At 72.0% G+C, this 110,084-nt stretch carries 109 protein-coding genes and 1 pseudogene (1 of these 110 running past the window's edge); 52 read left to right on the top strand and 58 right to left on the bottom strand.

The annotated features are described in order from the left end of the window. The 3 genes in view from ACGFIM_RS29705 to ACGFIM_RS29695 are tightly spaced (each overlapping or abutting the next) and all read left to right on the top strand, a layout consistent with a single transcriptional unit that may run on beyond the window. On the top strand, window positions 1-566 hold the final stretch of the coding sequence (locus ACGFIM_RS29705; RefSeq protein WP_393206655.1) for a phytoene desaturase family protein. Its footprint begins 889 nt before the window's first position; 566 of the gene's 1,455 nt are visible here — the last part of the coding sequence; the start codon falls outside the window, past its left edge; it ends in the stop codon at window positions 564-566. Then, window positions 563-1,465 (top strand): phytoene/squalene synthase family protein, encoded by a 903-nt coding sequence (locus ACGFIM_RS29700; protein ID WP_393206652.1) that lies wholly within the window; start codon window positions 563-565, stop codon window positions 1,463-1,465. Before ACGFIM_RS29705 ends, ACGFIM_RS29700 begins: the two co-directional genes overlap by 4 nt. Beyond that, window positions 1,462-2,448 carry a phosphate acyltransferase gene (locus ACGFIM_RS29695; protein WP_393206650.1) on the top strand — a complete coding sequence of 329 codons (987 nt, stop codon included), beginning with the start codon at window positions 1,462-1,464 and terminating at the stop codon, window positions 2,446-2,448. The genes ACGFIM_RS29700 and ACGFIM_RS29695 overlap by 4 nt, the downstream gene beginning before the upstream one ends. A gap of 8 nt (window positions 2,449-2,456) precedes the next feature. Here ACGFIM_RS29695 and ACGFIM_RS29690 read toward each other — a convergent pair whose 3' ends face one another. Further along, window positions 2,457-3,323, bottom strand: coding sequence for a spheroidene monooxygenase (locus ACGFIM_RS29690; protein ID WP_393206647.1), 867 nt, complete (start codon window positions 3,321-3,323; stop codon window positions 2,457-2,459). Between ACGFIM_RS29690 and ACGFIM_RS29685 the strand changes: the two genes are divergently transcribed. Next, window positions 3,289-3,894, top strand: coding sequence for a glycerol-3-phosphate acyltransferase (locus ACGFIM_RS29685; protein WP_393206644.1), 606 nt, complete (start codon window positions 3,289-3,291; stop codon window positions 3,892-3,894). The two genes, ACGFIM_RS29690 and ACGFIM_RS29685, sit on opposite strands and share 35 nt — an antisense overlap. Here ACGFIM_RS29685 and ACGFIM_RS29680 read toward each other — a convergent pair. The 3 genes from ACGFIM_RS29680 to ACGFIM_RS29670 are packed head-to-tail and all read right to left on the bottom strand — an operon-like array spanning window position 3,845 to window position 7,297. Next, complete coding sequence (locus ACGFIM_RS29680; protein ID WP_393206641.1) at window positions 3,845-4,960, bottom strand: glycosyltransferase; 1,116 nt, start codon at window positions 4,958-4,960, stop codon at window positions 3,845-3,847. The two genes, ACGFIM_RS29685 and ACGFIM_RS29680, sit on opposite strands and share 50 nt — an antisense overlap. 7 nt (window positions 4,961-4,967) lie before the next feature. Continuing rightward, window positions 4,968-6,425 carry a phytoene desaturase family protein gene (locus tag ACGFIM_RS29675; protein WP_393206637.1) on the bottom strand — a complete coding sequence of 486 codons (1,458 nt, stop codon included), beginning with the start codon at window positions 6,423-6,425 and terminating at the stop codon, window positions 4,968-4,970. Next, entirely contained in the window at window positions 6,413-7,297 is an 885-nt protein-coding gene (locus ACGFIM_RS29670; RefSeq protein WP_393206634.1) for a carotenoid biosynthesis protein, read from the bottom strand. Before ACGFIM_RS29670 ends, ACGFIM_RS29675 begins: the two co-directional genes overlap by 13 nt. Before the next feature lie 261 nt (window positions 7,298-7,558). Between ACGFIM_RS29670 and ACGFIM_RS29665 the strand changes: the two genes are divergently transcribed. Further along, a complete protein-coding gene (locus ACGFIM_RS29665) occupies window positions 7,559-8,761 on the top strand; it encodes a hypothetical protein (RefSeq protein ID WP_393206631.1) in 1,203 nt (400 codons plus the stop codon). A 120-nt stretch (window positions 8,762-8,881) separates the two neighbouring features. Here the strand turns inward: ACGFIM_RS29665 and ACGFIM_RS29660 are convergent, their stop codons facing one another. After that, the gene (locus tag ACGFIM_RS29660) at window positions 8,882-9,652 is read right to left on the bottom strand and encodes an SDR family oxidoreductase (protein ID WP_393206628.1); all 771 of its coding nucleotides are present in this window, start codon (window positions 9,650-9,652) and stop codon (window positions 8,882-8,884) included. Window positions 9,653-9,752: 100 nt separating this feature from the next. Between ACGFIM_RS29660 and ACGFIM_RS29655 the strand changes: the two genes are divergently transcribed. Then, on the top strand, window positions 9,753-10,595 hold the full coding sequence (locus tag ACGFIM_RS29655) for a helix-turn-helix transcriptional regulator (RefSeq protein WP_393206625.1): 843 nt from the start codon (window positions 9,753-9,755) through the stop codon (window positions 10,593-10,595). A 6-nt stretch (window positions 10,596-10,601) separates the two neighbouring features. Here ACGFIM_RS29655 and ACGFIM_RS29650 read toward each other — a convergent pair whose 3' ends face one another. Then, on the bottom strand, window positions 10,602-11,039 hold the full coding sequence (locus ACGFIM_RS29650; protein ID WP_393206622.1) for an ester cyclase: 438 nt from the start codon (window positions 11,037-11,039) through the stop codon (window positions 10,602-10,604). A gap of 236 nt (window positions 11,040-11,275) precedes the next feature. On the opposite strand from ACGFIM_RS29650, the gene ACGFIM_RS29645 reads away from it, so the two are divergent. Then, window positions 11,276-11,641, top strand: coding sequence for a hypothetical protein (locus tag ACGFIM_RS29645; RefSeq protein WP_393206619.1), 366 nt, complete (start codon window positions 11,276-11,278; stop codon window positions 11,639-11,641). 160 nt (window positions 11,642-11,801) lie between these two features. After that, window positions 11,802-12,362, top strand: coding sequence for a DUF6789 family protein (locus ACGFIM_RS29640; RefSeq protein ID WP_393206615.1), 561 nt, complete (start codon window positions 11,802-11,804; stop codon window positions 12,360-12,362). Window positions 12,363-12,418: 56 nt separating this feature from the next. Here ACGFIM_RS29640 and ACGFIM_RS29635 read toward each other — a convergent pair whose 3' ends face one another. From ACGFIM_RS29635 to ACGFIM_RS29625, 3 genes are all read right to left on the bottom strand, one after another. Beyond that, window positions 12,419-13,411, bottom strand: coding sequence for a hypothetical protein (locus ACGFIM_RS29635; RefSeq protein WP_393206612.1), 993 nt, complete (start codon window positions 13,409-13,411; stop codon window positions 12,419-12,421). Between the two features lie 360 nt (window positions 13,412-13,771). Next, window positions 13,772-14,218 carry a DUF4383 domain-containing protein gene (locus ACGFIM_RS29630; protein WP_393206609.1) on the bottom strand — a complete coding sequence of 149 codons (447 nt, stop codon included), beginning with the start codon at window positions 14,216-14,218 and terminating at the stop codon, window positions 13,772-13,774. 64 nt (window positions 14,219-14,282) lie between these two features. Then, window positions 14,283-15,632: a TrkH family potassium uptake protein gene (locus ACGFIM_RS29625; protein ID WP_393206606.1), complete on the bottom strand. Its 1,350-nt coding sequence runs from the start codon at window positions 15,630-15,632 to the stop codon at window positions 14,283-14,285. Window positions 15,633-16,024: 392 nt separating this feature from the next. Between ACGFIM_RS29625 and ACGFIM_RS29620 the strand changes: the two genes are divergently transcribed. Both ACGFIM_RS29620 and ACGFIM_RS29615 read left to right on the top strand, forming a co-directional pair. Beyond that, window positions 16,025-16,507: a DUF2000 domain-containing protein gene (locus ACGFIM_RS29620; protein ID WP_393206603.1), complete on the top strand. Its 483-nt coding sequence runs from the start codon at window positions 16,025-16,027 to the stop codon at window positions 16,505-16,507. 417 nt (window positions 16,508-16,924) lie between these two features. Then, complete coding sequence (locus ACGFIM_RS29615; protein WP_393206600.1) at window positions 16,925-17,401, top strand: hypothetical protein; 477 nt, start codon at window positions 16,925-16,927, stop codon at window positions 17,399-17,401. 891 nt (window positions 17,402-18,292) lie between these two features. Here ACGFIM_RS29615 and ACGFIM_RS29610 read toward each other — a convergent pair. Continuing rightward, complete coding sequence (locus ACGFIM_RS29610) at window positions 18,293-18,889, bottom strand: hypothetical protein (protein ID WP_393206596.1); 597 nt, start codon at window positions 18,887-18,889, stop codon at window positions 18,293-18,295. 1,148 nt (window positions 18,890-20,037) lie between these two features. Here ACGFIM_RS29610 and ACGFIM_RS29605 point away from each other — a divergent pair. After that, entirely contained in the window at window positions 20,038-20,382 is a 345-nt protein-coding gene (locus tag ACGFIM_RS29605; protein ID WP_393206593.1) for a hypothetical protein, read from the top strand. 34 nt (window positions 20,383-20,416) lie between these two features. Here the strand turns inward: ACGFIM_RS29605 and ACGFIM_RS29600 are convergent, their stop codons facing one another. The 3 genes from ACGFIM_RS29600 to ACGFIM_RS29590 all read right to left on the bottom strand — a co-directional run bounded on the left by ACGFIM_RS29600 (window position 20,417) and on the right by ACGFIM_RS29590 (window position 22,948). Continuing rightward, on the bottom strand, window positions 20,417-22,015 hold the full coding sequence (locus ACGFIM_RS29600) for a hypothetical protein (RefSeq protein WP_393206590.1): 1,599 nt from the start codon (window positions 22,013-22,015) through the stop codon (window positions 20,417-20,419). A 193-nt stretch (window positions 22,016-22,208) separates the two neighbouring features. Then, the gene (locus tag ACGFIM_RS29595) at window positions 22,209-22,382 is read right to left on the bottom strand and encodes an ADP-ribosylglycohydrolase family protein (protein WP_393206587.1); all 174 of its coding nucleotides are present in this window, start codon (window positions 22,380-22,382) and stop codon (window positions 22,209-22,211) included. After that, complete coding sequence (locus ACGFIM_RS29590) at window positions 22,319-22,948, bottom strand: ADP-ribosylglycohydrolase family protein (RefSeq protein WP_393206584.1); 630 nt, start codon at window positions 22,946-22,948, stop codon at window positions 22,319-22,321. The genes ACGFIM_RS29595 and ACGFIM_RS29590 overlap by 64 nt, the downstream gene beginning before the upstream one ends. 139 nt (window positions 22,949-23,087) lie before the next feature. On the opposite strand from ACGFIM_RS29590, the gene ACGFIM_RS29585 reads away from it, so the two are divergent. Continuing rightward, entirely contained in the window at window positions 23,088-23,528 is a 441-nt protein-coding gene (locus ACGFIM_RS29585; RefSeq protein WP_393206581.1) for a hypothetical protein, read from the top strand. A gap of 140 nt (window positions 23,529-23,668) precedes the next feature. On the opposite strand, the gene ACGFIM_RS29580 is transcribed toward ACGFIM_RS29585, so the two are convergent. Beyond that, complete coding sequence (locus ACGFIM_RS29580; protein ID WP_393206578.1) at window positions 23,669-23,890, bottom strand: hypothetical protein; 222 nt, start codon at window positions 23,888-23,890, stop codon at window positions 23,669-23,671. Between the two features lie 487 nt (window positions 23,891-24,377). Here ACGFIM_RS29580 and ACGFIM_RS29575 point away from each other — a divergent pair, with 487 nt between their 5' ends. Beyond that, a complete protein-coding gene (locus ACGFIM_RS29575) occupies window positions 24,378-24,824 on the top strand; it encodes a hypothetical protein (RefSeq protein WP_393206576.1) in 447 nt (148 codons plus the stop codon). Between the two features lie 451 nt (window positions 24,825-25,275). On the opposite strand, the gene ACGFIM_RS29570 is transcribed toward ACGFIM_RS29575, so the two are convergent. Next, the gene (locus ACGFIM_RS29570) at window positions 25,276-26,049 is read right to left on the bottom strand and encodes an SDR family NAD(P)-dependent oxidoreductase (protein ID WP_393206573.1); all 774 of its coding nucleotides are present in this window, start codon (window positions 26,047-26,049) and stop codon (window positions 25,276-25,278) included. Between the two features lie 105 nt (window positions 26,050-26,154). On the opposite strand from ACGFIM_RS29570, the gene ACGFIM_RS29565 reads away from it, so the two are divergent. The 3 genes from ACGFIM_RS29565 to ACGFIM_RS29555 all read left to right on the top strand — a co-directional run bounded on the left by ACGFIM_RS29565 (window position 26,155) and on the right by ACGFIM_RS29555 (window position 29,411). Then, window positions 26,155-26,589 (top strand): Rrf2 family transcriptional regulator, encoded by a 435-nt coding sequence (locus ACGFIM_RS29565; RefSeq protein ID WP_393206571.1) that lies wholly within the window; start codon window positions 26,155-26,157, stop codon window positions 26,587-26,589. 505 nt (window positions 26,590-27,094) lie between these two features. Further along, complete coding sequence (locus tag ACGFIM_RS29560) at window positions 27,095-28,162, top strand: serine hydrolase domain-containing protein (protein WP_393206568.1); 1,068 nt, start codon at window positions 27,095-27,097, stop codon at window positions 28,160-28,162. 100 nt (window positions 28,163-28,262) lie between these two features. After that, a complete protein-coding gene (locus ACGFIM_RS29555; RefSeq protein ID WP_393206565.1) occupies window positions 28,263-29,411 on the top strand; it encodes a serine hydrolase domain-containing protein in 1,149 nt (382 codons plus the stop codon). Here the strand turns inward: ACGFIM_RS29555 and ACGFIM_RS29550 are convergent. Then, window positions 29,345-29,776: a helix-turn-helix domain-containing protein gene (locus tag ACGFIM_RS29550; protein ID WP_393206562.1), complete on the bottom strand. Its 432-nt coding sequence runs from the start codon at window positions 29,774-29,776 to the stop codon at window positions 29,345-29,347. The two genes, ACGFIM_RS29555 and ACGFIM_RS29550, sit on opposite strands and share 67 nt — an antisense overlap. Window positions 29,777-29,852: 76 nt before the next feature. Between ACGFIM_RS29550 and ACGFIM_RS29545 the strand changes: the two genes are divergently transcribed. Next, entirely contained in the window at window positions 29,853-30,893 is a 1,041-nt protein-coding gene (locus tag ACGFIM_RS29545) for an alcohol dehydrogenase (protein WP_393206559.1), read from the top strand. A 593-nt stretch (window positions 30,894-31,486) separates the two neighbouring features. Next, window positions 31,487-32,044 (top strand): hypothetical protein, encoded by a 558-nt coding sequence (locus ACGFIM_RS29540; RefSeq protein ID WP_393206556.1) that lies wholly within the window; start codon window positions 31,487-31,489, stop codon window positions 32,042-32,044. Window positions 32,045-32,053: 9 nt separating this feature from the next. On the opposite strand, the gene ACGFIM_RS29535 is transcribed toward ACGFIM_RS29540, so the two are convergent. Next, entirely contained in the window at window positions 32,054-32,710 is a 657-nt protein-coding gene (locus tag ACGFIM_RS29535) for a hypothetical protein (protein WP_393206553.1), read from the bottom strand. 328 nt (window positions 32,711-33,038) lie between these two features. Between ACGFIM_RS29535 and ACGFIM_RS29530 the strand changes: the two genes are divergently transcribed. Continuing rightward, entirely contained in the window at window positions 33,039-34,457 is a 1,419-nt protein-coding gene (locus ACGFIM_RS29530) for an ABC transporter ATP-binding protein (RefSeq protein WP_393206550.1), read from the top strand. A 65-nt stretch (window positions 34,458-34,522) separates the two neighbouring features. On the opposite strand, the gene ACGFIM_RS29525 is transcribed toward ACGFIM_RS29530, so the two are convergent. The 3 genes from ACGFIM_RS29525 to ACGFIM_RS29515 all read right to left on the bottom strand — a co-directional run bounded on the left by ACGFIM_RS29525 (window position 34,523) and on the right by ACGFIM_RS29515 (window position 37,659). Continuing rightward, complete coding sequence (locus tag ACGFIM_RS29525; RefSeq protein WP_393206547.1) at window positions 34,523-35,410, bottom strand: HpcH/HpaI aldolase/citrate lyase family protein; 888 nt, start codon at window positions 35,408-35,410, stop codon at window positions 34,523-34,525. Beyond that, window positions 35,400-36,602 (bottom strand): CaiB/BaiF CoA transferase family protein, encoded by a 1,203-nt coding sequence (locus tag ACGFIM_RS29520; protein ID WP_393206545.1) that lies wholly within the window; start codon window positions 36,600-36,602, stop codon window positions 35,400-35,402. The genes ACGFIM_RS29525 and ACGFIM_RS29520 overlap by 11 nt, the downstream gene beginning before the upstream one ends. A 127-nt stretch (window positions 36,603-36,729) precedes the next feature. Then, window positions 36,730-37,659 carry a LysR substrate-binding domain-containing protein gene (locus tag ACGFIM_RS29515; RefSeq protein WP_393206542.1) on the bottom strand — a complete coding sequence of 310 codons (930 nt, stop codon included), beginning with the start codon at window positions 37,657-37,659 and terminating at the stop codon, window positions 36,730-36,732. Between the two features lie 111 nt (window positions 37,660-37,770). On the opposite strand from ACGFIM_RS29515, the gene ACGFIM_RS29510 reads away from it, so the two are divergent. Beyond that, the gene (locus ACGFIM_RS29510; protein WP_393206539.1) at window positions 37,771-39,096 is read left to right on the top strand and encodes a CitMHS family transporter; all 1,326 of its coding nucleotides are present in this window, start codon (window positions 37,771-37,773) and stop codon (window positions 39,094-39,096) included. Between the two features lie 84 nt (window positions 39,097-39,180). Here ACGFIM_RS29510 and ACGFIM_RS29505 read toward each other — a convergent pair whose 3' ends face one another. Both ACGFIM_RS29505 and ACGFIM_RS29500 read right to left on the bottom strand, forming a co-directional pair. After that, window positions 39,181-40,038: an aldo/keto reductase gene (locus tag ACGFIM_RS29505; RefSeq protein WP_393206536.1), complete on the bottom strand. Its 858-nt coding sequence runs from the start codon at window positions 40,036-40,038 to the stop codon at window positions 39,181-39,183. 8 nt (window positions 40,039-40,046) lie between these two features. Beyond that, the gene (locus tag ACGFIM_RS29500) at window positions 40,047-41,060 is read right to left on the bottom strand and encodes a hypothetical protein (protein ID WP_393206533.1); all 1,014 of its coding nucleotides are present in this window, start codon (window positions 41,058-41,060) and stop codon (window positions 40,047-40,049) included. 103 nt (window positions 41,061-41,163) lie between these two features. Here ACGFIM_RS29500 and ACGFIM_RS29495 point away from each other — a divergent pair, with 103 nt between their 5' ends. The 5 genes from ACGFIM_RS29495 to ACGFIM_RS29475 all read left to right on the top strand — a co-directional run bounded on the left by ACGFIM_RS29495 (window position 41,164) and on the right by ACGFIM_RS29475 (window position 46,686). Then, window positions 41,164-42,060 carry a TetR/AcrR family transcriptional regulator gene (locus ACGFIM_RS29495; RefSeq protein ID WP_393206530.1) on the top strand — a complete coding sequence of 299 codons (897 nt, stop codon included), beginning with the start codon at window positions 41,164-41,166 and terminating at the stop codon, window positions 42,058-42,060. Window positions 42,061-42,323: 263 nt separating this feature from the next. After that, window positions 42,324-43,238 (top strand): carbohydrate ABC transporter permease, encoded by a 915-nt coding sequence (locus ACGFIM_RS29490; RefSeq protein ID WP_393206527.1) that lies wholly within the window; start codon window positions 42,324-42,326, stop codon window positions 43,236-43,238. 12 nt (window positions 43,239-43,250) lie between these two features. Next, a complete protein-coding gene (locus ACGFIM_RS29485; RefSeq protein ID WP_393206524.1) occupies window positions 43,251-44,192 on the top strand; it encodes a carbohydrate ABC transporter permease in 942 nt (313 codons plus the stop codon). Beyond that, window positions 44,192-45,556, top strand: coding sequence for an ABC transporter substrate-binding protein (locus ACGFIM_RS29480; protein ID WP_393206521.1), 1,365 nt, complete (start codon window positions 44,192-44,194; stop codon window positions 45,554-45,556). The genes ACGFIM_RS29485 and ACGFIM_RS29480 overlap by 1 nt, the downstream gene beginning before the upstream one ends. 176 nt (window positions 45,557-45,732) lie before the next feature. Beyond that, window positions 45,733-46,686 carry a zinc-binding alcohol dehydrogenase family protein gene (locus ACGFIM_RS29475; protein WP_393206518.1) on the top strand — a complete coding sequence of 318 codons (954 nt, stop codon included), beginning with the start codon at window positions 45,733-45,735 and terminating at the stop codon, window positions 46,684-46,686. Between the two features lie 20 nt (window positions 46,687-46,706). On the opposite strand, the gene ACGFIM_RS29470 is transcribed toward ACGFIM_RS29475, so the two are convergent. Beyond that, window positions 46,707-47,030 carry a hypothetical protein gene (locus ACGFIM_RS29470; protein WP_393206515.1) on the bottom strand — a complete coding sequence of 108 codons (324 nt, stop codon included), beginning with the start codon at window positions 47,028-47,030 and terminating at the stop codon, window positions 46,707-46,709. Between the two features lie 121 nt (window positions 47,031-47,151). Here ACGFIM_RS29470 and ACGFIM_RS29465 point away from each other — a divergent pair, with 121 nt between their 5' ends. Then, window positions 47,152-47,559, top strand: a complete 408-nt coding sequence (locus ACGFIM_RS29465; protein ID WP_393206512.1) for a four-helix bundle copper-binding protein — start codon at window positions 47,152-47,154, stop codon at window positions 47,557-47,559. A 16-nt stretch (window positions 47,560-47,575) separates the two neighbouring features. Here ACGFIM_RS29465 and ACGFIM_RS29460 read toward each other — a convergent pair whose 3' ends face one another. Both ACGFIM_RS29460 and ACGFIM_RS29455 read right to left on the bottom strand, forming a co-directional pair. Continuing rightward, window positions 47,576-47,971 carry an ATP-binding protein gene (locus tag ACGFIM_RS29460; protein ID WP_393207757.1) on the bottom strand — a complete coding sequence of 132 codons (396 nt, stop codon included), beginning with the start codon at window positions 47,969-47,971 and terminating at the stop codon, window positions 47,576-47,578. 59 nt (window positions 47,972-48,030) lie between these two features. Next, window positions 48,031-48,579 (bottom strand): winged helix-turn-helix transcriptional regulator, encoded by a 549-nt coding sequence (locus ACGFIM_RS29455; protein ID WP_393206509.1) that lies wholly within the window; start codon window positions 48,577-48,579, stop codon window positions 48,031-48,033. 235 nt (window positions 48,580-48,814) lie between these two features. On the opposite strand from ACGFIM_RS29455, the gene ACGFIM_RS29450 reads away from it, so the two are divergent. Beyond that, window positions 48,815-50,095: an MFS transporter gene (locus ACGFIM_RS29450; protein ID WP_393206506.1), complete on the top strand. Its 1,281-nt coding sequence runs from the start codon at window positions 48,815-48,817 to the stop codon at window positions 50,093-50,095. Between the two features lie 36 nt (window positions 50,096-50,131). Here the strand turns inward: ACGFIM_RS29450 and ACGFIM_RS29445 are convergent, their stop codons facing one another. The 4 genes from ACGFIM_RS29445 to ACGFIM_RS29430 form a co-directional block, all read right to left on the bottom strand. After that, window positions 50,132-51,526, bottom strand: a complete 1,395-nt coding sequence (locus ACGFIM_RS29445; protein ID WP_393206503.1) for an MFS transporter — start codon at window positions 51,524-51,526, stop codon at window positions 50,132-50,134. 170 nt (window positions 51,527-51,696) lie between these two features. After that, entirely contained in the window at window positions 51,697-52,881 is a 1,185-nt protein-coding gene (locus tag ACGFIM_RS29440; RefSeq protein ID WP_393206500.1) for an MFS transporter, read from the bottom strand. 92 nt (window positions 52,882-52,973) lie between these two features. Continuing rightward, window positions 52,974-53,606, bottom strand: a complete 633-nt coding sequence (locus tag ACGFIM_RS29435) for an NAD(P)H-dependent oxidoreductase (protein WP_393206497.1) — start codon at window positions 53,604-53,606, stop codon at window positions 52,974-52,976. Further along, the gene (locus ACGFIM_RS29430) at window positions 53,603-54,664 is read right to left on the bottom strand and encodes an LLM class flavin-dependent oxidoreductase (protein ID WP_393206494.1); all 1,062 of its coding nucleotides are present in this window, start codon (window positions 54,662-54,664) and stop codon (window positions 53,603-53,605) included. The genes ACGFIM_RS29435 and ACGFIM_RS29430 overlap by 4 nt, the downstream gene beginning before the upstream one ends. A 199-nt stretch (window positions 54,665-54,863) precedes the next feature. On the opposite strand from ACGFIM_RS29430, the gene ACGFIM_RS29425 reads away from it, so the two are divergent. Continuing rightward, entirely contained in the window at window positions 54,864-55,337 is a 474-nt protein-coding gene (locus ACGFIM_RS29425; protein WP_393206491.1) for a MarR family winged helix-turn-helix transcriptional regulator, read from the top strand. A 205-nt stretch (window positions 55,338-55,542) separates the two neighbouring features. Further along, entirely contained in the window at window positions 55,543-56,376 is an 834-nt protein-coding gene (locus ACGFIM_RS29420) for an alpha/beta fold hydrolase (protein WP_393206488.1), read from the top strand. A gap of 9 nt (window positions 56,377-56,385) precedes the next feature. Here ACGFIM_RS29420 and ACGFIM_RS29415 read toward each other — a convergent pair whose 3' ends face one another. From ACGFIM_RS29415 to ACGFIM_RS29365, 11 genes are all read right to left on the bottom strand, one after another. After that, window positions 56,386-56,724 (bottom strand): DUF3140 domain-containing protein, encoded by a 339-nt coding sequence (locus tag ACGFIM_RS29415; RefSeq protein WP_364068015.1) that lies wholly within the window; start codon window positions 56,722-56,724, stop codon window positions 56,386-56,388. A gap of 4 nt (window positions 56,725-56,728) precedes the next feature. Further along, window positions 56,729-56,956, bottom strand: a complete 228-nt coding sequence (locus ACGFIM_RS29410; RefSeq protein ID WP_393206485.1) for a DUF2945 domain-containing protein — start codon at window positions 56,954-56,956, stop codon at window positions 56,729-56,731. A gap of 74 nt (window positions 56,957-57,030) precedes the next feature. Next, window positions 57,031-58,320 carry a cytochrome P450 gene (locus ACGFIM_RS29405; protein ID WP_393206482.1) on the bottom strand — a complete coding sequence of 430 codons (1,290 nt, stop codon included), beginning with the start codon at window positions 58,318-58,320 and terminating at the stop codon, window positions 57,031-57,033. 219 nt (window positions 58,321-58,539) lie between these two features. Further along, window positions 58,540-61,149, bottom strand: a complete 2,610-nt coding sequence (locus ACGFIM_RS29400; RefSeq protein WP_393206479.1) for a CBM35 domain-containing protein — start codon at window positions 61,147-61,149, stop codon at window positions 58,540-58,542. A 41-nt stretch (window positions 61,150-61,190) separates the two neighbouring features. After that, on the bottom strand, window positions 61,191-62,069 hold the full coding sequence (locus ACGFIM_RS29395) for a carbohydrate ABC transporter permease (RefSeq protein WP_393206476.1): 879 nt from the start codon (window positions 62,067-62,069) through the stop codon (window positions 61,191-61,193). Then, a complete protein-coding gene (locus ACGFIM_RS29390) occupies window positions 62,066-63,001 on the bottom strand; it encodes a carbohydrate ABC transporter permease (protein ID WP_393206473.1) in 936 nt (311 codons plus the stop codon). Before ACGFIM_RS29390 ends, ACGFIM_RS29395 begins: the two co-directional genes overlap by 4 nt. Window positions 63,002-63,011: 10 nt before the next feature. Next, window positions 63,012-64,334: an ABC transporter substrate-binding protein gene (locus ACGFIM_RS29385; RefSeq protein ID WP_393206470.1), complete on the bottom strand. Its 1,323-nt coding sequence runs from the start codon at window positions 64,332-64,334 to the stop codon at window positions 63,012-63,014. A 42-nt stretch (window positions 64,335-64,376) separates the two neighbouring features. Next, the gene (locus tag ACGFIM_RS29380; RefSeq protein ID WP_393206467.1) at window positions 64,377-66,500 is read right to left on the bottom strand and encodes an alpha-galactosidase; all 2,124 of its coding nucleotides are present in this window, start codon (window positions 66,498-66,500) and stop codon (window positions 64,377-64,379) included. Window positions 66,501-67,190: 690 nt separating this feature from the next. Then, window positions 67,191-67,580, bottom strand: coding sequence for a peptidase inhibitor family I36 protein (locus ACGFIM_RS29375; protein ID WP_393206464.1), 390 nt, complete (start codon window positions 67,578-67,580; stop codon window positions 67,191-67,193). 726 nt (window positions 67,581-68,306) lie between these two features. Then, window positions 68,307-69,362, bottom strand: coding sequence for a LacI family DNA-binding transcriptional regulator (locus ACGFIM_RS29370; protein ID WP_393206461.1), 1,056 nt, complete (start codon window positions 69,360-69,362; stop codon window positions 68,307-68,309). A gap of 89 nt (window positions 69,363-69,451) precedes the next feature. Beyond that, entirely contained in the window at window positions 69,452-70,018 is a 567-nt protein-coding gene (locus ACGFIM_RS29365) for a CGNR zinc finger domain-containing protein (protein WP_393206458.1), read from the bottom strand. Window positions 70,019-70,103: 85 nt separating this feature from the next. Here ACGFIM_RS29365 and ACGFIM_RS29360 point away from each other — a divergent pair, with 85 nt between their 5' ends. Next, window positions 70,104-70,982 (top strand): alpha/beta fold hydrolase, encoded by an 879-nt coding sequence (locus ACGFIM_RS29360; RefSeq protein WP_393206455.1) that lies wholly within the window; start codon window positions 70,104-70,106, stop codon window positions 70,980-70,982. Here ACGFIM_RS29360 and ACGFIM_RS29355 read toward each other — a convergent pair. Further along, entirely contained in the window at window positions 70,963-73,524 is a 2,562-nt protein-coding gene (locus ACGFIM_RS29355; RefSeq protein WP_393206452.1) for a polysaccharide lyase family 8 super-sandwich domain-containing protein, read from the bottom strand. The genes ACGFIM_RS29360 and ACGFIM_RS29355 overlap by 20 nt on opposite strands. A 235-nt stretch (window positions 73,525-73,759) precedes the next feature. On the opposite strand from ACGFIM_RS29355, the gene ACGFIM_RS29350 reads away from it, so the two are divergent. Next, on the top strand, window positions 73,760-74,233 hold the full coding sequence (locus ACGFIM_RS29350) for a hypothetical protein (RefSeq protein WP_393206450.1): 474 nt from the start codon (window positions 73,760-73,762) through the stop codon (window positions 74,231-74,233). Window positions 74,234-74,633: 400 nt separating this feature from the next. Here ACGFIM_RS29350 and ACGFIM_RS29345 read toward each other — a convergent pair. Next, window positions 74,634-74,933: pseudogene (locus ACGFIM_RS29345) on the bottom strand (bacteriocin fulvocin C-related protein); the annotation flags it as partial. Between the two features lie 91 nt (window positions 74,934-75,024). Between ACGFIM_RS29345 and ACGFIM_RS29340 the strand changes: the two are divergent. Then, entirely contained in the window at window positions 75,025-76,008 is a 984-nt protein-coding gene (locus tag ACGFIM_RS29340; protein WP_393206448.1) for a BtrH N-terminal domain-containing protein, read from the top strand. Window positions 76,009-76,078: 70 nt separating this feature from the next. Further along, window positions 76,079-76,669 carry a TetR/AcrR family transcriptional regulator gene (locus tag ACGFIM_RS29335; RefSeq protein ID WP_393206445.1) on the top strand — a complete coding sequence of 197 codons (591 nt, stop codon included), beginning with the start codon at window positions 76,079-76,081 and terminating at the stop codon, window positions 76,667-76,669. Window positions 76,670-77,127: 458 nt separating this feature from the next. Here the strand turns inward: ACGFIM_RS29335 and ACGFIM_RS29330 are convergent, their stop codons facing one another. The 3 genes from ACGFIM_RS29330 to ACGFIM_RS29320 all read right to left on the bottom strand — a co-directional run bounded on the left by ACGFIM_RS29330 (window position 77,128) and on the right by ACGFIM_RS29320 (window position 80,483). After that, complete coding sequence (locus tag ACGFIM_RS29330; protein ID WP_393206442.1) at window positions 77,128-78,099, bottom strand: threo-3-hydroxy-L-aspartate ammonia-lyase; 972 nt, start codon at window positions 78,097-78,099, stop codon at window positions 77,128-77,130. A 73-nt stretch (window positions 78,100-78,172) separates the two neighbouring features. Next, complete coding sequence (locus tag ACGFIM_RS29325) at window positions 78,173-79,462, bottom strand: MATE family efflux transporter (protein WP_393206440.1); 1,290 nt, start codon at window positions 79,460-79,462, stop codon at window positions 78,173-78,175. Window positions 79,463-79,523: 61 nt separating this feature from the next. Further along, window positions 79,524-80,483, bottom strand: coding sequence for a YbgA family protein (locus tag ACGFIM_RS29320; RefSeq protein WP_393206438.1), 960 nt, complete (start codon window positions 80,481-80,483; stop codon window positions 79,524-79,526). 92 nt (window positions 80,484-80,575) lie between these two features. Between ACGFIM_RS29320 and ACGFIM_RS29315 the strand changes: the two genes are divergently transcribed. Then, window positions 80,576-81,100 (top strand): CGNR zinc finger domain-containing protein, encoded by a 525-nt coding sequence (locus tag ACGFIM_RS29315; RefSeq protein ID WP_393206436.1) that lies wholly within the window; start codon window positions 80,576-80,578, stop codon window positions 81,098-81,100. A gap of 40 nt (window positions 81,101-81,140) precedes the next feature. Here the strand turns inward: ACGFIM_RS29315 and eno are convergent, their stop codons facing one another. Beyond that, window positions 81,141-82,418: a phosphopyruvate hydratase gene (gene eno / locus ACGFIM_RS29310; protein ID WP_393206433.1), complete on the bottom strand. Its 1,278-nt coding sequence runs from the start codon at window positions 82,416-82,418 to the stop codon at window positions 81,141-81,143. 140 nt (window positions 82,419-82,558) lie between these two features. Here eno and ACGFIM_RS29305 point away from each other — a divergent pair, with 140 nt between their 5' ends. From ACGFIM_RS29305 to ACGFIM_RS29290, 4 genes are all read left to right on the top strand, one after another. Beyond that, window positions 82,559-83,761: a winged helix-turn-helix transcriptional regulator gene (locus ACGFIM_RS29305; protein ID WP_393206431.1), complete on the top strand. Its 1,203-nt coding sequence runs from the start codon at window positions 82,559-82,561 to the stop codon at window positions 83,759-83,761. Window positions 83,762-84,129: 368 nt separating this feature from the next. Beyond that, window positions 84,130-84,558, top strand: a complete 429-nt coding sequence (locus tag ACGFIM_RS29300) for a DUF5980 family protein (RefSeq protein WP_393206428.1) — start codon at window positions 84,130-84,132, stop codon at window positions 84,556-84,558. Window positions 84,559-84,771: 213 nt separating this feature from the next. Then, complete coding sequence (locus tag ACGFIM_RS29295) at window positions 84,772-84,918, top strand: hypothetical protein (RefSeq protein ID WP_393206425.1); 147 nt, start codon at window positions 84,772-84,774, stop codon at window positions 84,916-84,918. A 242-nt stretch (window positions 84,919-85,160) separates the two neighbouring features. Continuing rightward, window positions 85,161-86,402, top strand: coding sequence for a histidine kinase (locus ACGFIM_RS29290; protein ID WP_393206422.1), 1,242 nt, complete (start codon window positions 85,161-85,163; stop codon window positions 86,400-86,402). A gap of 264 nt (window positions 86,403-86,666) precedes the next feature. Here the strand turns inward: ACGFIM_RS29290 and ACGFIM_RS29285 are convergent, their stop codons facing one another. Together ACGFIM_RS29285 and ACGFIM_RS29280 are read right to left on the bottom strand one after the other, a co-directional pair. Next, window positions 86,667-87,335 (bottom strand): hypothetical protein, encoded by a 669-nt coding sequence (locus ACGFIM_RS29285; RefSeq protein ID WP_393206419.1) that lies wholly within the window; start codon window positions 87,333-87,335, stop codon window positions 86,667-86,669. Window positions 87,336-87,364: 29 nt separating this feature from the next. After that, entirely contained in the window at window positions 87,365-87,694 is a 330-nt protein-coding gene (locus tag ACGFIM_RS29280) for a helix-turn-helix transcriptional regulator (protein WP_393206416.1), read from the bottom strand. Window positions 87,695-87,935: 241 nt separating this feature from the next. On the opposite strand from ACGFIM_RS29280, the gene ACGFIM_RS29275 reads away from it, so the two are divergent. Then, entirely contained in the window at window positions 87,936-88,289 is a 354-nt protein-coding gene (locus ACGFIM_RS29275; protein WP_393206414.1) for an STAS domain-containing protein, read from the top strand. 186 nt (window positions 88,290-88,475) lie between these two features. Continuing rightward, on the top strand, window positions 88,476-89,480 hold the full coding sequence (locus ACGFIM_RS29270; RefSeq protein WP_393206411.1) for a LacI family DNA-binding transcriptional regulator: 1,005 nt from the start codon (window positions 88,476-88,478) through the stop codon (window positions 89,478-89,480). Window positions 89,481-89,487: 7 nt separating this feature from the next. On the opposite strand, the gene ACGFIM_RS29265 is transcribed toward ACGFIM_RS29270, so the two are convergent. Beyond that, window positions 89,488-90,318, bottom strand: a complete 831-nt coding sequence (locus tag ACGFIM_RS29265; RefSeq protein ID WP_393206408.1) for an alpha/beta fold hydrolase — start codon at window positions 90,316-90,318, stop codon at window positions 89,488-89,490. Between the two features lie 88 nt (window positions 90,319-90,406). Between ACGFIM_RS29265 and ACGFIM_RS29260 the strand changes: the two genes are divergently transcribed. Further along, window positions 90,407-91,297, top strand: coding sequence for a cellulase family glycosylhydrolase (locus ACGFIM_RS29260; RefSeq protein ID WP_393206405.1), 891 nt, complete (start codon window positions 90,407-90,409; stop codon window positions 91,295-91,297). A 75-nt stretch (window positions 91,298-91,372) separates the two neighbouring features. Then, window positions 91,373-92,218: a universal stress protein gene (locus ACGFIM_RS29255; RefSeq protein ID WP_393206402.1), complete on the top strand. Its 846-nt coding sequence runs from the start codon at window positions 91,373-91,375 to the stop codon at window positions 92,216-92,218. A gap of 25 nt (window positions 92,219-92,243) precedes the next feature. Here the strand turns inward: ACGFIM_RS29255 and ACGFIM_RS29250 are convergent, their stop codons facing one another. Further along, on the bottom strand, window positions 92,244-92,831 hold the full coding sequence (locus tag ACGFIM_RS29250) for a TetR/AcrR family transcriptional regulator (RefSeq protein WP_393206399.1): 588 nt from the start codon (window positions 92,829-92,831) through the stop codon (window positions 92,244-92,246). 125 nt (window positions 92,832-92,956) lie between these two features. On the opposite strand from ACGFIM_RS29250, the gene ACGFIM_RS29245 reads away from it, so the two are divergent. The 8 genes from ACGFIM_RS29245 (at window position 92,957) to ACGFIM_RS29210 (ending at window position 100,323) form a co-directional block, all read left to right on the top strand. Further along, a complete protein-coding gene (locus tag ACGFIM_RS29245) occupies window positions 92,957-93,385 on the top strand; it encodes a hypothetical protein (RefSeq protein ID WP_393206396.1) in 429 nt (142 codons plus the stop codon). A 65-nt stretch (window positions 93,386-93,450) separates the two neighbouring features. After that, entirely contained in the window at window positions 93,451-93,942 is a 492-nt protein-coding gene (locus tag ACGFIM_RS29240; RefSeq protein ID WP_393206393.1) for a nitroreductase family deazaflavin-dependent oxidoreductase, read from the top strand. Window positions 93,943-94,328: 386 nt separating this feature from the next. Then, the gene (locus ACGFIM_RS29235) at window positions 94,329-94,646 is read left to right on the top strand and encodes a DUF3040 domain-containing protein (protein WP_393206391.1); all 318 of its coding nucleotides are present in this window, start codon (window positions 94,329-94,331) and stop codon (window positions 94,644-94,646) included. A 122-nt stretch (window positions 94,647-94,768) separates the two neighbouring features. After that, a complete protein-coding gene (locus ACGFIM_RS29230) occupies window positions 94,769-95,776 on the top strand; it encodes a LacI family DNA-binding transcriptional regulator (protein WP_393206388.1) in 1,008 nt (335 codons plus the stop codon). Window positions 95,777-95,793: 17 nt separating this feature from the next. After that, window positions 95,794-97,362, top strand: coding sequence for an FAD-dependent oxidoreductase (locus tag ACGFIM_RS29225; protein ID WP_393207754.1), 1,569 nt, complete (start codon window positions 95,794-95,796; stop codon window positions 97,360-97,362). A gap of 12 nt (window positions 97,363-97,374) precedes the next feature. Further along, window positions 97,375-98,595, top strand: a complete 1,221-nt coding sequence (locus tag ACGFIM_RS29220) for an ABC transporter substrate-binding protein (protein WP_393206385.1) — start codon at window positions 97,375-97,377, stop codon at window positions 98,593-98,595. A gap of 2 nt (window positions 98,596-98,597) precedes the next feature. Beyond that, complete coding sequence (locus tag ACGFIM_RS29215; RefSeq protein WP_393206382.1) at window positions 98,598-99,515, top strand: carbohydrate ABC transporter permease; 918 nt, start codon at window positions 98,598-98,600, stop codon at window positions 99,513-99,515. After that, complete coding sequence (locus tag ACGFIM_RS29210) at window positions 99,505-100,323, top strand: carbohydrate ABC transporter permease (protein ID WP_393206379.1); 819 nt, start codon at window positions 99,505-99,507, stop codon at window positions 100,321-100,323. The genes ACGFIM_RS29215 and ACGFIM_RS29210 overlap by 11 nt, the downstream gene beginning before the upstream one ends. Before the next feature lie 143 nt (window positions 100,324-100,466). On the opposite strand, the gene ACGFIM_RS29205 is transcribed toward ACGFIM_RS29210, so the two are convergent. From ACGFIM_RS29205 to ACGFIM_RS29190, 4 genes are all read right to left on the bottom strand, one after another. Next, the gene (locus ACGFIM_RS29205) at window positions 100,467-100,844 is read right to left on the bottom strand and encodes an FAD-binding protein (protein ID WP_393207752.1); all 378 of its coding nucleotides are present in this window, start codon (window positions 100,842-100,844) and stop codon (window positions 100,467-100,469) included. Between the two features lie 27 nt (window positions 100,845-100,871). Further along, window positions 100,872-101,429, bottom strand: a complete 558-nt coding sequence (locus tag ACGFIM_RS29200; protein WP_393206376.1) for a DUF6596 domain-containing protein — start codon at window positions 101,427-101,429, stop codon at window positions 100,872-100,874. Continuing rightward, window positions 101,390-101,599 carry a hypothetical protein gene (locus ACGFIM_RS29195; protein ID WP_393206373.1) on the bottom strand — a complete coding sequence of 70 codons (210 nt, stop codon included), beginning with the start codon at window positions 101,597-101,599 and terminating at the stop codon, window positions 101,390-101,392. Before ACGFIM_RS29195 ends, ACGFIM_RS29200 begins: the two co-directional genes overlap by 40 nt. A gap of 246 nt (window positions 101,600-101,845) precedes the next feature. Then, the gene (locus ACGFIM_RS29190; RefSeq protein ID WP_393206370.1) at window positions 101,846-101,986 is read right to left on the bottom strand and encodes a YciI family protein; all 141 of its coding nucleotides are present in this window, start codon (window positions 101,984-101,986) and stop codon (window positions 101,846-101,848) included. A gap of 93 nt (window positions 101,987-102,079) precedes the next feature. Here ACGFIM_RS29190 and ACGFIM_RS29185 point away from each other — a divergent pair, with 93 nt between their 5' ends. Further along, complete coding sequence (locus ACGFIM_RS29185) at window positions 102,080-102,217, top strand: hypothetical protein (protein WP_393206367.1); 138 nt, start codon at window positions 102,080-102,082, stop codon at window positions 102,215-102,217. Window positions 102,218-102,258: 41 nt separating this feature from the next. Here the strand turns inward: ACGFIM_RS29185 and ACGFIM_RS29180 are convergent, their stop codons facing one another. After that, the gene (locus tag ACGFIM_RS29180; protein WP_393206364.1) at window positions 102,259-103,797 is read right to left on the bottom strand and encodes a polysaccharide lyase family 1 protein; all 1,539 of its coding nucleotides are present in this window, start codon (window positions 103,795-103,797) and stop codon (window positions 102,259-102,261) included. Window positions 103,798-104,210: 413 nt separating this feature from the next. Here ACGFIM_RS29180 and ACGFIM_RS29175 point away from each other — a divergent pair, with 413 nt between their 5' ends. Further along, the gene (locus ACGFIM_RS29175) at window positions 104,211-104,555 is read left to right on the top strand and encodes an STAS domain-containing protein (RefSeq protein ID WP_393206361.1); all 345 of its coding nucleotides are present in this window, start codon (window positions 104,211-104,213) and stop codon (window positions 104,553-104,555) included. Between the two features lie 12 nt (window positions 104,556-104,567). On the opposite strand, the gene ACGFIM_RS29170 is transcribed toward ACGFIM_RS29175, so the two are convergent. From ACGFIM_RS29170 to ACGFIM_RS29160, 3 genes are read right to left on the bottom strand one after another with little or no spacing between them, the layout of a single operon-like run. Continuing rightward, complete coding sequence (locus ACGFIM_RS29170) at window positions 104,568-105,071, bottom strand: hypothetical protein (protein WP_393206358.1); 504 nt, start codon at window positions 105,069-105,071, stop codon at window positions 104,568-104,570. Window positions 105,072-105,099: 28 nt separating this feature from the next. After that, window positions 105,100-109,569: an amidoligase family protein gene (locus tag ACGFIM_RS29165; RefSeq protein WP_393206355.1), complete on the bottom strand. Its 4,470-nt coding sequence runs from the start codon at window positions 109,567-109,569 to the stop codon at window positions 105,100-105,102. 10 nt (window positions 109,570-109,579) lie between these two features. Then, window positions 109,580-109,795: a hypothetical protein gene (locus ACGFIM_RS29160; RefSeq protein WP_393206352.1), complete on the bottom strand. Its 216-nt coding sequence runs from the start codon at window positions 109,793-109,795 to the stop codon at window positions 109,580-109,582. Window positions 109,796-110,084 lie beyond the last annotated feature (289 nt).

The raw sequence follows: 110,084 nt of genomic DNA, 5'->3' as shown, positions 1-110,084 counted from the left end.
GCCGCCCCCGGCACTCGCCGAGCTGCCTGGTGCTGCACGCCGGTCTCGACCACGTCCCTGACGGGCAGGCGCACCACACGCTGCACTTCGGGCGCACCTGGCGGCAGACGTTCAAGGCGCTTGATCGGGGCCGGCCCCAGCCGGACCCGAGCCTGCTCGTCACCTGCCCGCGCCCCGACGGCGAGTCGGCGCCGCCGGGCCACGCCACGCTGAGCGTCCTCGAACCCGCACCCAACCTGCGCCGCGCCGACTGGCGGCGGCTGCGCCCCCTGCTGGAGTCGCGGCTGCTCGATCGCCTGGCCGCGCTCGGCTACGGCGACCTCGCGGACGCGCCCCGGCTGGTGCTCGACCCGCCCGCATGGGCGGCACGCGGGCACAGCGCGGGCACCCCGTTCGCGCTGGACCACCGCCTCACCCAGACGGCCTGGCTGCGCCCGTCGGCCGTCGCCCGCCGGGTGCCGGGGCTGCACTTCGCCGGCATGTACACCGCGCCAGGGGTCGGCGTGCCGCCGGTGCTCATCTCGGGCCGGCTCGCCGCCCAGCGCATCCTGAAGGAGCACCGTTGACGCTCACCGCCAGCTACGAGCGCTGCCGGCGGTTGCACGCCCGCTACGGCCGCTCCTACTACCTGGCCACCCGGCTGCTGCCCCGCTGGAAAAGGCGGCACGTGCACGCCCTGTACGGGTTCGCCCGCTACGCCGACGAGATCGTGGACTCGTTCACGGTGACCGGTGACCGCGCACGCGCGCTGGACCGGCTGGCCGCCCGGGTCGAGGACGGGCTGGCGGGAAAGCCGGTCGACGGAGACCCGGTGCTGCCCGCGTTCCTGCACACCGTGCGCTCGTTCGGCATCGACCACGGCGACGTCGCCGCGTTCCTCGCCTCGATGCGCGCCGACCTGTCGGTCACCCGGTACGCCACCTACGACGACCTGCTCGGCTACATGGCGGGCTCGGCCGCCGCGATCGGCACGATGATGCTGCCGGTGCTGGAGCCCGAACCGGGCCGCGCCGAGGCGGCACGCGAGCCCGCCAGGCAGCTCGGCCTGGCCTTCCAGCTCACGAACTTCCTGCGCGACGTCCGCGAGGACCACGCCCGCGGCCGGATCTACCTGCCGATGGCCGATCTGGACACGTTCGGGGTGCACCCGGACGAGCTGGGCGGCCGCCGTGCCCGGCCGGCCGTGCGGGAGCTGCTCGCCTTCGAAGCGGAGCGGGCCCGCGCGCACTACCGGGCCGCCGCCGGTGGCATCGGCCTGCTCACGGCGTCGTCCCGGCCGTGCGTGCGGGCCGCCGTGGAGCTGTACGGCGGGATCCTCGACGAGATCGAGCGGCGGTCGTTCGAGGTGCTCGCCGGCCGGGTGCGCGTGCCGCGCCGCCGCAAGGCCGCCGTCTTCGCCCGCCACCTGCTCGGCTCGGCCCAGGCGGGCAGGGCCGAACTCCGCGTCCGGGTGGAGCTGCCGTGACGGCCCCGTCACCGGGGGAGCCGCCCGTGGTGCTGGACGCGATGGGCGGCGATCACGCGCCGGCCGCGACGGTCGCCGGGGCGGTGCTCGCCCGCCGCGCGCACGGCGTGAACGTCGTGCTGGTCGGCGCGCGGACCGTCGTGGAGGCGGAGCTGCGCAGGCACGACGCGCTCGGCGAGGTGGCGGTCGTGCACGCCGACGAGGTGGTGCCGATGGCGGAGAGCGGCGCGGGGGCCGCCGCGCTCACCCGGTCCAGCCTCGCGGTGGGCTGCGCGCTGGTCGGCGGCGGAGAGGGCGGCGCGTTCGTGTCGGCGGGCTCGACCGGGGCGGCCGTCTCCTGCGCGGTACGCGGCATCGGCCGCGCACCCGGCGTGCTGCGCCCCGCGCTGGCGGTGGTGCTGCCCGCGCTGCGCGGCGGCGGGAGCGTGCTGGTGGACGCGGGCGCGACCGCCGACCCGAGCCCGGCCATGATGGCGCAGTTCGCCGTGCTCGGCGCGGGGTACGCGCGGGCGGTCCTGGGCCGTCCCGACCCGCTGGTGGGGCTGCTGTCGATCGGCGCGGAGCCGGGCAAGGGCAACCGGCTGTGCCGCCGGGCCGGGGAGCTGCTGGCCGCGCTGCCGCTGCGCTTCCACGGCAACATCGAGGGGCACGACGTGCTGGCGGGCACCGTGGATGTGATCGTCACCGACGGGTTCACCGGCAACGTGCTGCTGAAGAACGTCGAAGGGTGCGTACGCACGACGCTGGCCATGGTGGCCGAGGCCGGGATCGCCTCCCCGGAACGGCTCGCCGAGGTGGCCCGCCGCTACGACCCCGAGACCCACGGCGGCGCGGCCCTGCTGGGGCTGCGCGGCACGGTCGTCATCGCCCACGGCTCCTCGCCCGCCGCCACCATCGCCCGCGCCTGCGCCGTCGCCCGCGACCTGGCCGGGCAGGGCGCGGTGCACGGCATCGACGCCACCACGGCGGAGCCCGTCACATGACGCGGGGGTCAGCGGAGCGGGTCGGCACCGTCCCAGGTGCCTTCGCTGGCGTACGGGACGAACCTGGCGAACAGCTCCTCGGCGTACCAGTCGTCGGCGCGTACCCGCTCGATGACCTGCCGGTGCGCAGCACCCCGGTAGGCGAAGGCGCGCACCGCCGCCGCGTCCCGCCACAGCGAGAACGTCGCCTGCCTGGCCACCGGCCACTCGCCCATGCCGATCGAGGCCAGGCAGCCGTCCTGCCGCCGCAGCAGCTCCTCGACGGAGGGCACCGAACGGTAGAACGCGACCAGCCGCCTGGCCCTGATCGACGCCCGGGTCAGCACGGCGACCGGCCCGCCGCCGCGTGCGGGACCGGCCCCGCCCTCCTGCACGGCCAGGGGGCCGCCGCCCCGCACGGTCAGAGCGCCGCGCCGGTCGCCGTGCTGACCGGGCTGGTCGCCGCCCTGGCGGGGCCGCTCGCCCTGCTCGCCGGGCCCGCCCCCGATCGGCTCGCCGATCCGGGACGCGACCCGCTCGCCGGCGAACGGGTCGCGTCCCGACCAGGTGCCGCGCGAGGCCAGCGGAGCCAGCCGCACCTGCCACCGCTCGCGCGCCTCGGCCCGCCACCGCGCGGCGATCGGCGAGGTACGCAGGAACGCCTCCAGATCGTCCTCGCACCGCCAGACCGCGAACAGCGCCCACCGCCGCAGGTCGGCCCCGAGCGACATGGCCCGCCCGCGTCCCGTGCCGAGCAGCCGCCAGAACCGCAGCCCCGGGGTGCCGCGCAGCAGCGGCCGGTCGAAGGCCATGTGGCTCATCGCCCCGAGATCGTCGTACCTGACGAGGTGGAACGACGCGATGGCTGAGGCAGGGATCGTGCCGGTCGCGCTCATCGCCGGTTACCTGCTCGGCTCGGTGCCGGTCGCGGTGCTGGCGGCGCGCAGGCACGGCGTCGATCCGCGCGAGGCGGGCGACCGCAACCCCGGGTACTGGAACGTCAAGGAGCAGCTCGGAGCCAGGGCGGCGATCCCGGTGTTCGCGGGCGACACGGCGAAGGGCACGCTGGCCGCGCTGCTGGCGCTGGTGCTCAGCGGCGCGCACGTCACCGGGCTCGGCACGGTCACGGGGGCCAGCGTGCTGCCGGTGTACGCGGCGACGGGCGCGGCGATGATCGGGCACGCGTGGCCGGTGTTCGCCGGGTTCCGCGGCGGGCGGTCGATTCTCACCTTCGCGGGTGGGGTGGCGGTCATCTGCCCTGCGGCCTTCCTGCTCGGGGTGGTGGTGCTGGCGGTGACGGCGTGGGTGACGCGGTCGTTCGCGGTGGGGGCGCGGGTGGCGGTGTTCGGGATTCCGGTGCTGCAGCTGCTGTTCGCGCCCGTGGCGCAGGTGGCCGCGACCGGCGTGCTCATGTGCCTCATCGGGCTGCGCTTCGCCCAGGCCGCGCTCGCCGGGCGCCGGCGGTGACCCGCGGGTACGTGCGGCCCCGCCACGTACGCACCGGGCGCAGCGTCGCCAGCGTGAGCCGGAGCGCGGCGGCCGGGTCGAGCAGCGGCGACAGCGCAAGTCCCGGGCCGGGATCGCGGTAGCTGCCGCGCAGCGCGCACGCCAGCAGCAGCCGCATCGCCAGCAGACCCGCGTCCAGGCCGGTGGGCCGCCCGGCGGCCAGGCGCAGCGCGGGCAGCGCGCAGGTCAGCCAGATCACCGCCAGGTCGGCCGCCTGCCATCCGGGGCCGGTCACGTCGCGCAGCGGCAGCGAACGTCCCCACTCCCGCCACAGCTCGGCCACCGAGTCGTGCATGTCCACCTCGAGCAGCGCCCCCGCGTCGAGGAACCCCACCGACCAGCCGCGCCCCGCCAGGCAGCGGGCCAGCGCCACGTCGTCCGTCATGCGGTCGCGTACGAGCGCGAACCCGTCCGCGCGGGTGAGCTGCTCGCGCCGGAACGCCATGCACTGGCCGTTGGCGACGACCCGGTGCGCAGGCGGCGGCGTCAGCGGGCCCGCCGGGCCGAACCGGTAGACCAGCGTCGCCAGCATCGAGGCGTGCAGCGCCTGCTCGAGCGGGCCGTCGCAGGCGAACCTCGGGGCGGCGCTCACCAGGTCGTAGCGTTCGAGCGCGCACGCCAGCGCGCCGAACAGCCCGGGTTCCGGCCGCGCGTCGGCGTCCAGCGTGACCACGATCTCGCCGGTGGCGGCGCGGACGCCCTGCCGGAGCGCCCACTGCTTGCCCACCCAGCCGTCCGGCAGCGGCGCGCCGGTGATCACCTTCGCGCCCAGCGCGGCGGCCACGCTCGCGGTGCCGTCCTGCGACCCGTCGTCCACGACGATCACCTCGGTGACGGCCGGGGCGGCGAGCGCGCCCCGCAGGCACGGCCCGATGCGCGCCGCCTCGTCCCGCGCGGGGACGACGACGGAGATCGTCGTACGGGCCGTCGTGCGCGACGCGAGCGCCGGCAACCGCCGCCGCCCCCGCGCCAGCCGCGCCGCCGCGACGACCCCGGCGGCGAGCTGCGCGACGTCGAGCGCCCTCACGACGCCTTCACCGTGCCCCGCCGCGCCCGGCGCCCGCGTGCGGGAAGTCGCGCGCCACCATCCCCGCCACGATCTTCGCGCCCATCGTCACCATCGGCAGCCCGCCGCCCGGATGCACGGAGCCGCCGACCAGGTACAGCCCCCGCCTGGGCCCCCGGTTGCCGGGCCGGAGGAAGGGCGAGAACCGCCCCCGATGGGCGCCGCCGTAGATGGCGCCGCCCCAGGAGCCGTAACGGTCGCGCAGGTCCGCCGGTGTGAACACGTCGGCGAAGCGCAGCCGCCCCGACAGGTCGTGGCCGCGCTCGGCCAGCCGCTCCAGCACCAGATCCCGGTACGACTCGACCCGCGTCGGCCACCGCGCCGGATCGCGGGCGGGCACGTTGACGAGCAGCGTCCAGTTCTCCGCCCCCTGCGGCGCCTGGGAGTCGTCGTCCACCGCCGAGCAGCCGACGTAGATGGTCGGATCGCGGGGCGGCACCCGGCGGCGGAAGATGTCGTCGAACTCCCGCTCGTAGGAGGCGGAGAACAGCACCGAGTGGTGCGGCAGACCCGGCGTGCGGCCCTCCACCCCGGCCAGCACGAGCAGCGCCGACGACGAGGGGCCGAGCCTGGCGATCCTGCGCAGCCGCCGCCGGTCCGGCAGCAGCCGGCCGTACAGGGCGGCGGCGTCGATGCCCGCGACCACGACGTCCGCCCGCACCCGCCGACCGCTCGCCAGCCGCACCCCGGTGACGCGGGAGCCGTCCGCTTCGACCGCGGCGACCGGCTCCGACAGGAACACCTGCGCGCCCGCCGCCTTGAGCAGCAGCGCCAGGTCGTCGGCCAGCCTGGCGAGGCCGCCCGGCGCGTACCAGACGCCCTGCCCGTGCTCCAGCGCGGGCACGCAGCCGAGCGCGGCGGGCGCGTCGTACGGGCTCGACCCGGCGTAGGTGGCGTAGCGGCCGACGTACTGCCGCAGGCGCGGGTCGCGGAAGAAGCGGCGGGCCAGCCCGTCCAGCGTGCGGCCCGGCGCGACCGCGAGCAGGTCGGACGGCCGCGCCCCGTCCGGCGGCCGGATCAGCGGCCCGGCGAACGCGGTACGTCCGGCCGCCCGCAGGCAGCCCCTGGCCCACTCGTAGAAGGCCCGCCAGGCCCGCCCCTCGCCGGGCGCGAGCCGTTCCACGGCGGCGGCCATCAGCTCCGGGTCCCGCCGGGCGTCGAGCACGCCGCCGCCGGCGAAGCGGTAGCGGCACAGCGGCTCAGGCTCGATCAGCTCGCGGCGCAGGCCCAGCTCGCGGAAGAGGCCGGGCATGGTGAGCAGCGAGGGGCCGAGCGAGAAGGTGAAACCGTCCCTGTGGTGCTCGGCCAGCTTGCCGCCGAGCCGTTCGCGCTGCTCGTACAGGCGGACCTCGTGGCCCTGCCTGGCCAGCAGCAGCGCGCACACCATGCCGCCCACCCCGCCGCCGATGACCGTCACCTCTGCCATGCCCGCCTCCGTGCCCGCCCCTGTGCCCGCCTTTGTGCCCGCCCCTGAGCCCGCCTTTGTGTCCGCCCCTGAGCCCGCTTCTGTGCCCACCTCTGCGCCCGCCCCTGGGCCCGCCCGCAGGCCCGCCTCCACGACGCCACGGCGAACCCGCCCATCGCCAGCCCGCCGGCCGCCGCCACCAGCGGATCCGGCGGCACGAACACCGCCGCGAACGCGACCGTCTCCATCACCGCCATGACCGTGTAGAGCACGAGCAGCCCGCTCGCCGGGCCGGGCTCCCGGGCGGCACGCCCGATGACGAGCATGACCAGCGCCGACACCAGCAGCCACCCGGCGAAGTTGCTCAGCGGAATGCCCCGGTAGAAGCCGTCATCAGCCCACCTCCACAGCCCGAGCCCGACCATCTGCGGGTCGAGGAACAGATCCCACGCCGTCAGCGCGCACGCCCCCGCGAACACCCGCCCCCAGCCGGTCGCAAGCGCCGCGCCCACCGCGTACGCCGCCAGCCCCATGCCGCCCCAGGCCAGCGTCACCACCACGGGCACGCCGCCCGCCTGCGGCCACAGCACGCCGGTATAGGAGTAGGACCCGAAAGGAAACCCGGTCAGCACCCCCGCCAGCTCGGCCGCGTACCCCGTGAGCACCGCCGCGCAGAACGCGCCGACCGCCCTGCGCGGCCCCCAGGCGTCCGCGGCGAAGGCGACCGCGCTCGCCGCGAGCAGCGCCACGATCGCGGTGACGTACCGCTCGGGCCGCACGTCCAGCCCCGACGCCACCTGCACCGCCGTCATGGCGAGCAGCGACAGCACGCCGAGCGCGCGGGCCGGCCCGATGGCCGCGCCTGCCGTCCGTTCGCCCGGCGTCCGCTTCACACTCCGTCTTCTCTGTTCGAGGTCTTCTCTGTTCGAGGTCTTCTCTGCTCGAGGGCGCTATGAGTCCGGGACGAACGTGCCCGGCCGCCCCCCAAGAGATCGTCTGGAACGAGGCAAAGATCGCCCTTTTCGCTGGTCGGCGGGGTTCATTACCGAACGCGGAGGTTCATCGGGGCACGCCCAGAGGTTGCCCCGGGAAGCCCTCGGGTAGCCGGGCACACACGTTTGCTCACTCGAACCAGCGCGAAGGAGCGCACGCACATGACCTTCAACCCACTCCAGGAGCGGGGCATCCCGCTGGACAAGCAACTGCGCAACTGGCGGGAGCTGAACGTCGCGCCGATCGATCCCGACCACGCCGATCCGTACACGCGGTGTCGCATCATCACGATGAACGGCATCGAGGTCGAGGCCGTCATGTTCAGCCACCACCTGGCCCGGCACTGCCCCGACATCGAGATCAAGCAGCAGCTCGCCAGGGTCCGCTACATCGAGGCGCAGCAGCAGAAGGCGGTCAACTGGCTGCTGCCCGGCCTCGCCTCGGTGCTGGAGACGACGATCGCCTACGAGCAGGTCGCGGTGGACCTCACCGCCTGGGTCGCCCGCATGGAGCCGGACCCGTACCTGCAGCAGGCGTACCAGTTCGGCGTGCTGGAGGACTTCGACCACCTCTACCGGTACGCCAACCTCTACGAGATGATCGAGCACCGCAAGGCGGAGAAGATCGTCGACAATCTCACCGAGGTCATGCCGGGCCGCCCGACGTTCATGCACCACCGCAACCCGATCGACAACGTGCGCGAGCCGTACGACCGGTCCACCGCCGCCCCGATCTCCAAGCTGCACGCGCTGACCATCATGTCGACCGAGCAGCAGACCATGAACTTCTACATGAACGTCGGCCCCACCTACATGGAGCCGATCGCCCGCCAGCTCTACCAGGAGATCGGCCTCATCGAGGAAGAGCACGTCACCCACTACGAGTCGCTCGTCGACCCCGGCGAGAGCTGGTGGGAGATGCTGCTCAACCACGAGTACAACGAGTGCTACCTGTACCACTCGTTCATGGAGACCGAGTCCGACCCCAAGGTGAAGAACATCTGGGAGCTCCACCTGAACATGGAGCTCGAGCACCTCCGCCTGGCCGCCGAGCTGTTCAAGCGCTTCGACGGCCGCGAGCCCGAGGAGGTGTGCGCGCCCGAGCTGCCCGTGCCGGTCACGTTCGAGCCGAACAAGGGCTACCTGCGCGAGCTGCTGTCCACCCAGATCGACTACACGACCCTGGGCACCGGCTACGTCCAGGACGCCCACGAGCGCTTCGAGAAGATGCAGGAAGCCCTCATGGGCGGCGAGAAGGCGCCGTCCGAGCGCGTCATCGACGACAACCGCGCCACCTCCGGTCACGAGTACCGGCTGCAGACCGAGGGCGAGCACCCGGTCCACAGCCTCGCCGCCAACCGCTGACCGCCCGCTCCGGGCCCGCACCACGGCGGGCCCTGGAAGCGTTTCGAGATCCAAGGCGGGGCGCCGAGGTCCGGCTCCACGACGCGGACCCGGCCCGGGACGCGGCGGCGATTCAGGGGGTCAGGCGCCGCTCGCGTGCGGGTCGGTGCTGTTCAAGATCGCCACGACCTGGTCGTACTCGCCGCGGACCTCGGCGTAGCGGAGGAACTTCACCCGCTCCACCTGGATCTCCTTGGCGTCAGGCCGGCTCTCCAGCAGCTCCATGACCTCCGCGATGTACTCCTCCAGCGGCATCGCGTGCTCGTTCGTCTCCTGTCCGGGCATCAGCGTCGTGCGTACGGACGGCGGCACGAGCTCGAGCACCCGCACGCTCGTGCCCTCGAGCTGCAGCCGCAGCGACTCGCTGAGCATGTGGATCGCCGCCTTGGAGGCGTTGTAGCTGGGCGTCACCTTCAGCGGGGTGAACGCCAGGCCCGACGAGACGGTGACGATGGTGGCGTCCGGCCGGGTCTGCAGGTGCTCGATGAACGCGGCGATGAGCCGGATCGGCCCGAGCACGTTCGTGGTCACGACCTCCTCGGCGGAGGCGAGGAACGACTCCGGCTTGCGCCAGTCCTCGGCCTTCATGATGCCGGCCATCGCGATGAGCACGTTCAGGTCGGGATGCCGGGCGATGACCTGCCCGGCGGCGGCCTGGATGCTCGCCGGGTCGGTCGTGTCGATGATGACGGTGCCGATGCCGGGGTTCTCGGCGGCGATCCGCTCGAGCAGCCCGGTACGGCGGCCGCCGATGATCACGGTGTTGCCCTTGTCGCGCAGGGCCAGGGCGAGCGCGAGCCCGATGCCGCTCGTGCCGCCGGGGATGAAGATGGTGTTCCCTGAGATCTGCATGCTTCGAGCCTGGCCGGGCGGCGCGCGCGGGGGCAGAGACCGTTCATCGGGGGATCGGCGGTCCCTGGTTGGCGCATCGCCCGTACACATAATGGGCTTTATGGATCGCGCAGCTCTGGCGGACTTCCTGCGCCGCCGCCGCGAAGCACTGCAGCCCGAGGACGTCGGGCTCCCGCCCGGCGCCCGCCGCCGGGCTCCCGGGCTGCGGCGCGAGGAGGTGGCCTCGCTCGCGGTGATGTCCACCGACTACTACACCCGGCTCGAGCAGCAGCGCGGCCCGCAGCCGAGCGCGCAGATGCTCGCCTCGCTGGCGCGGGCGCTGCGCCTGACGGACGACGAGCGCCGCTACCTGTTCCAGATCTGCGGCCACAACGCCCCCGCGACGCTGTCGGCCGTGACACACGTCGCCCCCGCCCTGCTGCGCGTCATGGACCGCCTGAGCGACACGCCCGCGCTCATCCTGTCGGACCTCGGGGAGACGCTGGTGCAGAACCGTCCGGCCGAGGCGCTGTTCGGCGACGTCTCCGGCTACACGGGGCTGGCCCGCTACGAGATCTACCGCTGGTTCACCATCCCCGCCGTGCGGCGCCGCTACCCCGAGCACGACCACGCCAGGCAGAGCCGTTCCCTGGTCGCCAACCTGCGCGCCGCCCACGGCGCGCGCGGCCCCGGCTCGCAGGCGGGCGAGCTGGTCAGGGCGCTGCAGAAGGAGAGCCCCGAGTTCGCCGAGCTGTGGGAGCGGCACGAGGTGGCCAAGCGGTTCGAGGACCACAAGGTGCTCATCCATCCCGAGCTCGGCGAGATCGAGGTGGACTGCCAGGTGCTGTTCACCGAGGACCAGGCCCAGGCGCTGCTGGTGCTCACCGCACCGCCGCGCAGCGAGGGCGACGAGAAGCTGCGGCTGCTCAACGTGGTGGGGCAGCAGCGGTTCACCACGGCCTGAACGCGCTCACGCGGGGATCTTCTCCCGCTCCAGCAGGCCGAAGCCGAGCTGGCAGTACGGCTCCAGCTGGTCGTAGTACTCGCGGTGCGAGCAGATCTTGCCGTCCTTGACGAACGCGGTGCAGCTCGCCCGCACCGTGATCCGGCGGCCCGTCGGCGCGATCTCCCGCCCGTTCGGCAGGAGCAGGATCCCGGCGTTCGTACCGGTGTAGGTCCACTCGGTGATGACCGGGTTGTCGCAGTCGCCCAGCTCGAACCAGGCCGTCGCGTGCCAGTCGGGGAAGGCGCGGAACGTCTGCTGGTACATCCACTCGATCTGGTCGAGTCCCTCCGCCACGCCGCACGGCGTGACGTAGACGGCGTCCTTGCTGTAGCAGTCGAGAACGAGCGGCAGGTCGTGGTCGTTGACCGCCTCGTTCAGCCGATGCTTGAGATCCCAGAACATGGACACGGCTTACCCCCAAGCCTTGTCACCGGGCGCGCCACCGGCGGTGGTGCGCCCCCTCCAGTGTCGGCGCGATCCGCGGCACGGCGCTCCCAAGCACCCGCCAAAATCGCCATCCGTGGCGGCCCTGCGCCTCAGCGCCCGGTAAACGCGGGGTTCCGCCGCGCCGTCCCCGGCTGGTCCGGCGCTTTCTGGGTAGGCGTACCGCCTCGAACCTGAGGGAGAGGAGCGCTGCCGTGCATGCCTATCAGGAGCTGATCGATCAGGTGCGGTCCGGGATGAAGGTCGTGACCAGTGACGGCAAAGAGCTGGGAACGGTGGAGTTCGTCAAGCTCGGCGACCCGCAGGCCGCCACCACGGAGGGGCAGGAATCCGACCCGCGAGCCGGGGGCGTGCCGATCCTTGCCGACGTGTTCACCGACCCCGAACCCGACCTGCCGCCCGCGCTCGCGGCCAGGCTCGTGCGCACGGGCTTCGTCAAGGTGGACGCCAAAGGCTGGTTCTCGCGCGACCTGTACGTGACCCCCGACCAGGTGGCCAGGGTCGAGGGGAACGTCGTGCACCTCAGCGCCGACTGCGGCGCGCTCGCGACGGAGAGCTGACCGGCCCGGCCGGCCGATGACCGCCGAGGGCGCTCAGGCGGCTCGGGCTCGTTCGCAGGAGGGCCATGGCGGCTCGGGCGCCGGAGGCCGCAGGCCGCTGATGGCCGCCCGTCCAGGCCGGGCGGCGTTTCCCGCCCGGCCTTGAGGGCAACCGCCTTTCATGATGCGAGCACTCATGAAGGGCGCCGTCTGCGGCGCCGTCGCCACCGCCGCGATGAGCGGGGTCATGCTGGCCGGCAGCAGGATGGGCCTCATGCCCGACCAGCCGCCCAAACGCATCGCCCGCGCGCTGATGCCCGGCCACAGCCACCGGCCCAAGCAGGGCGAGGGGGTCGCGGGCGCCCTGGCGCACTTCGGCTTCGGCACCGCCGCCGGCTCGCTGTACGGCCTGCTGGCCCGCGGCCACCGCACCCCTTCCATCGCCGGCGTCGGCTACGCCCTGGCCATCTGGGCGGCCAGCTACCAGGGCTGGGTGCCCGTCCTCGGCATCCTGCCCGCCGCCACCCGCGACCTGCCCGGCCGGCCCGCCGTCATGATCTGCGGGCACGTCGTGTACGGCACGATCCTCACCAAGGCCATGAACCGGCTCAACGCCCGTTCGGCCCGGAAGGCGGCCAGGAAGCGGGCACGGGCGGAGAGCGGCGAGCACCGCGAACCGGCCTACCGTCGCGAGCCCGTCTCGACGGAGCACCACCGCCGCCACGCCCACGCCCGCATCTGACGGACGCTACGCCGCCCGGCGGCCCCTGCCCATGGGCCGCCCGCGCCGGACGGTGCTCAGACCGCGCGCGCCACCGCGATCACGGTGGAGCCGCGCTGCCCGGCCTCGTAGAACATGTACGAGACACCGCCGTCCGTGCCGAACGCAGGGGCGGCGGAGCGGCGGTTGTCGGGAGCGCCGGTGAGCGGGGTGTGGAAGACGCCCAGGTGCACCTCGCGGTCGAAAGAGTTGCCCACCTCGGTGAGGTACATGCTGCCCGAGTTGCCGTGATAGACGACGTACGTGGTGCCGTTGGCCTTGAGCACGTGCGCCCCGCTCAGGTCGGTCAGCCCGTCATCGGCCGGGTCGATCAGCGGCGAGGGGTCGAAGGACCAGGTGACCGCGTCCGCCGACCAGCCCCAGTAGATCTTGCGCCGGCCGCCGTTGTTGCCCATGAACACCATCACGTACTTCGAGCCCAGCGAGGGGATCGTGTGGTCGAACACGCGCGCGTACGACGCCTCCGAGATCCCGGGCACCATCGAGGTGTTGAGCACCACCCCGTGGTAGCTGAAGTTGATGCCGTCGGCGGACGTGGCCAGGCGGGTGGTGGTGTTCTCGCCGTGGAAGTACAGGTACCAGCGCTTGCTGGCGGCGTGCCAGAGCACGTGCGGCGAGGACACGTGGCTGACGTTGTAGTGGGAGCCCCACTGGCGGCTGATGATCGGGTTGCCGGGGTACTCGGTGAACGGCCCGGCGAGCGAGTCGCCGTAGGCGAGGCAGATGCCGCCGGGCGCGTCGTGCGGGGCGTACCAGAGGTAGTAGCGGCCGAGGCCGCCCGGCATGCGGTCGTACGTGCCGCGCACGCACGGGAAGATCAGCTCGCCGGTCGGGTTGTAGCGCAGCGCGGAGACGTTCAGCGCCTGCCCGATGTAGCTGTACGAGGGGAAGCCGCCCGGCCCGGCGGCCGCGGCGGCGGGGGAGGGGGAGAGAGCGGGGAGTGCGGGAAGTGCGGCGGCGGTGAGAGCGGCGCCCAGGACGGTTCGGCGGTTCAGGACCGGTTCGGACATGCTCTGCCCTTTCGTGTTTCACACCGGCGGAGGTCCGGTGTGATCACAGAGCATCGGTCAGGGCAAAGCCCGAGTCAACCTGATAATACGAATTACTTCAGCGAGCACTCGTGCTCGGCGGTGAACCCGAGCAGGAGGCGGGCCGGGTTCGGGCCGGTCGGAACGGTCCGTCCCGGCAGGTGACGGGCCCCGCGATCATGATCCCGGTGTGGCCGGCGTCGAATGCCGCGACGGAGGGAACCGTTCGATCGGCTCGGCGGAGCGCGTGCGAGGCATCCGTCCCGCCGGTGTGCGCGAACCCCCTGACACACGCGTCGGCCGGGCCGGTCACCGGCGGTGACCGGCCCGGCCGACGACCGCTCAGTGCCTGGCGCCCGCCCTGCCGCGGGTCAGCAGCACGCCGAGCGCGACCATGCCGACGCCCAGGATCAGGTGCAGCCAGTTGTCGGCGGTGTTGAGCGGAACGAAGTTGGCCGGGCTGTCGTGCGCCACGATCAGGCCGTACAGCCACAGCAGCAGGTAGATGACGCCGCCGGCGACCAGGAAGTTCCGCGCGCCGCTCCACGTCTTCGCCAGCAGCACGCCGGCGATGCCGAAGATCAGGTGCACGATGTTGTGCAGGATCGACACCTGGAAGAGACCGAGCAGCAGGGCGCCGGAGTGGTGCCCGGCGAACTGCAGCTGGTCGAAGTCGGTGGTCACGCCGGGAACGAACCCGAGCACGCCGACGAGCAGGAACACCACGCCGGTGATCAGGGCGGCGAGCTGCACGGGCGTGCGGCTCGTCGTGGTGCGATGAGTGATCATGGGGGGCCTCCTCTGTCGATGAACCCCCCTCCTACCCCCAGGGACGATCGCATGCGCCGCGGAGTCAGCCGATGATGACGCGCTCCTCGGGCAGCTCGTAGCGGCGGGTCCGCTGCTTCAGCGCGAGCGCAGACCCCAGCGTCAGCGGTCCGATACGGCCGACGAACATCAGCAGGCTCATCAGCACGTGCCCCGCCACCGGGATCTCGTTCGTGATGCCGGTCGACAGCCCGTTGGTGGCGAACGCCGAGATCGCCTCGAACAGCACCCGGTCGAGGTCGTGCACACTGATCATGAGCAGCAGCCAGGTCGCGAACGCCACCAGGATGACGCCCAGCAGCGTGATCGACACCGCCTGCCGCTGCGTGGACGACGGCAGCCGCCGGTGCCCGATGTTCACATGGTTCTCACCGCGCAGCTCGGCCCAGATGATGAACAGCAGGAAACCGAACGTGGTGACCTTGATGCCGCCCGCCGTGCTCGCGCTGCCGCCCCCGATGAACATCAGGACCTCGGTGACCAGCCACGACGACGGATACATCTGGCTGATGTCGAGCGTGTTGAAGCCGCCGGAACGCGGCATCACGGCCGCGAAGAACGCCGCGAGCAGCTTCCCCGAGTCGTCGAGCGGGCCCATCGTCGCCGGGTTGCGCCACTCGGTCATGAGGAACGCCAGCGTGCCCCCGACGATGAGCAGCGCGCTCACCCCGAGCGTGACCCGCGTCAGCATCGACCAGCGGCTCGGCCGCCGCCACGTGCGCAGCAGCTCGAAGACCACCGGATAGCCCAGGCCGCCGACCAGCACCGCGGCCGCGACGGTCAGGCAGATCCACGGATCGGTGACGAACCGCATCAGGTTGTCCGGCCACAGGGCGAACCCCGCGTTGTTGAACGCCGACACCCCGTGGAACACGCCCAGGTAGACCGCCCTGCCCAGCGGCTCGCCGTACCCGGTGGCGAACCGCACGGTGAGGATCGTGGCGACCACGACCTCGCACACCACCGTGAACGTCACCACCATGCGCAGCACGTGACGCAGGTCGGCCCCCACCACCGCCTTCGTCTCCAGCTGCGCCGACAGCCGCGCCCGCAGCCCGATGCGGCCCGACAGGATCACCATGACCAGCGTGGCGAGCGTCATGATCCCCAGCCCGCCCACCTGGAACAGCACGGTGATCACCACTTCGCCGAACACCGACCAGTGCGTCCCGGTGTCCACCACCGTCAGCCCCGTCAGGCACACGGCCGAGGTGGCGGTGAAGAACGCGGTGAGCCAGCTCGTCTCGCCCGACGCCGTCGCCATCGGCGTGCCGAGCAGCAGCGTGCCGATGAGCACCGCCGAGCCGAACCCGGCCGCGATCACCACCGCCGGATGCCGCCACCTGCCCGGCACCGCCGGCCGCCGCCCGTTCACGTGCCCACCTCGCCGCGCGGGCCACGGCCGGACCTGTCGTGGTCGTCGTCCATGGAGGCGCCTCCGTCGGGCTCGCACGTGCCGGAGACCTCCCCACCGACCAGGCGTTCCGGCACTTCAACGCCCTACGCTAGCGCAGCCGGCCCGGCGCGCGGCGGCACGCCCGCCGCACGGGGCGGCGGCGCCGCGCACAGGGTGCCGGCGAGCCGCGGCACCGGCGGAGAACCTGCCGTGCATCTGACGGCCCCCACCCGCATCCGCCTTATCACGTACGCCACCGACCACCCGAACCTGGCACTTGCCGATACTTGTACGGAAAGCTTGCCATCAGTCCGCATGAGTGCATACTTTGACCGGGAAAAATCCGTACGTCATACCAGAAGGTGATCGCCATGCCCAGCGGCAGCACCACAGGCGCCGTCGGCTTCGCGCCCGAGGAGATCGACCCCACCCTCCCGACCCGATCCGCCCGCCTGAAGTGGGTGATCGTCGTCAACGGCTCCCTGCCCGCCGGCCGCGCCGCCAACGCCGCCGTCTGCGTCGCCGCCGCCACCTCACGCGCGGTCACCGGCCTCCTGGGAGACGACGCGATCGACGCCGGCGGCGCCGCACACCCCGGCCTGCCCTGGGCCGGCTGCTCGGTCCTGGCCGCCGACGCCGCCACCCTGCACACGATCAGAACCAAGGCCGCCGCCTCCGGCACCTGCCACGTCGCCGACATGCCCGCCGCCGCCCAGCACACCCGCGTCTACGCCGACTACCTCGCCACCGTGAAGGAAACGCAGGCGGAGGACATCGAGTACTACGCCGTCAGCCTCGTCGGCCCCCGCAACCGCATCGACAAGATCGTCGGCCGCCTCCCTCTGCTCGCCTGAGCCGTACGCTTCGAGGCGAGGCGCGGTCCCCGAGCTTCGTCCCGGTCCGACGGCGAAAGGCGTGTACAGGAAGGCGCGGAGGGGCGACGGCGGCGGCGTTATGCGCGGTGGTGCCGACGGCGTGCGGTTCCGCGGACGACGCCATTCCCCGTTACGCGGACGTCGAGCGCTTCGGGTACGTCATGGCCAACGCCTTCCGCGCCTCCCATCCCGAGTACGTCGTGACATCCGGTGACCATGCCGCCGAGCGGGAGCCGGACGAGATGGCCATCGACCTCTTCGCTCGGCGGCGACCGCGAACCCGTGCCCGGGAAAGAGGCCGTACACCGACGGGACTCACCCGGCTCGCGGGCGCTGACCGCCGCGCTGAGCCGAGTCGGGCGAGCGGGCGGGCCGGCCAGAGAGGAGGCCGACGCCGTGTTAGGGCGAGCGGGCCGCGCCAAGGAGGTCACCGCGGTGGTGGTGTGCACCCGGCCGCTGACCATGGACGAGATCCGCGGCCGCAAGCACCTGGCGGTCGACGACGTGCTCTTCTCCCCGCCGCACGGTGGAGCGCCGATCTCCTGGGACGGCAGGCCGGGGACGTTCTGCCACGGGTGCGGCGGTGACGGAGACGCCATCACCGAGGGACTTCCGGCGCTGGGTGGCTCCCTGGAGCCGTCCGACGAGCCCGCACTCCGCCACTCCGGCCTGAGCCTCGCTCGCCTGAAGGGCGCCGCACAAGCCGGGAGGATCCCCGCGTACGTGCAGGTCGCCGAGAAGCCCGTACTGCTCCGCAAGCTCCTCAAGCACGATCCCATCAAGGCGATGCACATCATGCGCGTCGCCGACCACTGCGCCGGCGACGCCTCCGACGATTGCACCTGGCCGGAGGACGAGCACCTCTTCGGCTGAGCCGGCGCGACATGCGTGAGGCGGTGGGCCCGGCTTGGCCACCTCCACGCGCGGATCAGCGTCCACCCGGGCCCGCTCGGCCACCTCACCAGCGCCCCCGCGAACGCCGCGACGGGCTGGGCGATGCGGTGCGCCGGAGGAGTGCGGAGGAGAAGGGATAGGACGGGGGCGGTTGTGGGATGTGATCGGATATCTGCTCAATCCGGAGGTGGAAGACCTTACGAAAGAAGCAGAGGTCTCAGTTGGCGGACGAACTCGACCACGTCCGCCTTATGGTCCCGTCCAGGTTTGCCAGAAACTATCCGTATAACGAGTACCTTGCTGACGTCTTTCGTCCAGGCTCGCGCTTGTGCGCCGATGACGTTTCCGCCTGTATCGAAAATGGGGGCGCTATAGCCGGGCCCCGCATGGGAGGGAAGATCCGTACCTTTGTCTCCGGCTTTCGTGTTCTCCAGGGCGTCCAGGGTCGAATCGAATGGGCTGTGCAGCTCGATGGTCATCAGCGCCTTGTCTTCCGGCGCCGGGCTCTTGCTGATGACGCAGTGTGAGAAGTGAGCGGCCGACTCAGAGCCGCTCGCATAGAAGTCGTCTACACCCAAGGCCCGAGCGATGGCTTGGTGAGCGAGGACCGCGCACTCCGCCTCTGTGGGAGGAGCCGTCACGGCACCCAGCGGACGACGATCCGCGGGAGGCGGCGGAGGCGACGATGAGCATGACGTCGCAGTGAACAGGGCGACCAGCAACGGCATCGTGCAGTACGGTCTTCTCACGTTTTCCCTGTTTCCTGGGGAAGTGGCGGAGGCTTGAAGCCTTCGGAGACGGCGTCCGCCGTGTCCTTGAAAATGCTGGAGGCGGTCGAATACTGGATTCCTCACCATCGCCGGCATCGGCTCAGTCCGTGGTCGTTTCGGGAGCCGGGGTGGCGGCAGGAATCAGTTTCGGCGCGATCAGCTTCATCAAGGCGGCCGCGTCTGACGCATTATCTCGCCCCTCAACGCCACGCATCAGGTCCACGATCAGTTCGTTGGAGCCGTGAACGAGAATCGCGGCTGCCTGTGGGGCATCGGCTCCGTCGATCCGACCATAATGACCGACCGCTCCGGGGATGATCTCCGGAAGAGGCTTGGCTCCTTGTGCGATCTCCCACTCCACTTCTTCTTTCGATCCGGCGGGGGAGAGGGAGATCTGTAATACCTTCAGCTTGTCCCCTGTGGGCTGATACACCAGGCACGAGCCGGTGCCATAGTCCTTCCCGTCCAGCTCCTGGCCCGCCGTGAGGTCGAAGTCGCCTTCGGCATGTGGGTTTCGTATGCCGGTCATCAGCCGGACAGCGCCGAGCGGGATGTAGCCGCAAAGGTATGGTGGGGCAGCGATCGACGGGAGCGGCGTCATGTCCGTGGAAGGGCTTGCTTGGTCCTGGCAGCCTGTCAGCAGGAGCGCTGCGACGATGATCGCTATGGGGGAGGCTAGGCGGCCCTTCATGGTCAACTGAACTCCGCGGCGCCGGCGTCGGCGCCGCGGTCCATTCCTTTTTCTATTTTCGTCCACTGGTCTCCGGCAAACCCTTCACTCTGCCGTCTTTGGTGGGCATCCCTGCGGAGGTTCGTGTCCCCCGGTAGGGAGCCATCTCCTGTGAAGTCACCAGCGACTTCCCGCCGTCCTTCAAGAAATTCCTAGGTGACTTTCGGCGGTCTTCTCCTTCGCTGAGGCCTTCCAGCTCCGTGGATGTGTGGGGTCGGGAGGGTGGCTCTTGCCGAACAGCCCGTGCCTGAGCATCGCGTCGATCGCGAGCTGTTCGGCTCCTGATGTGTTGGTGCGGTCGCCCAGGGGGTCGCTTGCGGGATGCCCAGTACCGTATGTGTCGCCGCAAAGGCCGGGGCCGGGGATGGAGTTATGGCGGACGTGTCGGTACGTGCGGGAGGAGTGGTTTCGGTACGTGCGGGAGGATCGGCCGGCCGCTCAGGCGACGGCTGCGGAATTGGTGTCGGCGGGGTCGTCACGACATGCCTCCAGCACGTATGCGGACGACTGGATTGTCTCCCCGGCACCCACCCCCGCGAGGGCCGTATAACGTACCAGCATGATCACTCCCCCGGGACCGATGTGAACGGTCGCCAGGACGTACGTGAAAGCGTTGTCTTGGGTTCGCTCTGAGCACGAGGATGGGCGGAGATGTGGAGTGTCGTCGTCAGGTTGATGCGGCTGTCACGTGCGTGATGCCGTGAAGGGCAAGATGCGAGCCGAGGGCAGCGGTGCTCACCTGCGCAAGACACTTTGTGGAGCAGCTGCGCAGCCAGCGGCACTTCCCAGAGAACCCTGCGGTCTTCGGCAGTCGTGACTTAGAGTACGCGTTCAGGATCGTCCGCCATATGTCTCCAGGATTCTGGCGTACGGCTGCATAGGACTGCACTCGGCCGCCTCCGATGGGCCGGAGAAGCGAAACATCTGCGGTTGTGAAACCTCAGATCGGTGGCGGAAACGCTGCTCGAGACGAGTGCCCTGGCAGAATTCGAATCTGCGGCACATCTCGACGACCTTGCCTGCGATCAGACTGCACGAAACAGTCCAAACTGCCCTATCAAAGGTCGGCTGTGTGATGCCCTCGTTCAAGCCCTGAAGATACGGGGTGATTGACGGTGTCCGCGAAAGAGCAGTTGATTCGGGAGGGGGCCGAGAAGGAGGCGCTCGCCGCCACGTTCACCCGCTATGCGAAGATTCTCGCTGAAGTCCTCGACGGTATCCCGTCGGCTGTAGAAGGAGGTGAAACCCGCTGGAAGGGGTCGGCTGTGGAACGCTATCTGATCAACGCAGGCAGGCTGGTTACGCCAGCGCAGCGAAGCGATCATTTGGCGCGGAAGAACCAGCTCGGCCTCGAACGCCACAGACGGCCTATGGACACGCATCAGCCAGTGCATCCTCGCCCTCAACGCCGTCATCTGGAACAACCGGAACATAGGACGTGCCGGCGAAGCGATCCCTGATCGCCGACGACCACTAACCCGACTTTCACTTCGGCTACTTAGCGGTGTCGAATTCGTATGCCGCCAGCCGCCGCACCGCCGGCCGTAGGGCCACCCTGAGAGCTTGGGGGAGCCAGTCGATGATGAACGTCAAGGTCCGAGCATGCTCTTCTAGGTTGAGATACTCGGCGTTCCACTCAGGCGTGAAACAAATGGCTCCACGAATGATTGACGGCGCATTCCCTTGGCTGGTCGACTCGGGAAGCTGGGGGACCATCGGACTGCCCCCACTCCTCGGGTGCACCCGGACGTTGTGTTCAGCGAGGTTGGCATGCACGCATGAGCGGAACGTCATGTACTCCTCCCGATCCATGGGGACGAGCAAGATCAGCCGCTCGGGAGGCAGCGTACGGAAAGCCTCGCGTAGCTCCCACATGGTGCCTTCACCAGGACCCAGCGAAAGCACGACCATTCGTGCCCTACGCATGAGCTCTCGTACCGGAGCTTGCCAGTCGTTCAAAGGCAGATACAGACGTGTGGCTCCGACATAGGGCAGCGTCTCGCCTGGCTGTCCCACAGCCACCAGCGGGCTCACCCGCCGTTTCAGCGCGGCGGCGATCCTCTCTTCTTCGGTGCGTCCGGTGACGAGGAGTCTGGCCAAGGGCATGAGCCCTCGCCAGGGAACCCGTTGTGGGGAATTCTGCAGGGCGTCGCTCGCGAACGGACGCAAGTAGAGGACAAAGGATTCTCCGTTCAGTTGGTCCGTATCTCGGATGATCTTCGTGAGGTGGCGCCTAGAGAAACGGAGAACATCCTGCCCGGCGTGGTAGACCTGGCCTGCTAGGAATAGCCCGAGAGGGGCGTATATGCGGTATATCCACCAGCCTGGCGCGAGCTCCTTGACGAAGAGGAGAAGGAAACAGGAAGCCCAGAGAGACAGGGCCAAGATGCAGCCGGCTGTCCCGATGCATCGCAGGCCTATGCCGATGAAAGTGGATGCGGGTGACTTCACGCTTTTACTCTTACGTGAGTAGTCGCACAGCCATAGACCGATCAGCGTCATGAGCAACAGGTGGGGGAGCGCTTCGCCGCCGATGGGCTGTGGCATGTGATAAAGGCCAAGGGAGCCGAGCCAGAATCTGCCGGCGATGATCGCTGAGAGGATGAACACCAGGAAGCGGACGGAGGGCGAGGAGATCTTCTCGGCTGTCCTGAACGTGGACAACGGATTGAGCATCCGCAGTCTGTCCCTGCGTGGCGCCATTCCCGCTAGGTACAGCCGGCGCGCGTTCATCAGTATCTTGCAGGAAGCGAGGATGGCGCCGATCAGGAAGATGAGGAGTGGGATGCGCCACCATGAAGGGGTCGCATTGACGTCTGGCTTGCTGTGCTCAAGAAGAAGTTCCTGCACCTGCTGCGCAGTCACCGTCGAGGTCGCCACGAGGGTGATCAGGCCGAACAACCCCCAGAAGACGGCTGGGACGCGCATATGTTCGCTGATCCAGAGCAGGAAGCGGTCTGATCGCTTGGCAGAGAGCCCCATGTAGAGAAACACGACCGCCACTGGGACCTCGAGTACGGTCAACGCAAGGTTGAGGTGCTGAACGACATCTTCCGAGTCGACACTTGCCATGAATGTTGGCGAGAGTGACATGAGGGCCACGCTATGGAATGCAGGCGTTCGTTCGCCGGGTTTTCGCGAGATCGCGGGGAAGTGATGAGGCCCGCTTCTCCGCAGCGTAGGAGCCTTCGTTTCGGTATAAGGCGGTCATATCCGGTTTAATGCACGTAAAGCGGTTCAGAAATACCTATAAATCAGCCCTCCAGCGCCCACGATCCCATCGCCGCTACGGCGCACGCGGGTCGGCGTGGGTGGCCTCCGTCATGCGTACGGCCAGGTCGCGACGGGGGGCCGTCTCCGTGGCGGGTGTGGCCCAGCCGATGGGGAGCACGCGCATCATGGCGCCGTTGGTGGCGCCGCCGTCGGCCGTTGTTGCTCCGGTGGCTGCGAAGCGTTCCACGGCTCTGCGGGTGGTAGGCCGGCGCCGCGCATGGTGGGCAGGGCCATGGCCAGGGCTTGGAGGAAGGCCGTCTCTGAGCCGCCGGTGTCGATGAGGTTGCGGGCGAGCAGGATGAGCTGCTCGGTGTCGTCGGACGTACTGCCGAGCGGCCAGTCGTCCCGGGTGGGGAGCGTGTCGGTGAGGTGGATGTCCTGCGGTGGTCTGCCTTCGTAGGGGACGCCGAGGGCGTCTCCGCAGCAGAAACCGATCAGGCCGTTGAGGATGCGGTGTGCGGGTGGGGTCATCTGGTCCGGGAAGAGCTGGGTGAGGACGCCGAAGCCGCCCCAGGCGATGGCGCGGCGTCCGCGGTCGGCGTACTGGATGCGTTTACGGCCCGGTGGGGCGAGGCGGGCCAGGGAGAGGCAGGCGGAGGCGACGTCGTACGGGGTGCCGTGGTGCTCGAACTCTCGCAATGCCTTCACGGTCAGGCCCCACGCGCCGGTGTGGTCGCTCTCGGCGCGGCGGATGCCGGCTTCGCTGTGGGTGACTTTGGCGGCCAGGAGGCCGTCGCCGAGGTCGCGGGCCATGCGGCCGGCTTCGGCGAGGGCGTGTGCGGCTCGCCCGGCCTGACCGCCGGTAGAGCTCGATTTCGGCGAGGCGGAACAGGAAGCCTTCGCGGGCGTCGTCGCTGGTGAGGGCGAGTGCTGCTTGGGCGAGGTGTTCGGCGTGGTCGAAGTCGCCGCGGCAGAAGGCCACTTCGGCGCGGACGAGGACGGCGTGGGCGGAGCTGAAGGGCAGGCCGTCGTCGAGGGCTTCGGCTTGGGCCCAGTTGCCGAGGCCGAGGTGGGCGCGGGCGACCCGGTACAGGCAGCGGCCTTTGTCCTCGTCGCTGTCGATGCGCAGGTCGCTGAGGAGGGTGGCCAGGGCACGGCAGCGGTCGAAGCGGCCGGTGGCCAGGCTGCGGTCCATCAGCGCGACCCAGGCCGCGACTCCTTCGCTGGAGTCGAGGTGGCTGAGGTGGTAGGCGGCTTCCAGCTCGGCGGTGAACTCCTCGCGCTCGCCGTAGTGCCGGGCCAGGACCTCGTGGGCTTTGCGGATCTCGTCCGGGCGGACGCGTTGCAGGGAGCGACGCGCCGGTGCCGCTGGCCGTCCACCCCTGATCGGTGAGATGAAGGAGTATGCCGTGAGCTCGGCGAAAGCGCTGCGGTCGCAGGGCAGGCTGTCGGCGTCACCGATGGCCTCGCCGTAGAACGCCTCGTGGGTGTCGAAGAGCAGCACGATCCGGGCGCGGCCGGCAGTGAGCTCGTTCAGGTCCTGGGCGAACAGGCGCGGCAGCTCGTGCAGCAGGTGCGGTTCGGGGACGAGACTGAGGATGTGGTCGGCGTCTTCGTGGAGAGGCGGCGGCGGGTGAAGGTCTCGTCCAGGCGCGAGTTGAGCAGCTGCAGCAGGTGGTGGCCGACACGCAGTGGGAGGGTGAGGATGGCGTCGGCGATGTCGGAACGGGCTGCGCCGTCTGGGAAGATCGGCATGGGTCAGCCCTGTGCGGTTGTGAGTGGCAATGTGGTGTCCCGTCCCGGGTGGACGAGTGACTCGACAGCAGTTGAGCGATGAGAACTTCTCCCGTTCGTTCCGTGGCGCTGCTGCGATTGTTTTTACACCGAGCGATGGCGTACTGCCACTTGGTTGATGGTCCTGCTCTCTATCGGGCTGGTTCGTTGCCGGTCAGCAGTTGTTTTGTGTCCCGCGTTGTTCAGCTTTGGGGTGCATTGTTAGATGAGCCGCTGATCGTGGTTGGCATGTAGTCGGATACTCTATGGCCTCCTGGCAACGCCCTCGTCTAGATAATCGTGATATCGCCGAGCTCGGCTGTGTACAGGTAGGTATGGGAAATCACCTCACTGTGATACCGAATTTGGTCAAGGAGGTGATCTGTTCAGGAGGAAGAGGTATCGTCCGGGCGTGTGCTTAAGCGGGTGGCTTCCTCGCGTCGTTGCCGTTCCGGCTTGTTTCGCCTTGGTGACGGCGTGCACGTCCGAGCCTGACACGACCGAAGCTGAGAAGCCGACGCTGGCTGAGGCTGCTCAGCAGCTGGTCAAGGATGGCGATGCTCTCCTGACTTCCCTGGCTGAGAGCCAGACGGGTACGGCGAGCGCTACAGAGCGCGCCGACCAGGACAAGGGCGAAGGATGCTTGCCCGATGAGGTGCAACGGTTCTTCCGTGCTGGGGGCAACTTGGCGAGGCGGCATGCGGCGTTCAATATCGCAGGGCTGATGCAGACCCACCTCAGGGCTTTGGGTTACGAAGACCTCGTCGATGATCTCGACATCAGGGATCAGAAACTGTCCGTGGTGGCCGGCCGTGATCCGAAGACCGACATCACGTACGTTGTGGCTGTTCAGCTTGAGCAGAAGCCGAACATCCGGATCGTTGGAAAGACGGCCTGCTACAAGCAGGCGGGGTGAAAGCTTCTCACCAGGCGTCGGGGCTTTGGGCTGCCGCTGCGCGTAGTTGCTCGGCCTTTCGGCGCAGGTTCCGTGCGGCGGTGGCGCAGATCTGCTTCAGGTCGTTGATCTCGGCGGCGGGATTGGTGGGGATACCGGTGCACACAGCAGTCCCGACCAACAGGTGGGAGGCCGGGAGCTCATTCAGCTCATGATGAACGAGTTGACGTTGCCGGCTTCATCTCGCGGATGGAAGAGACGCAGCCGGTAATGAGCGTGTTCGTTGCTAGGAACGGCTCTCACCGTCGGACCGAGCAGTGGCCGTTGGCTTCCTGGTTTTCTGCCCGGTGGTGACAAAGGGAACTCGTGACACGCCAGGTCGGCGTCAGTGCAGCGTTGGACGCCTCGCAGAGCGGGTTTCATCGCCCGGTCCATCACCTCGTCCAGAAGGCCTGAGCCGCGTCCGCGTGGGTCAGGCGTTGTAGCCGCCGTGGGCGTCCAGCACGGCGCCCGTGACGTACGACGCGGCAGGGCTCGCCAGGAAGGCGATCGCCGCGGCGATCTCGTCGGGATGCCCCAGGCGCTGCAGGGACAGGGAGCCGAGCAGGAGCTTCAAGGTTTCGGCGTCCGGCGCTGCCATGCCGCCCGTCATCAGCCCGGCTTCCACCACGTTGGCGGTGATGGCCCTCGGGCCGAGGTCGCGGGCGATGCCCTTGGTGTACTGCGTGACTCCCGCCTTGGTCGCCGCGTAGTCGGCCAGGCCGGGGACACCCGCTCTGGTGCCCAGCCCGGAGGACACCGTGATGATGCGGCCGCCGTCGCGCATGACCCGGGAAGCGGCCCGGGTGATGGCGATCACCCCGAGGTAGTTGGTCGTGTGCATCCGGTCGAGCGCGGCGAAGTCGGCGTCCGGGTCGTCCACCGTGGCGTTGACCGAGATCGCGGCGTTGTTGACGAGGATGTCCAGGCCGCCGAAGCGCTCCACCACGCCGTCGATCAACGCGGGCGCCCGGCTCGTGTCCGCCTGGTCGGACTGGAACGCCGCGACCTCCGCTCCCGTGCCGCGCACCTCGTCGACGACGGCCTGCGCCTGCTCGCCGGAGCCGGCGTAGGTGAAGGCGACGTCGGCGCCCTGCTTTGCGAGCAGCCGTACGGTCGCGGCGCCCAGCCCTCGGGATCCTCCGGTGACCAGGGCGACCTTGCCCGTCAGCGGCTTGTCCATGCTTCTCACCTCGATGGTCGTCACATCAGCTGTCGTAACGATATTTGTTACGACGTTCTGATTGCAACCATACCGGTTACGACAAGGCTGTCGTAACATCGGGAGTTGCAACAGGGAGGGACGACGTTCATGAGCGCCAACAGCAGGCTGACCATCGCCGCCCACTCGCTGGCCTGGATCGGCCTCTACCAGCGCCGGGGCAATGAGGTCGCCACCTCCGAGCAGATTGCCTCCAGCGTCAACACCAACCCGGTGGTCATCCGGCGGCTGCTCGGCGACCTGCGCAAGGCCGGGATCGTGGAGTCACGTCGCGGGCAGGGCGCGGGCTGGTCGCTGGCGCGCGACTTGCGGTCGATCACGCTGCTCGACGTGTACGAGGCGGTGGAACCCGGCCCGCTGTTCGCCATGCACCGCACCGCCCCCGACCCGGAATGCGTGGTCGGCCACGGCATCCAGCCGGCGATGCGGCGCGTCTACGACGGCATCGAGGAGACCCTCCGGCGCGAACTGGCCCGCGTCACGCTGCAGGACGTCCTCGAGGACGTCCTGGCGGCCGCTCGGTAGCGCCCGGCGCAACGCGCGGATCACCGAGGACCGTCCGGGGAGTCCTCCTGCGGTGGTGGCCGGCCTGATCGCCTGCCCGCGCAGAGGGTCTTCCTGGATCCGTTCCGCCGTGTCGAGGCCCTTTGGATCGCGCACGCACGGGGAGGGGGCCCGGCGTCGGCTCGCCGGGAACGGGCGGACGATCAGGCCGCGGCATCCATCTTCGACCAGGGCATGGTCGTGGTGCGGGCGCCGAGGGGAGATCCGCGTCAACGGCGAGAACGCGCTGTCGTTCCGCGTGCGGGCCATCACCGGCCGGGGGGCCATCGTCCGCCACGCGCCGGCCCGCCGGTCGGCGGAAACGGCCCAGGAAAGGAACCAGGAAAGGAACCAGGGAAGGAACCAGGGAAGGAACCAGGGAAGGAACCAGGGAAGGAAACAGCCAGGAAACAGGCCGGCCGATTGGATCGCCTCACGCATGGCAGCCCCTGCCGTGCGCACCACAGCGTACGTGAGGAGATCCCGCATGCCCCCGAGCACGTCCGCCCCACCGAAAGAGCTGCGGCCCGGAGGTGAACTCGATCGGTTCATCGCGGCGCGGGCCGAGCAGGACGAGTTCTCCGGCACCGTCCTGCTGACCTGGCGTGGCAGAACCGTGCTGGAACGTTCGTACGGCCTGGCGGACAAAGCCAGAGACATCCCCAACCGGGCGGAGACGCGCTTCGACGTCGCGTCCATCACCAAGTCGTTCACCGCCGTGGCACTCGCCCAGCTCGTCGAGAAGGGCGAGGTCGCGCTGCACGAGACCCTCGGTACCTACCTGGACGGCTTCCCGCCCGGCCTGGCCGGCACCGTCACCGTGCACCACCTGCTCACGCACACCGCGGGCGTCGATCGCACCACGGCCGCTCCTCCGAGCGGGGACACCATCGAGGAGACGTGGCAGGCGAACCTGGAGGCCGTACGTGCCACGAAGGCGCCGTTCCCGCCCGGCTCGCGCTTCCAGTACAGCAACGGCGGCTACTTCACGCTCGGCGCGATCGTGGCCGCGGTCGCCGGCGACTTCTACGACTACGTACGGACGAACATCATCAAGCGGGCGAAGCTGCGCCACACCTCCTTCCCCACCAGGGACGAGGTCCGTGCCTCCCGCGAGTTCGCGCACCGCTACGCCACCGACAGGCAGACCGGCGAGCGGTACGACCTGACCATGAGCGAGAACATGGGCCTGATCGGCATGCCCGATCACGGCCTGTACTCCACCGTCGGCGACCTGCTGCGCTTCCACGCCGCCACGCTGGACGGGACGCTGCTCGAACGGTCCTTCGCCGAGCTGTTCACCGGCTCCAAGACGGCGCTGGGGCCGGACGTGAAACCCACGCTCGACCGCCAGGCGATGGCCTACTGCTACGGCTTCTTCCGCACCGTGCTGAACGGCCGGGAGGTGCTGTGGCACTCCGGCAGCGGACCCGGCATGGCGAACATGCTCGACAGCCATCCCGGTACCGGCTGGAGCATGGCGATCCTCGGTAACTACGACGACAGCGTCGACCCCATCGTCAACCGCGCCCGGCAGCTCATCACCCGCGCCTAGCGGACCTCCGCCTCAGCCGAAAGGAAGACTCTTCATGTCGTCAGCGCATCCGTCCGCCTTCCGCCCCTCACGGAGGTCGGTACTCGGGATGATGGGCGCCGTGTCCATCGCCGCCGCCGTGACGCCGGGCAGGACGGCGGCCGCGTACGCCAGGCCGGACATGCGCCCCGGCGGCGAGTTCGACCGCTACGTCGCCGAACTGGCGAAGAACGATCAGTTCTCCGGCACCGTCATGGTGGCGCACCAGGGCAAGCCGGTGCTGGCCAGGGCGTACGGCATGGCCGACAAGGCCAGGAAGATCCCCAACCGGATCGACACGCAGTTCAACCTGGCCTCCGCCTCGAAGCCGTTCACGGCGCTCGCCGTCCTGCAGCTCGTGGAGCAGGGCAGGATCGACCTGCACGCGACGGTCGGCACGTACCTCGAGGGCTTCCCGCCCGGCATCGCCGGCACCGTCACCGTGCACCAGCTGCTCACCCACACCGGCGGATTCGCCGACTTCCGGACCGACCAGGTCTACAAGGACAACACCGAGCACAACTGGAACTCGGAGCGGAAGATGATGGACGGCATCATGTCCATCATCCGCCGGGAGGCTCTGCTGTTCACGCCCGGCACGCAGGTGCAGTACAGCAGCTCGGGCATGGCCGCGCTCGGCGCGATCGTCGAGGCGGCCGGGGGCGGGAGCTTCTACGACCACGTGCGCGAGCACATCTTCGCCGCAGCCGGCATGACCGGCGCGGGGTTCACGACCCGGCCCGACTGGCTGGAGAACCCGAAGGTCGCGCACCCGTACTGGCGCGACCAGGACACCGGCCAGTGGATCGACGGCCTCGCCCGCCGCCCGCCCTCTCTGCCCACCGGCCACGGGGGCACGACCCCCTACGTCGGCAACGGCGGCGGAGGCGCCTTCGCCACGGCGGAGGACCTGGTCGCCTTCGACCGCGCGCTGCGCGCGGGCAGGCTGCTGGGCGCCCCCTACGTCGACATGTTCCTCACCCTGAAGGTCCCGGCGGCACCCGCCGGCGACAACGTCCAGGTCTCCGGCATGGGGTACGGCCTCACCACGACCATGTACAACCGCCACTGGCTGGCCCAGCACGGCGGCGGCCTGCTCGCGGGAGGCTCGACCAACTGGACCATCTACCGCGACCTCGAATGGACCACCGTCATCCTGTCGAACTACGCGGGGATCGATCTCCAGAACACGATCCTGGCCAAGGAACGGGCCATCATCGCGGGCGCCTGACCAGAAGACCGTGCGACCATCCGGTCACCGGGGCGGCGGTCATCCGGTGCGCCGGGAGCGGCCCAGCTGCTCAGCAGCCGCAGCGCGTCGGCGGTGGGGGAGCCGGGCTCGACGTTGTGGACGCACAGCATCTGGCCGGCGTCGCCGGGCGGCAGGAAGCTCTCGTACGAGAAGCGCAGCTCGCCCACCTCGGGGGACGGCGACCCGGCGCGGCCCTGCTCCAGGCGGGTGTAGTACCCGGTGCTGACGCCGGCCGGCCTGGCCACCTCGTCCCGGCGCAACCCCGGCACGCGGCGTGCCCGGCCGTCATCCGGCAGGCCCACCCCGTCGGGGCTGAGGCGGGCGCGCCGGGAACGGAGGGTCACCGGTGGTGTGCTCGGAGTGCGTAGCAAAGCCGGTCCCGTTCGCGTTCGTTCTCCCCCTGAGGGGTACTCGATGTCCATGACGTCCACGACTTCCGGCCCGCGCACCTACCGCGCCGCCCAGGTCGGCACCGCCGGCGGCCCGTTCGGCATCGTCGAGCGCGAGCTCGCCGAGCCGCAGCCCGGGCACGTCCGCGTCGCCGTCGAGGCGTGCGGGGTGTGCCGGTCCGACTCCGGCTTCGTCAACGCCGGCTTCCCTGACGTGCCGTTCCCGCTCGTCACCGGTCACGAGATCGCCGGGCGCATCGACGTGGTCGGCGACGGCGTCGAGGACTGGAACGCCGGTGACCGCGTGGCGATCGGCTGGTTCGGTGGCAACTGCGGCACCTGCGGGCCCTGCCGTGCGGGCGACTTCATCCACTGCACCCGCATGCAGGTGCCCGGCTGGGCCTACCCCGGCGGGTACGCCGAGTACACCACCGTGCCCGCGTCCGCGCTGGCCCGCATCCCCGACGAGCTGAGCGCCGTCGAGGCCGCGCCCATGGGCTGCGCCGGCGTCACCACGTTCAACTCGCTGCGGCACAGCGCCGCGCGGCCCGGCGACCTGGTCGCCGTCCTCGGCATCGGCGGGCTCGGGCATCTGGGCGTGCAGTTCGCGAACAAGCTCGGCTTCGAGACGGTCGCGGTCGCGCGCGGCGCGGACAAGGCCGGCACCGCCGAACGGCTCGGCGCCCACCACTACATCGACTCCAGCGCCGGTGACGTGGCGGCCGAGCTCCAGGCGCTGGGCGGGGCGAAGGTCGTGCTGGCCACCGCCGCCAGCTCCGAGGCGATGACCGCGGCCATCGACGGGCTCGGCAACGGCGGCGAGCTGATCGTGCTCGGGGCCACCCCGGAGCCCATCCAGGTCAGCCCGTTCCAGCTCATCGCGAACAGCAGGACCGTGCACGGCCACCCGTCGGGCACGGCGAGCGAGGTCGAGGAGACGATGCGGTTCGCCGCGCTGACCGGCGTGCGGGCGCTCACCGAGACCCGGCCGCTGGAGGACGTGGCCGCGGCCTACGACCGCATGATGTCCGGACAGGCCCGCTACCGCATGGTCCTCACCACCGGCCGCTGACGCGACCGATCCGCCGAAAGCCGGCGCCCGCCCCCCGGAGCGGGACCGGTGGGCGGGCGCCGCGCGTGCCTGCGGCGGCACTACGCTGATCGCGTTGAAGATCGCCGGATCGGACGGGGGACCGTCGTGACCGCCTGCCGTGCTCCGGACACGTGCTCGGCACGGGGCCGGCGGGCGAGCCGGCTTCGGCATCGCCAGGGCGTTCGACACCCGCACCGGCAGCGGCCTGGTGGCGGGCACGCCGTCGTACATGCCGCCAGAGCACAGCCCGGGTGAGCGGCTGGCGCTGGTGCTGTCGGAGGCGACGGTCACCGCGTACGCCGAGCATCAGGGCACGTTCCGGCGGCTGCACACCGCGCCCGGCAACGGCCTGCTCACCACCGACCAGGAGAGGCGGAGCCACCGGTACGGCTTCGGCCTGCGCGCCACCAGGGGCACGGTCCGATCAGCCGTCTGGAGGGCCGCAGCGTCGAGGGCTGAGCACCGGTACGCCTGCCTGGAGCTCCAGGTGGATGGCCGAAGTGGTGGTGACATTGGGATAGGTTGTCCGATGGATCATGAACGATCTGCGTCACCCCAGAAGGAAGATGAGCGTGACCAATCGTCTGGCGCGTCTGGTGGCCGGGATCCTGGTGTCGCCGGTCATCGTCTCCTGTTCCGCGCCGGTCACCGACCCGCTGCTGAAAGACCCGGCCCAGTGGCCGCTGATGACGTTGCGAGGACTGCCCGACCACGGAGAGCTGCCCGAGCAGGCCGAGCACCCGCTGGCGCAGATCAAGGTCGGCTCCTACGACATGATCGCCTGGGTCAACTCCGAAGGCCATTGCGGGCTGTCCGGTTCCGACTGGACCCTTGACCTCGACCTCACCGCCAGCCAGGGCCATCCGGCCCGGCAGCAGGGCTTCTCCGGGCCCATGGAGGCGGCGGTCAGCGGTTCGCGGGAGAGCGAGGCCAGCCTGTTCTGCACCCGTACCAGGATGCTCATCAGGGTCGAGGGGCAGACGAGCGACCCGTTCGTCTCCGGCGACGCGGTGGCGCAGATCGTGGACGGCGGGCTCAACGCCGTCGTCGGCCCGCAGGAGGCGCAGCGGGAGTCGCTCCCGCGCGCCGCCATCACGGTGGCGGGTCCCGGCGTCAACCCGCTGGTCTGAGCACCGGCTTCAGCGCGCCGACGGCAGCCGCGGCCCGTGGCGGACCGGTTCCGGCCGCTCGTGGAAGCCGCCGTCGGGGGTGCGGACGATGACGCCGCTCTCCACGCCGTGCTCGGCGGCCTCGCGCTCCGCCTGCAGCAGCGCCAGGCACATCCACCGGGTGACGGTGAAGGCGACGGCGGGGCCGATGAACACCGCGTACCTGAAGAAGCTCGTCACCGCCTCGATGGTCAGGTGGAAGTGGTGCGCGAGCTGGTCGTTGGCCGCCGCCGCCCACAGCAGGCCGTAGCAGGCGACGCCGGCGACGGCGAGCGCGGTCTTGACGGGCTGCTCGCGCGGCCGGTCGAGCAGGCCGGGCGGGGGCAGCGGCCGTCCGCGCCGCGCCGCCACCATGCGTTCGATCATCGGGTACGCGGCCAGCGCGCCGAAGAACGCGCCCGGCACCACCACGGTCGGTACCAGCACCGCGAGGCTGAGCGTGTAGCCGCCGACGGTCAGCTCCCAGCCCGGCATGATCCGCAGCGCGCCGTCCAGGAACCCCATGTACCAGTCGGGCACCGCGCCCGCCGAGATCTGCGTCGGCCTGGCCGGCCCGTACAGCCAGATGGGGGCGATCTGGAAGCCGAACCCCAGGATGACGAGCATGCCCGCCGTGGCGGCGGCCATCAGCGGGCGGCCGCCGCGCCGCACCGGCAGCGCGGCGACGAAGCGCGTGTAGCGCCGACCAGTGATGCGTCTGGCGGATGAGCAGGCCGCCGCGCACCTCCAGGCTGACCTGCATGGCCGAGTCGAACGCCCGGCTGACCAGCGCCCCGCGCAGCGGCCCGTACGAGCCGTCATAGGCGACCTGCGTCATGGCGGGGTCGTAGAACACCATCAGCACGGCCCCGGTCACGGCCAGGACGGCGAACGACCACAGGGCGATCTCGGCGAACATGAACGACCAGTGCGAGAGCCTGACCGGCGATGACCGCATGCGGGCCTCCCCTTCGAGGTGGTTACACCCTGGAGACGCGGCTTCGCGAACAGGTTCGAGGACTTCGTCGACACGCTGACGTTCTCCGTCATGGCCAAGCTCGTGCCGCTGGCCTTCGCCTCCGTCGTGCTGTGGCAGTACCACCCGCTGCTGGTGGTCGTGCTCATCGGCCTGCTGATCGTCACCGGGTTCGTCGTCGCGCCGCTCATCCGCCGCCGCCAGAAGCTGGTGGACGCGCGCGAGGCCGCACGCGTGCACGTCTCGGGCCACGTCGCCGACGTGCTGTCCAACATGGACACCGTGCGCGCCTTCGCCGCCGAGCGCCGCGAGGCCGCCGAGCACCGCGTCAAGCTCGCCGAGCAGTACCGGCTCACCCTGCGCTCGTGGGACTACAGCAACCTGCGGGTCGACACCGTCGTGGCCCCGCTGTCGGTCCTCGGCAGCACGCTCGGCCTGCTGCTCGCCGTGGGGCTGCGGGGCGGGCTGGGCGTCGAGGCGATCGTGGTGACGTTCACGTACTACACGAACGCCATCGGCCTCATGTTCGAGTTCAACCAGATCTACCGGCGCATGGAGAGCATCATCACCGAGGCGGCGCAGTTCACCGAGCTGCTGCTCACGCCGCCCACGGTGACCGACCCGCCCGAGCCGCTGCCGCTGCGGCCCGCCGACGCCTCGGTGCGCTTCGAACGGGTGACGTTCTCGTACACGAGCGGCAGCCCGCTGTTCCAGGAGCTCGATCTCGACATCCCCGCCGGGGCCAAGATCGGGCTCGTCGGGCAGTCGGGCGGCGGCAAGACCACGCTCACCCGGCTGCTGCTGCGCCTCATGGACATCGACTCGGGCCGCATCCTCATCGGCGGCCAGGACATCTCCCGGCTGCGCCAGGCCGACCTGCGCAGCCTCATCGCGTACGTGCCGCAGGAGCCCGCCATGTTCCACCGCACCGTACGCGACAACATCGCCTTCGCCCGGCCGGGCGCCACCGACGCCGAGATCAAGGCCGCGGCCGAGGCGGCGCACGTCATGGAGTTCGCCGACGCGCTGCCCGACGGCCTCGACACGCTGGTCGGCGAGCGCGGCGTCAAGCTCTCCGGCGGCCAGCGGCAGCGCATCGCGCTGGCCCGCGCCATCCTGCGCGACGCGCCGATCCTGCTGCTCGACGAGGCCACCAGCGCGCTCGACTCGGAAAGCGAGATCCTCGTCCAGGACGCGCTGTGGCGGCTCATGCAGGAGCGCACCGCCATCGTGGTCGCGCACCGGCTCAGCACGGTCGTCCGCATGGACCGCCTGGTCGTGCTCAACAAGGGCGCCATCGTCGAGCAGGGCACGCACGCCGAGCTGCTGGAGGCCGACGGCGCGTACGCCCGGCTGTGGCGGCATCAGTCCGGCGGCTTCCTGGTGGACGACGACGCAGCCGGCGCGCTTTCCCGCTGATCGCCGCCCGGCCTGCCTTCCCCGCCGACCGCCGTCCGGCGCGTTTCACCGCTGACGGCCGCCGGTCAGCTCGTGCGGCCGTGGGCGCGCAGGGCGGCGCGGGCGCGGGCGGCCATCGCCTCGTCCACCATCTCGCCCTCGAACACGATCGCGCCCGCGCCGCGCGCCTGCGCCTCCTCAACGGCGGCGACCAGCCGGGCGTAGCGATCCAGCTCCTCGGGGCCGGGAGAGAAGACCTCGTTGATCACCGGTACGTGCGAGGGGTGGATGGCCAGCATGCCCTCGTACCCGAGCGAGCGGTTCTGCTCGGCGAAGGCGCGCAGCCCGTCGAGGTCGCCGATCGCGGTCCACAGCCCGGCGACCGGGCACGGCACGCCGGCCGCCCGGACGTCCAGCAGCACGCGCGAGCGCAGCTCCAGGGTCTCGGCCCCGGACGGGCTCCAACGGTAGCCGACCGCGCGTTCCACGTCGCCGCCCTTGCCGGTGACCGCCCCCAGGTAGGCGACGCGCGGCGCGGCCCGCCCGATCTCGTACGCGCCGCGCAGCGCGGCGGCGCTCTCCAGCAGCGGCACCAGCGCGATCCGCCCCCCGGGCATGCCGTGCTCCCGCTCGCACCAGGTCAGCATGCGGTCGGCGAGCACCACGTCCTCAGGACCGCGGGTCTTGGGCAGCATCACGCCCGCCAGGCCGGGGCGGGCCACGGCGCGCAGGTCCTCGGCGGCCGCCCAGCCGTCGAACGGGTTGATCCGCACGAAGAGCGCCATCGTGCCGGATGCGTTCGCGACGGCCTCGGCCACCCGTTCCCTGGCCTCCGCCTTCCCGCTCTCCGGGACGGCGTCCTCGAGGTCGAGCACGGCGGCGTCGGCCCCGGCGGCCTCCGCCTTGGCCAGCCACCCGGTCCTGTTCCCCGGGACGAAGAGCAGCGAGCGCAGCGTGGGACGGTCAGATGACACCGCGCTTCTCCAGGTCGTCGATCTCCCGGCCGTCGATGCCGAGCCACTCGCGGTAGACGAGGTCGTTGTCCTGCCCGAGCGCCGGGCCGGTGCGCCAGACGTTGCCCGGCGCGCGGTGGAAGTGCGGCAGCGCCGCCTGCATGCGCACGGGGCCCAGGTCGGGGTCGTCCACGGTGACGATGTCGCCGCGCTCGGCGTAGATCGGGTCGGCGGCGATGTCCGCGATCGTGAACACCCGCGAGGCGACCACCTCGGCCTCGGCGAACGCCCGCAGGCACTCCTCGGTGCCGCGCGCGGCCACCCACGCCCGCAGCTCGCGATCCAGCCGCTCCCGGCCGGCGAGCTGCTGCTCGGTGGTGGCGTACTCGTCCTCGGGCAGCCCGAGCAGGCGGACGACGTTCAGCACCGAGCGGCGCGTCGCCGACGTCACCGTGATCCAGTCGCCGTCGCCCGACAGGTACGTGTTGATCACCGCCGCAGGGGCGACCGCGAGCTGGTTGCCCGACCTGCCGGGCACCGCGCCGAGCTGGTCGTGGGCGATGACCTGCCACTCGACCAGCCGGAACAGCGGCTCGAACAGCGCGAGGTCGATCCACTCGCCGTCGAAGTCCGGGTCGCAGGCGCGCCGGTGCAGGGCGGCGAGCACCGCGTACGCGCCCATCAGCCCCGTCACCGCATCGCCGTGGGAGAACCCGGTGTGCACGGGCGGCCCGTCAGGGAACCCGGTCAGGTGCACGACGCCGCTGCGCGCCTCACCGACCTTGCCGAAGCCGGGCGCGTCCGCCTGCGACGACGTCGCGCCGAACCCGGAGATCTGCAGCAGCACCGCCTTCGGGTTGATCCGGTGCACCGCCTCCCAGTCCAGCTCCCAGGCCCGCAGCCGGGACGCGCGCAGCGTCACGATCACCACGTCGGCCCAGGCGACGAGCCGGTGCGCGACCCGCCGGCCGTCCGGATCGTGCAGGTCGAGCGTCACGGAACGCTTGTTGCGCCCGGCGACCTTGAACCACAGCGGCACGCCGTCCTTAACGGGCCCCATGGCGCGGGCGGCGTCGCCGCCTCCCGGCGGCTCGACGTGGACCACGTCCGCCCCCTGGTCGGCCAGCATGGACCCGGCCAGCGGCCCGGCGACCACGTGAGCGAACTCCACCACCTTCAGTCCACGCAGTTGCCCGCGCTGTTCAGAGGCCACGCATGAGCTCCTTCGTCCGGTACGGCTGGCTTCATGCTGCCCATCCGGAGATATGCGAGTCCAGCACGAAATTTCGATAAATTCATGCGCTTATCGCATGGGCAGGTGTGCCCGAAGGCAGGGCGGGTCAGCGGGTGATCCAGGAGGCGCCGGGCGGGACGTCGCGGCCCTCGGTGCGCGCCTCCTGCAGCAGGTCGAGGAAGGCCGCGGCGGCGGGCGGCAGCGTGCGGCGGGCCCGGACGACGACGTCCAGCCGCCGCTCGACCACGGGCGCGACCAGCTCCCTGTGCACCACCCGGCCGGGCCCGAGCAGCGGCAGCACCAGTGCGGGCAGCGCCGACACGCCGAGCCCGGCCGCGACCAGGCCGCCCACCGTGGCCACGTTGCTCGCCTCCGCCGCCGGCGCCGCCCCGGCGCCCACCTGCGCGAACGCCGCGTCGGTGAGCCGCCGGACGCTGGACTCGGGCCCCACCGCGAGGAACGGCTCGGTGGCCAGGTCCTCCCAGGTCAGCTCGTCACGTTCGGCCAGCGGATGGCCCTCGGGCAGGACGGCGCGGAACCGGTCGCGGATCAGCGGGCGGTGTTCGAGCCGGTCGGACGCGGCTCCCACGGTGGTCACCGCGAAGTCGGCGTCCCCGGAGAGCACCCGGCCGAGCACGGCCCGTTCGAGCCCGTCCATGATCCGCACGCTCACCTCGGGCCGCTCCCGCCGGAACGCGGAGATCAGGCCGGGCAGCAGCACGGCGGCCACGGACGGCAGCGTGGCCATGGCCACCACGCCCGACTCGCCGAGCAGGTAGCGCCGCAGCTCCTTCATGCCGGAGCGGTGGGCGTCCACGATCTGCTCGGCCACCCTCAGCGTCTCCACCCCGGCGGCGGTGAGCTGCACGTTCCTGGTGTCGCGCTCCAGCAGCCGGACGCCGAGCACGCGTTCGAGGTCGGCGACGGCCCGGCTCAACGTGGACTGCGAGAGGTGAAGCTGCGCGGCAGCGGCGGTGAAGCCGGCCGACTTGGCGACGGCGACGTACGCGGCGAGCTGCCGCAGAGTGGCATCCACGTCCGTAACTGTTGCGCAGGTCGCATGGATAAATCCAGTTTTGATGGTGGACGTGAAACGCGGGGTGCTCGGACACTTTCCGGTAATCTCCCGGACCCGGAAAGGACCCCGATGATCGCGCTCCTGGGTTTTCTCACCATCGGCCTGTTCCTGGCGCTCACCATGACCAAGCGCGTCTCGGTCCTCACCGCCCTGGTGCTGGTGCCGGTCGCGGCGGCGCTGATCGGCGGGTTCGCGTCCGACCTGGGTCCGATGATCCTCGAAGGCCTCGGCAAGGTGGCGCCCACCGGCATCATGATCGCCTTCGCGGTCCTGTACTTCAGCCTGATGATCGACACCGGCCTGTTCGACCCGCTGATCCGCGGCATCCTGCGCCTGGCCAAGGACGATCCGCTGCGCATCGCGGTCGGCACCGCCGTCATCACGATGTGCGTGGCGCTCGACGGCGACGGGGCCTCCACGTTCCTCATCACCGTCTCGGCGCTGCTGCCCGTCTACCGGCGGCTCGGCATGAGCCCGCTCGTGCTCACCGGCGTCGTCTGCCTGGGCGCGGGCGTCATGAACATGCTGCCGTGGGGCGGCCCGACGGCCCGCGCCATGGCGGTGCTGAAGCTCGACGGCTCGCAGGTGTTCACGCCCGTGCTGCCCGCGATGGCGGCCGGGATCGCGTGGGTGCTGGTGGCGTCGTTCCTCATCGGGCTGCGGGAACGCCGCCGCCTCGGGACGGTGGCGCTGCCCGCCGGCGCGCAGGCCGTCCCCGCCGAGGCGCGGGCCGTGGGCGACGGTCCCGGCACGCCGCTCGCCCCGGCCCGCACGGGGCGGCTGCGGACCGCGTTCAACCTGGTGCTGACCCTCGCCCTGCTGGTGTGCCTGGTGCTGCAGGTGATGCCGCTGCCGGTGCTGTTCGTGGTCGGCTTCTCCATCGCGGCCGTGGTCAACCTGCCCACCTGGGACAAGCAGCAGGAGCTGCTCGAACGGCACGGCAAGAGCGTCGTCCTGGTCACCACCATGGTCTTCGCCGCGGGCGTGTTCACCGGCGTGCTGACCGGCACCAAGATGATCGACGAGATGGCGGCGGCGTTCGTCGGCATCATCCCCGAGTCGTTCGGCGGGCACCTGCCGGTGCTCGTGGCGCTCACCGGCATGCCGCTCAGCCTCGTCTTCACCCCCGACGCGTACTACTTCGGCGTGCTGCCCGTCCTGGCGCAGACCGCGACCGGTTTCGGCATCGACTCCGCCGAGATCGCCAGGGCGGCCATCCTCGGCCAGATGACCACCGGCTTCCCCCTGAGCCCGCTCACCGCCGCCACGTTCATCCTCGTCGGCATGAGCGGCGTGCAGCTCGGCCGGCACCAGCGCTTCATCTTCGGCTGGGCGTTCGCCACCACGGCCGTCATGACCGTGGTCGCGCTCGCCACCACCGCCATCTCACTGTGAGGAGCCGCCCCGCCACCTGCGCCGTCCGCGACGCCCCTCCGGCCGGGCAGGACGGACGCGCTGGACGTCACCACCTGGCCAGATTCAGGCCGAGGGCTCGGGCGTGGCGCTGAGCGCGGCCAGGTCGGCGGGGTCGAGCCGGAGGCCGGCGGCGGCCACGTTCTCGGCGAGGTGGTCGAGCGAGCCGGTGCCGGGGATGGGCAGCGTCACCGGCGAGACGGCGAGCAGCCAGGCCAGGGCGACCTGCGCCGGAGTCGCGCCGTGCCGCGCCGCGACCTCCGCCAGGCGGGCCCGGTCGATCGACGGCCGCCCGCCGCCCAGCGGGAAGTACGGCACGTACGCGATCCCCGCCCGCTCGCATTCCGCGAGCACCGCGCGGTCGCCCTGGTCGTGGACGCTGAACGCGTTCTGCACGGCCGCCACCGGCGCGATCGCCCTGGCCTCGGCGAGCTGGGCCGCGCTGACGTGGCTGAGCCCGAGATGCCGGATCAGTCCCTCGCTCCGCAGCTCCGCGAGGGCCGCGAACCGCTCGCCGATCGGCTCGTCGCTCACCGGCCCCAGCCCGCCGGTCCGCAGGTAGACGAGGTCGAGCCGGTCCACCCCGAGCCGGCGCAGGTCGTCCGTGACCAGGGCGCGGAGCTGGTCCGCGCGCGCCTCGCCGGCCGGGGCGAGGTTCGCGCCGAGCAGCGGGCCGACCTTGGTGGCGATCACCAGGTCTTCCGGGTACGGCGCCAGCGCCCGCCTGATCAGCTCGTGCGCCCGCAGGTCGCCGAAGCCGTAGAAGCCGGCCGTGTCGATATGGTTCACGCCCAGCTCCACGGCGCGGCGCAGCACCGCGACGCCCGCCTCGGCGCCGCGCGCGGACCGCCCGAGCGCGAGCCGCATCGCACCGAAGCCGATCCGGTTCACCGGCGTCTCGCCGGCCAGCGCGAAGGTCGTCATCGGGCGCCTCACTTCCCGTAGCAGGCCGCGACGGCGGCGAACGCCGGCTTCGGATCCCACCGCAGGCCCGGGTAGGTGTCGCCGTCGCGGTCCGCGTACACCTTGACGATGCCGAGGCTGGCCAGGTCGAGGTCGTCGCGCGGGTCGCCGTCCGGGCGGTGCGGCAGCGCCGGGAGCGCGAACGTGTGCACGAACGCCGAGTCCACACCCTCGGCCTCGAAGATCTCCAGGAGCTCTCGCAGGTAGGTGGCCTGGCCCTCCTCGTCGCGCTCGTACGTGCCGGTCAGGCGCGCGGGCAGGCCGGTGTCCTCGTCGTATTCGATGATCTCCATGCTGCGGGGCGCCACGTCGGCGGCGCCGCGCCAGGTCGCCGTCCCGAACCCGGTGATCGCCACCGGCCTGCCCTGGGCGACGAGGGCGCGCACGCCCTCCTGGAAGCGGTCGGCGACCTCGGCCGAGCGGATCAGCTCGACCGTGACGAAGTCGAACAGCGACCAGTCCACCGGTTCGAAGGGGATCGCCGCGTACGTGACCTTGCCGCCGAAGCGCTCGCGGACCACGGCCGCGGCCTCGGCGAGGAACGCGGCGACCCGCTTGCCCGCCTCGGCGGCCAGTTCGCGGCGACCGAGCAGGGCGTCGAGCCGTTCCTTGAGGGTGTCGCCGGGCAGGAAGCCGCGGTCCATGACGGTCAGCTCGCTGCCCGCCACGAACACGACCTCCGCGCCGGAGCGCCGGATCCGCTCCGCCCGCTCGGCGCAGTCGGCGAACAGCGCCAGCATCTCCTCGGCGGTCATCTCCAGCGGGTACGGCGAGAACCACACCTCGAGGCCCAGCTCGGCGGCGCAGGCGGCGGCCCGCTCCAGGCGTTCGGGGTCGCCGCCGACGAGCTGGACGGCGGTGCAGTGCAGGTCGTCGCGGATGATCTCCAGCTCGCGCCGGACCACGTCGAGGTCGAAGCGCTCCACGGTGCCCGTCCCGCCCGGAACGAAGCCCGTGTCGTAGCTGATGCCTTTGGCTCGCATGGATCGCGTCCTTTCGTGTGTTCGAGCGGCCTCAGCGTACGGACGAAAATTGCGTGCGCGCAAGTTTGCGCATGCGCATGTTTTCTGGCAGGGTGGTGGCGTGATGGCGAGGCGTACGGGGTTGCGCGAGCAGAAGAAGCAGGCCACCCGGAAGGCGCTGCGCGAGGCCGCGCTGCGGCTGGCGCTCGAACGCGGGCCCGACAACGTCCGCGTGGACGACATCGCCGAGGCCGCAGGCGTCTCGCCGCGGACGTACAACAACTACTTCGCCAGCCGCGAGCAGGCGATCGTCGCCGCCGTCACCGCCGAGCGCGAGAGCCGCGTCGCGGAGGCCGTGGCCGCGAGGCCGCCGTCCGTGCGCCTGGCCGACGCCGTCATCGACGCGATCGTCGAGCAGTACACCGACCCCGGTGAGGAGCACGCGGCCGCGCTGCTGATGATCACCACCCGCCCCGCGCTCCGCGAGGCCTTCGTCCACGCCCCCGCCTCGATGGAGCTCCCCCTCGCCGCCGCCATCGCCTCCCGCCTCGCCACCCGCCGGAGGGCCGGGGAGACCGCCGACACGGCCGGCGCCTCCGCCGCCGCAGGCGCTCCCGCCGCTGACGGCGCTCTCGCTGCCGCGGGCGCTTCCGCCCGCGACGGCGGCGCTGCCCCCGTGCAGGACGGTGCCCGTGAGGGCGGGGGAGCCGGCGAGAGCGAGGGGCGTGCGGGCGGCCGCGGGCACGATGCTGATGCCGTTCGCGGCGCTGATGCCGATCGCAACGGTGATGCCGTTCGCGGCGCTGATGCCGATCGCGACGGTGATGCCGCCCGCGACGACACGGCGCGTGTCCTGGCGGCCGCCGTGGCCGCGGCGGTCCGGGTCGCGATCGACCGCTGGGTGGGGCGGCCGGGCGCGGCCTCGGCCTCCGGGCTGGTCGTGCCGTCCGGCTCGCTGCCCGACCTGCTCCGCGCCGCCCTCGCACCCCTCGTCCCGGCTCTGGACGCGGCCGAACGCTGACCACGCGCGGCCCCCGGCGCGGGTGGCGGCGGGTCGTGCCGAATCCCCTGCGTGGCCGCGCGATCGGCGATCCCTATCGTCCCGTCTCTCCGCACACTGTCCTATGGGAGGCGGTTAGAAAGCCTTGACATGACATGTCATAGGGAAACAGACTCTCCGCTAACCATTTAGCACTTCGCGTGAAACCGGAGATGTCCCCCGAGTGTCGAGGAAGGGTACGGATCGCCCCGCGCCGATCATCCGGTGAGCGGCGAGGAGACACCATGGCCACCCCCACCAAGCCGGCGGCGACCGGCAGCACCCCCGAACCGCAACGCGACGACACGCGATTGGCGCTGCTGTTCATCCTCCCCGCGCTGATCGGCTTCCTGGTCTTCCTGCTCTGGCCGACGCTGCGCGGCATCTACCTCAGCTTCACCAAGTTCAACCTGCTCACCCCCGCCCGCTGGACCGGGCTGGACAACTACGTGCGCATGGTCGAAGACCCGGTGTTCTGGAACGCGCTGGGCGTGACCGTCTACTACGTGGTGGTCAACATCGGGATCCAGACGATCCTGGCGCTGATCATCGCGGTGCTGATGCAGCGGCTGACCAGAAAGACGTGGCTGCGCGGGCTGGTGCTGACGCCGTACCTCGTCTCGAACGTGGTCGCGGCGCTGATCTTCCTGTGGATCCTCGACTACCAGCTCGGCATCGGCAACAAGGTCCTCGAGCTGCTGGGGCTCGACCGGATCGCGTTCCTCGCCGACTCGGCCTGGGTCATCCCGACCGTGGCGCTCATCAACGTCTGGCGGCACGTCGGCTACACCGCGCTGCTGATCTTCGCGGGCCTGCAGACGATCCCCGCGACCGTGTACGAGGCCGGCCGTGTGGACGGCGCCTCCGAGCTGCGCCTGTTCAAGAGCATCACGCTGCCGCTGCTGCGGCCCATCACGGCGGTCGTGCTGATCATCAGCGTCGTGGGCTCGTTCCAGGTGTTCGACACCATCGCGATCGCGACCAAGGGCGGCCCGGTCAACTCCTCGAAGGTGCTCCAGTACTACATCTACGAGGCCGCGTTCAGCCGCTTCCAGTTCGGTTACGCCTCGGCGATGTCCGTGGCGCTGCTGATCGTCCTGATGCTCATCACGTTCCTGCAGTACCGGCTGACCCGGGCCGGCAGCTCCGATCTGGCCTAGGAAGAGTGTGACATGGCAACCGTCATGGTCCCCGCCCCGAGCGACGCCTCCGCCGCCGGTCACGAGCCGCCGCCCAAGCCCCGGCCCGGCATCGGCAGGATCCTCGCCTGGGCGTTCATGGTTCTGGTGATCTTCGCCAGCCTGTTCCCGTTCTACTGGGTGCTCAGGACCGCGCTATCCGACAACAACGCCCTCTACGCCGGCAGCGACAGCCTGCTGCCGGTGCAGTTCTCCTGGGGCGGCTTCGAGCGCGTCTTCGGCCTGCAGACCGGGCAGGAGGCCATCGACGCCGGCGGTTCTGGACAGCCGTTCGACTTCTGGCGCTACCTGCTCAACTCGGTGCTCGTCGCGACCATGGTCACGGCCGGGCAGGTCTTCTTCTCCTCGATGGCCGCCTACGCCTTCGCCCGGCTGCGCTGGCGCTACCGCAACCAGGTGTTCGCGGTCTTCCTGGCCGGCCTGATGGTCCCGGCGATCTTCACGCTGCTGCCGAACTTCGTGCTCATCAAGGAGCTCGGCCTCATCGACACCGTGCTCGGCATCGCGCTGCCGACGATGCTGATGACGCCGTTCGCGGTGTTCTTCCTGCGCCAGTTCTTCCTCGGCATCTCCCGCGAGGTGGAGGAGGCGGCGATGGTGGAGGGCGCCTCGAAGGTGCGCGTCTTCTTCAGGATCATCCTGCCGATGTCGGCCGCGCCCATCTCGACGCTGTCGATCCTCACGTACATCACCTCCTGGAACGAGTACTTCTGGCCGCTCATGGTCAGCTACACCGACAAGTCGCGCGTGCTCACCGTGGCGCTCGGCGTGTTCAAGTCGCAGAAGCCCCAGGCGGGCCCCGACTGGGCGGGACTGATGGCGGCCACGCTGGTGGCGGCGCTGCCGATGCTGCTGCTGTTCTTCATCTTCGCCCGCCGTATCGTCAACTCCATCGGCTTCAGCGGGATCAAGTGATGCTCAGAAGAATCCTCCTGTCCGCGCTCCTGCTGACCACCACCGCGGCCTGCGGCACCGGCGGGAGCGGCGGGGCGAACGGCACCATCGAGTACTGGCTGTGGGACTCCGCGCAGCAGCCGGGCTACCAGAAGTGCGCCGACGCCTTCGAAAAGCAGAACCCCGGCCTGCGCATCAACATCTCGCAGTACAACTGGGACGACTACTGGTCCAAGCTGACCGCCAGCTTCATCGCCGGCACCGCACCCGACGTCTTCACCGACCACCTGACGAAGTTCCCCCAGTTCGTCGACCTTCAGGTGCTGCGCCCCCTCGACGACCTCGGCCCGACCAGCGACATCAAGGACTCCGACTACCAGGCGGGCCTGGCCGAGCTGTGGAAGGGCAAGGACGGCAAGCGATACGGCACCCCGAAGGACTGGGACACGATCGCGATGTTCTACAACGCCGACGCGCTCAAAGAGGCCGGAATCGACCCGGAGACGCTCGACGAGCTGACCTGGAACCCGCACGACGGCGGCACGTTCGAGAAGACCATCGCGCACCTGACCATCGACGCCAACGGTAAGCGCGGCGACGAGCCCGGCTTCGACAAGACCAAGGTCAAAAGGTACGGCCTCGCGTCCAACGGCGCCGGCGGCGACAACTGGGGACAGACGCAGTGGTCGTCCTTCACCGGCAGCATCGGCTGGCAGCCCACCGACCGGAACCCCTGGGGGACCCGCTTCAACCTGGACGACCCGGCGCTCCACGAGACCCTGGAGTGGTACTTCGGGCTCGCGAAGAAGGGGTACATGGCGAGCTACGAGGCCATCGGCGGCACCAACTCGATCACCGCCGACAAGCAGATCCAGGCCGGCATCGCCGCGATGGGCCTGGACGGCTCGTGGACGATCTCGTCGTTCACCAAGCTCACCGACGCCGACGGCAAGAAGCTGAACATCGGCGTCGCGCCCACCCCGATCGGGCCGCAGGGCAAGCGGGCCTCGATGTTCAACGGGCTCGCCGACTCCATCACGACGTTCTCCGAGCAGCCGGAGAACGCCGCCAAGTGGGTCAAGTTCCTCGCCGGCGAGGAGTGCCAGAACATCATCGGCCAGTCCGGCGTGGTCTTCCCCGCCCGGCCGTCCGGGACGGAGCTGGCCATCGAGTACAACAAGAAGGAGCGCGGGCTCGACGTGTCGGCCTTCACCGACCACATCGAGAACGGCACCACGTTCCCGCTGCCGGTGACCTCCAACGCGGCCGACATCGCGGCGCTGTCGAAGCCCGCGTTCGACGCCGTGTACATCGGTGACGAACCGGCCGGCTCGCTCTCCGAACTCAACGACCAGCTGAACGAGCTGTTCGAGGTGGCCGGCTGACCTGAGTGTCGGCCGCTCCCGGGCGCGGCACGCTCCATCACCCCGGGTACGCCCGCGCGTTCTGCATGGCTCGGCGGATGCGTGGGAAGTGGACCTGCTGCCACCGCCCTGACCAGGGCGAACGTCACCCTGCCTGAGCAGGGTCCGCCGGGAGCAGAAAAGGATGGCGATGCCGCATGAGAGCCGCCGTACTGCACGATCACGGGACGCCGCCGCGCTGCGAGGAGTTCGACGACCCGCGTCCCTCCGACGACACCGCCGTCGTCGAGGTCGAGGCGGCCGGGCTCAGCCACCTCGACGTCGCCAAGGCGTCCGGCACCTTCTACACCGGGCCGCCGCCCCTGCCGTCGGTCGCCGGCAGCGACGGCGTCGGCCGGCTCCCGGACGGGCGGCGGGTGTTCTTCGACACGGTCGTGCCGCCGTACGGGTCGCTGGCCGAACGCGTCCTGGTGCCGTCCCGGGCGCTGTTCGACGTCGCCGAGGGGATCGACAGCAAGATGGCGGCGGCGCTCGGCAACAGCGGCCTGGCCGCCTGGCTGGCGCTGGAGTGGCGGGCCAGGCTGCGGCCGGGGGAGACCGTCCTCGTCCTGGGCGCGACCGGCGCCATGGGGACGGCGGCCGTGCAGATCGCCCGCGCGCTCGGCGCGGGCCGGGTCGTCGCGGCGGCCCGGCCGAGCGAGCGCCTGCGCCGGCTGGACGCCGACGCCGTCGTCGAGCTCGACGGCGAGGACGGCACCGATGGTCCCGGTCGTGATCTCGCGGCCGCGATGCGGGAGGCGGCGGGCGGCGGGGCGGATGTCGTCATCGACCCGCTGTGGGGCCCGCCCGCGCTGGCGGCCATGGGGGCGGCCCGCCACGGCGCCCGGCACATCCAGCTCGGCCAGCAGGCCGCCATGCGGATAGATTTGCCCGCACCGCTCGTACGCTCGGCCGCGCTCGACATCCGCGGCTTCGCGATCTTCCACGCGCCCATCGAGGTGCGCCGCGACGCCTACCTGCGGATGACCCGGCTCGCCGCGTCCGGCGGGCTCAAGCTCGACCTGGAGGTCATTCCGCTCGCCGACATCACCGGCGCCTGGGAACGCCAGCGCTGCGGCCCCGGCACCAAGCTCGTCGTCGCCTGCCACTGACGCGGGGGGAGCGGGCCGCGTCAGCGTTCGTGATGGCGGACCCGGTCGTGAGAGCTGAGGCAGCGCCTGCCGCGGACGGGGGCGCCCGTCTTGCGCGCGCGGATGACCCGGGCGGCCACGACGGCGCCGCAGGCTCCGGCGAGCAGCGCGGCCACCACCGCGGGCGCGGGCGCACGCCGTCCCGCCACACGGCTCGCCACGCCGCCCGCCAGGCTTCCGGCACGGCCGCCCGCGACGCTGCCCGTCACGACGGCGGCGGTCTCGGCGGCCGCCTCCTGATCGAGCCGCCGTGCGTACGCCGTGTCGTGCTCGTCCCGCACCGGCTCCCCATGGTGCACCCGCATCACCACTACCTCCTTCGATACGTGCTCGGCAGCCCGCCATACCCGGAAAACGTCCCGGGAACCGGCGCGTTAACGGGTGCCGCCCGCCGGGTAGCCGAAGGGTCTGCAACGGGAGGCGACGATGACGTCACAGGTGGCGGAGATGCTCTCCGCGTATCCACAGGACCTCGGCCGGGTGGACCAGGACCGCCTCATCAGATGCATCGAGCAGTGCATGAGCTGCGCCCAGGCGTGTACGGCGTGCGCCGACGCCTGCCTGAGCGAGCCCGAGGTCACGGAGCTGGCCACGTGCGTGCGGGGCGACCTCGACTGCGCCGACCTGTGCGAGGCGACGGCACGGGTGCTGTCGCGCCACACGGGCTACGACGCGAACCTCACCAGGGCCGTGCTGGAGGCGTGCGCGCTGGCGTGCAAGACGTGCGGGGAGGAGTGCGCGCAGCACACCGGCCACCCGCACTGCATGACGTGCGCTCAGGCCTGCCGCGACTGCGAGCAGGCGTGCCGCGAGCTGATGGCCGCGCTGGGCTGAGCAGCGCGTGCGGGGGTCAGGCGTCGTCGGGCCTGAACCTCATGAACAGTTCGAGCCGCGACCGGCCGTCGGGGTGATCGAGCGCCACGCGGTCGCAGACACGCTGGATGACGAAGAGGCCGAGGCCGCGGCGCGGCGGCCAGGGCGGGATGCGCCGGAGGTGTTCGTGGGTCAGCGCGCCGCGCTCGTCCTCGACGTGGACGGTGATGCCGTCGGGGTCGCTGCGGGCGCTCACCGTGCCCGGGGCCTGGGCGTGTTCGAGCACGTTGCTCGCCGCCTCGCTGACGGCCAGGACGAGCGCCTCCGTACGCTGCCTGCTCAAGCCGGCCTCTAACGCGAACGCGCCCACCAAGCCGCGGAGGAGGGCGAGATCGTCGTCGATCGGTACGCGCAGGCCGTAGGACTCGTCCATGGTCACCGCCTGATCCATCCCGTCGGCCGCTTCGTGTGCTCATCCCGTCGCCCAGAATCCTAAGCGCCGCCGTACGGCGCGCGTCCGGACATCGACGGAAAGGTTTCCGGTGAGCGGCCCGATCCTGAGCCGCCGGACAGGATGCGCTCCTCGCCGACCTTCCGTACGCGGGTGGTGGCGGTGTCCAGAACGCTGCCGTCGGCGCCCACCGGCGTGACCTCGGGCACGGGGACGCCGTTGTCGTCCACGAGGATCGAGTGGGGCTCGCCCGGCTCGAAGGCGTGCCGCTCGCCCCACTGGCGCAGGGTGACGATGACGGGGAACAGGTCGCGCCCGGCGTCGGTGAGCACGTACTCCTGGCGGCGGCCCGACGGCGCGGCCCGCCGGGCGAGCAGTCCGTGAGCGGTCAGCTTGCGCAGGCGGTCGGTGAGGATGTTGCGGGCGATGCCGGTGCGCCGCTGGAACTCGGTGAACGACCTCGCGCCGTCCATCGCGTCCCTGATGACGAGCAGGCTCCACCGGTCGCCGACCAGGTCGAGCGCGCGGGCGACCGGGCAGTGGGGGTCGGTCCAGTCGAGCTCGGGGACGCGCTCCGCGGTCGTCACCATCACACCCTCCGATCGGTTGCAGTTTGAAACCATTATGCCCTACGGTCGGGAATGGTTTCGAATTGCTACTGATGAGGGATGGGGTGCGATCGATGGGAAGCAGGGGCCGATCGAGGAGGGCCGCCGCGCGATCAGCGGGCGGTGGCGCTCGACCGGTGGGCGGCGGTGCTCATCGGGCGGGCGGCGGTGCTCCGCCGATGGGTGATGCTATACGGCCGGCGGGCGGTGGGGTGCGGTGAACGCGTGGCGGCGAGTGCTGCTCGCGGTGGTGTGCGGCGTCGCGGTGGCGAGCGTCTACGCCGCCCAGCCGGTCCTGGAGCCGATGGGGCGCGAGCTCGGTGTGCCCGCGGATCGCGCCGGGTGGCTGATCGCGACCGGCCAGCTCGGCTACCTCGCCGGGCTGGCGCTGCTCGTGCCGCTCGGCGACGTGCTCGACAGGCGCCGGCTCATCGCCGCGCACCTGGCGCTCACCGGCGCGGGCACCACGCTGACGGCGTCGGCGCCCGCCGGATGGGCGGCGTTCGCCGGGCTCGCGGTGGCCGGGGTGTTCGCGGTCGTGGTCCAGACGACGGTGGCCTACGCCGCCTCGGTCTCGTCACCGGCCGAACGCGGACGCGGCATCGGCATCGTGACCTCGGGCGTCGTGGCCGGCATCCTCGGCGCCCGCGTCGTCACCGGCACGCTGGCCGATGCGTGGGGATGGCGGAGCGTCTACGCCGTGCTTGCGCTGCTGTCGTACGGGCTCGCGGCTCTGGTGCTCGCGGTCCTGCCCGGTGAGGGGCGTCGCACTCGGGGGAAGGCGCTCGGGGGTGCGGTCCGGGCGGCCTCCGCCGTACCGGAGCGGGAGGGCGGCTCTCCGCGGGCGGGCGCCTCGCTGCGCGGGCTGTTCCGGCGGCGGCTCTTCGTGACGCGGGGGCTCATCGCGTTCTTCCTGTTCGCCTCGTTCGGAACGCTGTGGAGCGGGCTCTCCCCGGCCCTGGCCGGCGCCCCGTGGCGGCTGACCGAGAGCCAGATCGGGTTGTTCGGCGTCGCGGGACTCGCCGGAGCGCTCGGGGCGGCCCGCGCGGGACGGTGGGCGGACGCCGGACGCGCCGCCCCCGCCACCGGTCTGGCGCTGGCCCTGCTCGTCTGCTCGTGGGCGGCCATCGCGCGGCTTCCGGGGTCGCTGTGGGCGCTCGTCGGCGGGATCGTGCTGCTCGACTTCGCCGTCCAGGTCGTGCACGTGAGCAACCAGCACCTGCTGACCGCCGCCCGCCCCGATCGCACCAGCGGCGTCGTCGGCGGCTACATGATCTTCTACTCGCTGGGCTCCGCGCTCGGCGCGGCCACGACCACCGCCGCCTTCGCCGCGTCCGGCTGGACGGGCTCCAGCCTCCTCGGCGCCGGTTTCGCCGCCTGCGCGCTGGCCGTCTGGGCGATCGACCGCCGCCTGCCTGGCGTACGCGCGAAGCCCCGGTCGCGGCCCGCCGGAGCGATCCCGGCGGCGTCGGTGACGGGGCGCCATGCCCGGAGGTGACGGCCACCTGGCGCCCGCCGCCTCGGTGACGCCTGCTCAGGCGCTCTCGGGTACGGAGGGCTCCGGGGCGGGGACGGCGAGCACGGCCACGGCCGCCAGCGCGGCGGCCACCGCGCCCGCCAGGTACGGCAGCGCCGTCCCCGCATCGAACAGCAGGCCCGCGAGCGCCGGCCCGACGACCCTGGCCGCCGCGGCGGCGGACTGGCCGGTGCCCAGGCGGGCGCCCCGGCGTTCCGCGGGGCCGCAGGCGGCCAGCAGGCTGGAGACGGTCGGGGTGAGCAGGCCGTGCCCGGCGGCCAGCAGGCAGACGGCGGTAAGGCCCTGCCACCAGGCGCCGGAGACGGCCACCGCGACCATGCACACGGTCATCGTCACCGCACCGGCCGCCGCGACCCGGGAGTCGCCCCAGCGACGGGCCAGCCACGGCACGAGCCCGGCCTGCGCGGCCGCCATCGCCACACCCGCCGCCGCCAGCGCCAGGCCGATCGAGGTCGCGTCCCAGCCGTAGCGGTCGCGGCCGAGGAACGCGAGCGTGGTCTCCATCCCCACGAACGCGGCCATCGCCAGGAACCCGGTGGCCGCGAGCAACGCCACCGGCGCCCGGCCGCCGCTCCGCGCCGTCACGGCGGGCGCCGCACCGTCCGGCCTCGCCCGGCTTTCGTCCGCGTCCGGCCTCGGCCGGTCATCGTCCGCGTCCGGCTTCGCCCGGCTTTCGGCCGCCTGTGCGGCCGCCCCTGCCTCGGCGCCGGCGGGGACGGCCTCGGGCCGGACCGGCCGGCCGGATCCTCCGGGCTCGTGACCGCCGAGAGGGCCGGGCGCGTCGGCTTCCAGCGTGAGGGCGGGGGCCTGCGGGTGGCCAGGCGTGCCGATGGCGGCGGCCCGGATGCGCGGCGGCTCGGGAAGCCCGATCAAGGCGGCGGCGAAGTTGAGCGCCGCCAGGGCCGCCGCCGCGTACGCGCACGCCGCGAACCCCAGCGGCGCCAGCAGCCCGCCCAGCGCGGGCCCCAGCACGAAGGCCATCCCGATGGACGCCCCCATCTGCGCCATCGCCCCCGTGCGCCGCTCCTCGGGCACCACGTCGGCCAGGTACGCCTGCGCCACGGAGATGCTTCCGCCGCTCAACCCCGCGACGAGACGGCAGGCGAGCAGCGCGGGCAGGGAGGTGGACAGCCCGGTCAGCGCCATGGACACGGCGGTGCCGGCAAGCGCCAGCAGGACCAGCGGGCGGCGTCCGTACCGGTCGGACAGCCGGCCGAGCAGCGGCGCGGCCACGAGCTGCGCCACGGAGTACGCGCTCACCAGCGCCCCGAACCACAGCCCGGTCGCGCCCAGCTCGGTGGCGTAGAACGGCAGCGCGGGCAGGATCAGGGTGAAGCCGAGCAGGTCGACGAAGACCGTCGCCGAAATGATCAGCTGCGCCGGGCGCCGCATCGATGTCCCCTTCCCGCGGGTGCGTCACCGCTGTGTTACGGCGTGCCAGGCTACAGCCTGTAGTGGCCGCCTCTTTCACAGGCGGGGTCCCGGCCGCGGGCGCCACCATCTCCGGAAGCCGGCGGAGCGGCGGGGGTGCGGCATGCTCATCACCCCGGTCGCCGGCGACCTCAGCCCGCCGGCCGCCCTGGCCAGGCGCGGCGGGTGTCCACGGCGGAGGCGAGGAAGGCGGCGCAGGCGACGAACGCGAGCACCACCAGCATCGCCGGCCGCAGCCCCCAGTGATCGCCGAGGAAGCCGAGGCCGGGCGGGCCGACGAGGAAGGCCACGTACCCGATGGTGGCGACGAGGCCGACCCGGGCGGTCTCGTCCGGCCCGGTCTCGCCCGCCGCGGACAGCGCGACGGGGAAGCCGAGCGACGCGCCCAGGCCCCAGAAGAGCACGGCGGCCCCGGCGAGCACCGCGCTGTCGGAGAAGATCACCAGGAGCAGGCCGATCGCGCCCGAGACGGCGCCGGCGCGGACGACGAGCGTGCGGCCGAACCGTGCGAGCGCGTACGTGCCGCCGAACCGGCCGAGCGTCATCGCCGCCGCGAACGCCGTGTAGACCAGCGACCCGGAGGCGGCGTCCACGCCGTGCCCGTCCACCATGAGCAGCGGCAGCCAGTCGTTGGCCGCGCCCTCGGCCAGCGCCATCGCCAGCACGATCGCGCCGATCATGAGGAGCCGGGGTTCCCTCAAGAGCGCCGACGTCCGTCCGTGCGCCCGGCCGGCCTTCTCCAGCCTGCCGGTGCCCGCGGGGATGGCGCGGACGGCGTACAGGAAGAGCACGAGAGAGAACGCGGTGACGGCGGCGAGGTGCCAGTGCGCGGGAAACCGGGCGGCGGTGGCCGCGATGCCGACCCCGGCCCCGGCCACCGTGCCCAGGCTGAAGCAGCCGTGCAGCGCGGGCATCGTGGTCTTGCCGGTGACGCGCTCGACGTCGGTGGCGTCCACGTTGACCGCCACGTCGCCGGCGCCCACCCCCGCCCCGAACCCGAACAGCCCCGCCACCACCAGCGGCACCGACGACAGCAGGGCGCCGGTGCTCAGCACGGCCAGGCTCGCGACGAGCACGGCGGTGCCGCCGGCGATGACCGGGCGGGTGCCGAAGCGGGAGGTGAGCCGCCCCGAGCAGAGGATGCCGGCCATCGAGCCGAGCGACAGCCCGAACAGGATCCAGCCCATCTCGCCGGTGGACGCCTCCAGCCGGTCACGGATGTCGGGGGTGCGGGTCACCCACGACGACAGGGCGATGCCCGGGAGGAGGAAGAGCAGGAACAGTGCCTGCCGGCGCCGTCGGGTGGCGAGGTCCATGCAGCGGGTCTCCGGGCTCGGGGCGGCCGAACGTACCCCTGCATGCTATGGGTGATCTCTATCCACAATTCGGGCAGGGTGCCCCGAAACGGTCAGCTCGCCGCCGGTGCGGACGCCGGGTCCGCCGGCGGCGTCTCGAGGCCGGTCGGCGCGGGGCCGGTCGATGCCGGAGCGGGGCCGGTCGCGCGGGAGCGCAGCAGGTCCGCCACGTCCCCGAGCCCGACCTCGATGCGCCCGTGGACGCGCGGATTGAGCAGGGTCGTGCCGTCGAAGTCGCCGGACGAGGCGAACACCGCCACCGGCACGGTCAGCGCCTGGAAGAAGCCGAACAGCGGCCGCATCGCGTGCTCCAGCACCAGCGCGTGGTGCTCGCCCCCGCCCGTCGCGGCCAGCAGCACCGGCTTGTTCGCCAGCGCGTACTGCTCCACGAGGTCGAAGAAATGCTTGAACATGCCCGGGTACGAGCCCCTGAACACCGGCGCCGCGGCCACCAGCAGATCGGCCCGCTCGGCCAGCCGCAGCGCGGCCTCCACCTCCGGCGGCACGTCGTCGCGCTCGATCGCCCCGGCGAAGCCCGGCCCCAGCCGGTAGACGTCCACGCGGGACACCTCGATCGGCATCATGCGCCCGAGCGTGCCGAGCATGACGTCCACGAGCCCCATCGTCTTGGACGGCTCGCCGGGGCTGCCGTTCACGACGACGACCCGCAAGGTCGCGCCCGTCATGCCGCGCTCCTCTCCCGCCGCGCCACCTCGTCGCGCACGATGGGCGCCACCTCGGTGCCGAGGCGCTCGATGGCCGCCAGGTGCTCCTTCTGCGGCATGCCGCCGAAGCCCATCTGGACGATGGCGCGCGTCACGCCGTACAGCTCGTGGTAGGCGAGCAGCTTGTCGGCGACCTCCTGCGGGCTGCCGACCAGCAGCCCGGCGGCGGGCGTGGCCTGCGCGTCGAACACCGGCCTGGACAGCGGGTAGCCGGCGCCGCGCTGGTGGTTGTTGTCCATCATGCCCTTGGCGAAGTAGGGGTACATGGTGTCGCGGGCGTCCCGGCTGGTGCGGCCGACGTACCCGTGGGCGTTGATGCTGACCCGCAGCGCCGGCGCGTCGTGCCCGGCCTGCGCGGCGGCGGCCCGATACAGCCTGACCGTCTCCTGGTGCAGGGTCATCGGCCCGAGCAGCAGCGCCAGCGCCATCGGCAGGCCCAGCCTGCCGGTGCTGATCGCCGAGGCGGGTGAGCCGCCGACGCCCACCCAGATCGGGATCGTCTCGCCGTCGGCGCGCGGTGCGATGTCGGCGTCGACCAGCGGCGGGCGGAAGCGGCCCCGCCAGGTCAGCGGGTTGCGCTCGCGGATGGCGAGCAGCAGGTCGAGCTTCTCGCGGAACAGGTCCGCGTAGTCCCTGAGGTCGTAGCCGAACAGCGGGAACGACTCGGTGTACGAGCCGCGCCCGGCGATGATCTCGGCCCGTCCCTTGGACAGCAGGTCGATGGTGGCGAACTGCTCCCACACGCGTACCGGATCCTCCGAGCCGAGCACGGTGACCGAGCTGGTCAGCCTGATGCGCTCGGTGCGCTCGGCCGCGGCGGCCAGCAGGATGGCCGGGGCCGAGCCGACGAAGTCGGACCTGTGGTGCTCGCCGACGCCGAAGACGTCCAGGCCCACCTGGTCGGCGACCTGCGCCTGCTCGATGGTGTCGCGGACGCGCTGCCTGGGGGAGGGGTGGCGCCCGGTCAGGGGGTCCTCCGTCAGCTCGCCGAACGTCATGATGCCGATCTCGAACGGCATGGTCGTCTCCTCTCCACATGCGCCCGGTCACTCCCCGGCCGCCGGTCACCATGCTTTAATCTGCTTGCGCAGGCAAATATTCCGGGGGATTTCGCTGGTGCGAGGCGGGGTGGTGTTCGAGGCGGCTTTCATGAGCTGTGCTGTGCGGGCAGGCGCATCCGGCTGGCGCGCCCGTATGCGTGCCGATACGGTGCTGGCCATGGCGACGGAAAGGCTGGACGAGCTCGAGGACGCGGCCTGGCGGGGGTTCCTGGTCACCCATGACCGCATCTGGCGGGAGATCGAGGCGGGGCTCGCGCCGCTCGGCGTGAGCATGGCCGAATACAGCGTGCTGGCACTGCTGGGGGAGGCGGGCCGCACGGGCATGCGCATGTCGGAGCTGGCGCAGCGGCGGCTGATGTCCAGCGGCGGCTTCACCCGCCTCGCCGACCGGCTGGAGCGCCGCGGGCTCATCGAACGGCGGCGGTCGGCCGACGACGGGCGCGGCTTCGAGGTCCACCTCACCAAGGAGGGCCGCGCGCTGCTGCGCAAGGCGTGGCGCCGCCAGCACGCGGACCTGCGCAGGCTCTTCTTCGACCGGCTCGACCGCGACCACCTGCGCAGCCTCGCCGAGATCTGGGCCAGGCTCACCCCTGACGGCGACGCCAAGGCGTCACTCGAACGCCCCTCCTGACGGCGCCGGCCCCGCCCATGGTGCCCGGCCTGTCGTGCGGGACCGGCGCGCCAGGGCCCGGCCTGTCGTGCGGGACCGGCGCGCCAGGGCCCGGCTTGTCATGCGGGACCGGCGCGCCAGGGCCCGGCTCGTCGCAGGCGCCGCGAGCCCGGCCTGGGAACATTTCTGCAATACGCCGCACCCGCCGCCCGGCACAGTGGCGGGCATGACCGTTCACGAAGACGGGCCGCGCGTGCTGGGCGGCCCCACCGAGAGCCGCACCCTGCGCCTGGACGACGGAGACCTCCACGTCCGCCAGGACGGCCCACGCGACGCCCCCGCGCTCCTGCTCATCCACGGCTCCGCAAGCTCGCTGCGCTCGTGGGACGCGCTCGTCCCGCCGCTCGCGGAGACGTACCACGTCATACGGATCGACCTGCTCGGACACGGCAGGTCGGGCAAGCCGGACGACCGGAGCTACGCGACGGAGGACCAGGCGCGCCGCGCCGGAGAGGCGCTGGACCGGCTCGGGATCGAACGCGCCACCGTGGCCGGGCACTCCAGCGGCGGCGTGGTGGCGACCGCGCTCGCCGAGCAGCGGCCCGGCCTGGTGGACGCGCTCGTGCTCATCAACACCGGGCCGAGCCTGGAGGCGTTCATCCCGCAGGAGCCGCTGCCGCTCTCACCGGACCGCTGGGCGCCGGACGACGAGCAGATCCGCAGGTTCGGCGGCACCGGCTTCAGCCGTCCCGGCTTCGAGGTCCCCCAGGTGCTCCTGGACGAGGTGCGCCTGATGACCTTCCACTCGCTCACCACGACGATGCGGGAGACCACCGAGTACCTGCGGCGGCGGGCGCTCCCCGACCGGCTGGCCGGGCTCGGCAAGCCGCTGCTGGTGGTGTTCGGCGCGGACGACCGCAGGTGGCGCTCGTCGTCCGCCGCCGAGTATCGCGCCGTGCCCGGGGCCAGGGTCGAGCTGCTGCCCGGGATCGGGCACACCCCGATCCTGGAGGACCCGCCGGGCACGGCCGCACTCCTGCTGGACTTCCTCGAACGCTGACGGCCGCGCTCACTTGAGCGGGTCGTGACCCCAGTTCATCAGCGAGTAGCGCCACTTGGTGTTCCTGACGTCCCCTGAGGGCCGCTGCGCGAGGTGCCGGTGAATGTAGCCGAGCACCTTGCGCATGTGGGCGTAGTCGTCGTCGGTCAGCTCGGACTTCTTGGCCCGCAGAAGCCGTACGATCCTGCGCCCCGACTCGTGGCCGGTGGACTCGCCGCCGCCGTCCTTCTGGCCGACCGCCTTGGACTCGTCGGTCTCCAGCCACTCCTCCAGCTCCCCGGCGGTCATGTTCACCGCCTCGCCGAACTCCTTCGCGATCGCCGCGCGGTCCTCGCTCACCGCGACCATCGGCTCACCCCTCGTCCTCGTGCAGCGCCGACGGCTTGTGCACGGCCTTCTTGCCGCTCTTGTCGCTGCGCACGACGTACTGGGGCTCCTCGGGCGAGGCGGCGACCGTGCGGCCGGCCTCCTCCTGCCTGCCGGTGAGCTTCTTCTCGACCTTGCCATGGGCGGTGGAGCCGTGGCTCTTCCAGGTGACCTCGTCACCCACGGACGGCACCTGCTTCCGCTTCTTCGTCATGATCTCCGCCCTACCCGCGCAGCCTTGCGGCGTCGTCGGCGGCGGGCACGGATACCCCCAAGCGATGGTCAAGATCAACCTGCGGGAGCGGCCAGGCGGTAGCGGATCGGGAGGCGCTTCAGGCCGCCGACGAACGTCGTCGCCGTCCACGCCGGCTCCCCGTCCGGCTCGATGGCCTCCAGGCGGGGCAGCAGCGCGGCGAACAGCGCCTCCACCTCCATCCTGGCCAGCGCCGCCCCCAGGCAGTAGTGCACGCCGGTCCCGAACGCGAGGTGCCGGTTCGGCTCGCGGCCGACGTCGAAGCGGAACGGCTCGTCGAAGACGTCCTCGTCGCGGTTGGCCGACGGGTACGACAGCAGCACCGACTCGCCCGCCGCGATCGGCACCCCGCGGACCTCGGTGTCGGCGGCGGCCGTGCGCATGAAGGACTTGACCGGGCTGACCCAGCGGATCATCTCCTCGACGGCCGACGGCAGCAGGCCGGGATCGCGGCGCAGCCGGTCGAGCTGGTCCGGGTGGCGGAGCAGCGCCTCCAGGCCGCCCGCCACCGTGGAGCTGGTCGTGTCGTGCCCGGCGGTGGCGATGAGGATGTAGTACGAGGCGATCTCGTTGTCGGTGAGCAGCCGCCCGTCGATGCGGGCATGCGCGATGTGGGAGGCCAGGTCGCCGGTGGGGCGGGCGCGGCGCTCGGCGATGAGGTCGTGGAAGTAGACGAACAGGTCCTCGAGGGCGGTCGTGTAGCCCGCGCGGCTGCCGGCGTCGCGCCCCTTGTCGCGGTCGTCGTGGCCGAACAGCTCCTGCGTGAGCCGCAGCATGAGCGGATAGTCGGACTCGGGCAGCCCGAGCAGTGCGAGGATCGCATACAGCGGGTACGGCGCGGCGATCTGCCGCGCGAAGTCGCAGGACGGGCCGAGTTCGGCCATGAGGTCGACGTGACGGCGGGCCAGCGCGCGCACCCGCTCGCCCATGTCGCGCATGGCCTTCGGGCGGAACCAGTCGGCGGCGATACCCCGCAGCTTCCGGTGCTCGGGGTCGTCGAGGTGCACGAGGCTCGCCAGCGCCCTGCCTCTGGCGCGGCGGGCGGCCAGCTCGGCGTCGAGCACGGCGGTGCGCAGCACCGGGCGGGGCGCGTTCAGCCAGAGCGTGTGGTCGCGCTCGATGGCGTTGACGTCCTCGTGCCGGGTGATCGCCCAGAACGGGTTGTAGCCGGGCGCCCGCACGTGGTGCACGGGGGCCTCGCGGCGCAGCAGCGCGAGCGCGGCGTGCAGGCGGTGCTCGTCGGTGTAGGCGGCGGGGGTGGCCAGCGCCACTCCGGCCTCCTCGATCGTCATGGCGGGGGCGGGGCGCGGCATGGAAGGCGACATGGCGGGCTCCTGGTCGGCGGGCGTGCGTACGGGTGGTGCGCCGCCTGCTGGGGAGGAGGGCTCCCGAGCTGCGGTGAAGCAGGCGGAGCCCGTCCTTGGCAGGACCGGCCCCGCCTGCATTATGCCGCCGGAGACGCCGGCGCGCCGGAGCCCGGCGGACTCCGGCGCGCGCTGTTCACGGGACCTCGCCCTCACGGAGGCCCGGTATTTCGGGGTACGTCAGTGGCGGGCCGAGTTGTCCACCTCCGCGATGAACCTGGCCAGTTCCACCCGGTCCACGTTCGGCCCGGGCCCGTCGGCGTTGCCGAGGACGAGCCCGCCCTGCCGGGTGGTCAGCGTCAGCGGCGTGGCCTGCGACCAGAAGCCGTCCCAGGCGTAGTTGTGCCGGAACACGCCGCGCACCGTCGCGCCGCCCTCCTCGGTGATGTCGAGGTAGCGGCTGATCACGTCCGTGTTGTACGGGTGCCCGGTGTTCCTGTCGGCGTTGGCGTAGTGGACGACCAGCACGTACTCGCCGGGCCCGAACCCGCTCGGCCGGTCGAAGGCGAGCGTGTTGCCGGGGCCTCCGCCCAGGTCGCCGACGTACGCGCCGCGCGAGGCGTCCGACGCGCTGGTGGGCGGGACGGTCACCACCGTGGCGGTGCCGGAGAGCCGGGCCTGCTCGGCCTCCACCGCGTGCACGGTCTCATCCGACTCCGCGGCCCTGGCCGTGGTCAGCGTGCGCAGCTCGAGCCCGGCGGGGCCGCCGACCTCGACCTTGCTGATCCCGGCCGGCAGGTAGATCCGCGCCCGCGACGCGCCCTCGCCGGGCCGGGTGACGCGCAGGCCGGGGACCTGCCGCCCGTCCACCGAGACCCGCAGGTCGCCGCGCACGGCGGCGTGGTAGGCGAAGGTCAGGTCGTGGTAGCCGTCCTCGCGCGCGGCGACGAAGTACGTGGCCCGCGCCGTGCCGCCGAGCACCACGGCAGGCCCCTTGCCGCCACGGGTGATCTTCGCCCCGCCGGACAGCCGCGCCTCGTCGGCCCCGTGCACCGCCCGGTGCGGCCCGGTCACCTCGGTCAGGTCGAACTTGTCGAGCGTCACGTCGCTGCCCGGCAGCCGCGTGCCGTCACCGGCGCCGGTGCGCAGCGACAGCTCGTGCGTGCCGGCGCTCAGCTCGATCTCGACGTCGGTACGGCCACGGTAGGTCCAGCCGAGGTCGGCCGGGTACTGCACGATCCGGTCGAGCCTGCCGTCCACGAAGAGCGCGTGCCGGCCGGGCGCCTTGTTCGTGCCCTGGAAGATCCCCAGGCGGTAGCGGCCGTCGCGGGGCACGGTGACGCTGAACGTCACGGCCGAGTCGTCCTGGTCCATGCCGCCGACGTCGCGCTTGCCGGAGGTGGCGTAGAGCTGCGGGTCGGCGGTCGTGTCCTGGTCGAAGACACGGGCGGAGGTGAGCGTCGCCGACTCGGCCTCCACCGACACCGACCAGGGCGCGTTCGCGGCGGGCGCCGGGCCGCTCGCGGGGACGACGGTCACCCGGTAGGCCGCCATCGCGTCGCCGCCCGGCACGTCCACCCGCAGCCGGCCGCCGGACACCTTGGCCCGGATGGCGGCCACGACCGGCGGCTCCACGGCGTCGCCCTCGTAGCCGGTCCACGTCGTCTTCGACACCACGACGTCCACCCGGTCGCCGAAGACGCGGCGGTCGAGGCCGGACAGGTCGAGCCTGACGGGCGCGGCGCCGCCGCCGACGAGGATCGTGCCGCGCCGCGCGGACTCGTCGATCGCCGCCACCGCCTGCACGGTGTCGGCCTCGTTCAGCCTCGGCGGGGTCGTCTTGACCGTCTGCCCGGTCAGGTCGGCGTACCACTTGAGCAGCCACCAGCCGCCGTTCGCCTGCCGGGTGCGCACCGCGTGGTCGCCGAGGTTGCCGGCGTACGTCCAGTACGCCATGTCCGCGTCCACCTTGGTGTCCTCGAACAGCGAGATCCACTGGATCATCTGGCCGGGCACCGACATGTCGCGGCGGTTGCCGTACTCGTCGATGTTGATGGGCAGCGGGCCGATGCCCAGCTCCCGCTCCATCGCCCGGTAGTGCTCGTAGTGCCCGCGGTATTCGGCGAGCCGCTCGCGCTGCAGCTCGTGCCAGGCCATGATGTCCGGCAGGCAGTTGTCCTGCCCGGCGCAGGGCGTGTCCTTGGCCCAGGTGAGGAAGTCGCGCAGCCGCTCGGGACGGTAGAACGCCTCGTTCGGGCCGACGATGCGGGCCTTCGGGTCGATGGAGCGGATGAGCTCGTACACCGCCTTCCAGTCGGCGAAGAACCGCTCCTTCTCGGTGGCCCAGTCCTCGTACCAGATGTAGTCGGGCTCGTTGAACGGCACCCACACGAACCGGTCCTTGTCCTTCGGCCGCTCCTCGACGACCTTGCGGACCATCGTCTCGACCTTGCCGAGGTAGTCCTCGATGCCGAGCTCCTCGTACGGCCACCGGCTGTAGACGTCCTGCATGTAGATCACGACCTCTTCGCCGCCCGCCGCGAAGAAGCCGTCGGCGACCGCCAGCGCGTCGCCGTTGGGATGCTGCTCGCCGTCCGGGGCCTTCTGCGCGACCGTGCGCGGCCGGGCGCCGGCCAGCAGGCTGTCGCCGGGCACGCCGGGGTCGGACAGGGCGTACAGGCCGCCGGTCGCGCCGCCGTACACGGGGCCGGTGCGCTGCGAGAAGTCCACGGCGACCACATCGGGCGCCGCGGCGGAGGCCGAGGCGGCGGTGGCCGGGGCGAGCGCCGCCAGCGTCGCGACGGACAGTGCGGACGCCAGGGCATGCCGCGCTAACCGGTGTCTGGACATGGAGGAACCTCCTGATAGGGGGTGCGACTGGGGACGTGGCTCTACTTGACGGCGCCGCCGGTGATGCCGGAGATGATCTTGCGTTGCGCGACGGCGAAGACGACCAGCAGCGGCAGGCTCATGAGGATGATGTAGGCGAAGATCAGGTGCCAGTTGTCGAGGTACAGCCCGGCGTTGGCCACCTGGAACAGGTTCAGCGGCAGCGTGTCCAACCGGCCGCCGATGACGAAGAAGGCGTAGAAGACGTCGTTCCAGACGTACAGGCAGATGAGGATGGTCGCGGTGGCCAGCACCGGCCGCAGCAGCGGCAGGATCACTGAGAAGAACACCCGCAGCGGGCCCGCGCCGTCCATGCGGGCGGCCTCCTCCAGCGACAGCGGCACCGTACGCACGAAGCCCGTCACGAAGAAGATCACCGTGGACATGTAGATGCCGACGTACACGCCGATCATGCCGACCGGGCTGCCCGCCAGGCCGAGCAGGCGCAGCAGCAGCACGATCGTCACCACAGCGGGCGGCAGCACGATGCCGCTGATCGCCAACGCGTACAGCACGGCGGTGAAGCGCGAGGCGCGGCGGGCCAGGATCCACGACGCCATCGACCCCAGCGCCAGCACCAGCACCACCGACGGCGCCACCACCAGCACGCTGCCGATGAACGCCTTCGGCACCTCGCCCTGCTCCCAGACCTGGGCCAGGTTCTCCCACAGATGCCACTGCGACGGCAGCGACAGGTCGGGGGAGAGCGCCTCCGCCTGCGACTTGCCCGCCGTGACGACGACCAGCCACAGCGGCACGCCCATGACGAGCAGGACCAGCAGGACCACCGCGACCGGCCGCAGCCGCGCCGCAAGCCCCCGCGAGATCGGCGGGCCCGCGGCACGCCGCCGCCCGGCACCGCCGAAGACAGGCGCCGTCACAGGATCTCCTCCCTCTTGCGCAGGATCCGGATCACCGGGAACGCCAGCAGCGCCACCATGAGGAACAAGACCAGGCTCATGGTCGTGGCCTGCGCGAACAGGCCCTGCCCGAACGTCCGGTAGATGAAGATGTTGAGGATCTCGGTGCTGCGCGCCGGGCCGCCGCCGGTGAGCGCCTGCACGATGTCGAAGCCGTTCATCGAGCCGAGCAGCGCGGTCGCGACGTTGAACGTCACCGCCGGCGCGAGCAGCGGGAACCGCACCGCCCAGAACGCCTGCCAGGGCGAGGCCCCGTCGATGCGCGCCGCCTCCGAGACGTCCTCGGGCACCGACTTCAGCCCCGCCAGGTAGATCAGCATCGACAGCCCCATCCACTTCCAGGCGTGGATGACGGCCGCCAGCACCAGCGTCCACGTGGTGCTGCCCAGCCAGGCGATCTCCACCTGCGTGCCGGTCAGCGCCGACAGCAGCGCGTTCAGGCTGCCGTCGGGCTTGAGCAGCGCCTGGAAGACGTACCCCACGGCCAGCGCGGACATCAGCACCGGGATGACGAACACCAGCCTGGCCGCCCTGTTCAGCCAGGTGTCCCGCTCCAGCAGCACCGCCAGGCCGAAACCGAACAGGTTCTGAAACAGCGCCACCAGCGCCGCGTAGATCACGGTGATGCGCAGCGACCCGAACAGGGTGCCGTCCGACAGCAGCGTGCGGAAGTTCTCCAGGCCCACCGGCCTGATCTCGCTCTTGAAGCTCGACCAGTCGGTGAACGCGTAGATGAAGTTGAACAGCGTCGGCAGGAAGAAGAAGACGAACAGGATCGCGAAGGCCGGGACGAGGAACCACAACGGATGGGTGCGGCCCCGCCCCGCCCCGGCGCGCGGGCGGCGGCGCGTCTCCTGGCCGGACGGCACGGTCTGCTCCTTGGTGAGAGACACGGGTACGGGGTCAGAAGCCGGGCGCGCCCGCGGCCTTGGCGAGCTGCGCGAACTGCTTCTGGGTCGCGGCGGCCACCTGCTCGGGCGACAGGCTGCCGGTGATCATGTCGGCCAGGTTCAGATACAGGTCGGGGTTCGCGACCGCGAGCGACTGCATCGACCCGACCGACTCGCCCAGCGAGGCGTGCACGTCCTTCAGCGCCTGCGGCACCCCGTCGGGCGTCGGCACGTCGGGCCGCAGCGAGACCGTCTTGCGGTCGTTCACGAACGTCTGGTAGCCCGGCCCCATCCAGTACGCCAGGAGCTGCCGCGCCGCCGCCTCCCGCTTGGCGTCACCGGTGCGGAAGGCCACCAGCGCGTTCGACTGGTCGGGGATCGACGTGGCGACGTTGCCCGACGGCGAGATCGGGAAGAAGCCGATCTTCTCGTCCAGCTCGGCGGTGTCCGCCATCGCCTGAAGCTGGCCGAAGAACGAGTTGACCTGCACGACCATGGCGGCCTTGCCGGACAGCAGCGCCTCGCCCTGGTCCTCGAACGTCGCCGTCTTGATGTCGTCGTTGAACAAGCCCTCGTCGATCAGACCCTTGTACGTCTTGATCGCATCGAGGATCGTCTTGTCCTCGAACGTCTCCTTGCCGCTGTTGATCCGGTCCCACAGCCCGTTCTTGGCGGCGTCGGCGAGCTGCACCTGCACCCACCACTGGGTGGCCCACTTGTCGCCGGCCATCTCGAAGAACGGGGTGACGCCCTTGGCCTTGAGCTTGCGGCCCAGCTCCACCATCTCGCCGAACGACTTCGGCGTCTCCTTGATCCCGTTGGCCTCGAAGACCTTCTTGTTGTAGTAGACGCCCTCGACGGCCGGGCTGGTGATGAGCGCCGCGTAACGGGTGTCGTCCAGGATCCCGGTGATGTCGCGCAGCTCGGGTGAGAGCTTGTCGATCCAGGGCGCGCCGTCCAGCGGCTGCAGGTTGGCGCGGGCGTTCAGCGCGGTCAGCATCGACGCCGTCGGCTGCCAGAACGCGAGGTCCGGCTTGTCGCCGGTGGCCACCTTGGTCTGCACGCCCTGCTCGTACGGGTCGGGCACGGTGACGACCTCCACCGTGGCCCCGGTGGCCTTCGAGAAGGCGTCGGTCACCGCCTTGGGGGTGGTGGTGCTGTTCTGGGCGGCCCAGATCGTCAGCGTCACCCCGTCCAGGCGGGCGGTGGGCTCCGGCCAGGCCGCCGGGGCCGACTCGGTGGTCGCCGCCGGCCCGGCGGCGGGGTCGCTGCAGGCGGTGAGCGCCAGGAGCGCGCTCGCCGCGACCATGATCGCGGTACGGGGGGCTCTACGCACGGTTACGTCGTCCTTCGGTCTCATAGCGCCGGTTCGGCGTGCTCAACGGGGGCGGAGGTGCAGGATGCGGGCGGTGGGCGGCGGGACGTCCGCCGTGACGGTCAGCTCGGCGGCCTTCGCGTCCCAGCCGAGGCGCCAGCCGCCGGCCCGCTCGGGGTAGGCGACGGCGGCCTCCAGGTCGCGGCCGCGCAGGTGGGGGAGCGAGAGCACGGTGCGGTCCGGCGCGCCTGGCCGCCTCCAGACCGTCACGTACGTCTCGCCGCTCGCGCCGGGATGCTCGCGCGGGCCGCTGTCGTCGCGGAGGGCAAAGGCCAGCCACGGGTCGTCCCAGCCGGGCAGGCCGAGCGGCCAGCACGCGGTGGTGCGCGGCAGCACCGGGCGCAGCCGCCGATGCACCGCCACGCCCTCCCTGACCAGGGCGAGCCTGGGCGCGTCCATGCGGTGCAGGTTGCCCGACAGGTAGAGGCGGCCCAGTATGCCGGTGCACATCGTGAACGCCACCTCCTCCTCCGTCATCTCCGGCTGCGGGTAGGCCCAGTTGGCGGCCTGCTCGGGCAGCAGCGACAGGGGAGCGGCGGCCGCGATCGGCGGATAGCGCAGGAAGTCCTGCTGGTCGCTGGTCGACTGCAGCTGCAGGCGGGAGAGCATCGCGTAGTCCATGCGCATCGCGCCCGAGCCGCAGTTCTCCAGCACCAGGTGCGGGTGGCGGTCGAGCACCGACTCCAGCCAGGCCAGGTGGGCCCGGTTGTGGCCGAGCAGCCCGGCGCCCGCGCTGGGGGCGTCCACGTCGGTGCCCGCGCCCGGGTTGATGTTGTAGTCGAGCTTGAAGTAACCGACGCCCAGCTCCGTGACCAGCCGGTCGATCACCTGGTCCACGTGCGCCACCGCTGCGGGATGGCGCAGGTCGAGGTGGTAGCGGCCGTGCTCGGCGACCCGTACGCCGCCGCGCTGCAGGAACGCCTCGTCCGGCAGCTTGCCCGCCATCGGGCTGCGCACCCCGATCACTTCGGGCTCCAGCCACAGTCCGGGCGTCATGCCGCGCCCGGCGATGCGGGCCAGCACCTCCTCGATGCCGCCGGGGAACCGGGTGCTCGACGGCCGCCACTCGCCGACGCTGTCCCACCAGTCGCCGCCGTCGTCGTACCAGCCGGCGTCCACGCAGAACACCTCCGCGCCCGCCTCGGCCGCCGCGTCGATGAGCGGCAGCAGCTTCTCCGTGGTCGGGTCGCCCATCAGCGTGTTCATGTAGTCGTTGAAGACGACCGGCAGCCTGCCCCGGTCGGGGTGAGGGCGCAGCGACGCGCGGCGGTGCGCGGTCAGCGCCGCCGCCGCGTCCTCCAGGCCGTCGCCGGTGACCGCCACCGACACCGGCACCGTGGTGAACGACTCGCCCGGGGCGAGCGGCTGGCTCCACTGGTGGTCCAGATCCGTCGGGCCGGACAGCGCGACGTACACGCCGTCCAGCCGGTCGCCGGCCTCCCACCGCCACGGACCGTTGTGCTCGATCTGCCACAGCCACGTCCGGCCCGAGCCGCGCTCGGCCAGCCCGCCCATCGGGACGTACCGGCCGCTCGACCACGTGCCCGAGCTGGTCAGCGCGTACGCGCCCCGCCCGTGGCCGTGCCCCTCCAGGCCCAGGTCGGCCAGGTGATCGGCGAGCGGCCGCCGGGTCCAGCGGCTCTCGCCGAGCCAGGCGCTGTCGGCGTACAGGACGTCCAGCTCGGCCGCCTCCAGGCCGTGGAAGCCCGCCGCGAACGAGGTCACCGCCAGCAGCAGCACCGGCTCGGTGCCCAGGTTCGTCACCCGGACCGACGACCGCACCGCCGGCACGCCCTCGTACGACTCGAGCAGCAGCTCCGCGCCCAGCCCCGACGTCTCGTCACGCAGCCGCACCCGCAGCTCGTGCCGGCCGTCCTTCGCTGAGCGGTCCGCGCCCGCGTACCGCAGCCGCAGGCCCACCGCCGTCTCCGACAGCCGCTGCGAGGCCCGCGCCCGGCCCTCGCCGGGCACCAGCACCTCCACGACCGGCTGGGACGTCCGCATGGGAGCCACCGCCCCGCCCGGCGACAGCTCGCGCAGCGTCACCGGGCGATCCGGATGGATCTCCAGGGTGACCGCGAGACCCGAATGGCCCCAGCGGAGGGTCTCCACGACATCAGCAGGCATCAAGCTCTCTCTTTCGGCGTTCACGGAAACCGGCCACGGCAGGGGCACACGCGATGCCCGTGAAACGGGTGGCGCGCCCAGCTCATGTGACCGGTCACACGCCGCCAGTGTGAACGGTCACACGGCTCGCGCGGAACCCTCCTTTGCCGATTCGTTACGCGCAGGTTTCGCGGCGGCGGGGTCTGGAGCGGGGCCGTCCTGGGTGCCGACCGGCAGCGTCACCCGCGCTTCCGGGCCGCCGACGCCGCCGGAGCCCGGGATCGCCGCCTGCCGCAATCTCGACGGCCGAGAATGTCAGAGGCGCCCGGGAGATTCCCCTCGCCGGGCGGCCCGGCTCGCGATACGGGCCGGCGAGCGCCATCCGCGCGCACCATGGCCGGCCGGGGCCGGGGCCGGGGGCGCTCGCAGGGAGAGCGTGCGGTCGCGTGCCGGATGCGCAGCTGCTGATGAACGGCTTCCGGTGAAGACCTGGGCCGTGAACAAAGTGATCGGCTTCAGGCGAAGCCGCTGCCGTGAGACGCGTGAGGCGCTGAGAATCACTCTCAGCGCCTCACGTCGGCGAGTGGCCTACGGAACGGCCAGGGTGACGCACGATGTCGAGCCTGGCCTGACGATTCCGCCCGTCATGAGCGCTCCGCCTGGCGCGTTCTTCGCGGCTCGGGTGAGCGCGTCATGCCGGCGTCGCGGTGGTCAGCAGGTGCGGGCGATCGCGTCGACCAACGTGCCGAAGTTGGTGTCGTACGCCTTGGCGTAGTGGCCGGGCCTGACGCTTCGCCGTTGACGGCTGTTGGTGTCGATGAAGCAGCCTGAGGCGTTGGCGTAGAAGGAGAAGACGTGGTTGCGCATGTTGGACGGCACCGTGCGGTAGCCGTCGCCGGGGCTCCACTTCCACGGGACGCCGCTGAAGTTCCGGTTTCGCCACAGGCAGATGTTGCCGGTGGGGCAGCCCGCTGCCGCCCGCGCCAGGCTCGGCTGGGCGGAGAGGGCGGGCGAGGCCGCCTGGGCCGGGGCCGCCATCGTGCCGGCGAGGACCAGGCCGATGATCGCCGTCGCCGTACGTCCCACGGTCGCTGGCTTCACGCTGTGTGCTCCTTCGTGACTCTCGGTTGACATTGCCTTCGGCATTGTTACCACGATCTGAAGTTCTTACACCACTCTCTGTAACTCTCTGTCGTCGGCGGTCGGCACGCGAGGCGGTGCGGAACGCCGGATCCGGCCTTCGGCTTGCCGGCCGGTCACCTGGAAAGGCGCGAGGCGAGCTGGTGAAGCAGGCGTCACGAAGAGCCGGCCTGCTCAGCGGGCCGGTTCAGAATCGCGGACCGGCGCTGGGCGGGCCGGCCTGCTCTGTGCGTGGCCGAGCGGTGTCGCGCCGAGGTGCGCGGTGCCGCTGAGCGGGACGCCACGCCCTGTGCGATGGCGTCCCGCGCTGGGGCGTGCGAAGCGAGGAGTCTCCGCAGAGCCGGGCCCGGCGTGCGCACCTTCGCCGGCGATGCCGCCTACGGCGGTGGCCAGGTGAGGCGGTCAGCGGGCCCGAGGCGAGGGCGGCCGGCGCGGGACGGCAGGCCGCAAGCGGGCACGGCCGCCGCACGGTGGCGCCGGTCGGCGAGCCGGGAGAGCCGACGAGCCGGGAGAGGGGAGGGCTGTGGGTCTGTGGCGGGGTGGGGTGGAGGCGGTGGGTGTGGCGTCGGTCGGTGGGCCGGGAGAGGGGAGGGCTGTGGGTCTGTGGCGGGGTGGGGCGGAGGCGGCGGGCCCGAGCCGTCGGCGAGCCGGGGGCTCGGCGTGGAGCGAGGCGAACGGCGGGACGGGTCAGTGGGCGGTCGGGGGTGGCGGGGCGGTGGATTCGCGGATCATCAGGGCCGGGGGGACCAGGCGCGGGACCGGCTGCGGGAGACCGGAGAGTTCGGCCATGGCGGCGTCGAAACAGGCGCGGCCGAGGCCGGGGAAGTCCATGCGTACGGTGGTCAGCGCGGGCGTCCAGTAGGCCGCCCCCGGGATGTCGTCGAAGCCGACGATGCTCACGTGGCCGGGCACGTCCTTGCCCGCGTCGTACAGCGCCCGCCGCACGCCCTGCGCGATGTCGTCGTTGCCGCACAGGATGGCCGTGACCTGCGGGTCGGCGGCCAGGCGGCGGCCGGCCTCGTACGCGGAGGCGATGTCCCACCCGCACCCCAGCACCTCGGGCACGGCCGCCCCGGCGGCGGTCAGCGCGTCGCGCCAGCCCGCGAGCCGGCCGCCCGGTCCGACCTCGGACGGGATCGCCACGTGGTGCACCGTGCGGTGGCCGAGATCGAGCAGGTGCCGGGTGGCGTCGGCGGCGGCGCCGCGCTCGTCCAGCGCGATCGCCACCCTGCCCCGGTCGGGGGCGGCGGGCTCGGCCACCGCGACGGCCGGCACGTGGGCGGGCAGCGCCTCCAGCACGGCGACGCCGATCGCGTCGAAGGCGATCACCACCACCGCGCCGGCGCTGGCGTCGCTGACGTACTCGACGGCCTGCCGCACCTCCGCGGGCTCTGCCGACTCCACGACCCTGACGCCCACGGACATGCCGGCCGCGCGGGCCGCCTCCTCGATGCCCTGGAGGGTGGCGGCGTAGCCGTACAGGACGGTGTCGGAGGTGACCACGGTGATGCCCCTGGCCCTGCCGAGGCTGAGCGCGCGGGCCGCCCGGCTGGGCCGGAAGCCGAGCCGCTCGATGGCGGCGAGCACCGTGGCACGCGTTTCGGGGCGCACCTTGGGGGAGTCGTTGAGCACGCGCGAGACCGTCTGGTACGACACTCCGGCCTCGGCGGCGACGTCCCTGATGCTGGGCACGGCCGCCTCGCGGGCTGCCGTGCGAGACGTGCGCGGGGGAGTCGGAGTCACCTCCACATCGTATGACCTGATCATCCGCGCCCACGCCGGAGCGCCGCCCTGGAGGCCGCGCCCCCGGTCGTCACCGGCCCAGCGCTTTTTCAGGCCGGCTTGTGCCGCTGGTAGTGGCGGGCGACGCGGACCCGGTTGCCGCAGCGGGCGGCGGCGCACCAGCGGCGGCGCGGATGGACGGGCAGGAACAGCGTCACGCAGTCGTCCGCCTCGCACTTGCGGATCGTGGTCACGGCGGGGTTCGCGAGGAGGTCGGCGGCCGCATCGGCGAGCCAGGCCGCCAGCCGATCGGCCGTGGACCCGTCGCGCCGGCGGGTGGCGGTCACCGCGCCGCCGTCCCAGGCCAGCTCGGTGACGGCGGGTGCGGCGCGCTGGGCGCGGTTGATCGCGTCGAGGGCGTCCTGGGGTGGCCGCTCGCCGCGCCGTACGCGCTCCAGAACCCGTGCCGTGTGGTCGCGCAGCTCGTGTACGGCCGCCAGCTCGGGCTCGCCCAGGCCGGCGGCGGCGAGGTCGCGCGCCTCGGGGAACCGGCCGGCCTCCAGGCCGAGCCAGGCGCGCAGGTCCTCCGGCGTGGCCAGGTGCTCGCCGTCGGCGTTGCGGGTGTTGATCAGGTCGAGCGCCAGGGGCTCGCCCACCAGGGGGCCGGGCTTGCTCATACCTCTAATGCTACCTGACCCGTTTGACACATTAGGAATCGTGCCGATAGACCTAATGCGTCAGTCGCACAGAGAGGCATTAGTGATGGCCGCATCTGCCCGCACCGCACACCGCTACCTGGACGTCGAAGGAGTCCGCGTCTTCTACCGCGAGTCCCTGCCCGACCGCGCCGGCGCACCCGTGCTGCTCCTGCTGCACGGCTTCCCGTCCGCCTCGCACCAGTACCGCGCGCTGTTCGACCGGCTCGGCTCCCGCTACCGGCTCATCGCGCCCGACCACCCGGGCTCAGGGCACACCGAGGCGCCCGCCGGCTACACCTACTCGTTCGACCGGCTCGCCGACCTCACCGAGGGCTTCGTCCGCGCACTCGGCCTGACCCGCTTCGCCCTGTACGTCTTCGACTTCGGCGCCCCGATCGGCCTCCGCGTCGCCGAGCGGAACCCCGGCTGGATCGCCGGCCTGATCGTCCAGAACGGCAACGCCTACGCGGACGGCCTGTCGCAGGCCGCCCGCGACCTGATCGCACAGCATCCGGACACGCCCGGCGGCCCGGAACGGATGCACGCCGAGCTGACCCTGGAGGCGGTACGCGCCCAGTACCTCACCGGCGTCCCCGACCCGAGCCTGGTCGCGCCCGACAACTGGACGCTCGACCACCACTTCCTCGGTCTGCCCGGACACCGGGAGGCCCAGGCGGCGCTGCTGTTCGACTACCACACCAACGTCAAGAGCTACGACCGCTGGCAGGCGTGGCTGCGCAAGCACACCCCGCCCGCCCTCATCGTGTGGGGCGAGAACGACCCCTTCTTCACCGAGGCGGGGGCCCGCTCCTACCAGCGCGACCTGCCGGACGCCGAGCTGCACCTCTTCGACACCGGGCACTTCGCGCTGGAGACGCACGCCGACGAGATCGCCCCGCTGGTCGCGGGCTTCCTCGACCGGCTCACCGAAGAGTGGCGGTGAAGCTGCGGCCGTACGCGTGCCGGGTCGTCGCCTGCACCAGGGTGCCGCCCGGCACGCGCCGTACGGTGACGCCCTCGCCGGCCTCCGCCACCCGCAGCGGGCGGCCCGGCACCACCACGGAGACCCGGTCGCGCTTCATCGTCGGGTCGGACAGCGCGACGGACGTACGCCCGCCCGACTCCCGCACGATGACCGAGGCCGGGCCGTCCACGAGCAGCCGCCCGGCCAGGCGCGGGCCCGTGGAGAAGACGTTGCACGCGACGATGCCGAGCTTGAGGTGCCGCACCGCCTGGACGTGGCGGTTGTTCGCCAGCACGCTCACCGGGCCGCGCGCGTAGCGGCGCAGCGCGTCCTCGGTGGCGTTCGGCACCAGCGCGTACGCCAGCTCGCCCTCGCCCGCGATGGTGGCGGTGAAGACGTTCTTGGTGACGGCGGTGTCGGGGTTGCCGGTCCGCACCACCCTGCGGCTGCGGGTGACGGTCTCCAGCCCGGCCGCGACCGGCCGCCGGTCGAGGAAGACGTAGCCGATGGAGGTACGGCGGGTGCCGTTGGCGTAGCGCAGCCAGCGCAGGGGCGTGGCCGCGCCGCCCGGCCGCCAGCCGCGCCCGTCCCAGCGCTCGCCGGTGAGCGTGACCGCGTCGCCGGGCGCGGCGATGCGGCTGTCGACGGTCGTCACCACGTCGCGGCCGCCCTGACCTGCGACGTCCGCCGCCAGCACCACGATCTCGTCGTCGAACATGAACCACGACTTGGTGGCGCGGGCGTTGCGGTAGGCCACGAAGTCGTCGGGCAGCAGGCCCTGCTGCTTGGCGGTGTAGGCGACGTCGTCCGACTGCACCATGCCCGCCACGCCGTACGCGCCGAGCGTGGCGCCGCCGGAGAAGGCGTTCTCGCCGCGCGGGAAGTACACGTAGGTGTTCTGCGACTCCGACGACGAGGTGAATTCGAGCGGGTGGTCCGGGTTCTCGTACCACAGCTCCCCGTACAGCTCGGGGACCGTCCGGCGCTCCTCCACCGGCGCGGTCACCCCGGCCAGCCGGTACGGCGACACGGTCGTGTAGTAGTCCACCCCGTACACCTGCCCCTGGTCCTCGCCCGACAGGTAGAGGTAGTAGGCGCCGTCGCCCTGGAACCAGGGCATGAGGTTCTCGCCGCTCATGTACTCGTACTTGCTGATCCGTTCCGAGCTGCGGGCCAGCGCGAACGCGTAGCCGGGGCGGCGGTGCACGGTGCGGTCCATCGCGTTGAACGCCACCGACCGCGCGGGCGGGTTGAGGTCGGCCGCCGGGATGGACGCGTCGGCGCGGATCGCGGCGTAGCGGGCGATGCCGCCCGGCGAGACGAACGCGGTGGTGTCGGCGGCCGGCAGGAACTTCAGGTACTTCTTCAGCGGCAGCGCGTCCTCGACGTGCTCGGCCAGGTCGGCGATGGCCTCCACGACCACGGTGAGATCGGTGTAGCCGCTCGCGGTACGCGAGACCGCCCGCCCCTTGACGATCTCCATCATCCAGCCCTCGAAGATCAGCGGGGCGAAGCCGTCGGCGATCCACCGGTACACCACGGACGGCAGGTCGCCGGGGCCGGTCGTGACCCCCTGCAGCATGTTGAGCGTCTGCACGACGCGAGTCAGCAGGGCCCGGCCGTACGAGCCGGTGTAGGCGACCGAGTGGTGCTGGATGAAGGAGCCGTCGGCGTAGTAGCCGTCGGTGTTGCCGTGCTGCAGGTTGTACGGGTCGATCGTGGCGAACACCGTGGACTGGTCGGCGATCGCCTTGGTGACGCGGGCGTCGTCGCCGGTGAGCGCGCCCTGCAGGATCCGGTTGGCGGTGATGTCCGCCAGGTTCGCGCCGGTGTGGAAGCGGGAGTCGAGATCGACGTCGCCGTCCTTGCCGTTGCGCAGGTAGGCGTCCATCGAGGCGATGTACGGCCGCGTCAGGTCGCCGCGCAGCTCCTCGGGCAGCAGCGCGAGGGTCCTGCTGACGTGCGTGGGGATGCCGATCTCCCAGGTGTGCCAGTTGCCGTAGTAGCCGGCCGACTGGTCGCCGAAGTAGCGCTCGTGCAGCCAGGCCAGGCCATCGGCCACCCGCCGCGCGGCGGTGGCGTCGCCCTCCAGCGCGCTGCCGGGGGCGCGGGTGGCCAGCGCGATCTCGTACAGGTACTGGTAGGCCAGGCGGAGGTTGACGTCGTCGCCGCCGAGCGGCAGACCGGCGAACAGCTCGCCCTCGCCCGCCTGGTCCATGGCGGCCAGCCGCCGCCCGGCGGTGTCGACGATGGCGGCGAGCTTGCCCGCCACCTCGGGGCGGGCGTTGACCTCGGGGGTGCCGGCGAGGATGGCGACGGTGTTGGCGAGCAGCCGGGCGTGGTCGATGGCCTGCGCGGCAGCGGTGCCGATCGTGACGGGGCCTGACGTGGCGGCGCGGGCGGGGGAGGCAGCCGCCGGCAGGCCGGCGGCGGGGATGAGGGTGAGCACTTGGCGGCGGGACAGGTGCGGCACTGCGAACTCCAGGCCGTTGGGGGGATGACGGCTGGGCTCACCGTACATGATCGCCGACGCGCTTCACAGGGCGCGAGCGGCCCCCGTCAGGATCTGTGTGGAGGCTCCGTGGAGGGCGCTCGCCGCCGCGCGCCGCCGACGATCGCGATCACCGCCCCAGGGGCTGTCCACGCTCTGTGTCTCAGCGTTGGCCGGCTCACGATCTTCTTAAAAGGGCTGAAATCGGGACGGGATAGTGGCTAAGCTCCGAAGCCGCTTTGATCACAAACGAAAGGGCGTCTCCGTGCGTAAGAAGACCCTCGCACTGGCCACCATGGTGGTAGCCGGTACGGTGCTCATCCATCCGGCTCCCGCCAACGCCGGCACCTACTCGCCGGAGACGGCCTGTTCCAAGGAGTCGGGCCGCGGCGGCTGGGTCCACGTGCCCGACAACAAGCGGGCGGTCAAGACCTCCAGCGGTAAAACCTGGGGTTACGTCTACCTGATGTGGAACAGGAGCCTGCAGAAGAACTGCGTCGCCATGATCAAGACGGCCTACGCGGGTACGGCGACGTACACCCAGGCCGTGCTGAAGTTCAAGGACGGCGCGCAGTACCGCGACCCGGGCAGCCTGACCGCCAAGAAGTTCAAGTACTACGCCGCCGCCATCGGCTACGGCAAGGGCAAGTGCGCCGCGTTCGAGGGGTACACCACCGACACGCGCCGCGACTACACCCTCGCGAGCGGCAAGCGCACGAAGTACGCCAACTGCGGCTGACGCGCGGTCCCGGGTGGGGGTCCCGCGCGGACCCCCACCGGAGGCGGGCCAGGGCGGCACCTCGCGGCCGGTGAAGGGACCGGCGCCCGCTTGCCCGCCCCGTCAAGGGCCGGCCTCGGCGCGGTGCGGCGAAGCGCCGGTGGACCCGCCCTCCCACCGCCTCATCCCGCTGTTCGACGGCGCCCGGATCACGGCGCCGTCCGGCGGCCTCAGGCACGATCGACCGGCTCGCCCGCCGGGTACCGAGCCGGCTTACGGCACAGAGGACCTGCCGCTCCGCACCCGGGCGTGCCGGACCGGGCCGGGCATCAGGCGATGGAGCGGGCGTCGCCGTCGGCGGGGCCGAGGTGGGCGCGATGGAGCGGGCGCCGCCGTCGGCGGGGCCGAGGTGGGCGAGGAGCCGGAAGGCGGCGTCCTTGCCGAAGGCGGCGATGGCCGCCTCGCCCAGCCGGTCGAGCCCGGGCGCGGGCGGGCTGCCCGGCTCGAACGTCGTCTCGTCGCGGATCAGCGCCTCGATCTCGCCGAGCAGGCTCAGCTGCTCGGCGGTCAGGTCGGCGTGTGCGGCGCGGAAGCGGACGAGCTGCTCCAGCCAGAGCCCGCTGCGCACCTCCGCCGGCAGGTCCTGGTAGAGCTCGCGCCTGCGGCTCGCGGGGTGGGCGATGAACTCGTCGTACGTCGCGGAACGCCGTGCGTCGTCCATGGGCACCTGCCGGGTCGAGACGGGTGGACTCTCCCCCTGGGGGAGACCTCATGCTACTCCCAGCACGATCAGTCCTGAGGAGAAGCGACGTATGACCATCGTGACCGGCGTCGAGCCCCGCGGCCTGCACCACTGTGAGACCACGGCGCTCGGTGTGCTGCTCCGCCACGAAGGACTCGACCTGCCGGAGCCGCTGATGTTCGGGCTCGGCTCCGGCCTGTCCTTCGTCTACTGGGACGCCAAGGCGATGCCGGTGCCGTTCCTGGGCGGCCGGGTCAAGCCGTTCGAGCTGACCAGGAGCCTGGCCGGCAGGCTGAGGCTGACGCTGGCCGTCCAGGAGACCACCTCACGCCGCCGGGCCTGGGAGAACGTGGCGGCGGTCATCGACGGCGGCCGCCCGGCCGGCCTGCAGCTCGACTGCTACCACCTCGACTACTTCACCTCGAAGGTGCACTTCGGCGGCCACGTGGTCGCCATGTACGGCTACGACGACCGCGACGCCTACCTCGTGGACACCGCGCAGCAGGGCGGCGCGGTGCGCACGAGTCTCGGTTCGCTCGCCGCCGCCAGGGCCGAGCGCGGCCCGATGACGGCGCGGAACCGCTCGTTCACCATCACGCTGCCGCCGCACCCCGTCGCCTGGCAGGAGCGGCTCGTCCCCGCGATCAGGGAGACCGCCGCCGCGTTCCTCTCCCCGCCCATCGCGAACCTCGGCCACCGCGGCATCGCCAAGGCCGCGGCGAAGGTGCCCGGCTGGTGGGAGCGCGCGCAGGACCCGCGCCGCGACCTGACCCAGGCCGCCCTCCTCATGGAGCAGGGCGGCACCGGCGGCGGCCTGTTCCGCGCGCTGTACCGGGACTTCCTCGCCGCGTGCGCCGAGCTGCTCGGCGGCGAGGAGCTGCGTACGGGGCACCGGCTGTACGCCGAGGCGGCGGGCCTGTGGACCGACGTGGCGGCGCTGATCGGCAAGGCCGGCGAGAGCGGCGACCCGGGTCATCTGGAGGAGGCCGGGAGGATCCTGCGCGACCTGGCCCGCATCGAGCGCGAGGCCATGGAGGCGCTGGTCCGCCTGTGACGTTCTTTCCTAGGAGCCCTAGGTATAACCTAGGCGGGCAAGCGGAGAACCTAGGAAGGGTCGGTGAGCTATGGCGCGTGCCGGGCTGACCGTGGACCGCGTGACGCTCGCCGCCGCCGAACTGGCCGACGAGGTCGGGCTCGACCACGTCACGATGTCGGCGGTGGCGCGCCGGCTCGGCGTCAAGGACGCCAGCCTGTACGCCCACGTACGCAACCTGGAGGACCTGCGCGGCCGCATCGCGCTGCTCGGCGCGGACGAGAAGACCATCCGCATCGCCGAGGCCACCGCGGGGCGGGCGGGCAAGGACGCGCTCGTCGCCTACGCCGACGCCTGGCGGTCCTACGCCCACGACCACCCGGGCAGGTACACCGCGACCCAGGTCCCGATCCCCATCGACCCCGAGCTGGCCGCAAAGGCGGCGGGGCCGCGCCGGGCGGTCGAGCTGACCTACAGCATGCTGCGCGCGTACCGGCTGGAGGAGCCCGACCTCACCGACGCGGTCCGCCTCATCCGCAGCGCGCTGCACGGCTTCGTCAGCATCGAGGCCGCGGGCGGGTTCGCGCACGCGCGACCGGCCGATGACTCCTGGGTCCGCTGCGTGGAAGCCCTGCACAACGCCCTCGAGCACTGGCCCTCCCGTACCGGAGGAGACCCCTGATGATGACGGCTGCGCGTCGACGGCGCCACCCTGCACTACGAGGTACGCGGCAGCGGGGCTGTCGCCGGACGCGCCCGTCCGCGTGGCCGGGTGCAGCTCCGGCGCGATCACCGCGCTCCACCTGCTCACCGCCCATCCGGAGCGGGCCGAACGGGTGCTCGCGCACGAGCCGCCGGTGGTCGAGGTGCTGCCGGGCGCTGATCGCCCGCGTCCAGGACACCCTGCGCAGGGAGGACCTGATGCCCGCGGCGGCCGTCTTCGCGGCCGGCCTCCGAGCGCCCGCCCCGGCTCGGCCACGCGGGGAAGCGGCCGCCCCCGCGCTTGCGCCGCACGATGGCCGACGACGGCCGTACTTCCTCGGCCGCATCGTGCCGGGCTTCATGGCGTACGTCCCCGACCTCGGCCGCCTGCGTGAGCTGTCGGACCGGCTGGTGCTCGCGGCTCCAGGGGTCTTGTGGTCAGTGAGCGGCGAGCAGGTCGGCGAAGCGGCGGCTGTCGACGTTCCCGCCCGAGGCGATGAGCCCGATCCGGCGCGGTGTGCCCTCCACGCGGCCGGACAGCACGGCGGCGAGCGCCGTCGCGCCGCTGGGCTCAAGGACGATCTTCAGGTACTCGAACGCGAACCGCATCGCCTCCACGATCTCCGCGTCGCTCACCAGGACGACCCCGTCGGCGAGCCGCCGGTTGATGCCGAACGTCAGCTCGCCCGGCGTCGGCAGCGCCTGACCGTCGGCGATCGTCCTGGGGACGGGGATGGTGACGCGCTCGCCGCGTTCGAGCGACCGCTTGGTGTCGTCGCCGGCCTCCGGCTCGACGCCGATGACCCGGGTGGCGGGCCGCAGCGCCTTGGCCGCGATGGCGGTGCCCGCGAGCAGCCCGCCACCGCCGACGGGCGCGAGCAGCGCGTCCAGCTCGCCGACCTCGTCCAGCAGTTCCAGGGTGGCGGTGCCCTGGCCGGCGATGACGTCGGGGTGGTCGAAGGGCGGGATGAGGGTCATGCCGCGCTCGTCGGCGAGGGCGCGGGAGAGCGCGATGCGGTCCTCCTTGTAACGGTCGTAGGTGACGATCTCCGCGCCGTAGCCGGCGGTGGCCTCGCGCTTGGGACGCGGTGCGTCCTCGGGCATCAGGACGACGGCCGAGGTGCCCAGCTCGCGAGCGGCCAGGGCGATGGCCTGGGCGTGGTTGCCCGACGAGTGGGCGACGACGCCGCGCGCCCGCTGCTCGGGGGAGAGCAGGGCGACCGCGTTGTAGGCGCCGCGGAACTTGAAGGCGCCCACGCGCTGCAGGTTCTCGCACTTGATGAACACCTCGGCGCCGGCGCGGGCGTTCAGGATGCGCGAGGTGAGCACGGGCGTGCGGTGGGCGATGTCGTCGAGCCTGACGGCTGCTGCGCGGACGTCGTCGAAGGTCACGGACGTGGCGGTGGCCATGGTGTCACCTCAGGGGCGGCCGGGGCCGGTCGGGGGTGGGGACCGGCCGGCATGATCAGTTGATCTTCCGATCCTAGGCCGCGGCGGGCGCGATGGCGGCGCTGTGCCGGACGAATCCGGTGATCTGCAGCACCCAGATGAGCGCGCCGGTCGCGGTCATGGCGGCCCACAGCCCGGCCAGCCCCCAGGTGCCGGACACCGGGATCACGGCCAGGGCGAGCAGGCCGTAGCCGGTGCCGACCGCGGCGAGTTGCCAGGTCGAGCGTTTTTGTCCGACCAGCCCGTACGCGGTGACGATCGCGCAGCCGTTCGCCAGCGCGAACCCCACGAGCAGCGGCGACAGCCCCGAGGCCAGGGCGAGCACGGCCGCGTCCCGCGTGAACAGCCGCAGCACCGCCTCGCCCGCGACGAGCAGCGCCGCCCCGCCCGCGAGCACCCCGGCCGCGCCGACCGTGACGGCCGCCACGACGAGCCGCCTGGCCTCGCGGGCCGACGTCGCCCGCGCCACCTCGGGCGTCACCGCCCGCGCGGCGGACGCCGCCGCGAGCCCCAGGAAGCCGTCGAGCGAGAGCAGGATCGCGTGAGCGGCGGCCTGCTGCACGCCGGTGCGCGCGGCGGCGTACGCGACACCGCCCATCACCGTGAACTTGACGATCAGCGTGGCCGACAGCGGCAGCCCCACCCCGGCCATCCGCACGATCCGCCGCACGCGCGGCCGCCCCGGCCACCACGACTGCCCCGCCAGCTCCGGCAGCCGCCGCAGCAGCAGGTTGGAGACCGCGACCTGCACGGCGGTGGCGGCCACCATCGCCACGCCGGTGCCCGGCACGCCGTACGGAGGCACGAGCGCGAGCAGCAGGACGACCTGCGCCGCCGTGCCCGCCAGCCCGGACCACAGCACCTTCCCGCTGTGCCGCAGCGCGACCAGCATGCCTGCCGCGCCGCCGCCCGCCGCCGACAGCAGCACCTGCGCCGCCAGCAGCGCGGGCAGCGCGCCCAGCCCGGCGACCGCCGCCTCAGGCGCACCCCCGGCCCGCGCGATGAGGGGGACGGCGAGCATCACGCAGGCACCCGCGGACCCGAGAGCGAGCGCGAGCCAGCGCGCGTCCTTCAGCACCGCCACCGCCTCGGCGGGACGCTCCCGGCAGGCGGCGGCGAACGGCGACAGACCGCGCAGCCCGCCCGCCACCGCGGCGTTCACCGGGTTGAGCACGGCGCTCGCCAGCGCGAACGCCGCCAAGTCCGCGGTCGCGTGGCGGCCGAGCAGAGAGGTGCCGAGAAGCTGCGCGACGATGCCGGCGCTCAAGGACAGCAGCAGCGGCACGGCCGCGCCCAGCACGATGCGGAAAGAAGAAGAAGGCATGAAACGGAGAATCCCGGGCGGCGGACCGCTCGGGACATGATCATTCTACCGCATACGCGCCTCAGACGACATGGTTACGCAGGCACAGCTCCTCCGGATAGGGCTCGAAGTACGTCTGCTCCGCCACGTACGTGGTCGCCGCGCCCCTGGCGTGGTGGCGCAGCAGCGCGAGCGGCACGCTGAGCGCCACCCGGCGCGCCTGGTAGGAGGCGATGACCTCGGCCGCATCCGCCCGGCGCACCGGATCGAGCCCATCGCCGATCATGCCGAGGCAGTGCTGCAGCACGTTCACGTGCCGCCCGACCGTCACGGGCACCGCGAGGGCCGCGCGGAACGCCGTGCTGTAGGCCGCCGCCACCTCCTTGCGCGGCCGGACGCCCGCCTGCGCCGCGATCCTGCCGGTCTCCCGGTAGCCCTCGGTGCTGTGGGCGAGCAGCTGCATCTTGTGCCTGGCCTGGAACGCCATCAGATCGCGCGGCCGCCACGGCCCTCCCAGCAGCTCGCGCAGCCGGGCGTGCGCGAAGATCCGCTCGGTGAACGCCTCCCGCCGCACCGGGTCGTTCAGCCGCCCGTCGTCCTCGACCGGCAGCAGCGGGTGTGCCTCGATCACCACGCCGGCGAACAGGCCGCGCTGCTGCCGGGTCACCGCCGCATCGCCCGCGTAGAGCGGGATGCCGTGGATGCCGCAGCTCGGGCTCTTGGCCTTGAACACGTAACCGTCGGCGGTCAACCCCGCCGAACGCTCGGCCGCCAGCTCCGCCATGGCCGGGGTCAGGTCGCGGCGGCTGCGCCTGGTCATCAACCGGGGGCCGGAGGGCGAGCGCTCCAGGCGCAGCGCCTCGCGGGGCGCGCCGAGGCCGATCGCCACCTCCGGGCAGAGCGGCACCCAGTCGACGAACGGCGCCAGCTCGTCGGTGAGGTAGCGGCTGCGGCTGTGGCCGCCGTTGTGGCGCACCGGCTCGCCGAGCAGGCAGCTCGACACCGCCACCCGCGGTCTGCCCCAGACCTGACCGTCCCCCATGCTGGTCAGCTGCCCACAACAGGGGGGCGCACGCGCGGCCCGGCCATTCCCGTGTAACCGTTAAGAGCCTTTTTCCGGGTTACACTGTGCGGGTGCCAGCCGTTCCCGTGCTCGACGTGAGCCACGTGGTCGCGTTCGTCAACGAGTACGCCGACCCGCCGCGCGAGGCCGCGGGCGAGCAGGAGACACCGTATCCCGACCCGGCACCCCTGCTGGCCTGGCCCGGCGACCTGCCGCTGCCCGCCGGCGGCGACCTGGTCAAGGCGGCCAACGCCGTCTTCCCCGTCTTCGCCGCCGCGCGCGAAGGCCGGGCGTTCGACGAGCTGAACGCCCTGCTGCGTGCCGTTCGTCCGCTGCCCGTCGCCGCGCCCGGCGGCCTGCGCTGGACCATCGGCGACCCCGCCGACGTGCTGCCCGCCGCGCTGGCCACCTGCCTGCTCGCCTGGCTCATGACCCACGAGCAGGCCCGGCTCGGCACCTGTCACGCGGCCAGATGCGTCGACGTCTACACCGACTCGTCCCCGGCCGGGCAGCGCCGCTTCTGCTCCGCCACCTGCCTCAACCGGCACAAGGTCGCCGCCTACCGCAGGCGGGCCTCGGCCCGCAAGGGCGGCTGACGAGCGGGCTCAGCCGCCCTTGCGCGCCGGACGCGGGGGCTCAGTTGCCCTTGAGCGCCGACCGGCCCGCGTAGCGGGCCTCCGTGCCGAGCTCCTCCTCGATGCGGATGAGCTGGTTGTACTTGGCGGTCCGTTCGGAGCGGGACAGCGAGCCGGTCTTGATCTGGCCGCAGCCGGTGGCCACGGCGAGGTCGGCGATCGTGGTGTCCTCGGTCTCGCCGGAACGGTGCGACATCACGACCCCGTACCCGGCCCGCCCGGCCGTCCGCACGGTGTCCAGCATCTCGGTGAGCGTGCCGATCTGGTTGACCTTGACCAGGATGGAGTTCGCGATGCCGGCGTCGATGCCCGCGCGCAGCAGCGCCGCGTTGGTGCAGAAGACGTCGTCGCCGACGAGCCGGCAGGTCGCGCCCAGCTCGCGGGTGACCAGCCGCCAGCCCTCGGTGTCGTCCTGGGCCATGGGATCCTCGATGGACACGATCGGGTAGGCGGCGACGAGGCCCGACAGGTAGGCGGCGTGCTCCTCGACCGAGCGCCGCACCCCCTCGCCCGCGTAGTGGTAGGCGCCGTCCCGGTAGAACTCCGACGCGGCCGGGTCGAGCATGACGGCGATGTGCGTGCCGGGGGAGTAGCCGGCGTCGGATATCGCGGTGACGATGAGGTCCAGCGCCTCCTCGGCGGTGCGCAGGTCGGGGGCGAAGCCGCCCTCGTCGCCGACGCCGGTGTGGTGTCCGGCCTTCTTGAGCGTGGCGCGCAGGGTGTGGAAGACCTCAGAGCCCATCCGTACGGCGTCGGCGAACGTCGTCGCGCCCACCGGCGCGATCATGAACTCCTGGAAGTCGAGCGGATTGTCGGCGTGGGCGCCGCCGTTGATGATGTTCATCATCGGCAGCGGCAGCAGCGCGGCGTCCGGGTCGAGGTAGCGGTAGAGCGGCAGCCGGTGCGAGGCCGCGGCGGCCTTCGCCGTGGCCAGTGAGACGCCGAGCAGCGCGTTCGCGCCCAGCCTCGACTTGCCCGGGGTGCCGTCGAGCGCGATCATCGCCTCGTCCACGGACGCCTGGTCCTCGGCGTCCATCCCGGTGACGGCCGCGGCGATCTCCCCGGTGACGGCCTCGATCGCGCGGCGCACGCCCTTGCCGTGGAAGCGGCGCGGGTCGCCGTCGCGCCGCTCCACCGCTTCGTTCGTGCCCGTCGACGCGCCGGACGGGACGGCCGCGCGGCCCAGCGAGCCGTCTTCCAGGATGACGTCCACTTCCACGGTCGGATTGCCCCGGCTGTCGAGGATCTCCCGGCCCGCCACCTGGACGATTGTCGTCATGTCTGCCTACCCCCTGCGTCAGAGGTCCCGTCTGCGTGGATTTCAGATCGGAACCCACTCAGTTCCAGGAAGGAACTTACACTTGATCCGGGCGCGGGCGCCATTCCGTACCCCAGGAGGACGGGCGAGGAGGCGAGCTGGTGGCACGGGAACTGCGGGAACAGGACGCCGGATGCGCGATCGCGCAGGCCGCGGCGGTGGTGGGGGAGTGGTGGAGCCTGCTCATCGTGCGCGAGGTCACCCGCGGCCGCCACCGCTTCGACGACCTGCACACCGAGCTGGGCATCTCGCGCCGGGTGCTCGCCGAACGGCTGAAGCACCTGCTCGACAACGGGGTGCTCGAACGCCGGCCGTACCAGCAGCGGCCCACCCGCTACGAGTACCGCCTGACGGCGGCCGGGCGGGCGCTCGCCCCGGTGCTGGCCGGGCTGCAGGACTGGGGCGAACGCTTCGTCCTCGGCGACGGCACCCCGGCCGCCGACGCCACGCCCACGGAGATCGACCGCATGCACGGCCTGGTAGGCACCGCCGTTCCGCACCCGCTGGCGCTGCCGGTGATCAGGGGCGGCGCGGCGGACACGGCGGCACCCAGGGGCGATGGGCCGGGCGTTGCCGTGCCCAGGGGCGACGGGCCGGGGGTTGCGGTGCCCAGGAGTGGCGCACTGGGCGTTGCTGGGCCCGGGGATGGCGCGCTGGGCGTTGCCGTGTCCGGGATTGGCGGGCCGGGCCAGACGGTGGCCGGGGATGGCGGGATGGACGTGGTGGCCTCCGACGCCCGCGTCACCGTTCTCCTCACCTGTCCCGGTGAGGCGCTGGCCCGATTCCTGGGTGCGCTGAGCGAGTCGGCCACCGCGTTCACCGAGGCCGGGGTGGCCGTGCGGGCCGTCACCACGCAGGAACCCCGCGAGCTGCGGCGCACGGACACGTCGCGAACCGACGTGCCCGGTGCGGCGGCGCCGGACGCAGCGCGACCGAACACGGAACCGCCCGACCCTGAGGGGCCTGGCCCTGAGGAGAGGGCGGCCGCGGGGGCGCCTGATGCGGTGCGGCCGGAGGCGGAGCCGCCTGGTCCTGAGGGGTCGGGCGCGGGGGCGCCTGATGCGAAGGGGCCGGCTGCGGGATGGGCGTTTCCGGTGCTGTCGGACGCCGAGCTGGTGCTGTGCGCCGCGCTGCGGCTGCCGACGTTCCGCACCGGTCACACGCTGCACCTCAAGCCCGCCGTCATCGTCGCCGACGCCCGCCGGACGATCCGCCACGTGCTCTACCCGATCACCGACGCCGACGCCGCGATCAAAGACGCCCTCCGCCTGGCCACCGGCGTGACCGCTCGCTTCGTCCGCTGACCGCGCCGTGCGGAACGCCGCCGCCCGGCGACGCGGCGTCCGCACGCCCACGCTCGCAAGCCGCGGCCCGCCCGGCACCCCGACCACCTCGGCCGGCACCCCGACCGCCTGCCGGCGACCCACGCCCTTCCTCACGCATGCCCGCCGCGCCGCGCCCGCATGCAAGCGTGCTCGCGGAGCGGCACCCGCTGTCTGGCACGCGCTCACCGCGTCGCGCCCGCTTCCCCGCGCGCCCTCATCGCGCCGAGGCCGCCACATGAAAGTTGACTAAGAAATCCACCGGAAGTCACCCGGATGCTTCACAGAAATCCTTGAACCCTCAATAATCGCGGGAAGTCAGCATCGTCCGTCACAAATGCCGAGGAGGCATGATGAAGACGATCCGCCGTGCCACGAAGGCCGCATTAGCCCTGCTGGCCGGGCTGCTGCTCGCCCTGTCCATCACCGCGCCGGCGTCGGCGGCGACGTGGACGTTGAGGGAGCTCCCGCAGCGGCTGTGCATCTCGCCGAACGGCCACCCGATGACGTACTTCGTGGCCCCGGTCATCGGCACCTGGTCCACCAACCTGTGGACCCACCTGCGCAACCTCCCGCCGAACGCGACCTACCAGAGCTCGGTGATCGGCCCCGGCAGCAGCTACCCGGACCCCGAGACCGGCGCGGTCTCGCTGAACGCCTGGGTCTTCGTCGAGTTCGGCCCGGCCCCCGAAGGGACGTACCACCCGCTGTTCGAGGTCGAGGACGGCGTGGAGTCCCAGTCGTTCCCCATCACGATCGAGGTGCGCAAGGACTGCTAGCGGCTTCGCCCGGCCGGATCGTTCACGGCGGTCCGGCCGGAGCCCGAGGGGGCGTCAGGCGTTCCTGGGCGCGGGAGGACTCTGCCGCGGTCGTTGTCCCCCGTGCGAGCTACCCGCGAATGTCCTCCCTACGGTGACGATCGGCGACTCCCCGATCTCTAGCGTTCTTCCCGAGGCCGCTAGGGGCCGATCGGATCTCGTCTGGGAGTTGTCATGCGATTGTCGAAGCAACTCGTGGCCGTCGCGGCGGCCTCCTTCGTGGGCAGCGCCATCGCGGGGACGGCGCCGGGGAACGCGCTCCGCACGATCCTGGGGGTGGGTTCGCCGATCGGCCTGACGACCCCTGCGTACCTGCCGTGAGCGGGGCGATGCGGGTCCGCTCGGTGCGGCTCGAAGCGGGATCCGCCGTGGTCTGCCTGCTGCTGGCCGGCATGTGGGGGATCAGGGGATGGCTGCGCCCGCGCCGGGCCCCCGCCGCACCTCGCACTGAACCCGCCCCTGAACGCCCTCCCGAGCCCGCGCCGTCCACCGAGCGCCGTTCTGACAGCGCTCTCGCCGCCGCGCACCCTGAAGCCGCCGCTCATGATCGTCCAGAAAGCGCCTTGACCATCGAACACCGCCTGGAGAACACCGAAGCCGGACCCGCCGCCTCCCGCACCGAGGACGTACGGGCGGACGACGCCGCATCCGCCTGGGACGCCGAACGCCACCGGATCGTCCGCGACCTCCACGACGTCGTGACCCACCAGGTGGCGGCGATGATCGTGCAGGCGGAGGCGGCCCGCTACCTGACCGGCGCCCCGGAACGCCTCGACGCCGCCCTGACCGCCGTCACCGACACCGGCCGCCGCGCCATCGCCGACCTGCGCTACATGCTCGGCCTGCTCCCCTACGGCCCCGGCCCGGTCGGAGCCTCGGCCGGCGACACCACGACACTCGCCAACGCCCCTCAGAACCGGAACCTCACCAACCCAGGCCGGAACCAGGAGATGAGTGAGCCAGGCCGGGACCGGAAGGTCCCCGGCTCAGGCCGTAATCAGGAGATCACCGAGGCGGGCCGGAATCAGAACAACGCCGCCGAGAACCAGAGCGCGGAGGCCGCCCTCATCCCACCCCAACCGACCGCCCCGGACATCATGCGGGCACCACGCGCCGCTGGTCCGGCCGGCGCCGGGACCCCGCAAGCGGCCACGCCGGAAGCGACCGTCCCGCGGATGGACACCGGCGGGGCGCCACGGCCCGTCGGCCTGGGCGCCGCCGGGGCAGCACAGCCGCGCGGTTCCGCTGCTGCCGAGGTGTCGGGGCCTGTCGATGCGGGTGTTGCCGGGCTGTCTCAGTCCGGTGGTTCGGGCATGGCCGGTGTGGCACGGCCACGCGGTTTCGGCGCTGCCGGGGTGCTGCAGTCTGTCGGCTTGGACGCGGCCGGCGTCTCCCCGGGCCGGGGCGGGGGGCTTGAGATCGGGGCGCCGGGTGATGGCGACCTGCACGCGCTGGTCGAGGAGATGCGCCTGGCCGGGCAGCCGGTGGAGTTCGCCGAGGCGGGGCGGGCGGCGCCGTCCTCCCGTGCCGCCGAACTCGTCGCCTACCGGGTCGTCCAGGCGGCGCTGGTCGATGCGCTGCGTTACGCGCCCGGCAGCCGTACGTCGGTCGAGGTGCGGCACGGCGTACGGGAGGTCACGCTGCGGGTGCGCACCGACGGTGTGGTCTTCCACGCGGCGGCCGGGCGGGACCTGGCGGGGGTGCGGGCGCGGGTGGAAGCGCTGGGCGGCGAGTTCCACCAGGAGCGCCGCTCGGATGGCGCCTTCGTGATCAGGGCCGTGATCCCGGCGACGCTCCCGGAGTGACGCTGTCCGTACGGTGGCGCACCGTCCGCGACATCCGAGCCGCCAGGCCGGGGACCGGCCGTGGCTTGGGGCTCTCCCCGGCCGGCCGGTCCCCGGCCTCCGGCCAGTGGGCTCTCAGGGTCGCTCAAGGGCGGGGGAGGGTGAGGGCGTCAGGGCCGCTCAGAGGCGGGCGAGTGCGCAGGGAGTCAGGGCCGGGTGAGCGTACAAAAACGTCAGGGGCGGGCGAGCGTGAAGAACGTCAGGGGCGGGCGAGCGTAGAGAACGTCAGGGGCGGGCGAGCGCGAACGACACCAGCGTCTTGCCGCGCTTGATCCGCATGCTCGCCGTGATCTCACCGACCTCGGACGAGTCGCGCGGGTGCAGCCCGCCGCAGGCCACGGTGTCGCCGGCGCAGTGCCACGAGCGCATGCCGGGCCCGCGCTCCTCATCGGCCCTGGTGACGATCGGATGGCCTTGGGCGGTGTGCGCGTTGGCCGCCTTGACCGCGCGTTCGAGCTCGTCGGGGCCGAAGCGGTCGGCGAAGGCGTAGTGGCACTCGCCGCCGGTCTCCGACAGCGGCGCGCGTACGGGGTGGGGGAGGGGCGCGCCGATCTCCCGTTCCAGCGCCACGTGCAGGAAGTGCGCGGCCGAGTGCAGCCGCATCTGGTGGTAGCGGAACGGCCAGTCCAGCTCCTGGCGGGCCGGGCCGGGCGCGGGCGGCTCGTGTCCGGCGGCGAGGTAGTGGCGGATCTCGTCCTCGGCCTTGCGGGTGTCGACGACGTCGAGCACCGGGCCGCCGGCGAGGTGCAGCCGCCCGCGGTCGCCCTTCTGGCCGCCGCCTTGCGGGTAGAAGAGCGGCTCGGCGAGCACGGCGTACGGGCCGCGGCCGTCCGTGCCGGACCGCACCACGGAGGTGTCGGCCTCGGTGCGGTACGGGTCGTCGAAGTACAACATCATCCGCATCCTAGGGAGGCGCCCGGCGGTCAGCCAGTGCTTTGAGCGCCCGGGTCCGGCAGGTCGTGTTCGGCGAACATGTCGATGAGCAGCCGCACCGGCAGGCCGGCCTCCGTCGGGTGGCGGAAGTGGCCGTCGGGGTTGAGCCTGTACTGGTTGCGCCGGCCGACGCGCTCGATCGTGACGTACCCGGCCTGGTGCAGATCCGAGACGATGCCCTGGACGGCGCGCTCGGTGATGCCGATGCTCACCGCGATGTCGCGCACCCTGGACTGGGGGTGGCGGGCGATCTCCAGCAGCACCCGGGCGTGGTTCGTCAGGAAGGTCCAGCCGTTGCGGCGGCCGGCGGATGTGCTCACGCGCTGTACTCCTTCTGCCGGTCGGCCGGCTCGGCGCGGCGTGGCCGAGAGCCTTCACACAACGATCATACGAAGTATACTTCCGGTATTGTATTTCGGGCAATATACTTCCGAGTAGGAGAAGCGAACCAGCCCCGATCCATGCCCCCCCCCTGAGGACGTCATGCGCGTGCCCATCGCTTGCCCGCCCGGCGGCGGACGGCCGTCCGCCGCATCACCCCTGACCTTGGGATGCCACACGATGGATGACGGCGTACTGATCACACTGAGCGGCGAGGTGGACATCACCAACGCCACCCGCCTGGAGACCTACCTGCGCCGCCGGATGCTTCCCGGCAAGCCGGTGGTACTCGACCTGACCCTTCTGACGTTCATGGACAGCAACGGCCTGCGCGTCATCGAACGCCTGCACACCTCCTGCGCGAAGGAGGGCTCGGCGCTGCACCTCGCGGGCGTGCGCGGCGTGCCGGCGCGGCTGCTGCAGATCACCGGCCTGTGGGACCTGCTCAACGTCCACGACAGCGCCGCCGGCGCCGTACGCGCCGCACGCTCCGGGGCGCCGGCCGCGCGGCCCTGTGCCTCCTCCGCCGCCTGATCCTCCGCGCCCCCGCTCGGTGCACCGTCTTCCCGACATCGCCCGGCTCGGAATCGCCCGTTCGGCGCCGTTCCTTCAGACTGGCCGCCGGAACGCGGATGCGTCGGGCACGCGCGCGACGTTACGGTGAATGCCGCGGCATCGAGGGACCCGCAGCACACGGGTGCCGCGGAGGAGGAGACGACGATGACGAGCGCGACCAAGCCGGCCACCCTGGCCACCGTGGCCGCCGCCGCGGGCGTGTCCGTGGCCACGGTGTCGAAGGTGCTCAACGACCGCGGCGACGTCGCCCCCGCCACCCGCGCACTGGTACGGCGCCTGCTGGCCGAGCACGGCTACGTACAGCGCCAGTCCCGCGCCAAACGAGGCACCACGGTGGAGCTCCAGCTCGACGGCCGGCTGTGCGGACACTCCGCCGAGATCGTCATGGGCGCGATGCAGGAGGCGGCCACGTCCGGTGCCGCCCTCGTCGTGACCAGTGCCGACCACATGTCCGACGGCGTGTCGTGGGCCCGCGGCCTGGTCGACTCCGGTCGGCACGCGGTGATCACCCTCGTCGCCGAGCCCAGCCAGGCCCAGCTCGACGTGCTGCTGCAGGCGAACCTGCCGGTCGTCGTCATCGACCCGCTCAACGTGCCCGCGAGCCCCGTCACGAGCGTCGGCCCGACCAACTTCGCCGGCGGCATGGCCGCCACCCAGCACCTGCTCTCGCTCGGCCACCGCCGCATCGCCTACCTCGGCGGCCCCGCCCACGCCGCCTCCAACCAGGCCCGCATGCACGGCTACCGCGCCGCCATGGAGGCCGCCGAGGTGCCCGTGCGCCCCGAGTACGTCCGCACGCCCGGCTACTGCTTCGAGGACGGGGTGCGCGAGGGCGCCGTCCTGTTCGACCTGCCCGAGCCGCCCACCGCCGTCTTCGCCGCCAGCGACGAGAGCGCGCTCGGCGCCATCCAGGTCGCCCGCGGCAAGGGGCTGCGCATCCCCGAGGACATCAGCGTGGTCGGCTTCGACGACACCCAGATCGCCGCCATGCACGCCCCGGCGCTGACCACCGTACGCCAGCCGCTGCGCGAGATGGGCGCGGTGGCGCTGCGCACGGCCCTGCGCCTGGCGGCCGGCGAGCGCATCGACTCCCGCCACCTGGAGCTCGCCACCGAACTGATCGTCCGCGACTCCACCCGGGCCGTGTGACCCGGGCTCAGCCGGCCTTGACCGAGCAGGCCGCCGTGGTGATCACGCGGGCGACCTCCTCCGGGTGCGAGACGAGGGTCAGGTGGGAGCCGCCCGAGAACGTCGTCACCTTCGACCCGGCCCGCTTGGCCATGGCGAGCTGCGACTGCGGGGTGATGATGCGGTCGCCGGTGCTGGCGAAGTACCAGGACGGGATCTTCTTCCACGCCGCCTGTTTCGACGGCGTCTGGAAGGCGTTGGAGGAGGCGGCCCGCTGGGTGGCCCAGAGCCGGATCGCGGTGTCCGGGGGCAGGTCGGAGGCGAACGAGCGCACGAACACGTCCCGCTTCAGGTACAGGTCCTGGGCGCCCTGGGGAGCGTCCGGGTAGCCGGCCGTGTCGTAGAGCGACCGGGGCGAGGCTTCGAGCGCCGAGCCCGAGCCGCTGAGCTGGGCGGTGGTCTCTCCGACGTCGGGCACGGCCGCGTCCACGTACACCAGGGCCTTGACGTTGGGCGCCGACGCGGCGGCGTTCGTGATGACCGAGCCGCCGTAGGAGTGGCCCACCAGCACCACCGGGCCGGAGACCGTCTTCAGGAAGCCGGCGACGGTGGCGGCGTCGCCGTCGAGGCCGCGCAGGGGGTTGGCGATCGCGCGGGCGGTCAGCCCGGCCCTGCGCAGCGCGTCCACCTCGCCGCTCCAGCTCGACGTGTCGGCCCACGCTCCGTGCACCAGGACGACCGTCGGCCTGGGGCCGTTCTGCGCCGGGCATGGCGCGGGGCCGCCCGCCTGCGCCGGTGCGGGATGGAGCGCGGCCGCGGTCAGCGCCGCCAGAACCGTGATCCGGGTGCCGTTCACCATGCGTGCCCCTATCGTGCCGGTGGGGGAGCCTCAACCAGCTACCTCCGCAGCGCCGCCGCTAACCTCGCCGCCCGCCACGGCCTACCGCGTGCAGACCTCGTCCGACGGATCCACCTGGACCGACGTCTACTCGACCACCACCGGCGACGGCGGCACCGACGACCTCACGGTCAGCGGCACCGGCCGCTACGTCCGCGTCTACGGCACCCAGCGCGGCACCCCGTGGGGCTACTCCCTGTGGGAGCTGGAGGTCTACGGCACGCCCACCGGCGACGGCGGCGGCGCGGACACCCCGGTCGAGGCGAACGGCCGGCTGAGGGTCTGCGGCATCAAGCTTTGCAACGAGCACGGCAAGCAGATCCAGCTGCGCGGCATGAGCAGCCACGGCATCCAGTGGTACTCGCAGTGCCTCACCGACGCCTCGCTCGACGCCCTGGCCGGCGACTGGAAGGCCGACGTGCTGCGCATCTCGATGTACATCCAGGAGGACGGGTACGAGACCGACCCCCGCCTGTTCACCGACCGGGTGCACGACCTGATCGAGATGGCCACCGCCCGCGGCATGTACGCGATCGTCGACTGGCACATGCTCGACCCCGGCGACCCGATGTACAACCTCGGCAGGGCCAAGACCTTCTTCACGGAGATCGCCCAGCGCCACAACGGCAAGAAGAACGTCCTTTACGAGATCGCCAACGAGCCGAACGGCGACTCCGTCACCTGGGCCGTCATCCGCGACTACGCGCACCAGCTCATCCCGGTGATCCGGCGGTACGACCCCGACGCGCCGATCCTGGTCGGCACCCGCGCCTGGTCGTCGCTCGGCGTCTCGGACGGCTCCGACGAGACCGAGATCGTCGACAACCCGGTCGACGCCGAGTTCGGCACGCAGAGCGCCTCCGGCGACGGGGCGAACGACTTCACCAGGTCGCAGCAGTACCTCGACCTGCTGGCGGATCCGCACCCCGACGACTTCTGAGCCGTATGTGACCTGAGGCCCTGTCCTCGCGGCCGGTCTTGAGGTGCGATGGGAGGTGAGCGAAGGAGGTCGAGCATGATCATCGTTGGTGTGGACGGTTCCGACGCCGCTCGCGCGGCCGTGGAGTGGGCCGCGGACGACGCCTTCCGCAGGGGCTCGGCGCTGCGGCTGGTGCACGCGGCCGACACCTCGTGGTACCTGGTCGGCGCCCGCCCCGACGCCACGCTCTCGGAGCGGGTGCTGCGCGAGGGGCGGCGGGTGCTGGACGAGGCCGAGGCGCTGGTCCGCGAGCGGCGGCCGTCCGTCGAGGTGGTCACGCGCGAGGTGGAGGGCAGGCCACCCGCCGTCCTGCGCGAGCAGGCCGAGGAGGACGCCGCCGAGGCGCTGGTCGTCGGCGGGCGCGGGCTCGGCGGGTTCACCGGCGCGCTGCTCGGCTCGGTCAGCGCGAGCCTGGCCGGCCAGGTCCGCTGCCCCCTCGTGGTGGTACGCGAGGGACCGCGGCGGGAAGGCGGTGAGGTCGTGGCCGGAGTGGACGACTCGCCCGAGTGCGAGGCGGCCCTGGCCTACGCCTTCGAGCAGGCCGCGGCGCGCGGCGTCACGCTCAGAGCCGTGCACGCCTGGCAGCTGCCCGCCCTCTACACGCCCGAGGCCCCGTTCACCATGGACGAGGTCCGCACCGCGCAGCAGCAGGTCGTCGAGGATCGGCTCAAGCGGCTCAAGGACGCGCACCCGCAGGTGACGGTCGTCGAGGACGTGCAGCGGGCGCATCCCGTCGATGCGCTCGTCGCCGCGTCACAGGAGGCGGAGCTGCTGGTCGTCGGCTCGCAGGGCCGGGGCGCGCTCGGCTCGGCCCTGCTCGGCTCGGTCAGCAGGAACGTGCTGCATCACGTGTCCTGCCCGGTGGCCGTCGTCCGTCCTTAGAACAGAACGCGTCCTTCTGGGACGCTCATGAAGACGTGCCGAGCACGTCGCGCAGGGGGCGCAGGCCGTCCTCGACGTAGGCGGCGATGGGCTGGTCGCCGCCGTTCAGATACCACTGTTCGAGCGCGGCGAAGTAGCCGAACGCGAGGGCGTTGGCGATCACTCTCGCCTGCGTCTCGTTCACCTTGCCCGTCTCGGCGATCAGCGGGGTGATGCGCCGTCCGGCCTGGTCGAGGGTGGCGCAGACGGCCATGCGCACCGAGGGCGTGGCGAAGAAGTAGCGGACCCGCCGCCACGGTCCCTTGCCGGCCTGCCGTTCCTCGCGCGGAGTCTCGTACGCGCGGACGGCCTGCACGAGGCTGCCCACCGGGTCGGCCGGGTCGAAGATCGCGGCCAGCGCCTCGGGGCTCATGGCGTCGAACTCGATGTCGGTGACGACGATGCCCTCTTTGGTGCCGAAGATCCGATAGACCGTCGAGGGCGAGACCTCGGCGGCGGCCGCGATCTCCTCGATGGTGACGGAGTCGAATCCGCGCTCGTCGAACAGGTCGAGCGCGTGTTCCTGAATGGCGCGCATGGCTTTGAGCCGCCAGCGCTCGCGAAGCCCGCTCATGGCGCCCGACTCTATCAGCAAGTCACTGTCTGAAGCATGCTGCTGTCTCCAGAAATTGACTCTCTGGATCCCTCCTGCATACAGTCACTTGCTCCAGACAGTCACTTTCTGAAAGGAGCTCTGCCATGACCACGCCACGCGGCCGGGTCGTACCGGTACTGCTGTACGTGGGCGCGGCGCTCACCGTGCTCGCCGCCCTGCTGCCGTTCCTCGGCAAGGAGGTGATCGCCGACCACGTCAGGGCCAGCTACCCCGCCTACACGCCCGGCGAGATCGACGCCGCCGTCAACGCGTACCTGATCATCCTCGGCGTCATCGGCTTCCTGGGGCTGCTGGGCTGGCTCGGCACGGTCTGGGCCGTCCGCGCCGGCCAGGGCTGGGCGGTCTGGATGGCCTCCGGGCTGCTGGTGATCGCGCTGCTCATCGCCGTCGCCGGGCTGACCGTCAAGGACAACTCCGGCGATGTCGGGCTGGCGCCGGTGTTCGGCTGGCTGCTCGTCCTGCCGTGCCTCCCCGGGCTCGCCGCGGTCGCGCTGTGGAGAAAGGCGCGATGACGGGAGAGGCCACACGAGACGGGGGCGGTCCCGGCGACGTGGGGAGCCGGGCCGGTTCCGGAGGCGTGACCGGTGTCGTGGCGCGTGCGGCGGGGGCGCTCAAGCGGGCGATGTACCGGGGCGGTCGCCCGAACGCGTTCATGCGGCTGGTGAACAGGCTCGACGCGCTCACGTACGGGGCCGGATGGCTGACGCCGCGCCAGGCCGCCGTGCTCAAGGTGGTGGGGCGGCGCAGCGGGGCCGTCACCTCGGTGCCGGTCGCGGTCGCCCGCCACGGCGGCGGCGAGTACCTGGTCTCGATGCTCGGGCCGACGGCGAGCTGGGTGCTGAACGTGAAGGCGGCCGGCGGCGAGGCCGTCCTGCGCCGCCGGGGCCGCGACCGGCCGATCATGCTGCGCGAGGTCCCCGTCGGGCAGCGCGCGGAGATCCTGCGCCGGTACGTCGCCATCGCTCCCGGCGCCCGCCCCCACGTGGGGCTCGGCCCGGACGCGCCGCTCGCGGAGTTCCGCCGCATCGAAGACCGCCACCCGGTCTACCGCATTCACGAGCGCTCCTGAGAGGAAGCCGGTCCCCGCCTGCGGCGCCGGAGCGCGCCTCACGGAGGCGAGCCTCCCGGCACACCCCGGCTCCCGGGCCGCCGCCGGCGGCGGGGACCGGCGCACCCTCGCCGAGCCCGTCCTCACGATCCGCCTGCCCGTCCTGCTGGACGGCAGATCCGGCGCTCACTCGCATACCCCTGCAACGTCTGGCATACCGCCCGAAAGGGCATGAAGGTCTCTGTGGATGATCCCCTGAGGCCCCGGCGGCTCGCTCGCACCGGCCGTCTCCTGCCCGCCCCTCCGGTTCCCGCGGCATGACCCCCGCACCTCCGGATGCGAGCACCCCGGCGGCGACGAGCGCGGCCGAACGGACCACAATTGACGACGTAGGGCGGTGATGAGCGATGCACCTGTCGGACCGGGAACGCCGGATCCTCGCCGAGATCGAGATGGCGCTGCGCAGGACCGATCGTGCCTTCGCCCGCCGCATCGACGCGCTCAACGCCGCCGCCGGCCGCAGGAGGGCGCCCCGCTTCGGCCACGGGATCAGCCGCAAGGAGATCGCGGGCCTGCTGGCGGCGGTCGCCGTCCTGACCTCGTTGATGGTGTTCCTGGTCGTCTACGCCGGGCACGCCTCCTCGCCCGCGCCGTCCCGCCCGGCGCCCGGCCCCTCGCAGCCCGTCACGGTGCGGGCGCCATTGAACGAGGCGGGAGGCGGCTGACGGCGCCCTGAGCCGGCAGTGGTCCGCTAATACGAATTATTACTGGGTCATCACCTCTTGACGGCGTGCCCGGTGAGGTTCCACACTCATTGGCTAATGCGCATTAGCGAGGAGACCCAACCGTGGCAAGACGCCTGACCCAGCAGGACATCGCCCGCATGGCGGGAGTGAGCCAGACCACCGTGTCGCTGGTGCTCAACAATCGCGCCGACGGCGAGGTGCGCATCTCGCCGGAGACCCGGCAACGGGTGCTGCGGGTGATCAGGGAGACCGGCTACATCGCCGACCCCGCGGCCCGCAGGCTCGCCGAGGGACGCAACCGCATCCTCGGCGTCTTCACCTACGAGGCGGTCTTCCCCGCCACCAGCGCCGACTTCTACCACCCGTTCCTGGTCGGCATCGAGGAGTGCGCCGAGCAGGTCGGCTGCGACCTGCTGCTGTTCACCAGCGCGCGGGCCTCGGGCGGCGGTCGGCGGCGCATCTTCAACGAAGACAGCCGGGTACGGCTCGCCGACGGATGCGTGCTGCTCGGCCGCATGGTCGACCGCGACGACCTGGCCAGGCTGATCGCCGACCAGATCCCGTTCGTGTCCGTCGGCCGCCGCGACGACGCGGGCGGGCCCGTCCCGTACGTCGGCGCCGACTACCCCACCGCCACCCGCGCGCTGGTGGAGCGGGCGGTGCGGCTCGGGCACCGCAGGCTCGTCTACGTCGGCACCGGGGGAGGGGCCGAGTCCACGGCCGACCGGTACGCCGGCTTCCGCACCGCCGTCGCGGAGCTCGACGTGGAGGGGCTCCGCCTCGCTCCGGACACGCCGGACCTCCTCGACGCCGTACGCGGCACCGGCGCCACCGCCGCCTTCTTCGAGGAGCAGGCCGACGCGGTCCTGTTCGTCCAGGCGGCGGCCGGGCGCGGCCTCGCGATCCCCGATGACCTGTCCCTGGTCACGCTGGGCTCGGCGACCCGCCCCGTGCACACCGACATCGACTTCACCGGCTTCCTCATCCCCCGCCGCGAGATGGGCCGCAGGGCCGTCGAGCTGCTGACCGGGGTGATCGAGTCCGGCGGCACACCTCAGGAACTCCTGCCCTGCGAGCTGATCGAGGGCTCCACACTGATCGGAAGGTGACCCCTCACGTGGTCGAGATGAAAGCGGACGCGGTCGTGGTCGGCGGCGGGCTGGGCGGCGTGGCGGCCGCGCTGGCGCTGCTGCGGGCCGGCCGCACGGTGCTCCTGTCGGAGGAGTACGCCTGGCTGGGCGGCCAGCTCACCAGCCAGGCCGTGCCTCCGGACGAGCACTCGTGGGTGGAGCGCTTCGGCGTCACCGCCAGCTACCGGGCGCTGCGCGACGGCATCCGCCAGTACTACCGCGACCATTACCCGCTCACGCCGGCGGCCAGGGCCAAGCGGGACCTCAACCCGGGCGGCGGTCACGTGAGCCGGCTCTGTCACGAGCCGCGCGTCGCGGTCGCCGTCATCGAGGCCATGCTCGCGCCCTACCGGGGCTCGGGGCGGCTACGGGTGCTGCAGCCGTACAAGCCGGTCGCCGCCTCCTACGACGGCGACCGGGTGAGCGCGGTGCTGCTCAGCGGCGAGGGCCGCGAGGTGTGGGCGAGCGCCCCGTACATCATCGACGCCACCGAGACCGGCGAGCTGCTGCCGCTGACCGGCACCGAGTACGTCACCGGTTTCGAGTCCCAGGCCGACACCGGCGAGCCCAGCGCCCCCGCCGAGGCGCAGCCGCTCAACATGCAGGCCATCTCGGTGTGCTTCGCCATCGACCACGTGGACGGCGACCACACGATCGACAAGCCGGAGTCGTACGACTTCTGGCGCGAGTACCAGCCGCCGTTCTGGGGCGACAAGCTGCTGTCGTGGCGCTGCCCCCACCCGCGCACGCTGGAGATCGTCGAGCGCGCCTTCACCCCCAACCCCGACGACGACCCGCTGCTCGTCGAGGCGGACCAGCGGGTCAACCCGGGCGATGCCAACCTGTGGACGTTCCGGCGGATCGCCGCGCGCAAGACGTTCGTCGAAGGCGCCTACGAAAGCGACATCACGCTGGTCAACTGGCCGATGATCGACTACCTGGAGGGCCCGGTCATCGACGTGCCGGACGCCGACCGGCACCTGAAGGCCGCCCGCGAGCTGTCGCTGTCGGTGCTGTACTGGATGCAGACCGAGGCCGGCTTCCCCGGGCTGCGGCTGCGCGGCGACATCACCGGCGGCGCCGACGGCCTCGCCCAGGCGCCCTACATCCGCGAGTCGCGCCGCATCAAGGCCCTCTACACGGTGGTCGAGCAGGACCTGTCGTACGCGGTGCGCGGCGACAGGGGCGCGGTCAGCTACCCCGACTCGGTCGGCGTCGGCATGTACCGCATCGACCTGCACCCGTCGACCGGCGGCGACAACTACATCGACGTGGCGAGCTGCCCGTTCGAGATCCCGCTCGGGGCGCTGATCCCGCAGCGCATGACGAACCTGCTGCCCGCCTCCAAGAACATCGGCACCACCCACATCACCAACGGCGCCTACCGGCTGCACCCGGTCGAGTGGAACATCGGCGAGGCCGCGGGCGCCCTGGCGGCGTTCTGCCTCGACCACGGCACCACGCCGCACGCCGTACGAGAGAGCGAGTCCCTGCTCGCCGACTTCCAGCACAGGCTCACCCGGGACGGCGTCGAGCTGCGCTGGCCCGCTGTCACCGCGTATTAGGGAGACCCCGCCATGAGGGCATTGATCCCCGCCGTCGCCCTGCTCACCCTGGCCGCTGCCTGCGGAAGCGGCGCGGAGCAGACCGCGCAGTCCGGTCCCGTGACGCTGCGCATGTCGATCTGGACGGCCAACGAGGACCACCTCAAGCTGTTCAACGAGATCGCCGCCGGCTACACCAAGGCCAAGGTGACGTTCGAGTCGATCCCGATCGACAGCTACACCACCACGCTCACCACGCAGATCGCCGGCGGCAAGGCGCCCGACCTGGCCTGGATCCTGGAGGGCTCGGCACCCGACTTCGTCGAGTCCGGCGCGCTCGCGCCGCTGTCGAGCAAGATCCAGAACGCCGCCGAGCTGGCGCCCGCCGCGACCCGGCTCTGGCAGAAGGACGGCGAGCTGTACGCCTACCCGTTCTCCACCTCGCCGTTCGGCGTGTTCGTCAACACCGATCTGCTGCGCGAGGCCGGCAAGAAGGTCCCGGAGAAGGGCTGGACCTGGCAGGAGGCCATGGACGCGGCCGCCGCCGTGGCCAAGAAGGGCAAGGCCGGGCTGATCGTCGGCGACTGGGACTACAAGAACTGGACCAACCTCGCCACCCTGTGGGAGGGCTGGGGCGCCAAGGCGTGGAGCGAGGACGGCGCGACCTGCGGCTTCAACCAGCAGCCCATGGTCGAGGCCATGACGTTCCTGCACAAGTCGATCTTCACGGACAAGGCGCTGCCCGGCCCCGGCGAGACCGTCGACTTCTACTCCGGCGACGCCGCCATGATCGTCACCCAGATCTCGCGGGCGAGCCTGCTCAAGGACGCGACGTTCGACTGGACGCTGCTGCCGCTGCCGCACGGCCCCGCAGGGGAGTACTCCGTGATCGGGCAGGCCGGCATCGGCGTCATCAAGAAGTCGCCCAACGCCGAGCCGGCCGCCGACTTCCTCGGCTACTTCACCAACGCCGAGAACTCCGCCAAGCTCGCCCAGTACTTCCCGCCCGCCCGTACCTCGCAGCTCAACGTCGAGACGCTGGCCAAGTCGAACCCGCTGCTCAAGCCCGAGCAGCTGCAGGCCGTCGTCATCGACGGCATCCCCAACGGCGTGGTCAAGCCCAGCCACAAGGGTCAGGAAGAGCTCATCCAGACCGCCCGCGCCGCGCTCGACCCGCTCTGGCAGCCCGGCGCCGACGTCAAGGCGGTGCTCGACGGCGTGTGCGCGAAGATCCAGCCGCTGCTGGGATCGTGACGATGGCCGTGCTCACCGCAGGGAAGGCCGGCAGCCGCAGCGCGAGCCGCTTCTGGACCGTGCGGCGCCGCGACAACCTCGTCGGCTACCTGCTCATCGCCCCGCAGCTCGCCGGCAGCGTGCTGTTCGTGCTGCTGCCGCTGGCGCTGGTCGGCTGGTTCAGCCTCAACGAGTGGAACGTCCTGGCCGGCACGTTCGAGTACGTCGGCCTGGACAACTACGCCAAGCTGGCCGCCGACCCGCAGCTGCGCGACTCGCTGACCGCGACCGCGATCTTCTCCGCCGGGCTCGTCACGCTCAACCTGACGCTGGCCCTGCTGCTCGCGGTGCTGCTCAACCAGAAGCTGCGCGGCACCGTGGTCTTCCGTGCGCTGTTCTTCTCGCCGGTGCTGGTGTCGCTGGTGGCCTGGACGATCGTCTGGCAGTTCCTGCTGCAGCCGGACGGCGGCATCAACGCCGTCTTCGGGGGCGGCCCCAACTGGCTGCGCGGCTCCGGCACCGCGATGCTGTCCGTCATCGTCGTCCAGGTGATCAAGAACGTCGGCCTCAACATGGTGCTCTTCCTGGCCGCGCTCCAGGGCGTGCCCAAGCAGCTCTACGAGGCCGCCCAGCTCGACGGGGCCGGCGCGTGGACCAGGTTCCGCCGCATCACGGTGCCGCTCATCAGCCCGACGATCCTGCTCACCTCGATCATCACGGTGGTCGGCTCGCTCCAGGTGTTCGCCCAGATCGCCGTGCTCACCCAGGGCGGCCCCGGCACCTCGACCACCGTCCTCGTCTACTACCTCTACCAGCAGGCCTTCCCGTTCCACCATTTCGGGTACGGCGCGACGATCTCCGTGCTGCTGTTCCTCATCGTCGGTGCCCTGACGCTCGTGCAGTGGCGGATGCGGAGGAAGTGGGTCCACCTTGAGACTTAAGCTCGTCCTGTACGCGGTGCTGTGCGTGCTCTGCGTGCCGTTCGTCTTCCCGACCTGGTGGATGATCACCACGTCGATGAAGCCCATCAGCGAGGTCTTCGACTTCTCCCTCATCCCCCAGGTGTGGGACCTGTCCAGCTACGCCCGCGTCTTCGAGATGCAGCCGTTCGGGCAGCAGTACCTCAACAGCCTCTACATCGCCGTCGTGGTCACGATCGGCACCATGGCGGTGGCCGCGATGGCCGGGTACGCCTTCGCCCGCATCCGCTTCCCCGGCCAGAACGTGCTCTTCGTCGTCGTGCTCGTGGGCCTGCTCATCCCGAGCGAGGTCACGATCGTGCCGCTGTTCCAGATGTTCAACCGGCTCGGCCTGATCAACACCCACTGGCCGCTGATCGTCGTGCCGATCCTGGGCGCGCCGAGCGTACTGGCCACGTTCATCATGCGGCAGTTCTTCCTCACGCTGCCCGGCGAGCTGGAGGAGGCGGCCAGGGTGGACGGCCTGGGCCGCTTCGGCACCTTCTACCGGGTCGCGCTGCCGCTGGCCAGGCCGGCGCTCGGCGCGGTGGCGATCTTCACGTTCCTGCATTCGTGGAACCTGTACCTGGAGCCGATCGTGTACCTGTCGACGCCCGACATGTTCACGCTGCCCCAGGCGCTCACCCAGTTCGTCGACGCCTACGGCGGACCGCTCTGGAACGTCCAGCTCGCCGCCGCCTCGATGACCGCCGTGCCGATCCTGGTCGTCTTCGTCCTCGCCCAGCGCCACTTCATCGAGGGCCTCGCCCACACCGGGCTCAAGGGCTGACCGCGGACCCGCCCCCGGCGTCCCGCCGAGCGCCGGGAAGACGCCGTCCGGGTCGTGGCGGCGCCAGAGCCGCCCGACGCGGTCGCCGGTCGGGCCGGGGCGGACGCGTTCGAAGGCGCTCTTGCCGGGGCGGCTCTCGACGTTCAGGTACGCGCCGTCTCCGTACGGCTCCTGCGCCGACGCCACCCGCGCCCACCGAGCCTGGCCTCGATCCGGACCAGCCGCGCCTCCCGGTCGAGCACCTCGATCCGGTTCATCGCCGACCGATCGACGACGACGCCGCCGTCGTTCGACGACCGCCCCGACAGGCCGTGCCCGCCGCTGCGCACCGACAGCGGTACATTCCTGCTCGCGCGCGCAGCGCAGCGCGGCGGCCACCTCCCCGGTGCTCTCGGGCAGCAGCACCGCGGCGGGGCTCGACACGGCGGTGAACGTGGAGCGCAGCAGCGCGTACCGCCCGTCGCCGGGCGTGACCCGCTCCTCGGGGAACAGCGGTAAGGCCACGTCTCCACCTCCGTCATGAGTGAACGCGCCGGCATGACGAACGCTCACTCCCACGCGAGGCGCTGCTCGAGGAGCGCCTGCTGGGCGGGGTTGGCGGTCATGCGCAGGGCGCGTTCGCCGGCCTCGCGGGCCTCGTCGCGGCGGCCCGCCTCGCGCAGCAGCTCGGCGCGCGTGCCGTGGAAGTGAGGGTAGCGGTCGAGCGCGCCGCCCAGGCCGTCCAGCTCCTCGAGCGCCGCCCGTACGCCGTGGACGTGGCGCACCGCCACCGCCCGGTGCAGCCGCGTGACCGGCGACGGCGCCAGGCGCAGCAGCAGGTCGTAGAGCACGAGGATCTGCGCCCAGTCGGTCTCGGCGAAGCTCTTCGCCTCGGCGTGACAGGCCACGATCGCCGCCTGCACCTGGTACGGCCCAGGCCGCCGGTGCGCGCGAGCCGTACGCGTCAAGAGGGCGGTCGCCTCGGCGATGGCCGGGTGATCCCACAGCGCACGGTCCTGGTCGGCCAGCAGCACCAGGTCCCCCCGCGTGTCGAAGCGGGCCGCGCCGCGCGCCCGATGCAGCCGGATCAGCGCCAGCAGCCCCGCCGCCTCAGGCTCGTCCGGCAACGGTCGTCGCGCGGCGCGGGGTCCGGCCAGGTGAGCGCGGCCAGCTTGGCACGGTAGTTCGACTCGCGGCGCAGCACGTCGAGGCCGCGCCGCCGGGCCACGGTGAACAGCCAGGCCTCCGGCCGCTCCGGCACTCCCTCGTCGGGCCAGTGGCGCAGCGCCGCCTCCACCGCGTCTGCACCAGGTCCTCGGCGGCGGAGAAGTCACCGCGCAGCGACACCAGGGACGCGGCGAGCCGGCCGGCATGCTCACGCACGACGGCGGCCAGCGCCTGCCTGCCTCGCCGGTCGCCGCCTGACCGCCCAGCCCCGTGGGCGGCGCCGCGCCCGTGGACGGCCCAGTGCGGTGGGGGCCGGCCGGCATCCGCAGGCCGGGCCCGGCGGCCGGGGCCGGGCGGCTCGGGTCTGCAGGGGAGGTCATGCGAGCGGCCGCACCTCCACGATCGGGCAGGCCGGCCACGAGCGGGCCAGCTCCAGTGCCTCGTCCAGGTCGGCCACCTCGACCTCGGCGTACCCGCTCACCACCTCCTTGCCCTCCACGAACGGCCCGTCGGTCACCACGGGCTCGCGCCCGCCCGGGGCGCGCGACTGGACGCGCTGCGGGCGGGCCCGGCACTCCGGTCGTGGGGGAGCGCCTGAGCGCTGCGGTCGATGCGGTGGCCGCGGTCCACCGCGGTCGGCATCGGCGTCTCCGGGGTGCCGCTGCTCGTCCCCGGCCCGCCGCCACCGCTGAGGGGGCTCGGCCACCGCGTGATCGCACTGCCCGCGCACCGGCTCGGCCGCCGGTGAGCGGCGTGAGGGCCGCCGCGCGGGCGGCCCCCGCGAGGGCGTCAGGAGGCGTAGGTCTCGTACTCGGCGACCCTGGGGGTGCCGCTGGCGCCGGTGATCCTGAACGTGATCTTCTTCAGGGACGTCGGGGTGAAGCTGATCGTGCCCGCCCCCGTGCCGGACTTCAGCACGGCCCCGCTGCCGGCGTCGATGAGCTGCCACGATCCGATCACGCCCGTCGCGCCGGACGCCTCCCGGATCACGACCCTGCCGACCGTCGTGGCCGAGCCCCACTTGATCGAGATGTCACCGGTCGAGCCGTTCGGTGACCAGTACGTGCTCATGTCCCCGTCGCGCACGTTGCCGTAGCTCGTGCCGCTCGCCTTGCTCGACCCGTCGGAGCCCGCGCCGATGCTGAGGTTCGTGCCGGTGGGCGGGTCCGTGGGGTCGGCCGGCGGATCGGTGGGATCGGTGGGCGGATCGGTCGGGTCGGTCGGGGTGCAGTCGCCGTCCGACACCTGCAGGCCCTTGCCGGCGCCCGCCGTCCTGCTCACGATGTCCGGCACGCAGCTCGCGCTGTCGAGGGTGTAGGAGTAGGGGACGCTGACGCTGGTGTTGGACTGCGGGTCGGGGCCGGCCGGGTTGTGCTCGTCGTCGCGGCCGCCCCAGGTCACGTTGTCGAAGATGTTGCCGCTGACCTGCCAGTAGCCGGCCTCGTCGGTGTAGAAGGTGCCGAGGACGTCCTTGGAGTCCTCGAAGTAGTTGTTGTCCACCTTCGCCCGGCCGCCCGCCCGGGAGTTGATGCCGGACTCGTTGATGTTCAGGTAGTGGTTGTTGTACATGTGGGCGATCCCGCCCCGCAGCAGCGGCGTCCTGGAGTCGATGTTCTGATACAGGTTGTGGTGGAACGTCACGTTGCCGTTGGAGCGGTCGCTCTCGCTGGAGCCGATGAGCCCGCCACGGCCGGAGTTGCGCAGGATGCTGTACGACAGCGTCACGTACTGCGTGTTGTTCTTCAGGTCGAACAGGCCGTCGAAGCCCTCCGGCTCGCCGCCCGACGCCTCCAGCGTGACGTGGTCCACCCAGACGTTGCGGACGTCCTTCTCCATGCCGATGGCGTCGCCGCCGTTGGAGGTGGGCGAGCCCGACTTCTTGACGTTCCTGACCGTCACGTTCTGGATGATGATGTTGCTGGCCTCGCGGATGTGAATGCCGATCTGGTCGAAGACGGCGCCGCTGCCGACTCCGATGATCGTGACGTTGCTGATCTGCTTGAGCTCGATCACGCCGTCCGCGGTGTTGCAGCTGCCGCCGGACACCTTGCTGGTGTTGCCGTGGTTGATCGTGCCCTCGACCTGGATGGTGATCGGGGTGCTGCTGCCGGCCCGGCTGCACAGGGCCTGGTGGATCGCGGTGCCTGTGGTGGCGCGCACGGTCTGCCCGCCCGCCCCGCCGGTGGTGCCGCCGTTGGCGGAGGCGAAGCCGGTGGCGCTGCCGGCCGCGGCCGACGCCTGCATCGTCGTCACGGCCGTACCGGCCGCCGCGGTCAAGACCGCCGCGGCGAGTGCCGCGCCGGCGCGTAACACGACTGCTCGTCTCATGCTCGTCCCATCTCGTCGTCCGATGCCCGGCTGCTGCCGCAGCCGGGTTCCTGCTGGTCCGGGCACGACGGGATGGCCCGCCGGCCGGGGTCCCCCCAGCGAGTGCGCACCGCTCACATGAGTGAACACGTCCGTGTTGGTGGAAGTAGCGTCACCGTAGGAAAGCGCTTTCCGCCTGTCAATGCGCGATGAAACTTTCACCCGGCGAGTACGGCCGGGCCGGCGGCGCCCTCAAATCGGATATTTCGTCAAATTTCCGGCAGTCCTCAGCCTGAATTGCTTAGCCCGCCCGGCAACCGGGGAACCGGCGGCTACGCTGAAGAAACCGAGGACCTGCGAAGCACCGGCCCCCGCGCCGGCGCCGCCCCCGGAGTGACCCCGCCCACGTCCAGCCCGTCCGAGGGGGTGTTCTCATGAGGGTCATCGACACCGCCCCGCTCGGCGTCGCGGGCAGCCGCAACCCGACCGTCCTGCGCATCTACGGAGACATCGACCTCTACACCAGCGTGACCCTGCGCGAAGAGCTGCTCAGCGCGCTGAGCTACAGCAACAGCATGCTCGTCCTCGACCTGTCGGAGGTGACGTTCTGCGACGCCGCCGGCCTCGCCGTGCTGGTCGACGTCCAGCAGCGCGCCCGCCCGATGGGCATCACGCTCGCGCTGGCCGAACCCCGCCCGTTCATGACCCGCCTGCTGCGCATCACCGGCCTCGACCGGGCGCTGCCGACGATGAGCCGCGTCCCGCCGAGCGCCGCCTGACCCGGCATCCCCTCAGCGGGCACCCACCGTGATCATGCCCGCCCTGTGCAGGCTGGTGAGCAACGCCCAGTCGTCGGCCGGATCGAGCCAAACCTGCAACTCCTGCGGTCCCGACGGCCGCGGCAACGTCCCCTCGGGCTCATAGAAGGACGTCACCAGGACCAGCGGCACCGGCGCCGTCCATTCCTCGGGAGCCGGTGGCTCGTGCCGCCCGCCCAGCAGCACCGCACGTTCACCCGCATCGCACGCGCCCAGCCGCCCCGCCGCGAGCCGCGCCTGCAACCGCACCTGAACGTCGAGCGCGAGCCTGAGCCGCGCCGCCGCCCGCTCGGCGCCCTCGCCCATCTCGCCGTAGCCGGGGATGAGCATCCCGACCAGCTCGGCCGGCTCGTCCGCGTAACCCCGCAGCGTCCCGTCGGCGTGGATCATCTCGTAGCGGTACGGCCGGCCGTCCGCCCTGCGCGGCGCGGGCGGCGGATCCTGCGCGGCGGAGACGTTCCGCACGATCACGGCCATGGGCGCACTCCTCCGGTCAGGCGTCCGGTCACCATCCAACCGGGCTCCAGCGCGTGATCGCGTACAGGGCGGTGAGCTGCTCCTTGTCGGAGGCCCGCCAGAACAGCTCGTCCATCAGCCGGCGGAAGGAGATGCTGCCGGACTCGGTGAGGTCCGGCGCGGAGCCGAAGGCGCGCAGCCCGGCGTGGCTGCCCACGCGCTCCTGCCGTCCCGCGTTGGGCGGCATGCCCAAGGGCGCGGTACGCAAGGCCGCCTCGACCAGGGCGAGCGACACCTTCACCTGCGCCTGGATGATGGCGGGGTCGAGCGAGCCGTCCCACATGCGCAGCTCGATGTGGTCTCGCCTGGATCCGTTCACGGAGGACAGGTTCAACGCCATGTGATGCTCGTGTGTTTGGCGCACCAGCTCGATCGAGTCGTATCCCTCGGCCGGCGGCACGGCCGGGAGGCAGAACGCCAGCCCTCGATGGTCCTCATGCTCAGGGTTGTGCCCGAGCCGGTAGAGCGTGTCGCCGTGGTGGTAGACGTAATCGGCCACGCTGACGAAGTTCGCCACCAGGTGATCGTAGTCTCCCGCGCTCACGTGCACATGCCCGCCGGTCTTCTCGGTCGCCAGGCCGCCGTAGCCGCGGATGATCTCACAGGCCCGGCGGAGGTTCTCCCACGTCTCGGGCTCGTCGTACAGGATCGGCGAGACCAGCTCGCCCGAGACGGTGCTGTCCTTCTCCAGCCGCCACAGACCGCGCCCGCCGTCCCGGCCGGTGCGGTAGCCGATCTCGGCCGACGTGTGGTACTCGTGCACGTCGGGGTCGCCGGTCAGACCTTCCGCGTGCAGGGCCGCGGCGACCTCGTGCAGAGAGACACCGGGCGGCAGCACGAATTCGATCTCCAGGCCGAACCCGCGCCCGCCGTCCCTGGCGCCCAGGCCCGCGGTGGCGTCCTCGTACATGTACGGGATCACCGGCGCGCCGCTCTCCGCGCGCCGCGCCGCCGCCTCGTAAGCCCGCAGGTAGGCGGAGAAGTCGTGGGTGAACGACACCTCGGGAGCCTCCGGCAGGCGCTGCCACGCCTTGACACGGGCCTGCAGCGACTCGAGGTAGAGCTCGTCCATCCCCGCGTCAGGGGACCACCACGCGGGAGAGCCCGGCCGCAGGAAACGGCGCAGCCGGGAGCCCCCGCGCGGCTGCTTGCGCGCCTGTTCGTACTCGGCCTCCGCGGCATTCCTGGCCTCCTGGATCGCCGAAGGCGACAGGTCGTGCAGGCCGGGAGCGGGCGTGACCGGGGACCGCACGGCACCTTGCTTCGGGTGTCTCAGCGCGTCGATCACATGCTCGCGGTCCACCGGGTCGAACAGGTTGAAGCCGTTGCGCACCGCCTCGGTCACGCGGTTCGTCAGCGCGGCCACGTCGTAGCCGTACCCGGCGAGGTCGGCCAGCCGCCGCAGCGGATGGAACGTCCAGATCGGCCGCGCCGGTTCGGGGCCCGCGAGCTCCGACAGGCGGGCCAGCACGCGCACGGCGTCGTCGTCCACCAGCGTCAGGCCGTGTTCGGTCGTGAGCCGCAGGCCGTCCCACAGGTAAGGGTCGCGCGTCTTATGCACGATCAGCGTGTCGGCCAGCTCGCGGGGCGTCGTCGCGGCCGCCGGGTTCGCGCCGTGCTCCTGCGCGTCCCTGGCCAGGCGTAACACATGCGCGACCGAACCCGCCAGACCGACCTCGCGGGCCAGCGTCTCCAGCGGCAGCGGTGCGGACGGCCAGGCGGCTCGGGGCGGGAGGAGCCTGATCATGGAGCCCAGCAGCCGGATGCCGGTGTCGTCGAGATCGCGCAGGCCGTACGTCTCCTGACCGCGCAGGCCCTCCAACCACACCGGGTCTTCTTGGTAGAAGCGGCGGAACGCGTCGTGGAACGCCTCCGGCCCGTCCGCCCGCGACGGCAGGAGACCCCGTGCGTGCATCTCCTGCACGATCGGGAACAGCTCCCTGACGTCGTGGAGCCCATAGGCGAGCAGCACGGGAGTGATGAACGCCTGGTAGGCGCTCTCGTCGTCCGGAGTCACCATGATCCCCGCCAGGATCGGGTCGAGGGTGATGCGCGGCTCGGACGCGTCGTCGTCGGTCTCGCCGCCGAGCAACCGGCGGCTGATAGAGGAGAAGTCTTCACCGGCGCGGTCGGGGTCGCCGGAGTGCGGGCGGGGACCTGCCCGGTCCTCGGCCTCGGGCCGCTCGCCGAGGCCGGGCCGGGCGTCGGGGCCGGGGTGGCTGCCGCGGTCGGGTTGCGCGCCGGGGGCACGGCGGCCGTCGGCGGCGGGGTGGCTGCCGGAACCGGGCGTCCAGCGGTGGACGATCGCCGCCGCCTCGGCGGGATTGCGCGTGTGCGGCGCGGCGATCGGCGAGTAGCCTTCGCTGAGCGCCGTGTTCCCGGCCTCGCCGGGCGGCATGGACGTGCGGTGCCGAGGCCCGGTGGTTCCGGGAACGGCGGGTGCGTGGCTTCGAGCCGGACCGCCCGCCTCCCCGCCGGGCAGGGAGGCGGCCTGGCCCGCGGCGACCGGGCTCTGGGCGGGCGGGTTGCCGTGGTGAGGGCCGGTGGGCGGCTGCGGCTGCCCCTGCCCGGGCGGACCGGCGGGCTCGCCTGCCGTCACCGCGAACTCCGCGCTGGTGGTGTGCCCCGCCAGGGGGCCGGCCGGTGTGCCGTCGGTGGCCGCACTCCCGGTCCCGGTGGTGGGCGATGCATCACCCGTGTGCGGTGCGGGCGTTGTGCCCGGGGGCGGCTCCGGCGCCGTCCCCGGCTGCTGGGGTCCGGGATCCGGGTGCTGGGGTCCGGGATCCGGGTGCTGGGGTCCGGGATCCGGATGCTGAGGTCCGGGATCCGGATGCTGAGGTCCGGGATCCGGATGCTGAGGTCCGGGGCCGCTCGGCTGCGGCGGGGCGTGCAGGTCGGCCCGAGGCGAGCGGCCTGGGCTCGCCGGGTCCTGACCGGTGAAGCCCTGACCGGTAGAGCCCTGGCCGGTGGGACCGTGGCCGGAGGCGGGCGGGGGAGTGGCGGGAGTGCCGGAGGCGGGCGGCGGGGGCGGGGTGTGGCGGCGCGGGGAGGAGTCGGCGTGGGGCACGTCGGCGCCCATGCGGGCGGTCGTGGTGGACGAGCCCGCCGCAGAGGTGCGGGAGGTCGTGCCGGACGACGAGCCGGCCGTGGGCGACGACGAACCGGCCGTGGACGCCGTGCTGGACGAACCCGCCATGGCCTGCACCGTGACCAGGTCCGGCGTGCGGACGTTCACGGTGGCGTGGGACGGGGTGGGTTCAGGGCCGGTCGGCGCACCGGCAGAAGGGGTTCCGATCGCGGTGGCCCAGGTGGCGGCGTGGGCGGCGTCGGTCCGGTTCGCGGCGGCGTACGCGGAGGCCAGCGTGGTCACCGGATCCGCCAGCGCCAGGGCCACGTCCGGGTTGAACGGGCTGATCGTCCCGGTACGCCCCACACCGCCCATGAAGGCGCCCACCATGGATTCGGCGGTGAACGGGTTCGGCCACTGCCCGTACACCACGCCATTGGCCACGAAACCGCCGACCGGCGACGCGATCACGTTCGTCGCGCCCGTCGTCAACGCCCGCCCGGCGAACCCCGGCAGGACCTGCGTGACCCGCGAGACCGGCCCCGCCACCATCGAGCCCACCGCCGCGCCGGTCCCGCCGCCCAGCCCGGCCGCGGTCAGCTGCTGCCAGTCGAAGCCGTCCCGGGTGCCCTTCTGCTGCTGTATGTACTGGGCGGCGAACTCGATGAAGAACTCCTCGCCGACCTCCTCCATCAGCTCCTTGCCGAACGGCGATGCCAGCAGCCGCACCAGCAGCGCCTTCCCGGTCGGGCCGCTCAACGCCGTCACCTTCGCCAGCTGGACCGCGGTGGCCTTCTGCCCGGCGGCCGCCACCAGCTTGGCCAGGATCCGGCTGATCGCCGCGCGCGCCGCCGCCGCGTACGGGCCGATGAGCGGCGTGGTGGCGCCCGCGCTGAAGAACGCCGCCAGCAGTGTGATGGCGATCGCGGTCACCGTCACCCAGAAGGCCACGTTGATCGTCAGCTTCGAGTACTGCGTCTGCACCGCGAAGTTGCTCGCCTGCACCGCGTACACGTGCGCGTTGTTGCCGACTCCCGAGATGCCGCCCTTGTCGCCGTAGAGCTCGCGCGCCCGGCCCGCGAATCGCGCGGTCGCGGGCGCCGCCCACCCGGACACGATCGTCCGCACCGCCAGGCCCGCCGGCTCGGCGGACGACATCGAGCCGTCCGACAGCGCCGCGTACCGGCGCGCCAGCTCCGACATCCCCGCCTCGCTGGCCTCCGGCCACTTCTGGCCGGCCGACAGCATCGGAATCAGCCAGTGGTTCACCCAATCCGGCAGCGACTCGCTCTCCCAGGCGGGCTGAACGTCGCTGTCGATCCGGACGACCTGGTCCCCGGCGAAGTGCCCGCCGGGGGTCTGGATGTTGTGGGCCCCCGAGTGCGCCGCCATGAACCGCCGTTCAGACTTCCCGCGCCATCCGGGTCAGGCCGTGCCTGATGTCGGCGTCCGTCTGCAGCGTGATGTCGATCGCGGCGCGCAACCGGTCACCGGCGTCCAGCGTTTCCGCCGTTCGCCGTGGCAGGCTCGGGCCGGCCTCCTCACCGGTCGCGGGCCGGGCCGACATCCGTCGCTCCACCGCCGGTCCGGCGATGGCGCCCTGCCGCTCCTTCGTCACCGGCACCTCCCATGTCCTGCACAAGCCGGGCCATCACGATCGCGCGCCGTCCGATCATGTGTCTCGAACGGATCGGCGCCCTCGGCGCTTCGGAAACTTCTATCACTCGGACCGCAGAAAACGCTGGGAGTATGTCGCGAAATGACGGTTTTGCCGCGTAACTCTGCCGAATTGTGACGCGTTACTCTCCGGGTGTCGTGCCGTGAGCATGCCCGAATCGGCTCGCCTCAGGAGCCGTGCCGGTACGGCGACAGCCCGGTATCAGCGTGATCGGCGACCGTTGAGCCGC

The organism is Nonomuraea sp. NPDC049309 (assembly GCF_043196965.1).
Classification (GTDB): Bacteria; Actinomycetota; Actinomycetes; order Streptosporangiales; family Streptosporangiaceae; genus Nonomuraea; species Nonomuraea fastidiosa.
The sequence above is the reverse complement of the archived record's forward strand: the minus strand, read 5'-3'. Positions and strand labels throughout refer to the sequence as shown.

Excerpts from the sequence above, each read along its gene's own strand:
- ACGFIM_RS29685 (WP_393206644.1), top strand. The coding sequence starts at position 3,289 with ATGGCTGAGGCAGGGATCGTGCCGGTCGCGCTCATCGCCGGTTACCTG.
- ACGFIM_RS29690 (WP_393206647.1), bottom strand. The coding sequence starts at position 3,323 with ATGAGCGCGACCGGCACGATCCCTGCCTCAGCCATCGCGTCGTTCCAC.
- ACGFIM_RS29675 (WP_393206637.1), bottom strand. The coding sequence starts at position 6,425 with ATGGCAGAGGTGACGGTCATCGGCGGCGGGGTGGGCGGCATGGTGTGC.
- ACGFIM_RS29665 (WP_393206631.1), top strand. The coding sequence starts at position 7,559 with ATGACCTTCAACCCACTCCAGGAGCGGGGCATCCCGCTGGACAAGCAA.
- ACGFIM_RS29660 (WP_393206628.1), bottom strand. The coding sequence starts at position 9,652 with ATGCAGATCTCAGGGAACACCATCTTCATCCCCGGCGGCACGAGCGGC.
- ACGFIM_RS29655 (WP_393206625.1), top strand. The coding sequence starts at position 9,753 with ATGGATCGCGCAGCTCTGGCGGACTTCCTGCGCCGCCGCCGCGAAGCA.
- ACGFIM_RS29650 (WP_393206622.1), bottom strand. The coding sequence starts at position 11,039 with ATGTTCTGGGATCTCAAGCATCGGCTGAACGAGGCGGTCAACGACCAC.
- ACGFIM_RS29640 (WP_393206615.1), top strand. The coding sequence starts at position 11,802 with ATGATGCGAGCACTCATGAAGGGCGCCGTCTGCGGCGCCGTCGCCACC.
- ACGFIM_RS29635 (WP_393206612.1), bottom strand. The coding sequence starts at position 13,411 with ATGTCCGAACCGGTCCTGAACCGCCGAACCGTCCTGGGCGCCGCTCTC.
- ACGFIM_RS29630 (WP_393206609.1), bottom strand. The coding sequence starts at position 14,218 with ATGATCACTCATCGCACCACGACGAGCCGCACGCCCGTGCAGCTCGCC.
- ACGFIM_RS29620 (WP_393206603.1), top strand. The coding sequence starts at position 16,025 with ATGCCCAGCGGCAGCACCACAGGCGCCGTCGGCTTCGCGCCCGAGGAG.
- ACGFIM_RS29600 (WP_393206590.1), bottom strand. The coding sequence starts at position 22,015 with ATGTCACTCTCGCCAACATTCATGGCAAGTGTCGACTCGGAAGATGTC.
- ACGFIM_RS29590 (WP_393206584.1), bottom strand. The coding sequence starts at position 22,948 with ATGGCCCGCGACCTCGGCGACGGCCTCCTGGCCGCCAAAGTCACCCAC.
- ACGFIM_RS29580 (WP_393206578.1), bottom strand. The coding sequence starts at position 23,890 with ATGCCGATCTTCCCAGACGGCGCAGCCCGTTCCGACATCGCCGACGCC.
- ACGFIM_RS29565 (WP_393206571.1), top strand. The coding sequence starts at position 26,155 with ATGAGCGCCAACAGCAGGCTGACCATCGCCGCCCACTCGCTGGCCTGG.
- ACGFIM_RS29560 (WP_393206568.1), top strand. The coding sequence starts at position 27,095 with ATGCCCCCGAGCACGTCCGCCCCACCGAAAGAGCTGCGGCCCGGAGGT.
- ACGFIM_RS29545 (WP_393206559.1), top strand. The coding sequence starts at position 29,853 with ATGACGTCCACGACTTCCGGCCCGCGCACCTACCGCGCCGCCCAGGTC.
- ACGFIM_RS29535 (WP_393206553.1), bottom strand. The coding sequence starts at position 32,710 with ATGGCCGCCGCCACGGCGGGCATGCTCGTCATCCTGGGGTTCGGCTTC.
- ACGFIM_RS29510 (WP_393206539.1), top strand. The coding sequence starts at position 37,771 with ATGATCGCGCTCCTGGGTTTTCTCACCATCGGCCTGTTCCTGGCGCTC.
- ACGFIM_RS29505 (WP_393206536.1), bottom strand. The coding sequence starts at position 40,038 with ATGACGACCTTCGCGCTGGCCGGCGAGACGCCGGTGAACCGGATCGGC.
- ACGFIM_RS29500 (WP_393206533.1), bottom strand. The coding sequence starts at position 41,060 with ATGCGAGCCAAAGGCATCAGCTACGACACGGGCTTCGTTCCGGGCGGG.
- ACGFIM_RS29495 (WP_393206530.1), top strand. The coding sequence starts at position 41,164 with ATGGCGAGGCGTACGGGGTTGCGCGAGCAGAAGAAGCAGGCCACCCGG.
- ACGFIM_RS29490 (WP_393206527.1), top strand. The coding sequence starts at position 42,324 with ATGGCCACCCCCACCAAGCCGGCGGCGACCGGCAGCACCCCCGAACCG.
- ACGFIM_RS29485 (WP_393206524.1), top strand. The coding sequence starts at position 43,251 with ATGGCAACCGTCATGGTCCCCGCCCCGAGCGACGCCTCCGCCGCCGGT.
- ACGFIM_RS29480 (WP_393206521.1), top strand. The coding sequence starts at position 44,192 with ATGCTCAGAAGAATCCTCCTGTCCGCGCTCCTGCTGACCACCACCGCG.
- ACGFIM_RS29475 (WP_393206518.1), top strand. The coding sequence starts at position 45,733 with ATGAGAGCCGCCGTACTGCACGATCACGGGACGCCGCCGCGCTGCGAG.
- ACGFIM_RS29470 (WP_393206515.1), bottom strand. The coding sequence starts at position 47,030 with ATGCGGGTGCACCATGGGGAGCCGGTGCGGGACGAGCACGACACGGCG.
- ACGFIM_RS29465 (WP_393206512.1), top strand. The coding sequence starts at position 47,152 with ATGACGTCACAGGTGGCGGAGATGCTCTCCGCGTATCCACAGGACCTC.
- ACGFIM_RS29460 (WP_393207757.1), bottom strand. The coding sequence starts at position 47,971 with ATGGACGAGTCCTACGGCCTGCGCGTACCGATCGACGACGATCTCGCC.
- ACGFIM_RS29455 (WP_393206509.1), bottom strand. The coding sequence starts at position 48,579 with ATGGTGACGACCGCGGAGCGCGTCCCCGAGCTCGACTGGACCGACCCC.
- ACGFIM_RS29445 (WP_393206503.1), bottom strand. The coding sequence starts at position 51,526 with ATGCGGCGCCCGGCGCAGCTGATCATTTCGGCGACGGTCTTCGTCGAC.
- ACGFIM_RS29440 (WP_393206500.1), bottom strand. The coding sequence starts at position 52,881 with ATGGACCTCGCCACCCGACGGCGCCGGCAGGCACTGTTCCTGCTCTTC.
- ACGFIM_RS29435 (WP_393206497.1), bottom strand. The coding sequence starts at position 53,606 with ATGACGGGCGCGACCTTGCGGGTCGTCGTCGTGAACGGCAGCCCCGGC.
- ACGFIM_RS29430 (WP_393206494.1), bottom strand. The coding sequence starts at position 54,664 with ATGCCGTTCGAGATCGGCATCATGACGTTCGGCGAGCTGACGGAGGAC.
- ACGFIM_RS29425 (WP_393206491.1), top strand. The coding sequence starts at position 54,864 with ATGGCGACGGAAAGGCTGGACGAGCTCGAGGACGCGGCCTGGCGGGGG.
- ACGFIM_RS29420 (WP_393206488.1), top strand. The coding sequence starts at position 55,543 with ATGACCGTTCACGAAGACGGGCCGCGCGTGCTGGGCGGCCCCACCGAG.
- ACGFIM_RS29415 (WP_364068015.1), bottom strand. The coding sequence starts at position 56,724 with ATGGTCGCGGTGAGCGAGGACCGCGCGGCGATCGCGAAGGAGTTCGGC.
- ACGFIM_RS29410 (WP_393206485.1), bottom strand. The coding sequence starts at position 56,956 with ATGACGAAGAAGCGGAAGCAGGTGCCGTCCGTGGGTGACGAGGTCACC.
- ACGFIM_RS29405 (WP_393206482.1), bottom strand. The coding sequence starts at position 58,320 with ATGTCGCCTTCCATGCCGCGCCCCGCCCCCGCCATGACGATCGAGGAG.
- ACGFIM_RS29400 (WP_393206479.1), bottom strand. The coding sequence starts at position 61,149 with ATGTCCAGACACCGGTTAGCGCGGCATGCCCTGGCGTCCGCACTGTCC.
- ACGFIM_RS29380 (WP_393206467.1), bottom strand. The coding sequence starts at position 66,500 with ATGCCTGCTGATGTCGTGGAGACCCTCCGCTGGGGCCATTCGGGTCTC.
- ACGFIM_RS29365 (WP_393206458.1), bottom strand. The coding sequence starts at position 70,018 with ATGAGCAAGCCCGGCCCCCTGGTGGGCGAGCCCCTGGCGCTCGACCTG.
- ACGFIM_RS29360 (WP_393206455.1), top strand. The coding sequence starts at position 70,104 with ATGGCCGCATCTGCCCGCACCGCACACCGCTACCTGGACGTCGAAGGA.
- ACGFIM_RS29355 (WP_393206452.1), bottom strand. The coding sequence starts at position 73,524 with ATGTACGGTGAGCCCAGCCGTCATCCCCCCAACGGCCTGGAGTTCGCA.
- ACGFIM_RS29340 (WP_393206448.1), top strand. The coding sequence starts at position 75,025 with ATGACCATCGTGACCGGCGTCGAGCCCCGCGGCCTGCACCACTGTGAG.
- ACGFIM_RS29335 (WP_393206445.1), top strand. The coding sequence starts at position 76,079 with ATGGCGCGTGCCGGGCTGACCGTGGACCGCGTGACGCTCGCCGCCGCC.
- ACGFIM_RS29330 (WP_393206442.1), bottom strand. The coding sequence starts at position 78,099 with ATGGCCACCGCCACGTCCGTGACCTTCGACGACGTCCGCGCAGCAGCC.
- ACGFIM_RS29325 (WP_393206440.1), bottom strand. The coding sequence starts at position 79,462 with ATGCCTTCTTCTTCTTTCCGCATCGTGCTGGGCGCGGCCGTGCCGCTG.
- ACGFIM_RS29320 (WP_393206438.1), bottom strand. The coding sequence starts at position 80,483 with ATGGGGGACGGTCAGGTCTGGGGCAGACCGCGGGTGGCGGTGTCGAGC.
- eno (WP_393206433.1), bottom strand. The coding sequence starts at position 82,418 with ATGACGACAATCGTCCAGGTGGCGGGCCGGGAGATCCTCGACAGCCGG.
- ACGFIM_RS29300 (WP_393206428.1), top strand. The coding sequence starts at position 84,130 with ATGATGAAGACGATCCGCCGTGCCACGAAGGCCGCATTAGCCCTGCTG.
- ACGFIM_RS29295 (WP_393206425.1), top strand. The coding sequence starts at position 84,772 with ATGCGATTGTCGAAGCAACTCGTGGCCGTCGCGGCGGCCTCCTTCGTG.
- ACGFIM_RS29285 (WP_393206419.1), bottom strand. The coding sequence starts at position 87,335 with ATGTTGTACTTCGACGACCCGTACCGCACCGAGGCCGACACCTCCGTG.
- ACGFIM_RS29275 (WP_393206414.1), top strand. The coding sequence starts at position 87,936 with ATGGATGACGGCGTACTGATCACACTGAGCGGCGAGGTGGACATCACC.
- ACGFIM_RS29270 (WP_393206411.1), top strand. The coding sequence starts at position 88,476 with ATGACGAGCGCGACCAAGCCGGCCACCCTGGCCACCGTGGCCGCCGCC.
- ACGFIM_RS29265 (WP_393206408.1), bottom strand. The coding sequence starts at position 90,318 with ATGGTGAACGGCACCCGGATCACGGTTCTGGCGGCGCTGACCGCGGCC.
- ACGFIM_RS29255 (WP_393206402.1), top strand. The coding sequence starts at position 91,373 with ATGATCATCGTTGGTGTGGACGGTTCCGACGCCGCTCGCGCGGCCGTG.
- ACGFIM_RS29250 (WP_393206399.1), bottom strand. The coding sequence starts at position 92,831 with ATGAGCGGGCTTCGCGAGCGCTGGCGGCTCAAAGCCATGCGCGCCATT.
- ACGFIM_RS29245 (WP_393206396.1), top strand. The coding sequence starts at position 92,957 with ATGACCACGCCACGCGGCCGGGTCGTACCGGTACTGCTGTACGTGGGC.
- ACGFIM_RS29235 (WP_393206391.1), top strand. The coding sequence starts at position 94,329 with ATGCACCTGTCGGACCGGGAACGCCGGATCCTCGCCGAGATCGAGATG.
- ACGFIM_RS29225 (WP_393207754.1), top strand. The coding sequence starts at position 95,794 with ATGAAAGCGGACGCGGTCGTGGTCGGCGGCGGGCTGGGCGGCGTGGCG.
- ACGFIM_RS29220 (WP_393206385.1), top strand. The coding sequence starts at position 97,375 with ATGAGGGCATTGATCCCCGCCGTCGCCCTGCTCACCCTGGCCGCTGCC.
- ACGFIM_RS29215 (WP_393206382.1), top strand. The coding sequence starts at position 98,598 with ATGGCCGTGCTCACCGCAGGGAAGGCCGGCAGCCGCAGCGCGAGCCGC.
- ACGFIM_RS29205 (WP_393207752.1), bottom strand. The coding sequence starts at position 100,844 with ATGACGGAGGTGGAGACGTGGCCTTACCGCTGTTCCCCGAGGAGCGGG.
- ACGFIM_RS29185 (WP_393206367.1), top strand. The coding sequence starts at position 102,080 with ATGCGGTGGCCGCGGTCCACCGCGGTCGGCATCGGCGTCTCCGGGGTG.
- ACGFIM_RS29180 (WP_393206364.1), bottom strand. The coding sequence starts at position 103,797 with ATGAGACGAGCAGTCGTGTTACGCGCCGGCGCGGCACTCGCCGCGGCG.
- ACGFIM_RS29175 (WP_393206361.1), top strand. The coding sequence starts at position 104,211 with ATGAGGGTCATCGACACCGCCCCGCTCGGCGTCGCGGGCAGCCGCAAC.
- ACGFIM_RS29170 (WP_393206358.1), bottom strand. The coding sequence starts at position 105,071 with ATGGCCGTGATCGTGCGGAACGTCTCCGCCGCGCAGGATCCGCCGCCC.
- ACGFIM_RS29165 (WP_393206355.1), bottom strand. The coding sequence starts at position 109,569 with ATGGCGGCGCACTCGGGGGCCCACAACATCCAGACCCCCGGCGGGCAC.